Raw genomic sequence first — 115,343 nt, forward strand, 5'->3', positions numbered from 1 at the left:
ATCTCGGCCCCGTCCACCAATGCCGCCATCACCGACGGCAACGCCCAGATCACCGGGTCCTTCACGCAGGAGTCGTCCAAGACCCTCGCGGACCAGCTCAAGTACGGCGCACTGCCGATCGGCTTCCAGGTGCAGAGCTCGGACAGCATCTCGGCGACCCTGGGCACCGCCCAGCTCGCGAGCGGCCTGCTGGCGGGTGTGATCGGACTGATCCTCGTCGTCGTCTACTCCCTCGCCCAGTACCGGGTGCTCGGAGCGGTCACGATCGCCTCGCTGATCGTGGCGGCCGTCGTCACCTACCTCGTCGTGACGCTCCTGTCGCGGCGGGAGGGCCTGCGGCTGTCGCTCGCGGGCGTCGCGGGCCTCATCGTCGCGATCGGCATCACCGCGGACTCGTTCATCGTCTACTTCGAGCGGATCCGCGACGAGCTGCGCGACGGCCGGGGGCTGGAGTCCGCTGTCGAGGCCGGCTGGCGACGGGCCCTGCGCACGATCTTCGCCTCCGACATGGTGAACCTGCTCGCCGCCGTGGTGCTCTTCATCCTCGCCGTCGGCAGCGTCCGCGGCTTCGCCTTCACGCTGGGCATCACGACTCTCATCGACCTCGTGGTCGTGATCCTCTTCACGCATCCGATGCTGCAGCTGCTCGCGACGACGAAGTTCTTCTCGGACGGGCACCGGCTGTCCGGCCTCGATCCGCGGGCTCTCGGTGCGGTCTACCGCGGCCGAGCGGCGTTCCGTCCGCAGGACGCCGTGGTCGCGGGCAAGGGCTCCTCCGCCGCCCGCGAAGCGGCGAAGCGCCAGACCATCGCCGAGCGCAAGGCCGCCGAGGCGGCCCGCACCGCCGGTTCCTCCGACTCGACCAAGGACGCGTGATGGCCAGCTTCTCGCAGTTCGGCAACGACCTCTACACCGGCAAGCGCTCGATCGACTTCGTCGGCCGGCGGGCGCACCTGGTACCTGATCTCGCTCGTCCTGATCCTGATCACCGTCCTCGGGACCGTCGCCCGCGGCGGGTTCAACTTCAGCATCGAGTTCACCGGCGGCTCCGAGTTCACGGTGTCCTCGCCGTCGAGCCTCGACCAGGCGACCGCCACCGACGCGGTCACCGCGGTCTCGCCCGAGACCGTGCCGCGCGTCTCGGTCGTGGGCGACGACTCGATCCGCGTCCAGACCGACCAGCTCTCGACCGACGAGTCGACCGCCGTGCGCAACTCGCTCGCCGAGGCGTACGACGTCGGCAACGACCAGGTCACGTCCTCCTTCATCGGAGCGTCGTGGGGCAACGACATCACGCAGCAGGCCCTCCGGGGCCTCATCATCTTCGTGGTGCTGGCGTCCCTGGCGATGTGGGCGTACTTCCGCACCTGGAAGATGTCGCTGGCGGCCATCGTCGCGCTCGTGCACGACCTCGTCATCGTCGCCGGCGTCTACGGCATCACCGGCACGGAGGTGTCGCCGGCCGCGGTCATCGGCCTCCTGACGATCCTCGGCTACTCCCTCTACGACACCGTCGTGGTCTTCGACAAGATCCGCGAGAACACGGTGGAGGCGCTCGGCAGCACGACGAGGACGTTCTCCGAGACGGTCAACCTGGCCGAGAACCAGACGCTCGTGCGCTCGATCAACACCTCGATCGTCGCGGCGCTGCCCGTCGGTGCGATCCTCGTGATCGGTGCGTTCGTGCTCGGGGCCGGCACGCTCCGCGACATCTCCCTCGCGCTGCTGATCGGCATCATCGTCGGCACCTACTCGACGATCTTCGTGGCGGCGCCGCTCTACGCGCAGCTGCGCAGACCGCGAGGTCGACGTGTCCCGGCACGACAAGCGCGTCGAGGCCGCCCGTCTCAAGGCCGGCACGCCGGTCGTAGAGGGCGCCTGATGGCCGAGTACTCGCAGGTCTCGGCGGCGGACGCGATCGGTCTCGTGTCCCGCGACGAGGTGTGGCTCCTGGACGTGCGGGAGCCGCACGAGTGGGCTCTCGGGCACGCCTCCGCCGCCCACCACATCCCGATGAACTCGATCGGTGCACGGCAGGACGAGCTGCCCGCAGAGGCGCCCATCCTGGTCGTCTGCCACTCCGGGGTCCGGTCGGCGATGGTCGTGCAGGCGCTCGAGGGTGCGGGGTACGAGGCGGCGAACGTGGAGGCCGGGATGACCGCGTGGGCGGCCGCCGGCGGCGATGTGGTCGACGACGAGGGCCGTCCCGGTCGGATCGACTGAGGACCGCCGGGTCCGCCCTGGGCGGATGGGTCATCGGAGCGCTCCGCAGGCGCGATAATGGGGCGATGGAGATGCCCGCGTGACGGAAACCACGACCACGTCGTCCACCGCTGCCCTGCGCAGACTGGTCCCTCGGATCTTCTCGCGCGCGCAGCCGAGCGGTGCGGTCGACACCCTCGTGCGCACGGTGCGGATGCACCACCCCAAGAGCGACATCGCCCTCATCGAGCGCGCCTACTCCGTCGCGGAGCGGCCCCACGCGGGGCAGAAGCGCCGCAGTGGAGAGCCCTACATCACGCACCCGCTCGCGGTCGCGCAGATCCTGGCCGACCTGGGCATCGGCTCGAAGACCATCGCCGCGGCCCTCCTGCACGACACCGTCGAGGACACCGACTACAAGCTCGACGAGCTCCGCGCCGACTTCGGCGACGAGGTCGCGATGCTGGTCGACGGCGTCACCAAGCTCGATAAGGTCAAGTACGGCGACAGCGCCCAGGCCGAGACCGTCCGCAAGATGATCGTGGCGATGTCGAAGGACATCCGCGTCCTCATCATCAAGCTCGCCGACCGGCTGCACAACGCACGCACCTGGGGGTTCGTGCCGGCCGAGTCCGCCGCGCGCAAGGCTACCGAGACCCTCGAGATCTACGCGCCCCTCGCGCACCGCCTGGGAATCCAGGCCATCAAGTGGGAGCTCGAGGACCTGTCGTTCGCGGTGCTGTACCCCAAGATCTACAACGAGATCGAGAGCCTCGTGAAGCGGCGGACGCCTCAGCGCGAGGAGTTCGTCCAGAGCGTGATCGACCTCATCGGCGAGGATCTGCGCGCCGGCAAGATCAGGGGCCGGGTCGTCGGCCGTCCGAAGCAGTACTACTCGATCTACCAGAAGATGGTGGTGCGAGGTCGCGAGTTCGACGAGATCTACGACCTCGTGGGCATCCGCGTGCTCGTGAACTCGGTGCGCGACTGCTACGCGGTGCTGGGCTCGATCCACGCGCGGTGGACCCCGATGCCGGGCCGCTTCAAGGACTACATCGCGACTCCCAAGTTCAACCTGTACCAGTCGCTGCACACGACGGTGGTCGGCCCCAAGGGCCGCGCGGTCGAGATCCAGATACGCACCAACGAGATGCACCAGCACGCCGAGTTCGGCATCGCGGCGCACTGGAAGTACAAGGAGCAGATGGCGACGGGCAAGGTGCCCACGTCCGGTTCGAACGACACCGACCTCGCCTGGCTCGCGCACCTCTCGGACTGGCAGTCCGAGACGACGGACCCGAACGAGTTCCTCGACTCCCTCCGCTTCGAGATCGGCGCCAAGGAGGTCTACGTCTTCACTCCGAAGGGCCGGGTCATCGGCCTGCCCACCGGAGCGACCCCCGTCGACTTCGCCTATGCGGTGCACACCGAGGTCGGCCACCGCACCATGGGCGCGAAGGTCAACGGCCGCCTCGTGCCGCTCGAGTCCTCGCTGACGACCGGCGACGTCGTCGAGGTCTTCACCTCGAAGAACCCCGACAGCGGGCCCAGCCAGGACTGGCTGAACTTCGTGCAGAGCCCTCGGGCCCGCAACAAGATCCGCCAGTGGTTCACCAAGGAGCGGCGCGACGAGGCCATCGAGCAGGGCAAGGACTCGATCGCCCGGGCGATGCGCAAGCAGAACCTGCCGCTGCAGAAGCTGATGAGCCAGGACACCTTCACCGAGGTGGCGAGCCAGCTGCGCTACAACGACGTCGAGGCGCTCTACGCGGCCGTCGGCGAGGGGCACGTCTCGACCCAGTCGGTGCTCGAGAAGGTCGTCGCCTCGATCCAGGGCGATCCGGAGTCGGACGAGAACGAGGTCACCCTCCTCGCTCCCCGCGTCCGCGCAGCCGCAGCAGCGAGTCCGGCGTGCTCGTCAAGGGCGCCCCCGACATCCTGGTCAAGCTCGCCAAGTGCTGCACCCCGGTGCCGGGCGATCAGATCGTGGGATTCGTCACGCGCGGGGCGGGCGTCTCGGTGCACCAGGCCAACTGCCACAACGTGCAGGAGCTCCTCAAGGAGCCCGAGCGCATCGTCGACGTCGAGTGGGCGCCGTCGTCCAAGAGCATCTTCCTGGTGCAGATCCAGGTCGAGGCCCTCGATCGCTCCGGACTTCTCAGCGATGTGACCCGCGTGCTCTCCGAGCACCACGTGAACATCCTGTCGGCGACCGTCTCGACCTCGAGCGACCGGCTGGCGATCAGCCGCTTCGTCTTCGAGATGGGCGACACGACGCACCTCGACCGGGTGCTGAACGCCGTGCGCCGCATCGACGCCGTCTACGACGTCTACCGGGTCAGCGCGGGCTGACCCCGGATCCGGCGGCCGCGCGTCGAGCGCGGCCGCCAGCCGGCTCTCGGCGATGCGGCGGCCCGCCACGGCCGTGCCCGCCGCGGTGAGGTGCGCCAGCACCGCGTCGAGGGACGTCCCGGTGACGGCCGCGAGCGAGCGGAGCAGGTCGTCGTCGCATGCCGTCGCGATCCTCGCCAGATCGACGAGGGTGCGCACGGGAGTGGTGACCGCGCACCCGCCGAGGGTGACGACCTCGGAGTCGGAGAGGCGCACCTCGTGGTAGCGCAGCCGCGCCATCCGCGGCGGATGCAGCCGGTGGCGGCGGTCGATCGATGCGCTGTGCACGGACGGTGCGTCCGACATCGCCCCGTGGACCCAGGCGGCGCTGAGTCGATCGGCGACGGTGCCGCGGGGGAGCACGGCCAGCAGCGCCGCTCCGCGCTCGGCGGCACCCGTCGGCAGGTCGGAGACGACGAAGCCCTCGTCGAGGGCTCGCAGCTCCCCGTCGAGTCGGGCCGCGCAGAGCTCGGCGAGGGGGAGGGTGCCCGGGAAGCAGAACGGAGGGAGTCGCGTCATCCCACGAGAGTGGACGACGCGACTCCCCTCCGGAGGCGCTTCTGCGGATCTGTGGACGGATCCGGACGGTGGAGGAGGACCTCCACCCGGATCAGCCCCTCGGGGATCAGCCCAGCGCGTCCAGCCACACCTTGCGGGCGTCGAGGGCCTCCTGCGCCTGGGCGATGGCGGCGCGGTCGCCGCGGGCCTTCGCCTCGTCGAGCTCGTCCTGCAGCTTCTGGATCGCCGAGGTCAGCTGGGAGGCGAGCCCCTCCGAGCGGGCCTTGCGCTCCGGGTTGCTGCGGTTCCAATGCTCCTCGTCGAGCTTGCGCACGTGCGCCTCGACCTTGCGGAGCCGGTCCTCGATCGTGCGGACCTGCTCGCGCGGCACGCGTCCGACCTCGTCCCAGCGCTCCTGGACGGAGAGCAGGGCGCGCTTCGCCTTCTCGCGATCCTGCTCCTGCAGGAGCGGCTCCGCCTCCTCGAGCAGCGCGAGCTTGCGGTCGAGGTTCTCGGTGTACTCGACGCTCTCCTGGGCGACGATCTCGGCCTTCGCGCCGTAGATCGCATCGCCGGCGGCCTTGAACCGCGCCCAGAGCGCGTCGTCGAACCGCTTGCCCGCTCGACCGGCGACCCGCCAGCTCTCCGAGGAGGGTGCGGTACTCGGGGATCGCCTCGGCGCCGCGCGGCACGAGGGCCTCCGCCTGGTCGATCAGCGCCTGCTTCGCGGCCTTGGCCTCGCGGTGCGCGGAGTCGAGGTCGGCGAAGAACGCCTTGCGGTTCTGCTCGATGGTCGTGCGGGCACCGCGGAAGCGGCGCCAGAGCTCGTTGGCCTCGTTCTTGGGCAGGCGGGGCCCCTGCTGCTGGTGGCTCTGCCATCGGGCGAACAGCTCGTCGATCGCCGCGCTCGCCTGCTTCCACTGCGTCTTGGCGGGATCGACGGCGGCCAGGGCCTCCGCCTCCGCGACGATCGCCTCGCGGTACGCGAGAGCCTCGGCCAGCACGGCCTTGGACTCGGCGGCCTGCTGCTCGGAGAGGTCCTCGACCGAGCCGCTCAGCGCGCTGACGCGCGTCTGCAGCGCCTCGAGATCACCGACGGCGTGCGCCTCGGCGATCGCCGCGGTCAGCGACTGGACCGTCCGGGCGACGTCGGCGGCGGGAGCACCCCGCTTCGCCCGCTGCTCGAGCAGGGAGACCTGCCCGGCCAGCTCGGTGTACTTGCGCTCGTAGTAGGCGAGCGCCTCCTCTGGGGTGGCATCGGGGTACTGGCCGACCTCGCGCTCCCCGTCTCCGACTCGGACGTAGACCGTCCCGTCGTCGTCGACTCGTCCCCACGGCTGCTGGTCACTCATCGCTCGGAGCCTCACCTTGCTGTTCGATGTCGTGCTGTTCGATGTCCGTCGCGTCGGTGGCCGATCGGGCTCGACGGCCGGTAGGCCGGGTACCGCGCTCGGCCGCGAACGGGCAGTGACGTTCAGCCTATTGCACAGGGGCGCCCCCGGCTCCTGCACCCCGGTCGGGCGAGGGGCGCGCCGCGCCTACTGCACCGAGACGGAGGTGATCGCCACGGGCTCCGCGGGCGCGCCGTCAGCGGAGCCGTCGGCGGTGCCCTTCGAGACGACGTCGGCGACCAGGGCGTCCAGGCCCGAGGTGACCTGCCCGATGACGGTGTAGCCGCCGGCGGCGTCGGCGGGGAGCGTCGTGTCCTCGTAGACGACGAAGAACTGGCTGCCCTGGCTGTAGCCGTTGCCCGACTGGCGGGCCATCGCGATGGTGCCGGCCGGGTAGAGGCCGTCCTCGGGGGCGTTCTCGACGGGGCCGTAGCTGTAGCCAGGTCCTCCGGTGCCGTCGCCGTCGGGGTCGCCGCACTGCAGGACGAACAGGCCCTCGGTGGTGAGCCGGTGGCAGGAGACGCCGTCGTAGAACCCCGACTGAGCGAGCGAGAGGAAGGAGGAGACGGCCTGGGAGCCGCGGCGCCCGCCAGCGTGATGCCGAGCGCGTCGGCGTTGATCGTCATCTCGCCGGTCCAGTCGCGGCCCTCGGCGATGTCGCTCGAGGGGACGTCGCCCGTGTTCTGCCCGGTCGCGGTGGGAGCGGGAGTCGCGCTCGCGGTGGACGACGGCTCGGCGACGGGCGTGCCCGGCCCGCCCGAGAAGTAGAGGATCTGGGCGACGGCGGCGAGGGCGAGGACGACGACGCCGGCGACGGCCGCGATCACGTTGTCGCGCCGGCGGCGGGCGGATCGGGTGCGGTGCAGGGCCTGCCGGGCCTGGTAGGCCCTCAGCCGGGTGCGCGCCTCGCGGTCGTTCGACTTCCTGAACCACGTGTTCCTCCGACGTCTCCCATCGCGCCCCGGTCGGCGCGGCGGTCCGCGCGGGGCGCAGACCGCGATGAGCCTACGAGAATCGGCGCGGCGACTCCACACGCCGCTCCGCCGCCCGACGCGGGTGTCGGGGGCCCTCGTTACGCTTGCGGGCATGACCATGCAGCAGGCCGGACTCCGCTCCGGCGCGACTCCGCTCGCCGTGCGGATGCGCCCGCGCAGCCTCGACGAGGTCGCCGGCCAGCGCCACCTGCTCACGCGGGGCTCGCCGCTGGTCGCCCTCGCGGCCGACACCACGGGCGAGCGCGGTGCCGTGTCGGTGATCCTGTGGGGTCCGCCCGGCACCGGGAAGACGACGCTCGCGCAGGCGGTCGCCCACTCCAGCGGCCGCCGGTTCGTCGAGCTCTCGGCGGTCACCGCCGGAGTGAAGGACGTGCGCCAGGTGATGGAGGAGGCGCTCTCGACCCGCGATCTCTACGGCACCTCGACGGTCCTCTTCCTCGACGAGATCCACCGCTTCACCAAGGCGCAGCAGGACGCCCTGCTGCCCGGCGTCGAGAACGGCTGGGTCATCCTCATCGCCGCGACCACCGAGAACCCGTCCTTCTCGGTGATCGCGCCCTGCTGTCGCGCTCGCTGCTGCTCACCCTCGAGCCGCTGAGCGACGACGACCTCGGCGTGCTCGTCGACCGCGCCCTCGTCGACGAGCGGGGCCTGCGAGCGACGGTCGCGCTCGATCCCGAGGCGCGGGCGAGCATCATCCGCCTCGCCTCCGGAGACGCCCGACGGGCGCTCACGGCGCTCGAGGCGGCGGCCACCTCGGCCAGGTCGGACGCGCGCGAGGCCGACCGCGCCGCCCGGACGGCCGAGCCGGAGGACGAGGACGACGAGGACGACGACGCGCCCGTCGAGGGCGACTCGCCGCCCGAGGAGCCCGAGCTCCCGCTCATCACCACCGAGATCGTCGCCCGGGCCGTCGATCGCGCCCTGCTGCGCTACGACCGCAACGGCGACGAGCACTACGACGTCATCAGCGCCTTCATCAAGTCGATCCGCGGCTCCGACGTCGATGCGGCGCTGCACTACCTGGCCCGGATGATCGAGGCGGGGGAGGACCCGCGCTTCATCGCCAGGCGGATCATCGTCTCGGCGTCGGAGGACATCGGCATGGCCGATCCGCAGGCGCTCGTCATCGCGGTCGCCGCCGCCGATGCGGTGCAGCTCATCGGGATGCCCGAGGGTCGCATCCCGCTCGCGCAGGCGGTCGTGCACCTCGCGACCGCGCCGAAGTCCAACGCCTCCTACACGGCGCTCGACGCAGCGATCGCCGATGTCCGCGCGGGGAAGGCCGGCCGGGTGCCTCCGCATCTGCGCGACGCGCACTACCCCGGCGCGAAGCGGCTCGGGCACGGCAAGGGGTACCGCTATCCGCACGACGCCGACCTCGGCGTGCTGCAGCAGCAGTACCTCCCCGACGCGCTCGAGGGCGCCCGCTACTACGACCCGACGGAGCACGGCAACGAGCGCGACGTGTCGGCCCGACTCGCGAAGCTCATGCGGATCATCCGCGGCGGGTGAGATCGGCGCACGGCGGCCGTCCGTGATAGTCTTCTGCGGTTGCCCACCGCTCTGTAGCCGAGCGGAGCAGCGCATCCCTCTGAATCGCGCAGCTCGTCACCGCGGTCACCCTTCCGGACGCACCCGCGACCGGACACGACCACGGCGCCCGCTCTCCTCCCGGAGAGCGCAGGCGAGAGCTGCGATCGAACCTCTCAGACCTTGGAAGGACCACAGTGTCGACGACCTCCCGTTCCCGTTCGAAGACGCGCCTCTCGCGCGCCCTCGGCATCCCGCTGACCCCGAAGGCGGCCCGCTACCTCGAGAAGCGTCCCTACGCTCCCGGTGAGCACGGCCGCTCGAAGCGCAAGGCCGACTCCGACTACGCGGTCCGCCTGCGTGAGAAGCAGCGTCTGCGCGCCCAGTACGGCATCCGCGAGAAGCAGCTCCGCATCGCGTTCGCCGAGGCGCGCCGCACCCAGGGCCTGACCGGTGAGAACCTGGTCGAGCTCCTCGAGATGCGCCTCGACGCCCTCGTCCTGCGCTCGGGCTTCGCCCGCACCACCGCGCAGGCCCGCCAGTTCGTCACGCACCGCCACATCATGGTGGACGGCAAGACGGTCGACCGCCCCTCCTTCCGTGTGAAGCCGGGCCAGGTCATCCACGTCAAGACCCGCTCCGAGGGCACCGAGCCGTTCCAGGTCGCCGCCGCCGGTGGCCACGTCGACGTCCTCCCCAAGACCCCGGGCTACCTCGAGGTCGAGATCGACAAGCTCCAGGCGACGCTGCTGCCGCCCGAAGCGCGCCGAGGTCCCCGTGACCTGCGAGGTCCAGCTGGTCGTCGAGTACTACGCCGCCCGCTGATCCACTCCTGACCCGGTCGTCCGACCGTCGTCCCGGAAGGCCCTGCTCACCGCAGGGGCCTTCCGTCGTCCCGGGGCACGGCACGCGCACCGCCCCTGCCGCAGCGCTCCGCGGAGCGTCGCTAGGCTGGAGTGCCGCATCGGGCGGCGCCGAACGGAGGTCACCGTGACCGGTGGAGACATCGCAGGACTCATCGCCGCAGGAGTGTTCGCGATCCTGGTCGCGATCGCGGCGATCCCGCTGTGGAAGCTGGGTCGCGTGTTCGACAGCACCAGCGAGGCGATCAAGCAGGCCAGCGACGGCCTCACCCCGATCCTGGACGAGTCCGCCTCCACCCTCCGCGAGGCCAACCAGCAGCTCGCGCGGGTCGACACGATCACGAAGGACGTGGCCGAGGTCACCGGCAACGTGAACGCGCTCGTCGCCCTCACTGCGGCCACGATCGGCGGTCCGCTGATCAAGCTCGCGGGCTTCACCGCGGGCGTCCGCGCCGTCCTGGTGGCCGGTCGCACGGCGGACGCGGTCGGCGAGGCGGCGGGGAAGACGGCGGCGAAGCGCTCCAAGCGCACCCGCAGGCCCTCCTCCCGGTAGCCGCAGACTCGCGCCCTACAATCGACTGGGCGGTCGCGCTCCGACGCGTCGCCCGTCGCCCCCGCCGTGGAAGGAACCTCCGTGAAGAACTTCGTCCTGGTCGTCGTCGGGATCGGTCTCGGCTTCGCGCTCGCGCACCAGGTCGCCCGCACCGCCGCCGGCGCCCGCCTCTTCGAGGATCTCAACCGCACGGCGAAGGAGCTCGGCGACGCCGTCTCCGAGGGCTACCACCAGCGCGAGGCCGAGCTGAAGGCCGCCATCGGCGAGGGCTGACCCGCCCTCCCCGCCACGGCCGCCCGGCCCCCATCCGACTCCCGCGTCGACACCGACCGAACACGTAACGGACCCCATGCAGACCGCTGAAATCCGCACCCGCTGGCTCGACTTCTTCGGAGGCCGCGGCCACACCGTGGTGCCGTCCGCCTCGCTCGTCAGCGAGGACCCGAGCCTCCTCTTCACCGTCGCCGGCATGGTGCCCTTCGTGCCGTACCTGACCGGAGTCGTCCCCGCGCCGTACCCCCGCGCGACCAGCGTGCAGAAGTGCATCCGGACCAACGACATCGAGGAGGTCGGCAAGACCCCCGCCACGGCACGTTCTTCCAGATGAACGGCAACTTCTCCTTCGGCGACTACTTCAAGGAGGGGGCGATCGGCTACGCCTGGGAGCTGCTCACCGGCACGGAGGCCGACGGCGGGCTCGGGTTCGACGAGAAGGACCTCTGGGTCACCGTCTACAAGGACGACGACGAGGCCATCTCGCTCTGGAAGAAGATCGCGGGCCTGCCCGACGAGCGGATCCAGCGCCTGGACAAGGACACCAACTACTGGTCGACCGGTCAGCCCGGACCGGCCGGCCCCTGCTCCGAGATCTTCTTCGACCGCGGCCCGGCCTACGGCATCGACGGCGGCCCCGCCACCGACGACGACCGCTACGTCGAGATCTGGAACCTCGTCTTCATGCAGTACCTGCGCGGGGAGGGGACGAGCAAGGTCGACTTCGACATCCTCGGCGAGCTCCCGCGCAAGAACATCGACACCGGCATGGGGCTGGAGCGCGTCGCGTTCCTCAAGCAGGGCGTCGAGAACATGTACGAGATCGACCAGGTGCGCCCGGTGCTCGACCGCGCGTCCGAGCTGTCGGGCCGCCGCTACGGCGCCGATCACGAGGACGACGTGCGCATGCGCGTCATCGCCGACCACGTGCGCTCCTCGCTCATGCTGCTGTCGGACGGGGTCACCCCGTCGAACGAGGGTCGCGGCTACATCCTGCGCCGGCTGATGCGCCGGACGGTGCGCGCCATGCGCCTGCTCGGCGTGGACACCGCCGTCTTCCCCGAGCTCTTCGCCGCCTCGCGCGACGCCATGGCCGCCGCCTACCCCGAGGTGCAGACGGAGTACGAGCGGCTGTCGACCAGCGCGTTCGGCGAGGAGGAGGCGTTCCTGCGCACCCTGGCCGCCGGGACCGAGATCCTCGACCTCGCGGTGCTCAAGACCAAGAAGGCCGACGCCGAGACCCTCCCCGGCGACACGGCGTTCCTCCTGCACGACACGTTCGGCTTCCCGATCGACCTCACGCTCGAGATCGCCGAGGAGTCCGGGCTCAGCGTCGACCGCGAGGCCTTCGACTCGCTGATGTCGGCTCAGCGCGCCCGCGCCAAGGCCGATGCGAAGTCGAAGAAGTCGGCCCTCGCCGACCTCTCGGTCTACGCCGCGTTCCGCGCGCACGGCGAGACGCTCTTCACCGGCTACGACGTGCTCGACACCGAGTCGCGCGTCGTCGGCCTGGTCGTGGGCGGGCGCTCGGTGACCAAGGCCTCGGCCGGCGACATCGCCGAGGTGATCCTCGAGGCCACGTCGCTCTACGCGGAGTCGGGCGGCCAGGAGGCCGACGCAGGCCGCATCGTCGGCAACGGCTTCGACCTCGAGGTCCTCGACGTGCAGAAGCCCGTCAAGGGGCTCATCAGCCACACCGTCCAGGTCGCGAGCGGCGAGGTGGGCGTCGGCGACGCGGCGACGTCGGTCGTCGACCGCGACTGGAGGCGCGGGGCGACCCAGGCGCACTCCGGCACGCACCTGATCCACGCGGCTCTCCGCCAGGTGCTGGGCCCGCAGGCGCACCAGTCCGGCCTCGTACAACAAGGCCGGCTACCTCCGCCTCGACTTCTCCTGGAACCAGGCGCTGTCGCTCGACACCCGCAGCGAGATCGAGGACATCGCGAACACCGCGATCCGCGACAACCTCGAGGTCGTCACGCGCGAGCTGCCCCTCGACGAGGCGAAGGCGCTCGGCGCCATGGCGCTGTTCGGCGAGAAGTACGGCGACGTCGTCCGCGTCGTCGACATCGGCGGCCCCTGGTCGCGCGAGCTCTGCGCCGGCACCCACGTCGGGAGCTCGTCCGAGATCGGGCTCATCAGCCTGGTCAGCGAGTCGTCGGTCGGATCGACGAACCGCCGGGTGGAGTCGCTCGTCGGCCGTGAGGCGTTCCAGGACCTGGCCGCCGAGCGCGCCCTCGTCAGCACGATCTCGTCCTCGCTCAAGACGCCCCGCGAGCAGCTCCCCGAGCGCATCGCGGACCTCGTCGCGAGTCTGAAGGCGGCCGAGAAGAGGATCGTCGCGTTCGAGGCCCGCGCCCTCGCCGACCGCGTCCCCGCGATCGTCGCGAACCAGCGGCGGGTGAACGGGCTGACCGTCGTCGCCGAGAACGTCGGCACGGCCGGATCGGCGGACGAGCTGCGCTCGCTGGTCACCTCGGTGCGAGCGACTCGGCTCCGAGGCCGCCCTGGTGGCCCTGGCCGCGGACGTGTCCGGGCAAGCCTGCCGTGATCGTCGCGACCAACCAGGCCGCTCGCGACGCCGGCGCGAAGGCCGGACCCTCGCCAAGCTCGCCGCGGGAGTCCTCGGCGGCGGCGGAGGCGGCAAGCCGGATCTCGCCCAGGGTGGCGGTTCCGACGTGTCGGCGATCGGCGCCGCGCTCGAGGCCGTCGTCGCGGAAGCGGCACGCTGAGCATGGACCAGTTCGGCGTCCGGCTCGGCATCGATGTGGGACGCTCCCGCATCGGTGTCGCCCGCTGCGACGCCGACGGTCTGCTCGCGGTGCCGGTCGAGACCGTCGTCCGCGAGAAGGACGCCGGGAGCGGCGCCGACATCGCCCGCATCGCCGCGATCGCGCAGGAGCACCTCGCGGTCGCGATCGTGGTCGGGCTGCCGCTTTCGCTCTCGGGCGCCGAGACCGCGTCCACCGACGACGCGCGGGAGTTCGCCGGCCGACTGGCGCGAGCTATCCCCGCGGCGCACGTCAGACTCGTCGACGAGCGCCTGTCGACGGTGACCGCGCAGAGCGCCCTCCACCGCTCCGGACGCGACACGCGCGGTTCCCGCGCAGTGATCGACCAGGTCGCCGCCGTGGTGATCCTGCAGCACGCCATCGATTCCGAGCGCTCCTCCGGCACCCCCGCCGGGATCCCGCTCGAACCGAACGAAGGACGACCCACCCGTGACCGACGTCCCCCGAGCCGCCGCGCCGCCCGCGCCACAGAGGCCGATCAGCAGAATCAGCTCCCGACGCCTCCGCAGGAGCCCCCGCCTCGAGTGGACGGCCCGACGGAGCAGTCCGGCCACGATCCACTCGACCGGCTCTTCTCCGGGCCGGATGTGCCTGCTCCGCGCGATCGCGGCGAGGCCGTCGCCGCGGCGCATCCGGAGGCGAAGGCGTCGACCCGCCGTCGTCGCCGGCAGGCGGCCGGAGCACCGCGGAAGCGGCGCAACCACCGCGGCCTGATCGGCGGGCTGCTCGCCTTCGGCGTCTTCGCCGCCCTGGTCGCGGTCGCCGTGACCGTCTTCCTCGAGCCCGTCCGGGCGCTGTTCGCCGAGCCGGAGGCCACCGACTTCGCCGGCACGGGCACGAGCGAGGTCGTCTTCACGATCCACCAGGGCGACGGCGGCAGCGACATCGCCGAGAACCTCGTCTCGGACGGCGTGATCAAGTCGTACGCGCCGTTCTACGAGCTCCTCGTCTCGACGACGCCGGAGCCGGTGTTCCAGCCGGGCGCCTACTCGATGAAGGCCGAGATGAGCGCCAAGTCCGCTCTCGCCGCGCTGCTCGACTCCGAGTCCACGCGGCTCGCCAACACGTTCGTGATCCCCGAGGGCACCGCCCTCGCCTCGGCGCTGCCCCTCATCGCCGACGGCACGGGCGTGCCTGTCGAGGAGCTCCAGGCGGCGGCGGCCGACTGGGGCTCGTTCGGACTCCCGCCGAGGCGACGAGTCTCGAGGGCTTCCTCTTCCCGGCCACCTACGACGTCGACCCGGGCACTCCTGCCCACGACATCCTGCAGACCCTCGTGAACCGCATGTACCAGGCTTTCGACGAGGCGCAGGTGCCGGTCGAGGACCGCTACCGCGTGATCGTCTTCGCCTCGCTCGTGCAGCGGGAGGCGCGCATCGCCGACGACTTCCCGAAGGTGGCGCGGGTGTTCCAGAACCGGCTCGACCAGGGCTGGCGCCTGCAGTCGGACGCGACCGTCGCCTACGGAACCGGAGCGACCGACCGGGTGACCACGACGGACGCCGAGCGCGGCGACGTGAACAACGTCTACAACACCTACCAGCGCGACGGCCTCCCGCCCGCCCCCATCTCGAACCCGGGCGACATCGCGATCGAGTCGGTGCTGCGGCCGGCCGAGGGCACGTGGATGTACTTCGTCACCGTCAACCTCGAGACCGGCGAGACCGTGTACTCGACGACCGACGCCGAGCACAACGCCGCGGTGGCGCAGTGGCAGGCCTGGATGCGGGACCACCCGGAGTACCAGTGACCGCGTCCGGGCGCCGCCTCGCGGTCCTCGGCTCGCCGATCGCGCACTCGAAGTCGCCGGCCCTGCACGCCGCCGCCTACGGCGTGCTCGGTCTCGACTGGAGCTACACGGCCCTCGAGACGACGGAGGAGACCCTCGCGGCCGTCCTCGAGGACCCGGTCGCACGCTGGCACGGCCTCTCGCTCACCATGCCGCTCAAGCACGCCGTCCGGCCGCTGCTCGACGAGGAGGACCTCGTCGCCCGCGCCACCGGGGCCGTCAACACGGTGCTGCTGGAGCGGGACGGCTCCTCGGTCCGCCGCCGCGGCTTCAACACCGACGTGGCGGGGATCGTCCGAGCGCTGGGCGACGCGGGCGTCACCCGCGTCGACCGCGTCGAGGTGCTCGGCGGGGGGCGACGGCCGCGTCGGCGATCGCGGCCGCGGCCGAGCTCGGCGCGTCCCGCGTCACCGCGACCGTCCGCGCTCCGGCTCGGGCGGGCCGCTGCGCGCGGTCGCCGAGACACTGGGCACCGTGCTCGAGATCCGGTCGTTCGACGAGTGGTCGGCGGGGGAGCCGCATCCGCTCGTGATCTCGACGCTGCCCGGGGCGGCTGCCGAGGAGCTCGCGGTGCCCGACGACGTCATCGCCGCCTCGACCCTCTTCGACGTGGCGTACGCCCCGTGGCCGAGCCCCCTCGCGATACGCTGGCGCGCCCGGCGGTCGCCCGTGGTCTCGGGGTTCGGGATGCTGCTGCACCAGGCGCTCGTCCAGGTGCGGATCTTCGCCGGCGGGGATCCGACGCGCACGCTGCCCCGGAGGACGACGTGCTCGCCGCGATGCGCGCGGCTGTACCCGACGGCTCTGACCCCGCACCGCCGGGGCGGGGCCGCCCGGCGGTGCGGCCCCGCCCCGTGTGCGAGAATCTGTGGATGCTCCGTTGGCTCACGGCCGGGGAATCCCACGGCCCCGAACTCATCGCCGTCCTCGAAGGACTCCCCGCGGGGGTCCCCGTCTCCCTCGAGGACATCCGCACCGATCTCGCCCGGCGCAAGCTCGGCTACCGGCCGCGGCGCACGGATGAACTTCGAACAGGACGAGCTCACCGTCTCGTCCGGGATCCGCCACGGCGCCAGCATGGGCAGCCCGATCGCGCTGCGCATCGGCAACACCGAGTGGCCCCGCTGGGTCGACGTGATGTCGGCCGAGCCGCGCGACCCCGAGACCCTGCCGAAGGGCCGCGGCGCCGCACTCACCGGCCCCGGCCCGGGCACGCGGACCTCGTCGGCATGCAGAAGTACGGCTTCGCCGAGTCGCGCAACGTCCTCGAGCGGGCCTCCGCGCGCGAGACGGCGGCACGGGTGGGCCTGGGCGCCATCGCCCGGCGGTTCCTCGGCGAACTCGGCATCGAGCTCGTCAGCCACACCCTCGCCATCGGCCCGGTGCGCGTGCCGGAGGGATCCCCACTGCCCACGGCGGCCGACGTGGACTCGCTCGACGCCGATCCGCTGCGGTGCCACGACGCCGCGACCAGCGCGCTGATGGTGGCCGAGGTCGACCGGGCTCACGACGACGGCGACACGCTCGGCGGTGTCGTCGAGGTGCTCGCCTACGGTCTCCCGCCGGGACTGGGCTCCTACGTCCACTGGGACCGGCGGCTCGACTCCCAGCTAGCCGCGGCCCTCATGGGCATCCAGGCCATCAAGGGCGTCGAGGTCGGCGACGGCTTCCTCACCACGACCCGCCGCGGGTCCGAGGCGCACGACGAGCTGTTCCAGGACGCCGCGGGCATCTCGCGCTCCAGCGACCGCGCCGGGGGTACCGAGGGCGGCATGAGCACCGGCACCGTCCTGCGCGTGCGCGCGGGGATGAAGCCGATCGCGACCGTTCCCCACGCCCTGCGCACGGTGGACGTGGCGACGGGCGAGGCGGCCGGAGCCCACCACCAGCGCTCCGACGTCTGCGCCGTCCCCGCGTCGGGAGTCGTCGCGGAGGCGATGGTGGCCCTCGTCCTCGCGAACGCCGTGCTCGAGAAGTTCGGCGGCGACAGCGTCACCGAGACGCGCCGGAACCTGCGCGGCTACCTCGAGGCGATCCCGGCCGAGCTGCGGACGGCGAGCGCGAGCAACCCCGCCCTGGGCGTGTCGTGATCCGCGGATGCGCCCTCGGGCGAGAGCGCTGATGGCCGGGCACGATACCGGCGCGGCCCGCGCCCGCGTCGTCTTCATCGGCCCCATGGGGGCGGGGAAGACGACCATCGGGAAGCGGGTCGCGAAGTCCCTCGCGGCGGCCTTCGTCGACTCCGATGCCGAGTTCGTCGCGGGCCACGGCCCGATCGCCGCGTACTTCGACGCGCACGGAGAGGCCCTTCCGCCGCGAGGAGCGCCTCGTCGTCGAGAGCGCCGTCCGCCGCGACGTCGTGCTGGCCCTCGGCGGGGGAGCGGTGCTCGATCCGGACACGCAGGCCGATCTCGCCGAGGTCCCCGTGGTCCTGCTCACCACGACGGCCGAGGCCGTCGGGACCGTCTCGGCTCCGGGAGCCGACCCCTCGTCCGCGGCGGCGTCGCCGACTGGACCCGTCTGCACGAGCAGCGGCGCCCGCTCTACGAGGCGCTCGCGGACGTCACCTTCGACACCTCCCGCCGGCCCATCACCGCGATCGCTGCGGAGATCGCCGACTGGGTGCGCGCCCGACCGGCCCGAGACCCCCGAACCCACGACGCGATCGCCGCCGGCGGCGCGCGCAGCAGACCCGGCGGCCGACTCCGGCCGCCCGAGCGGAAGACTTCCATGAACGACGGCTCCACCGCCATCACCGTGCCCGGCGCCGCCGGCTACGACATCACCGTCGGCCGCGGGCTGCTCGACGGGCTCGCCGACGCCATCGGCCCGCGCGCTGCGAAGGTGCTCATCGTGCACCCGCCCACGCTCGCGGTCCTCGCCGCGGAGATCCGCGAGAGCCTGCTCGAGAGCTACGAGGTGCTGCTGGCCGAGGTCCCCGACGCCGAGGCGGCCAAGCGCGTCGAGGTCGCGGCGTTCTGCTGGCAGGTCATGGGCCAGTCCGACTTCACCCGCACCGACGTCGTCGTCGGCTTCGGCGAGGAGCGATCACCGACCTGGCCGGGTTCGTGGCCGCCACCTGGCTCCGGGGCGTCGGCCTCGTCCAGGTGCCCACGACCGTCCTCGGGATGGTCGACGCCGCCGTGGGCGGAAAGACGGGGATCAACACGGCCGAGGGGAAGAACCTCGTCGGCGCGTTCCACGCCCCGCGAGCGGTCGTCGCCGACCTCGACGTGCTCTCGAGCCTGCCGCGCAACGAGATCCTCGCCGGCTTCGGCGAGATCGTGAAGTACGGCTTCATCGCGGAACCGCAGATCCTGGACATCATCGAGTCGGACGTCGATCTGGCGACCGACCCCGGCTCGGAGGAGTTCCGCCGACTCGTCGAGCTTCTCGATCGGCATCAAGGCCCGGGTCGTCGGCGAGGACTTCACGGAGCAGGGGCTGCGCGAGATCCTGAACTACGGGCACACCCTCGGGCACGCGATCGAGCACGCCGAGCGCTACCAGTGGCGTCACGGCGCCGCCGTCTCGGTCGGGATGGTGTTCGCCGCGGAGCTGTCGCGCCTCACCGGCTCGCTCAGCGACTCGGCGGTCGACCGCCACCGCAGCGTCCTCGAGTCGCTGACCCTGCCGACGAGCTACCCGCTCGGGCGGTGGGAGACGCTCCTCGCCGCGATGCAGCGCGACAAGAAGTCCCGAGCGGGGATCCTCCGGTTCGTGGTGCTGGACGACATCGCGCGGCCCAGCATCCTCCAGGGGCCCGAGACCTCCCTGCTGTTCGCGGCGTACCGGGAGATCGGCTCCTAGGGCGGGCAGGCCTCAGGTGCGGCCCTCGAGCGCCGCCCGTCTCGCCGCGGCGTGCTCCTGCTCGGTGATCGTGTCCGCGGCCAGCAGCCCGTCGATCTCGGCGAGCCGCTCGCCGAGGGGGCGCTCGGCGCCGAACTCGCCGGTGGCGAGCTTCGAGGCGACGTCCGTCTGCAGGGTGAGCGGATCCACGCCGAGCTTCCTCGCCCGGCGCAGGTTCACCACGATCAGGACCGCGATGAGGACGACGACGGCGGCGATCACGATCGGCACCACGGCGAACGCGGCGTCCAGCGGGCCGGTGTCGATCAGGGTCGGGACGTCCTGCATGGCGGGTCTCCTCTCGCGACGTCCTCCCATCCTCTCCCGAGCGCACCTTCTGCGGGAGGAGCGGTGAGGACTCCCTCGGCCCCGCCGCGCCCATCGACTACACTCGACGGGTCAGCCGTACCGGCCGATATCGCCGCGCCCGGAGTCGGGTCCACCGGCAGCAGACTTCCACCGAAACGGATCCCCCTTCGCATGGCCTCTACCACCGACATCAAGAACGGCACCGTCCTCAACATCGACGGTCAGCTCTGGAACGTCATCGACTTCCAGCACGTCAAGCCGGGCAAGGGCGGCGCGTTCGTCCGCACCAAGATGAAGAACGTCCTGACCGGCAAGGTCGTCGACAAGACGTTCAACGCCGGGGCCAAGATCGACACCGCCAACGTCGACCGTCGCGACTTCCAGTACCTCTACCGCGACGGCCAGGACTTCGTGTTCATGGACACCTCGGACTACGACCAGATCACGGTCCCCGAGGCCGTCGTCGCCGACGCCGCGAACTTCATGCTCGAGAACCAGAACGTCACTCTCGCGCTGCACGACGGCGACCCGCTCTACATCGACCTCCCCGCGTCCGTGGTGCTCGAGATCACCTACACCGAGCCGGGCCTCCAGGGCGACCGCTCGACCGGCGGCACCAAGCCCGCCACCGTCGAGACCGGCTACCAGATCCAGGTCCCGCTCTTCCTCGAGCAGGGCACGAAGGTCAAGGTCGACACCCGCACGGGCGACTACCTCGGCCGCGTCCAGCTGAGCCGGGGCGTCCGTGAGTGCACGCACGAAGGCGCGCAAGCGCGCCCTCGACATCATCTACAACGCCGATGTCCGGCAGATCCCGTTCGCGGAGTCGCTGCGGGCCGAAGCGGAGCGGGCGGTCCACGAGCCCGCGCGCGAGGCCTCCTGGCTCTACGCCCGTGAGATCGTCGACGGCGTCATCGACCACTCCGCCGAGATCGACGGGCTGATCGAGCGGCTCTCGAAGGGCTGGACGCTCGCGCGGATGCCCTCGTCGACCGCGCGATCCTGCGCATCGGCGTCTGGGAGATCCTGCACAACGACGAGGTCCCCGACGGCGTCGCGATCTCGGAGGCCGTCGAGGCCGCGACCGTCCTCTCGACGGACGACTCGGCGGGCTTCATCAACGGGCTGCTCGCCTCCGTCGCGGAGTCGCGCACGGCGGTCTGACCCCGGGCGCTCGACCCGATCGGGGGCGGGTGCCTCCGGCTCGCCGGATCCGACTCGCACGATCGGGCGGGTCCGCGGGCCGGGCGTGCTCCTGCGGGGCGGGAGTGGGCCGGCGCACCCGAGGGACGCGGCCCGCGCCCCTATACTCATCGAGACATTTCCTTTAAGGCCGTCCGGAGGGACGGGGAAGGAGGTCGGTGTGACGGCACGAATCGTGCTGAACGGCGCTGACATCACGCGCGCTCTGACGCGCATCGCCCACGAGATCCTCGAGTCCAACCGGGGAGCGGAGTCGCTGGTGATCCTCGGGATCCCGACCCGCGGCGTGGTCCTCGCCCAGCGGATCGCCGAGACCATCGCCCGGATCGAGCCGGAGGCGGCTCCCGTCTTCGCCGGCTCCCTCGACGTGACGATGTACCGCGACGACCTCTCCCGGAACCCGGTGCGCACCCCGGCGAGGACCGCCGTGCCGGCGAGCATCGACGGACGCACCGTCGTGCTGGTGGACGACGTCCTCTTCTCGGGTCGCACCATCCGCGCCGCGCTCGACGCCCTGAGCGACATCGGCCGGCCCCGGGCGGTCCGCCTCGCCGCGCTGGTCGACCGCGGCCACCGCGAGCCTCCATCCGGGCCGACTTCGTGGGCAAGAACCTGCCGAGCAGTCTCAGCGAGCGGATCAACGTCCGCCTCCTCGAGGTCGACGGCGAGGACCTGGTCGCGATCGAGTCGACGCGCCCGGCGGACGAGGCCGCCGACGGAGGGCACCGCATGAAGCACCTGCTCTCGACCCGCGACCTCGACCGCTCCTCCGCGATCGGCCTCCTCGACATCGCCGAGGACATGGCCGACGTGCAGAGCCGCGAGGTGAAGAAGCTGCCGACGCTGCGCGGGAAGACGGTCGTCAACCTCTTCTTCGAGGACTCGACCCGCACCCGCATCTCGTTCGAGGCGGCGGCCAAGCGGCTCTCGGCCGACGTGATCAACTTCAGCGCCAAGGGATCCAGCGTGTCGAAGGGCGAGAGCCTGAAGGACACGGCGCAGACACCTCGCCGCGATGGGCGCCGACGGCGTCGTGGTGCGTCACGGCGCGTCCGGAGCCCTGGCCGTGCTCGCGGCGAGCGGATGGATCGACGCGTCGATCCTGAACGCCGGCGACGGCACGCACGAGCACCCGACCCAGGCGCTGCTCGACGCCTTCACGATCCGCCGCCGGCTGCACGGCCCCACCGCCTCCGGGGCAAGGGGCTCGACGGGGTGGCCGTCACGATCGTCGGCGACATCCTGCACTCGCCGGGTCGCCCGCTCGAACGTCTGGCTGCTCACCGCGCTCGGCGCCGAGGTCACCCTGGTCGCGCCGCCCACGCTCGTCCCCGTCGACACGGTCGACTGGCCGGCGACCATCCTCGATTCGACCTCGACGAGGCGATCGACTCCGGGCTCCCCGACGTCGTGATGCTGCTGCGCATCCAGCTCGAGCGCATGTCGAGCGGCTTCTTCCCCAACGGCCGCGAGTACGCGCGCATCTGGGGTCTCGACGACGAGCGCCTGGCCCGCTTGGGCCCCGATACCATCGTCATGCACCCCGGACCCATGAACAGGGGCGTCGAGATCTCCTCGGCCGCCGCCGATTCGAGCCGCTCCACGGTGCTCGAACAGGTCACCAACGGGGTCTCGGTCCGGATGGCCGCGCTCTACCTGCTGCTGTCCGGCGAACGGGAGGTCCCACTGGATGAGCACCGAGAGCCCCCGGCGGATCCCGATCTCGGGAGCGACGCTCGCCGACGACAGCACCGCCGACGTCCTCGTCGACGGCGGAGTCGTCGTCGAGATCGGCACCGACCTCGACTCGCGCGGCGCCCGCGTGATCGACGCCGACGGCCTGCTGGCGCTGCCCGGCCTGGTCGATCTGCACACCCACCTCCGCGAGCCCGGCTTCGAGCAGAGCGAGACGGTACTCACCGGATCGCGCGCGGCCGCTGCAGGAGGCTTCACCGCCGTCTTCGCGATGGCCAACACGTCGCCGGTGCAGGACACCGCGGGCGTCGTCGAGCAGGTGCAGAGCCTGGGCGAGGACGCCGGCTACGCGACCGTGCGGCCGATCGGCGCCGTGACCGTCGGCCTGGCGGGGGAGTCCCTCGCCGAGCTCGGCGCGATGGCGCGCAGCCGCGCGGCGGTCCGGGTCTTCTCGGACGACGGGAAGTGCGTCTCGGACGCTCTGCTGATGCGCCGCGCGCTCGAGTACGTGAAGGCGTTCGACGGCGTCGTCGCTCAGCACGCCCAGGAGCCGCGGCTCACGGTCGGCGCGCAGATGAACGAGGGAGCCGTCTCGAGCGCCCTCGGCCTCGCCGGCTGGCCCGCGGTCGCCGAGGAGGCGATCATCGCGCGCGACGTCCTCCTGGCCGAGCACGTGGGCTCGCGGCTGCACGTCTGCCACGTCTCGACCGCCGGTTCGGTCGACGTGATCCGCTGGGCCAAGGCCCGCGGCATCGACGTCACCGCCGAGGTCACGCCCCACCACCTCCTGCTCACCGAGCAGCTGATCGCGGCGGACGGCGAGGGCGGCGGCGGCTACGACGCCCGGTTCAAGGTGAACCCGCCGCTGCGCCGCGACGAGGACGTGCTCGCCCTGCGCGAGGCCCTCGCCGACGGCACCATCGACATCGTCGCGACCGATCACGCCCCGCACCCGGTCGAGTCGAAGGACTGCGAGTGGGACGCCGCCGCGTTCGGCATGGTCGGCCTCGAGAGCGCCCTGTCGGTCGTGCACGCCGCCGTCGTCGACGACGGTCGGATGACCTGGGCGGACGTCGCCCGGGTGCTGTCGCAGGCGCCCGCCCGCATCGGCCGGCTCGACGGCTACGACCGCGGCATCGCGGTCGGCGCACCGGCGAACATCGCGCTCTACGACCCGGAGGTGCGCCGCAGCTTCTCGACGTCCGACCTCCGGGGGCGCAGCGCCAACTCCCCGTACCTCGGTCGGGAGCTTCCCGGTCGCGTCGTCGCGACGCTCCACGACGGCTACCCCACGGTCCTCGACGGCGAGCTCGTCGATGCCGCGGTGGTCGCAGGAGCCGCGAGGTCCGCCCGTGGATAGGACCGCGATCACGATCGTGATCGCCGCGGTCGTCGTCCTGGTCTTCGCCGGGATGATCCTCTCCTGGCGGGCGCGCCGCCGCCGCTCCGCCGACCTCGTCCCCGAGGCCGTCCCCGCCGAGTCCCTCGGCGCGGAACTCGAGTCGGTCGAGCTGCCCTACGTCGCGACGACCCGCTTCGAGCAGCCGCTCGAGCGCGTCGTGCTGCCGGGCCTGGGCTTCCGCGGGAAGGCGACGCTGCGGCTGCACGAGCGCGGAGTCGTCCTCGCGCCGGTCGGCGAGCGACCGACCGTCATCCCCGCAGCCCTGCTGCGCGGTGCGGGCGAGGGCAGCTACGCCATCGACCGCGCCGTCGAGGAGGGCGGCTTGCTCGTGCTCTCGTGGTCGCCGCGCGGTGCCGAGACGGTCGACTCCTATCTCCGCGTCGCCGAGCCGGCCCTGCGCCGGCACCTCGTCGCGGAGCTCCGCCGGCTCGCCGGCCCCGAATCCTCCCCCTCCACCCCGGGAGCCGCCGACGGCGGCTCCTCCCCGAACCAGAAGGGCTCCTAGTCCGTGCCAACGTCACGCCTCAGCACCGAACCCACCGCCGTCCTCGTCCTCGAGGACGGGCGACGATTCACGGGTCAGGCCTACGGCGCGCGCGGGCGCACCCTCGGCGAGATCGTCTTCGCGACCGGCATGACCGGCTACCAGGAGACGCTGACCGACCCGTCCTACGCCGGCCAGATCGTGGTGCAGACCGCACCGCACATCGGCAACACGGGCACGAACGACGAGGACAAGGAGTCGCGCCGCATCTGGGTCGCCGGCTACGTCGTCCGCGACCCCTCCCGCGTCGTGTCGAACTTCCGCGCTCAGCGCTCGCTCGACGACGACCTCGAGGCCGACGGCATCGTCGGCATCTCGGGGATCGACACCCGGGCGATCACGCGCCACATCCGCTCCGCCGGCTCGATGCGGGCCGGCGTCTTCTCGGGCGAGGACCTCGCCCTGGGAGGAGGAGCAGCTCGCGCTGGTCCTCGGCGGCGCGCAGATGGAGGGGATGAACCTCTCCTCCGCCGTCTCGACGACCGAGCAGTACACGGTGCCCGCCCAGGGCGAGCGCGTGGGCTCCGTCGCCGTCATCGACCTCGGCGTGAAGACCTCGACCGTGCACTACCTGTCCGAGCGCGGCTTCGACGTGCACGTGCTGCCCGAGTCGGTCACCGCCGACGAGGTCCTGGCGCTGGACCCGTCCGCCCTGTTCTTCTCGAACGGACCGGGAGACCCGGAGGCCTCCGACCGCCACGTCGACCTGCTGCGCACGACGCTGCGCGCCGATCTGCCCTTCTTCGGCATCTGCTTCGGCAACCAGCTCCTGGGCCGCGCGCTCGGCTTCGGCACCTACAAGCTGCCCTTCGGCCACCGCGGCATCAACCAGCCGGTGCTCGACAAGCTCACCGGCCGCGTCGAGATCACCGCGCAGAACCACGGATTCGCGGTGGACGCGCCCATCGACGGCGAGCTCGACTCGCCCGAGGGCTTCGGCCGCGTCGAGGTCAGCCACTACAGCCTCAACGACTCGGTCGTGGAAGGCCTGCGCTGCCTCGACATCCCCGCCTTCTCGGTGCAGTACCACCCCGAGGCGGCCGCCGGACCGCACGACTCGAACTACCTGTTCGACCGCTTCCGCGCCATGGTCGTGCAGCGCACGGCCGAGCAGGGCGACGCCGAGCCCGCGAACGACATCCTTTCGACCAGCACCACCGGAGAGCAGAAGTAATGCCGCGCAGGGAAGACATCAACAGCGTCCTCGTCATCGGCTCCGGCCCGATCGTCATCGGCCAGGCGGTCGAGTTCGACTACTCGGGCACCCAGGCCTGCCGTGTGCTGCGCGCCGAGGGGGTGCGCGTGATCCTCGTCAACTCCAACCCGGCGACGATCATGACCGACCCCGACTTCGCCGACGCCACCTACGTCGAGCCGATCACCCCGCAGGCGATCGAGGCGATCATCGCCAAGGAGAAGCCGGACGCGATCCTGCCCACCCTGGGCGGCCAGACCGCTCTGAACGCGGCCATCCAGCTGCACGACCTCGGGATCCTCGAGAAGTACGACGTCGAGCTCATCGGCGCGAGCTTCGAGGCGATCAACCGCGGCGAGGACCGCCAGATCTTCAAGCAGCTCGTGCTGGACGCGGGCGCCGACGTCGCGAAGTCCTACATCGCGCACACCGTCGAGGAGGCGATCGAGTACGCCGAGGACCTCGGCTACCCGCTCGTCATCCGCCCGTCCTTCACCATGGGCGGCCTCGGCTCCGGCTTCGCGTACACCCGCGAGGAGCTCGTGCGCATGGTCGGCGACGGACTGCACCAGAGCCCCACCACCGAGGTGCTCCTCGAGGAGTCGATCCTCGGCTGGAAGGAGTACGAGCTCGAGCTCATGCGCGATACGGCCGACAACACGGTCGTCGTCTGCTCGATCGAGAACGTGGACCCGGTGGGCGTGCACACGGGCGACTCCATCACGGTGGCCCCCGCGCTGACCCTCACCGACCGCGAATACCAGAAGCTGCGCGACATCGGCATCCGGATCATCCGCGACGTGGGTGTGGACACCGGAGGCTGCAACATCCAGTTCGCGGTCGACCCCGCCGACGGCCGCATCATCGTCATCGAGATGAACCCGCGCGTCTCGCGCTCGTCGGCCCTCGCCTCGAAGGCGACCGGCTTCCCGATCGCCAAGATCGCTGCGAAGCTCGCCATCGGCTACCGTCTCGACGAGATCCCCAACGACATCACGAAGGTCACCCCGGCGAGCTTCGAGCCGACGCTCGACTACGTCGTGGTCAAGGTCCCGCGCTTCGCGTTCGAGAAGTTCCCGGCCGCCGACAAGACGCTGACCACCACCATGAAGTCGGTGGGCGAGGCGATGGCGATCGGCCGCAACTACGCCCAGGCCCTGCAGAAGGCGCTCCGCTCGCTCGAGAAGCGCGGCTCCTCCTTCCACTGGGGCGAGCAGAAGCACTCGGTCGACGAGCTCCTCGAGATCGCGAAGACGCCGACCGACGGCCGCATCGTCACCGTCCAGCAGGCGCTGCGCCTCGGCGCGAGCGTCGAGCAGGCCTTCGAGTCGACGAAGATCGACCCCTGGTTCCTCGACCAGATCGTCCTCATCAACGAGATCGCCGACCTCGTGCGCGAGCACCCGGCGTTGGACGCGGGTCTGCTGCGCCTCGCGAAGGACCACGGATTCTCGGACATCCAGATCGCGGAGCTCCGCGGCCTGGAGGAGGCGGAGGTCCGTGCGACGCGCTACGAGCTGGCCGTCCGCCCCGTCTTCAAGACGGTCGACACTTGCGCGGGGAGTTCCCGGCGCTCACGCCGTACCACTACTCCTCGTACGACGAGGAGACCGAGGTCGTGGCAGCCGACCGCCGCAAGGTCGTCATCCTCGGCTCCGGCCCGAACCGCATCGGCCAGGGCGTCGAGTTCGACTACTCCTGCGTGCACGCCTCGTTCGCCCTCTCGGCGGCCGGCTACGAGACGATCATGATCAACTGCAACCCCGAGACGGTCTCGACCGACTACGACACGTCGGACCGGCTCTACTTCGAGCCGCTGACCCTCGAGGACGTCCTCGAGGTCATCCACGCGGAGTCGCAGTCCGGCGAGCTCGTCGGCGTCGTCGTGCAGCTCGGCGGGCAGACCGCTCTGGGCCTGGCGAAGGGGCTGGAGGAGGCGGGCGTCCCGATCCTCGGCACGACCCCCGCCGCGATCGACCTGGCGGAGGAGCGCGAGCGTTCTCCCGCATCCTCGACGAGGCGGGCCTGCTCGCTCCTCGCAACGGCACCGCGATCGACCTCGAGGGCGCCCTCGGCGTCGCGACCGGGATCGGCTTCCCGGTGCTGGTCCGGCCGTCCTTCGTGCTCGGCGGTCGCGGCATGGAGATCGTCTACGGCGCCGCGCAGCTCGAGGACTACTTCGAGCGGATGGCCGACCAGGGCATCATCGACGCGACGCACCCGCTGCTGGTGGACCGGTTCCTCGACGACGCGATCGAGATCGACGTCGACGCGCTGTACGACGGCGAGCAGCTCTACATCGGCGGAGTCATGGAGCACATCGAGGAGGCCGGGATCCACTCCGGCGACTCGGCGTGCACCCTCCCGCCCGTGACCCTCGGCCGTCGGCAGATCGACGAGGTGCGCGACGCGACCCTCGCCATCGCCCGGGGCGTCGGGGTCCGCGGGCTCCTCAACGTGCAGTTCGCGATCGGGCAGGGCGTGCTCTACGTCCTCGAGGCCAACCCCGCGCCTCCCGGACCGTGCCCTTCGTCTCGAAGGCGCTCGGCATCCCGCTCGCGAAGGCGGCGTCGCGGCTGATGGTGGGCGAGACGATCGCCGAGCTCAAGGCCGAGGGCCTGCTGCCCGAGCGCGACGGCTCCGACGTGCCGATGGACTCGCCGATCGCGGTCAAGGAGGCGGTGCTGCCCTTCAAGCGCTTCCGCACCAAGGAGGGCCAGATCGTCGACTCCCTCCTCGGCCCCGAGATGCGCTCGACCGGAGAGGTCATGGGCATCGACCGCGACTTCCCGAGGGCCTTCAAGAAGAGCCAGGACGCGGCCTACGGCGGGATGCCCTCGAGCGGGACCGTCTTCATCTCGGTCGCCGACCGAGACAAGCGCGCCATCGTGCTCCCGGCGCTGCGCCTGCGCCAGCTCGGTTTCGAGATCCTCGCGACCGAGGGGACCGCCGAGGTGCTGAACCGCAACGGCATCCGGACGCGGGTCGTGCGCAAGTACAGCGAGGAGGCCGTCGGCGACTCGCCGTCGATCGTCGAGCTGGTCAGCCGCGATGAGGTCGACGTCGTGATCAACACGCCCAGCGGAGGAGCCTCCCGCGCCGACGGCTACGAGATCCGCGCCGCAGCGGTTGCCGCCGACAAGCCGCTGTTCACCACCATCGCGCAGCTCGCGGCCGCCGTCGCCTCGCTCGACGTGGCGGGCGAGCCCTTCGAGGTCACGAGCCTGCAGGACTACGCGCTGCGTCGGGCGGAGCGCCTGGCGTGACCGAGTCCTTCGGAGCGCGTCTCGAGCGCGCCTTCGACGCGCACGGGCAGCTCTGCGTCGGGATCGACCCCCACGTGTTCCTCCTGGACGCGTGGGGGCTCGACGACGACGCGGCCGGCCTGGAGTCGTTCGGCCGCCGGGTCGTCGAGGCCGCGGCCGGACGCGTGGGCGTGGTCAAGCCGCAGGTCGCGTTCTTCGAGCGCCACGGCTCGGCGGGCTACCTCGCGCTCGAGCGCGTCCTCGCCGACGCGCGCGCAGCCGGGCTCCTGGTGATCGCCGACGTCAAGCGCGGCGACATCGGCACGAGCGTCACCGCCTACGCCGAGGCGTGGCTGCGCCCGGGCTCGCCCCTCGAGGCCGACGCGATGACCGCCTCCGCCTATCAGGGGCTCGGCTCCCTCGACGGCATGCTCGAGCTCGCGGAGGAGGCGGGGAAGGGCGTCTTCGTCCTCGCCGCCACCTCCAATCCGGAGGCGGGCGCCGTTCAGCGGGCCCTCGTGCAGGACGGCGAGCACGCCGGGTCGCCGCTGGCCAGCGCCGTGCTGGCGGACGTGGCATCCTGGAACGCGGGACACGCGCGCTCGCCGATCGGCTCGGTCGGCGTCGTGCTCGGAGCCACGGTCGCGCTCGGCGACTACGGTATCCGGACCGACGACGCGCTCACCCCCGGGCTCCCCGTGCTGGCACCGGGCTTCGGTCACCAGGGCGCGTCTCTCGCGGACGCGCCAAGGCTGTTCGGGGCCCTCGCGGCCACGACGCTCGTGAGCGAGTCGCGCAGTGTCCTCGGCGCCGGTCCCGAGGGGATCGCCGCCGAGATCGACCGCCGCGCCCGAGACATCCAGGAGACCCTTGTCCGCTGAAGCCGTGAGCCCCGCCGAGACCGGACCGGTCACGACCGGCAGCCGCCGTCCGTCGCCCCCCGAGGTCGACCGTCTCGCCGCGTCCGCCGCCGCGATCGCCGCCCGGCGCGCCCGTGCGGTCGTGAAGAAGCACGTCGCCTCGGGCGAGCGCCCGGCCACCGCCGTGCTCGCCGCGGCGCAGACCGACCCCACCGGAGTGGAGGGACGGATGCGCGTGAGCGAGTTGCTGCGCGCGGTCCCGGCTCTCGGGGTCGTGAAGACGCCGCGGGTGATGGAGCAGCTGCAGATCGCTCCGTCCAAGCGCCTCGGCGGTCTCGGCCGCCGCCAGGTGGAGGGACTGAACTCCTTCCTCGAGCAGCGGGAGGCGCGCCAGCGCCGCGGTGAGCGGACGCGCCTCGTCGTCCTCGCCGGGCCCACCGCCGTCGGCAAGGGCACCGTCTCCACCTACATCCGCGAGAACTACCCCGAGGTGCTGCTCTCGGTGTCGGCGACGACCCGGGCCCCGCGTCCCGGCGAGGTCGACGGCGTCAGCTACTACTTCGTCGACGACGCCGAGTTCGACCGCATGGTCGAGGCGGGGGAGTTCCTCGAGTACGCCACCGTGCACAACGCCTACCGCTACGGCACTCCGCGCGGCCCGATCGACGCCGCGCTCGCCCAGGGCCGGCAGGTCATGCTCGAGATCGACATCCAAGGGGCCCGGCAGGTCCGCGAGCGGATGCCGGACGCGCGACTGGTCTTCCTCCTGCCGCCCAGCTGGGACGAGCTCGTGCGCCGCCTGGTCGGCCGGGGGACCGAGAGCCCCGAGGAGCAGCAGCGCCGGCTGGCCACCGCACGGGTCGAGCTGGCCGCGCAGGACGAGTTCGATTTCGCGGTCGTGAACAGCACAGTGCCCGAAGCGGCCCGCGAGGTCGTAGAATTGATGTCGCCTCGTTCCGACGGCGCGCCCGCCGACCCGGGCCGCTGACGTCCGGGCCACCGACCACCTCCGGGCCGACGCCCCGACCGCCGACAGGGCCCAGCCCCGAGGCGCCGCCGCGTCGCGCGCCTCCGGAGCCGCAGATCGGCGCTCACGCGCCCCGCAGTGCTGACAAGCCAACAAGCTGACAAGCCAACAAGGAGACACCATGGCCAACAACCTCGGCATCATCGACCCGCCCATCGACGAGCTCCTCTCGAAGGTCGACTCGAAGTACGCGCTGGTGATCTTCGCCTCCAAGCGCGCGCGCCAGATCAACGACTACTACGCCGACCTCCACGAGGGCAGCCTGTTCGACAACGTCGGCCCGCTGGTCGACTCGACCATCGACGACAAGCCGCTCTCGGTCGCTCTCCACGAGATCAACGAGGACAAGCTCGTCGCCCAGCCCCTCGCCGAGTAGCACGGTCCTCCCCGGGTGCGCTCCTCGCGGAAGACCGCTCGGCGACTGAACGTCGTCGTCGGGATCACCGGCGGCATCGCCGCCTACAAGGCGGTCGGTGTGGTGCGAGCCCTGGTCCTCGAGGGCCACGACGTCCACGTCGTGGCCACCGAGGCCGCCCTCCGGTTCGTCGGCAAGCCGACGCTCGAGGCGATCTCGAGGAACGCCGTGCACACGGAGCTCTACGAGGGCGTCGCCGAGGTGCGGCACGTGGCGATCGGCCAGGCGGCCGACCTGATCGTGATCGCTCCCGCCACGGCGCACACCCTCGCGAAGCTCGCGACCGGCCTCGCCGACGACCTGCTCGGCAACACGGTGCTCGCGAGCACTGCGCCGCTCGTCGTCGCTCCCGCGATGCACACCGAGATGTGGGCGAACCCCGCCACCGTCGCGAACGTCGAGACGCTCCGCTCGCGCGGCGTGCACCTCGTCGGACCGGCCGTCGGGCAGCTGACGGGTACCGACTCCGGTGCCGGACGCATGGAGGAACCGGCGACGATCGTCGCCGAGGCCCTCGCCGTCCACCGCCGCGCGAGCGGTGCGAAGCGCGACCTGGAGGGCCTGCGGGTCCTCGTCACCGCGGGCGGCACCCGCGAGCCGCTCGACCCGGTCCGCTTCGTCGGGAACCGCTCGAGCGGCCGGCAGGGCGTCGCCCTCGCCCTCGCGGCGGCGGCCAGAGGAGCCAGCGTGACCCTCCTGGCGGCGAACCTCGACATCGAGACGCCGCGCGGAGTGACGGTCGTCCCCGTCGGCACCGCCCTCGAACTCCGCGAGGCGGCGCTCTCCGCCTCGGCCGACGCGGACATCGTCGTCATGGCCGCGGCTGTGGCCGACTACCGCCCCGCCGACGTCTCGGAGTCGAAGATCAAGAAGGAGCAGCAGGGCGACCGCCTGGTCCTCGAGCTCGTGAAGAACCCCGACATCCTCGCCGAGATCGCGGCCGCCCGGGCGGGGAACCAGCTCGTCGTCGGGTTCGCCGCCGAGACCGAGCCCGACCGCGAGGCGATGCTCGCCCTGGGCCGCGCGAAGATCGCGCGCAAGGGCTGCGACCTGCTCGTCCTCAACAGGGTCGGCTGGACCGAGGGTTTCCAGAGCGACAGCAACTCCGTCGTGGTCCTCGATCGGGCCGGGGATATAGTGATCGAGGCTTCCGGCACCAAGGCGTCGGTGGCCGACCGCGTCCTCGACGTGGTCGCGCGCTAGCCGACGGCGGCTGCTCTCAGGCGGGTCCCGCGCGTGCGCGGACCAGATCCGAGCGCGGCCCCTCCGCCGGTCGGGCGCGGAACACCCCGAGCCCGACGATCCGTGTCCGCACGACGCCGCGCCCCGCTGCCGTCGTCGGTGGTCCTCGCTCCTCGTGGGCCGACCGCGCTCGACGCCCCGGCCGAACAGTCCCCGGAACGAAATGAGACCCTCCGCATGACCTCCTCCGGACCCCTCCGTCTGTTCACGTCCGAGTCCGTGACCGAGGGGCACCCCGACAAGATCTGCGACCAGATCTCGGACCGCATCCTCGACGCCCTGCTCCGCGAGGACCCGAAGAGCCGCGTCGCCGTCGAGACCCTCGTCACCACCGGCCTCGTGCACGTCGCCGGCGAGGTCTCGACCTCCGGCTACGTCGAGATCCCCAAGATCGTCCGCGACACGATCGTCGAGATCGGCTACGACTCCTCCGAGAAGGGCTTCGACGGCCGCTCCTGCGGCGTCTCGGTCTCGATCGGCCAGCAGTCGCCCGAGATCGCCGCCGGCGTCGACACCGCCCTCGAGGTCCGCACCGACTCGTCCGACGACGACGCCTTCGACCGCCAGGGAGCGGGCGACCAGGGGCTCATGTTCGGCTTCGCCACCGATGAGACCCCCGAGTACATGCCGCTGCCGAGCTGGCTCTCGCACCGTCTCGCCGAGCGCCTCGCCGCCGTCCGCAAGTCGGGCGAGCTCGAGTACCTCCGTCCCGACGGCAAGACCCAGGTCACCATCGGCTACGACGGCACGACGCCCCGCTCCATCGACACGGTGGTCCTCTCGACGCAGCACGCCGAGCACGTGAGCACCGAGACGATCCACGCCGACATCGAGGCGCACGTGATCCGACCCGTCCTCGAGACCGTCGACCTCGACTCCTCCGCGGTGCGGCTGCTGATCAACCCCACCGGGCGCTTCGAGATCGGCGGCCCGCAGGGCGACGCCGGGCTCACCGGCCGCAAGATCATCGTCGACACGTACGGCGGCGCCTCGCGGCACGGCGGCGGCGCCTTCTCGGGCAAGGACCCGTCGAAGGTCGACCGCTCGGCCGCCTACGCGATGCGCTGGGTCGCCAAGAACGCCGTCGCGGCCGGGCTCGCCCGCCGCCTCGAGGTGCAGGTCGCCTACGCGATCGGCAAGGCCGCTCCCGTCGGCCTCTACGTCGAGTCCTTCGGCACCGGCACCGTTCCCGACGAGCAGATCACCGAGGCGATCCGGTCCGTCTTCGACCTGCGCCCCGCTGCGATCATCCACGCGCTCGACCTGCTGCGCCCCATCTACTCGCAGACCTCGGTCTACGGGCACTTCGGCCGCGAGCTCCCCGACTTCACCTGGGAGCGCCTGGACCGCGTCGACGACCTCCGCTCCGCCGCGGGCCTCTCGTAGCGGGCCCGGCGCAGGCGGTGGAGAGCCCCTCCGGCGCGTCGGCCGTCGTCGCGCGCGTCCTCCTGGACTCGCCGCTGCCCCAGCTCGACCGGCTCCTGGACTACACGGTCCCGCCGCCGCTGCAGGCGCAGGTGCGCCCGGGTGTCCGCGTGCGCGTCCCGTTGCGCACCGGCGGCCGCATCGCCGACGCCTTCGTGGTCGAGGTCGGCGAGGGATCCGAGCACGCGGGCGCGCTCAGCGAGCTCGAGGAGCTCGTCTCGCCGGTGGTGGTCCTCACCCCCGAGGTGTGGGCGCTGGCCCGCCGCGTCGCCGATCGTGCGGCCGGGGGAGCGAGCGACGTCCTGCGCCTCGCGGTGCCGCGCCGGCACGTGCGGGTCGAGAAGGCGCACCTCGCGGCGGAGCGGGCGGTCGTCCCGGTCCCGGTGGCGTCCGCACCGGTCGCCGGCTACGCCGACGGCGCCTTCGACGCGCTGCCCCTCGGCGGGCGGCTCGCCGTCGGAGCCGTGCCCGCCCCCGTCCAGCTCTCCACCGGGACCTGGATCGGCGGCTGGGCGCTGACCCTCGCCGAGCTCGCGCGCAACGCGGTCGTCGCGGGCGGCGACGCGATCCTCGCCGTGCCGGACTACCGGGACCAGGAGCAGCTCGAGCTCGCCCTGGCCGACCTGCTGCCGGCGGAGCTGGTGGTGCGCCTCGACGCGCGGCAGAAGGGCGCCGAGCGGTACGCCGCGTTCCTGCGCTGCCTCGGTCCCGGACCGCGCGTGATCGTGGGCAACCGCTCGGTCCTGTACGCACCCTCGACGTCGCCCGGGCTGATCGCCCTCTGGGACGACGGGGATCCGCTCTTCGCCGAGCCCCTCGCCCCCTACGCCCATGCCCGCGACGTCGCCCTCGTCCGCCAGGAGCAGAGCGGAGCCGGCCTCGTCCTGCTCGGCCACACCCGCACCGTGGAGGTCGAGCGCCTCGTCGAGATCGGCTTCGCCGCCGAGGTCGAGCCGCGTCCCGCGCGCCGCCCCCACGTCGTTCCCACCGCGCAGCAGTCCGCAGTCGACGAGCACGACGCCGCCGCCCGCATCCCGTCCTCCGCCTGGCGGCAGGCGCGCATCGGCCTCGACTCCGGTCCCGTGCTGGTGCAGGTCGCGCGCCCCGGGTACGCGCCCGTCGTCGCCTGCGCCCGCTGCCGCACGGTCGCGCGCTGCAACCGCTGCCAGGGACCGCTGGCCGTGCACTCGGCGGGTGCGCGGCCCAGCTGCGGCTGGTGCGGGCTGATCGCGGCGGAGTGGAGCTGCTCCGTCTGCGAGGCCACCTCGCTCCGTCTCGTGACCCTCGGCGCCGGCCGCACCGCGGAGGAGCTCGGGCGCGCCTTCCCGGGTGCCAAGGTCGTCGTCGCCGACGGTCAGCGGCCGGTGCTCACCCTGACCGACGAGCCGGCGCTCGTCGTCGCGACCCGGGGCGCCGAACCGCGGGCCGACGGCGGCTACCACGCCGTCCTCCTCCTCGACGGCGAGCGGATGCTGGCGCGCGAGAGCCTGCGGGTGGCCGACGACGCCCTGCGCACGTGGTCGAACGCGGCCGCGCTGGCCAGGCCGGGGCCCCGGTGCTGCTCGTCGGTGTCGGCGGGCGGATCGCCACCGCCCTGGCCACCTGGCGGCAGGCCGAGTACCTCCGCGCCGAGCTGCTCGAGCGCCGGGCCCTGCGCTTCCCGCCCGCGGTGCGCCTGGCCACCGTGAGCGGCGACGCGCACGCGGTCGAGGAGGCGCTCGAGGCGCTGGACGAGAGCGACCGGCACGAGGTCCTCGGACCGGTCGGGCTCGAGGACGGCTCCGTCCGGGCCATCGTGCGCTTCGACTACGCTCGCGGTGCGGAGGTGGCCGCCCGGCTCCGGTCCGCCGTCGTCCGCAACGCCACCCGCCGCCGTCGGCCGCCGACCACTCCGGGCCGCTTCCGACCGGCCCCGAAGCTGCGGGTCCGCCTCGACGATCCCGACATCCTCTAGATCCGCCCGCACCACCGCCACTCAGGAGCCCACCCCGTGCGCCTCGTCTTCGCCGGCACGCCGGCCCCGCCGTCCCGACCCTGCGGGCGCTCGCCGCCTCCGACCACGAGGTGGTCGCCGTCGTCACCCGCGAGGACGCCCCCGTGGGCCGCAAGCGCGTGCTCACGTCCTCTCCCGTCGCCGTCGTTGCGGAGGAGCTCGGACTGCCCGTCCTCAAGGCGAACCGCCTCGACGAGGTCGTCACCGACCGGATCGAGGCCCTCTCGCCCGATCTCGGCGTCATCGTCGCGTACGGCGGACTCGTGCGCGCGCGACTGCTCGCGGTGCCGGCGCACGGCTGGATCAACCTGCACTTCTCCCTCCTCCCGCGCTGGCGGGGAGCGGCTCCCGTGCAGCGCGCCCTGATGGCGGGGGAGGAGACGATCGGCGCGAGCGTGTTCCAGCTGGTGGCCGAGCTCGACGCCGGGGACGTGTTCGCCGAGCTGGCCGAGGAGGTGCGCGGCCGGACGGCGGGGGAGCTGCTGGAGGTCCTCGCGGCGTCGGGTGCCGCTCTCACGACCGAGGTCGTCGACGCGATCGCCGCGGGGACCGCCGTGTCCGTGCCGCAGTCCGGCGAGGTGACGCTCGCCCCCAAGCTCGACGTGTCCGACGGGCGCCTGGACTGGAGCGCGTCGAGCGGACGCGTCCTCGCACTGATCCGCGGGACGACGCCGGAGCCGGGCGCCTCCACCGCCCTCGGCGACGCCCGGCTGAAGGTGCTGGCGGCTCGCGCGGTCGAGGAGGCGCCGGCGCTCGAGCCGGGCGCGGTCCTCGTGGAGCAGGGCCGCGCGCTCGTGGGCACCGGCGACGGAGCCGTCGAGCTCGTCACCGTGCAGCCGGCGGGCAAGAAGCCGATGGCCGCCGCCGACTGGGCCAGGGGCCTGCGCGAGAGCACGGTGCTGCGATGAGCGCCCGTCGCGAGGTCGCCCCCGCCCGCCGGGTCGCGTACGACGTCCTGCGCGCCGTCAGCGGGTCGGACGCCTACGCCAACCTCGTCCTCCCCGGCCGGATCCGCGCCGCAAGACTCCCGCCGGCCGACGCCGGACTCGCGACCGAGCTCTGCTACGGGACGCTGCGCATGTCCGGCTACTACGACCGCGTGATCGTGCTCGCGGCCGGGCGGGCGATCGAGTCGATCGACGAGCCCGTCCTCGACGCCCTCCGCCTCGGCGTGCACCAGCTCCTCGGCACCCGCGTCGCTCCGCACGCGGCGGTGAACGAGAGCGTCGCCCTCGTAGCCGCCGATGCGTCCCGGGGGGCGGTCTCCTTCGCCAACGCCGTGCTCCGGAGCGTCTCGCGGGGCTCGGCCGAGGAGTGGCGCGAGCGCGTCTCAGCCGCGGCGGTCTCGGCCGATGACCGCATCGCGGCCCTCAGCTCCCACCCGCTCTGGATCGTCAAGGCGCTGCGCCGCGCTCTGGCGGCGGAGGGCCGCGCCGACGAGCTGGACGCTCTTCTCGCGGCCGACAACGCGGCTCCGCGGGTGAACCTCGTCGCGCTCCCCGGTCTCGCCGACGCCGCGGACGTGCCCGATGCCGCCGCCGACCGCTGGTCCCCGGTCGGCCTCGTGAGCACGGGAGGCGACCCCGAGGCCGTCGACGCCGTGCGCGAGGGGCGCGTGCGGGTGCAGGACGAGGGCTCGCAGCTCGCGGCGCTGGCGCTGTCGCGAGCACTCCCGGTCCGCGAGGGGGAGCGCTGGCTCGACCTCTGCGCCGGCCCCGGCGGCAAGGCGGCCCTCCTCGCGGCCGAGGCGCGCCTGGGCGGCGCGTCGCTCCTCGCGAACGAGGTCGTGCCCGGCCGCGCGGGTCTCGTCCGCCAGGCCCTCGCCGCAGTGGACCCGGACGTCCAGGTGCGCACGGGCGACGGCCGTGATCTCGGCGTCGAGCAGCCCGGTGCCTTCGATCGGATCCTCCTCGACGCCCCCTGCACCGGGCTGGGAGCCCTGCGCCGACGACCGGAGGCGCGCTGGCGCAAGACAGCGGCCGACGTGGAGCCGCTCGCGTCCCTTCAGGGCGAGCTGCTCGACTCGGCGCTCCAGGCGCTCGCCCCGGGCGGCGTTCTCGCCTACGTCACGTGCTCGCCGCACCTCGGCGAGACGCGACGGGTCCTCGCTCTGGCCCAGGAGCGCTACGGGGACGGCCTCGAGCTGATGGACACCCCGGAGGTCCTCCGGCGCGTGACGCTCGACGAGCTCGATCTGCCGGAGGGGGCGCGCCACGTGCAGCTCTGGCCGCACCGCCACGGCACCGACGCCATGTTCATCCAGCTGCTGCGGCGCGCGGATCCGGCCGGGGCGATCTCCTAGGCTGGTCGGCATGCCCGCACGGATCAACCCCAGCATCCTCTCCGCCGACTTCGTCAACTTCGAGGCCGAGCTGCAGCGGATCGCGTCGGCCGATCTCGTGCACGTCGACGTGATGGACAACCACTTCGTCCCGAACCTCACGTTCGGGCTGCCCATGGTGCAGCGCCTCCAGGAGGTCACGCCGCGCCCGCTCGACGTGCACCTGATGATCGAGGACCCGGACCGCTGGGCGCCCGGGTACGCCGAGACGGGCGCCTACTCCGTCACCTTCCACGCCGAGGCGGTGCGCGACGCCGTGGCCCTGGCGCGCCGGCTCCGCGACATCGGCTCGCGCGCGGGGATCGCCCTCAAGCCCGGGACGGCCGTCGAGGAGTACCTCGAGCTGCTGCCCGAGTTCGACCAGGTGCTCGTGATGACGGTCGAGCCCGGCTTCGGCGGCCAGTCCTTCATGGAGGAGACGATGCCCAAGCTGCACGCGCTCCGCCACGCCGTCCGCGACTCCGGGCTCGACGTCTGGCTCCAGGTCGACGGAGGGATCGCCCCCGGCACCATCGAGATCGCCGCCGAGGCGGGCGCCGACACGTTCGTCGCCGGTTCGGCCGTCTTCGGCGCCGACGACCCCGAGAAGGCGATCGCCGCCCTCCGCGACACCGCGTCCTCGATCCTGCACCGCCACTGATCCTGCCCCGGGCGCCGCGCGTATAGACTTCCCCGGTGAAAACTTTCGACGACCTCTTCGCTGAGCTGGGCGAGAAGGCCGCCGCGCGCCCCGAGGGGTCGGGCACGGTCCGCGAGCTCGACGCCGGTGTGCACTTCATCGGCAAGAAGATCGTCGAGGAGGCCGCCGAGGTCTGGATGGCCGCCGAGTACGAGGGCGACGAGCGCACCGCCGAGGAGATCTCGCAGCTGCTGTACCACCTCCAGGTGCTGATGCTGGCGAAGGGCCTGACGACGGCCGACGTCTACCGACATCTGTGAGCCTCCCTCCGATCGCCGGAGTGCGCCGACGCTCCGTCGCCGCGCGCTCCCACGCACATCGAGGCGCGTCCGCGACCGCCGTGTCGACGACGAGACCGCCGCTCACCGAATCACCCTCGAGCTCCAGAGGACGTCCTGCCGTGACCACCACCCCGCCCGCGCTCCTGCGCGTCGCCGTTCCCAACAAGGGTTCGCTCTCCGAGACCGCCGGCCAGATGCTGGCCGAGGCCGGCTACACCGGCCGCCGCGACCCCAAGGAGCTGCACGTCGTCGACGAGCGCAACGGCGTCGAGTTCTTCTACCTCCGGCCGCGCGACATCGCGACCTACGTCGGCTCGGGCGCCCTCGACGTCGGAGTGACGGGCCGCGACCTGCTCATCGACTCGGGCTCCGAGGCCCGTGAGATCGCGAGCCTGGGCTTCGCGAACTCGACCTTCCGCTTCGCCGGCCCCGCGGGCCGCTACACGGACCTCTCCGAGATCGACGGCCTGCGCGTCGCCACGAGCTACCCCGGCCTCGTCGGGTCCTTCCTCCGCGAGCACGGAGTCGAGGTGTCGCTCATCCGCCTGGACGGAGCGGTCGAGTCCGCGATCCAGCTCGGAGTGGCCGACGTGATCGCCGACGTCGTCGAGACCGGCACCACGCTCCGCAAGGCCGGACTCGAGATCTTCGGCCCGGTCATCCTCGACTCCACCGCCGTGCTCGTCTCGGCCGCGGGGGAGCCCGAGGGCATCCCCGTCCTGCTGCGCCGCCTCCAGGGCGTGCTGGTCGCCCGCGAGTACGTGCTGCTCGACTACGACTGCCCGTCGCCCTCCTCGAGGCCGCGACGGACATCGCACCGGGCTTCGAGTCGCCGACCGTCTCGCCGCTGCACGACGCCGACTGGGTCGCCGTCCGCGTGATGGTACCGCGCGCCGACATGAACCAGGTGATGGACCGCCTGTACGACCTGGGCGCCCGCGCCATCCTGGTCACGTCGATCCACGCCGCGCGCCTCTGGGACGGCAGCGATGAGCCTCGCCGTCCGCGTCATCCCGTGCCTCGACGTCGCCGCCGGGCGCGTCGTCAAGGGCGTCAACTTCCAGAACCTCCGCGATGCCGGCGACCCGGTCGAGCTCGCCCGGCTCTACTTCGAGCAGGGCGCCGACGAGCTGACCTTCCTCGATGTGACCGCGACGGTCGACGACCGCTCCACCACCTACGACGTGGTCCGCGCGACGGCCGAGCAGGTCTTCATCCCGCTGACGGTCGGCGGCGGCGTGCGCGGCGTCGACGACGTGTCGCGCCTGCTCGCGCACGGCGCCGACAAGGTGGGCGTCAACTCCGCCGCCCTCGCCCGCCCGGCGCTCGTCGGCGAGATCGCCGACGTCTTCGGGGCGCAGGTGCTCGTCCTCTCGCTCGACGTCAAGCGGAGCGACGCCACGCCGTCCGGGTTCGTCGTCACGACCCACGGCGGTCGCCGCGAGACCACCGTCGACGCCCTCGCGTGGGCGGCCGAAGCCGTCGAGCGCGGGGCCGGCGAGCTGCTCGTCAACTCGATCGACGCCGACGGCACCAAGCAGGGCTTCGACCTGGAGCTGGTCGCCGCGATGCGCGAGGTCAGCTCGGTGCCGGTCATCGCCTCCGGAGGCGCCGGCGCCGTCGAGCACTTCGCGCCCGCGATCGAGGCGGGCGCCGACGCCGTGCTGGCGGCCTCGGTCTTCCACAACCGCGAGATGACCATCGGCGACGTGAAGCGCGCCCTCGACGGCGCAGGCCTGGAGATCCGACGATGACCGATCCCGAGCTCGACGCCGTCCTCGACCGCGCGACCTTCGACGCCGCCGGGCTGCTGCCCGCGATCATCCAGCAGCACGACACCCGCGAGGTGCTGATGATGGGGCTGGATGGACCGCGAGGCCTTGCGCCGCACGCTCACCGAGGGCCGAGTCACCTTCTGGTCGCGCTCACGACAGGAGTACTGGCGCAAGGGCGACACGTCCGGCCACGCCCAGTACGTGCGCGGAGCGGCCCTCGACTGCGACGCCGACGCGCTCCTCGTGCAGGTCGAGCAGATCGGTGCCGCCTGCCACACGGGGGAGCACTCCTGCTTCGACGTGGACCCGCTCGACGCCGTCACCTCCGAGGAGCCGTGAGCGCTCGGCGGCTCAAGTACGGGGCGATCCTCGGGATCGTCCTGCTGGCCGCGCTCGAGCTGACCTCCTCGACGCAGACGTGGTTCGTGCTGACGCTCGCCGGTGCGACCGACGGTCTGGACGTCGCGGGCACGGTGGCGGCTCCCGCGCTCTCGGCGCTCGCGCTGGCCGGTCTCGCGCTCGCTGCGGCCCTGGCCATCGCCGGCCCTGCGTTCCGCATCGTGCTCGGCCTCCTGCAGGTCGTGCTCGGCGCCTTCGTGGTCCTGGCGGCGTCGACGGCCCTCAGCGACCCGGTGCGCGCCGGTTCCTCCGTCGTCACGGAGGCGACGGCCATCGCCGGCGAGCAGTCGGTGGCCGCCCTCGTGGGATCGTCGACCGCGACCGCGTGGCCCGTCGTCGCTCTCGTCGCGGGCGCCCTGACGGCCCTGCTGGGCGTCGGAGTGCTCGCGACCGTCCGCCGCTGGCCGGACGCGCGGAAGAAGAAGCGCGTCTCCCGCTTCGAGCCCGCCGACGGCTACGGGCACGGCGCCTCGACCGTCGAGACGGACGACGGCACGATCGATCCCGTCGTCTCCTGGGACGAGCTCTCCCGGGGCGACGACCCCACGTCGGGACGCTGACGACCCGCCCCGAGCGCGGGGAGCCCTCGGGCGCGAACCGCTAGACTCGTGGGGTCCCGATGCACGTCCAGGAGGAGAACCATGAGCACCGAGCACGACGAAGACAGCCACGGCCACTCGCCGGCCGCGTGGACGGCCGTCGTCATCATGCTGGTCGGGTTCACGATCGGCACGATCGCCTTCTGGTTCGACGTCCCGCTCGTCGTCTGGCTCTCCGCCGGTCTCGTGATCGTCGGCCTCCTCGTCGGCATGGGCATGGCCAAGGCCGGCTACGGAGTGAACGGCTCCAAGGCCAACCCGAAGGCGCGCGCCTAGGTGCTCACCGATCTGACCGCCGGCGCTCTGGCCGACGCGGCGACGCGCCGCGAGACCGTCCCGCTCGCCGAGGTCGAGCGGCGGGCCGCTCTGCGCGCTCCCGCGATCGACGCCCTGGCCGCGCTGGCTCCGGGCGAGCGCGTCCGGATCATCGCCGAGGTGAAGCGGTCGAGCCCGTCCCGCGGCGCCCTCGCCGAGATCCCCGACCCCGCAGCCCTGGCGTCGCAGTACGAGCAGGGCGGAGCGAGTGCGATCAGCGTCCTCACCGAGGAGCGCCGCTTCAAGGGGTCGCTCGCCGATCTCGAGTCGGTCCGCGCGCAGGTGTCGATCCCCGTCCTGCGCAAGGACTTCATCGCCGAGCCCTACCAGGTGCTCGAGGCCCGTGCGGCGGGAGCCGATCTCGTGCTCCTCATCGTCGCGGCGCTCGAGCAGAGCGTCCTGAGCGAGCTCCACGCCCTGATCCTCGACCTCGGCATGACCCCGCTGGTCGAGACCCACTCGGCCGACGAGCTGGGAGCGCGCCTCGGACCCTCGGCGCCCGTCTCATCGGCGTGAACGCCCGCGACCTGTCCACCTTCGAGCTCGACCGCGACCTCTTCGGCCGCCTCTCCGAGCGCTTCCCCGCCGACGCGGTGAAGGTCGCCGAATCGGCGGTCCTCTCCGCCGACGACGTGGCCCACTACAGGCGCTCCGGCGCCGACGTCGTCCTCGTCGGGGAAGCCCTCGTCACCGGCGGCGACCCCGTTTCCACCCTCGCCAGCTTCCTGGCGCACTGACACCGACTGGCGGTACTGCCATGGCCCTCCGAGACGAACTCGGCCCCTACTTCGGCGACTTCGGCGGTCGCTACGTCCCCGAATCCCTCGTGGAGGCGCTCGATGAGCTGAGCGCCGAGTACGAGCGCACGAAGATCGACCCCGAGTTCCATGCGGAGCTCATGGAGCTGCACCGCAGCTACACGGGCCGGCCCTCGATCATCACCGAGGTGCCTCGCTTCGCGGCGCACGCCGGCGGTGCGCGCATCATCCTCAAGCGCGAGGACCTCAACCACACCGGCTCGCACAAGATCAACAACGTGCTCGGCCAGGCGCCCTGACCAAGCGCATCGGCAAGACCCGCGTGATCGCCGAGACCGGAGCGGGCCAGCACGGCGTCGCGACGGCCACGGCCGCGGCCCTCTTCGGCCTCGAGTGCGTCGTCTACATGGGCGAGGTCGACACCGAGCGCCAGGCGCTCAACGTCGCCCGCATGCGACTGCTCGGCGCCGAGGTCGTCTCGGTGACGACCGGATCGCGCACCCTCAAGGACGCGATCAACGACGCCATGCGCGACTGGGTGACGAACGTCGAATCGACCAACTACATCTTCGGCACGGTCGCGGGTCCGCACCCGTTCCCCGCCCTCGTGCGCGACTTCCAGAAGATCATCGGCGAGGAGGCGCGCGAGCAGGTCCTCGAGCTCACCGGATCGCTCCCCACGGCCGTCACGGCCTGCGTGGGCGGCGGCTCGAACGCCATGGGCATCTTCCACGCGTTCCTCGACGACCCCGAGGTCCGACTCCGTCGGCTTCGAGGCCGGCGGCGACGGCATCGACACCCCGCGCCACGCGGCGACGATCAGCAAGGGCTGTCCCGGCGTCCTGCACGGCGCGCGCAGCTTCCTCCTGCAGGACGAGGACGGGCAGACCGTCGAGTCGCACTCCATCTCGGCAGGCCTGGACTACCCCGGTGTCGGACCCGAGCACGCCTGGCTCGCGAGCATCGGCCGCGCCGACTACCGCGCCGTGACCGACGGCGAGGCCATGGACGCGCTCAAGCTCCTCAGCCGCACCGAGGGCATCATCCCCGCGATCGAGTCCGCGCACGCCCTCGCCGGCACGCTGGTGCTCGGGCGAGAGCTGGGGCCGGAGGCGACGATCCTCGTCAACCTGTCGGGACGCGGCGACAAGGACATGACGACGGCCGCGCACTACTTCGGCCTGATGGACCAGCGAGCGGTGCAGTCGTGAGCGGAGTGGGGCCCAGCGTCGCCGAGACCGTCCGCCGGCGCAACACCGAGGCCGCAGGGGCCCTCATCGGGTACCTCCCCGTGGGCTTCCCCGACCTCGCGACGAGCATCGACGCCGCGGTCGCCATGGCCGAGAACGGCGTCGACGCGATCGAGCTCGGACTGCCCTACTCCGACCCCGTCATGGACGGTCCGGTGATCCAGCAGGCGACGCAGACCGCGATCGCCGGCGGCTTCAAGCTGCGTCACGGCTTCGAGGCCGTGCGCGAGATCCGCTCCCGCGTCGACGTGCCCGTGCTGGTCATGACCTACTACAACCCCGTGCTGCAGTACGGGGTGGAGCGCTTCGCGACCGACCTCGCCGAGGCGGGCGGGTCGGGTCTCATCACCCCCGACCTCATCCCCGACGAGGGCGCGGAGTGGATCGCCGTCTCCGAGCGCCTGGGCCTGGACCGGGTGTTCCTGGCCGCACCGTCCTCGACCGACGAGCGCCTGCGCCAGGCCGTCTCCTCGAGCCGGGGCTTCGTCTACGCGGTGTCCACCATGGGCATCACGGGAGCGCGCACCGACGTCGACACCGGCCGCTCGGACGCTCGTCGACCGCCTCCGCTCCGCCGGGTCCGGAGAGCGCCTGCGTCGGCCTGGGCATCTCGACGGGGAGCAGGTCGCCGAGATCCTCGCCTACGCCGACGGCGCCATCGTCGGCTCCGCCCTGGTGCGCGCTCTCGCGTCCGGAGGAGTCGACGCCGTGGCAGAGACGGCACGCGGTCTGGCCGACGGCACGCGCCTGCGCGCCTGACGGCTCCCACTACAATCGCAGTGCCCGTCGGGGCGCGACGTCGTCGTGCCCGGGGAACCCCTCCGTTCGAAAGGTCGACGTACCGGTGTCCGTACCGCTGAGCATCCCGAGCCCGCCCGAGGCGTGGAGTCAGTACGACTTCACGCTCTTCGACCGGACCTTCTCGATCCACACCTACGCGCTGTGCATCCTCGCCGGCATCGTCGTCGCGACGATCATGACGAACGCACGACTGAAGTGCCGCGGCGCCGAGCCGTGGGTCGTGCTCGACATCATCATCTGGGCGGTCCCGCTGGGCATCGTGGGGGCGCGGATCTACCACGTGCTCACCCACCCGGGCGACTACTTCTACGACGGCGCGGATCTGCGCACGCTCTACATCTGGGAGGGCGGCAACGCCATCTTCGGCGGGCTGATCGGCGGTGCCGTCGGCGCCTGGATCGGCTGCCGGTGGACCGGGGTGCGTTTCTGGACCTTCGCGGACGCCCTCGCGCCCGGCATGCTCGCCGCCCAGGCCCTCGGCCGCCTCGGCAACTGGTTCAACGTGGAGCTCTACGGACTGCCCACGACGCTGCCCTGGGGCCCGAGGGTCCCGACCTCGAACCCCGCGTACCCGGTCGGGCTGCCCGAGGGCACGCTGTTCCACCCGACCTTCCTCTACGAGATCCTCTGGAACGTCGTCGGCATCGCGGTGATCCTGCTGCTCGAGCGCCGCCTGAAGCTGCAGTGGGGCACCGTCTTCGCCGCCTACCTCATCTGGTACGGCGTCGGCCGCGTCTGGTTCGAGTCGATCCGCGTCGACCCGAGCGAGGTCTTCTGGGGCATCCGGACGAACGTCTGGGCCGCGCTGCTCGCCGTCGTGATCGGCCTTGTCCTCGTGATCGTGCAGAAGCGCGAGCACACCGGCGCGGAACCGTCCGCCTACCGCCCCGGCAAGGAGTGGAGAGCCGGCCGAGGCTGCGGTAGAATTCGAGGACGTCGAGTCCGACTCGCACGCACCCACCACTGCCGCTTCCGGCGCCGACGCCGAGAAGCCGACGGTCTCCCGCACCTGACGGAGGCCGCGGGACTCCCGCGGCCGATGATCCGGTGCCCGACAACCGCACGATCGCACTCCACGGCTCAGCCACAAGCGCTGCCGCGTGTCGTCCGTGCGGTCACGCCGACGGCGCGTGACCCCCACGACACGGCCCTCCCGATCGGGGAGCCGACCCTCCATCACCACCTCGGGGCCAGCGACGTCCCCATCCGCCACAACTCTCGTGAGGACGGTTCCTGACATGGCACCCGCCCAGCCCTCGCCCCGCGTCCCCGTCGTGCCGTTCCTCGGCACTCCGCCCGGCCCAGGGCATGTACGACCCTGCGGCCGAGAAGGACGCCTGCGGTCTCGCGATGGTCGCCACCATGCGCGGCACCGCCGGGCACGACATCATCGACGCGGCCCTCGACGCCCTGCGCAACCTCGAGCACCGCGGCGCGGTCGGCTCCGATGCGGGCACCGGGGACGGCGCCGGCATCATCACGCAGATCCCGGACGACTTCCTCCGTGCGGTCGCGGCCTTCGAGCTGCCGCCGCTCGGCCAGTACGCCGTCGGCAACGCGTTCCTCCCGGTCGACGTGTTCGAGCGCGAGCGCGTCAAGTCGACGATCGCCGACATCGCCCGCGAGGAGAGCCTCACCGTCGTGGGGTGGCGGTCCGTCCCGGTGCAGCCGGACGAGATCGGCACCTTCGCCCGCGCGGCGATGCCCGCGATCGAGCAGCTCTACGTGCGCAGCGACCTCACCGACGAGACCGGGACCCCGCTCTCCTCGGTGCGCCTGGATCGGCTGACCTTCCGCCTGCGCAAGCGCGTCGAGCGCGAGCTCGAGGTGTACTTCATGTCGCTCTCGAGCCGCACGCTCGTCTACAAGGGCATGGTGACGACGCTCCAGCTCGAGCCGTTCTACCCGGACCTCCAGGACGAGCGCTTCACCTCGAAGCTCGCGCTCGTGCACTCGCGCTACCTCGACCAACACCTTCCCGTCGTGGCCGCTCGCGCAGCCGTTCCGGATGATCGCGCACAACGGCGAGATCAACACGGTGCAGGGCAACCGCAACTGGATGCGCGCACGCCAGTCCCAGCTGAAGAGCAAGGAGCTCGGCGACCTCTCGCCGCTGTTCCCGATCGTCTCCTCCCGGGCGCAGCGACTCCGCCTCGTTCGACGAGACCGTGGAGCTGCTGAACCTCGCCGGCCGCTCGCTGCCGCACGCGATCATGATGATGGTGCCGGAGGCGTGGGAGAACCAGGCCGCCGCGATCGACCAGAAGCGCCGCGCGTTCTACGAGTACCACTCGATGCTCATGGAGCCGTGGGACGGCCCCGCCGCCATCGTCTTCACCGACGGCGAGCTCGTCGGCGCCACCCTCGACCGCAACGGACTCCGTCCGGGACGCTACGTCGTGACCGACGACGGCCTCGTCGTGCTCGCGAGCGAGATCGGCGTGCTCGACATCGACCCCGCGAAGGTGGTCCGCAAGGGCCGCCTCCAGCCCGGACGCATGTTCCTGGTCGACACCGAGCAGGGCCGCATCGTCGAGGACGAGGAGATCAAGGGGCAGCTCGCCGAGTCCGGTCCCTTCGAGGAGTGGCTCGACAAGGGCCGGATCAACCTCAAGGACCTGCCCGAGCGCGAGCTACATCGTGCACACGCCGGCGTCCGTCAACCGCCGTCAGCGCACGTTCGGCTACACCGAGGAGAGGTCCGCCTCCTCCTGCTGCCGATGGCGAAGGCCGGCGCCGAGCCGCTCGGAGCGATGGGCTCCGACACGCCTGTCGCCGTACTGTCCAAGCGCCCCCGTCTGCTGTTCGACTACTTCACCCAGGCGTTCGCGCAGGTCACCAACCCGCCACTCGACTCCATCCGCGAGGAGGTCGTCACGTCGCTGCGCCTCGGGCTCGGCCCGGAGCGCAACCTGCTGTCGGCCGGGGCCGAGCACGCCCGTCAGGTCGTCCTCGACTTCCCGGTGATCGACAACGACGAGCTGGCCAAGATCCAGCACATCGCTCCGCGTCCGCTCAGCCACATCACCACGACGATCCGCGGCCTCTACCGCGTCGACGCCGGTCCCCGCGCCATGCAGGACCGCATCGACGAGATGTGCAGCGAGGCCGACGAGGCGATCGCGGCCGGTGCGCAGTTCCTCGTGCTGTCGGACCGCGACTCCACGAAGGACCTCGCTCCGATCCCGTCCCTGCTGATGCTCGCGGCCGTGCACCACCACCTGATCCGCACCGAGAACCGGATGCGCGTCGGGCTGGTCGTCGAGGCCGGCGACGTCCGCGAGGTGCACCACGTCGCGACCCTGATCGGCTACGGTGCGTCCGCCGTCAACCCGTACCTCGCCATGGAGACCTGCGAGCAGCTCAGCAGCGGCATGCTCTCGGACATCTCGCCCGAGAAGGCCGTCAAGAACGTGATCAAGGCGCTCGGCAAGGGCGTGCTGAAGATCATGTCCAAGATGGGCATCTCGACGGTGTCGAGCTACGCCGGAGCGCAGACCTTCGAGGCCGTCGGCCTCAGCCAGGCCTTCGTCGACCAGTACTTCACCGGAACCGTCTCGAAGCTCGGCGGCATCGGGATCGACGTCGTCGCCGAGGAGAACGCCGCGCGCCACCGCGCCGCGTACCCCGAGGACGGCGCGGTCGTCGCCCACGAGCGCCTCGCGGTCGGCGGCGAGTACCAGCGGCGCCGCGACGGCGCCCCGCACCTCTTCAACCCCGACACCGTCTTCCGACTGCAGCACTCCACGCGCAACCGCCGCTACGACGTGTTCCGCGAGTACACGAAGATGGTCGACGACCAGGCGAGCTCGCTCATGACCCTGCGCGGCATGTTCACCCTCGACACCGAGGGGCGGACGCCCGTGCCGATCGACGAGGTCGAGCCGGTCGAGTCGATCGTCGGCGCCTCGACCGGTGCGATGAGCTACGGCTCCATCTCGCCGGAAGCGCACGAGACGCTCGCCATCGCGATGAACCGCCTCGGCGCCAAGTCGAACACCGGCGAGGGCGGCGAGGACACGGAGCGACTGCTCGACCCCGAGCGCCGTTCCGCGATCAAGCAGGTCGCCTCGGGCCGCTTCGGCGTCACGAGCATGTACCTCACCCACGCCGACGACATCCAGATCAAGCTCGCCCAGGGCGCGAAGCCCGGCGAGGGCGGTCAGCTGCCGCCGACCAAGGTGTACTCCGTGGATCGCGCGCACCCGTCACGCGACCGCCGGCGTCGGCCTCATCTCGCCGCCGCCGCACCACGACATCTACTCGATCGAGGACCTCAAGCAGCTGATCTTCGACCTCAAGCGCGCCAACCCCTCCGCCCGCATCCACGCCAAGCTGGTCAGCCAGTCCGGCATCGGCGCGGTCGCGGCAGGAACGGCGAAGGCCCTGGCCGACGTCATCCTCGTCTCGGGCCACGACGGCGGCACGGGCGCGAGCCCGGTCAACTCGCTCAAGCACGCGGGCGCGCCGTGGGAGCTCGGTCTCGCCGAGACGCAGCAGACGCTCATGCTCAACGGCATGCGCGACCGCGTCGTGGTGCAGGTCGACGGTCAGATGAAGACCGGCCGCGACGTCGTGATCGGCGCGCTGCTCGGAGCCGAGGAGTTCGGCTTCGCGACCTGCTCCGCTGATCGTCGAGGGCTGCATCATGATGCGCGTCTGCCACCTCGACACCTGCCCCGTCGGCGTCGCCACGCAGAACCCGGAGCTGCGCAAGCGCTTCTCGGGCAAGCCGGAGTTCGTCGTCAACTTCTTCGAGTTCATCGCCCAGGAGGTGCGCGAGTACCTCTCGCAGCTCGGCTACCGCAGCATCGACGAGATCGTCGGCCTACCGCGAGCTGCTCGACGTCAACCAGGCGATCGAGCACTGGAAGGCGAGCGGCCTGGACCTCACGCCGATCCTCGTCGGCCCCGTCTTCACGGCCGAGGAGCCGCGCCGCCACGGCCGCGCCCAGGAGCACGAGCCCGAGAAGCACTTCGACAACGAGCTCATCCGCCTCGCGGCGAACGTGCTCGATCACCGAGGCACCGTCAGGATCGAGCGCGAGATCAAGAACACCGAGCGCGCGGTCGGCACCATGCTCGGTCACGAGGTCACGGTGCGCTACGGCGAGAACGGCCTGCCGGCCGACTCCATCGTCGTAGTCGCTGCGCGGCTCCGCCGGGCAGTCTCTCGGCGCCTTCCTCCCCGCGGGCATCACCCTGCGGCTCGAGGGCGACCTCGAACGACTACGTCGGCAAGGGCCTCTCGGGCGGCCAGATCGTGGTGCGGCCCGACCGCCGCAGCACCTTCGACGCCTCGACCAACGTGATCGCGGGCAACGTCATCGGCTACGGGGCGACCCAGGGCACGATGTTCATCCGCGGCATGGTCGGCGAGCGGTTCCTCGTCCGCAACTCCGGCGCGACGGCGGTCGTCGAGGGCGTGGGCGACCACGCGCTCGAGTACATGACCGGCGGCCTGCGCCGTGATCCTCGGCGACACGGGTCGGAACCTCGGCGCGGGCATGTCCGGTGGCACGGCCTACGTGCACGGGCTCCAGCGCGAGCTCGTCAACCGCGACGCCCTCGCCCTGGGAGCTCACGCTCTCGGCGCTCGACAGCGCCGATGTCGAGATGCTCCGCGACCTTCTCGAGCGCCACGTCGCCGAGACCGAGTCCACCCTGGCCCAGGGCATGCTCGACGATTTCGACGGAACCGTCTCGCGTTTCGTCAAGGTACTGCCCCGCGACTTCGCCGCGGTGCTCGCGACGCGGTGCATCCGCTGTCGAAGAGGGGCTCGACCCCGACGGCGACGTCGTCTGGGGACGGATTCTGGAGGTGACCGGTGGCTGATCCCAAGGGGTTCCTGAAGGTGGCAGGACCGGGAGCTGCCCAAGCGGCGCCCGGTGTCCGTGCGGCTGATGGACTGGAAAGAGGTGTACGAGCAGGGCGATTCCGCCGTGCTGCGACGCCAGGCCGGACGCTGCATGGACTGCGGCATCCCGTTCTGCCACAAGGCTGCCCGCTCGGGAACCTGATCCCGGAGTGGAACGACCTGATGTGGCGCGGCGAGGGCCGCCAGGCCATCGAGCGACTGCACGCGACCAACAACTTCCCGGAGTTCACCGGCCGGCTCTGCCCGGCTCCGTGCGAGTCGTCGTGCGTGCTCGGCATCAACCAGCCCGCGGTCACGATCAAGCAGATCGAGGTCTCGATCATCGACCAGGCCTTCGGCAACGACCGGGTGCAGCCGCACCTGCCCGAGCGCCTCACCGGCAAGACGGTGGCGGTCGTCGGCTCTGGGCCCGCCGGCCTCGCGGCCGCGCAGCAGCTCACCCGCGCCGGGCACACCGTCGCCGGTGTACGAGCGCGACGACCGCATCGGCGGACTCCTGCGCTACGGCATCCCGGACTTCAAGATGGAGAAGAAGCACCTCGAGCTGCGGCTGAACCAGATGAAGGCCGAGGGCACCCGCTTCCGCGCGGGCGTCGACATCGGTCAGGACATCACCTGGGACGATCTCCGCGCGCGCTACGACGCCGCCGTGGTCGCGACCGGTGCCCTCGTGCCGCGCGACCTGCCGATCCCGGGCCGCGACCTCTCGGGCGTGCACTTCGCCATGGAGTACCTCGTGCAGTCCAACCGCGTGCTCGCGGGCGACACCGTCTTCGAGCAGATCAGCGCGGAGGGCAAGCACGTCGTGGTCCTCGGCGGCGGCGACACCGGAGCCGACCGCATCGGCACCGCGCACCGCCAGAAGGCCGCGTCCGTCACCAACCTGGCGATCGGCAAGCAGCCGCCGTCGGAGCGACCGGACAGCCAGCCCTGGCCGATGGACCCGACCGTGTTCGAGGTCTCGAGCGCCCACGAGGAGGGCGGCGAGCGGATGTTCCTCGCCTCCACCGTGGAGTTCCTCTCGAACGAGGTCGGCGAGGTGCGCGCGGTGCGCGTCGCCGAGACCGAGCACCTCGACGGGCGCCGCGTCCCCAAGAGCGGCACCGAGCGCGAGATCCCGGCCGACCTGGTCCTGCTGGCCCTGGGCTTCACCGGCCTCGAGTCGGACCGCCTGGCAGGTCAGCTCGCCGTGCCGTTCACGGACCGCGGCAACGTCGACCGCGGCGCCAACTTCGAGACGACCGCCCCCGGCGTGTTCGTCGCCGGAGACGCGGGCCGCGGCCAGTCCCTCATCGTGTGGGCGATCGCCGAGGGCCGCTCCGTCGCGGCCGAGGTCGACCGCTACCTCGAGGGCACCACGCAGCTCCCCGCGCCCGTCGGCCCGAACGACCGCGGCTTCACCCTCTAGTCGCGCCGAGGCGATAGTCTCGCGCTGGCAATCCCTGCTCACCCTCCCCGCTAACGACGCGCCTCCGGGCGCAGAACAACGGAGCACCCCCTCAATGAGACGACGAAATCGTCGCCACCCTCGGCCCGGCAACGTCGTCGTACGAGACCATTCGTGCGATCATCGACGCCGGCGTGGACGTGGCCCGCATGAACCTCAGCCACGGCAGCTACGACGTCCACGAGGGCATCTACCGCATCGTCCGAAAGGCGGCCGACGACGCCGGACGCGCGGTCGCGATCCTGGTCGACCTCCAGGGCCCGAAGATCCGCCTCGGCAAGTTCGAGGGCGGCCCGTACGCCCTCGCCGAGGGTGACGTCTTCACCATCACGACCGAGGACGTCGTGGGCACCAAGGGAGCTCTGGGCACCACTGTTCAAGGGCCTGCCCGATGACGTGAACCCGGGCGACATGCTCCTCATCGACGACGGCAAGGTCCGCGGTCCGCGTCACGGCGCGAGGGCCCCCGCGTCGTCACCGAGGTCGTCGTCCCCGGCAACGTCTCGAACAACAAGGGCATCAACCTGCCCGGCGTCGCGGTGAACGTCCCCGGCGCTGTCGCAGAAGGACGAGGACGACCTCCGCTGGGCGATCCGCCTGGGACGACATCATCGCGCTGTCCTTCGTCCGCAACGCCAGCGACATCACCCGCGTGCACGAGATCATGGCGGAGGAGGGCCGCAAGGCTCCCGTCATCGCCAAGATCGAGAAGCCGCAGGCGGTCGACAACCTGCAGGAGATCATCGACGTCTTCGACGGCATCATGGTCGCCCGCGGCGACCTGGGCGTCGAGCTGCCCCTGAGGCGGTCCCGATCGTGCAGAAGCACGCCGTCGAGCTCGCGCGCCCGCTGGGCCAAGCCGGTCATCGTCGCGACCCAGATGCTCGGTCGATGATCGAGAGCCCGCGCCCCACCCGCGCCGAGGCCTCGGACGTCGCGAACGCGATCCTCGACGGTGCCGACGCGGTCATGCTCTCGGGCGAGACCAGCGTCGGAGCCTGGCCGGTCGTCACCGTCCAGACCATGGCGCGCATCGTCGAGTCGACCGAGGAGCACGGCCTGGAGCGGATCCCCGCTCGGCAGCAAGCCGCGCACCCAGGGCGGATCCGTCACGCTGGCCGCCGCCGAGGTCGCCGAGTTCGTCGAGGCGAAGTTCCTCTGCGTGTTCACCGAGTCGGGCGACTCCGTGCGCCGCATGACCTGCCTGCGCCACGGCATCCCCATCATCGGCTTCACGCCGGAGCCGGCGGTCCGACGCCGCATGGCGCTGAACTGGGGCGTCCAGTCCTTCGTGACCCCGCGCGTGAACCACACCGACGCGATGCTTCGCGCAGGTCGACGCCGTGCTCCTGAACAAGGGCCTCGCCAAGCCGGGCGAGACGGTCGTCGTCGTCTCCGGATCGCCCCCGGGCGTGCCGGCGCCACGAACGACATGCGCGTGCACGTCGTCGGCTCCTCCAGCTCGGTGGAGCCCGTGGAGAACTGGGACCACTGAGCCTGAAGGGCCCGGTCGCTTCGCGACCGGGCCCTTCGGCGTTCTCCTCGTTCCTCGTCGATCGTCGCGCGGTCGGCTACCGCGCATGGGCGCCGGGGGAGGAGCGGGTCGCGTTCCGGTACGACGATCCGCTCGCACGCGGATCGCCGGTGACCCGTGCCACCTTTTCGACGTTCTCCTCGTTCCTCGTCGGACGTCGCGCGGTCGGCTTCCGCAGAGGGTTGCGCGGAGAGGAGCGGGTCGCGTTCCGGGTGCGACGATCCGCTCGCACGCGGATCGCCGGTGACCCTCGGAGGGCCAGGCTGGTCGTCCGCTCCCCTGCGGGAGCAGGAACTCCGACGGCGACCTCTCTGGTCGAAGGCGCAGGGTCTGGACCACGAGTTCGCCCCGCCTCTCGCTGGTCGAGGAGGCGCGCAGCGCCGTATCGAGGCCCGCGTCCGCGGTGTCGGGATTGCCGCTGGCGCGGGCGGGCTGGTGATCGCTCCGCCCGAGGGAGGCGGGAGGGCTCGGGTCGGCGTTGCTCGCCTCTGCTCCGTCGCGTTCGGAACCGAGGGCGGGAACGGCTCCCGAGGCCGCAAGCGGACCCCGCGGGCTCTCGACCTCGGTTGCGGACGACTCCGTGGGTGCCGAACGGTCGCAGAGCGGCGGCAGCCGCGGCCCTCCGGCGCGTCAGGCGGGCGTCCGGGGCGTGGCCGCGTGTCCGGAGCGCTGTCGCCACCGCGCTACCGTGGGCGCATGCGGACTCGGCGTGCTCGACATCGGCTCCAACACCGTCCACCTGCTCCTCGTCGACGCTCATCCCGGAGCCCGCCCCGTCCCGTACCGCTCGCACAAGCGCAGCCTCGCGCTAGTCGCGTACCTCGACGCCGCAGGAGACATCACCGAGGAGGGTCAGCGCGAGCTGATCTCGTTCGTCGCGGAGGCGCGCGACGTCGCTCGCGAGCACCGCGCCGAGGACGTCCTCGCGTTCGCGACCTCGGCGATCCGCGAGGCGGGCAACGGCGCGGAGGTCCTCGCCCGCGTCCGCGACGAGACCGGCGTGCACCTCAGGAGCTCGGCGGAGAGGCGGAGGCGTCGGCCACCTTCCTGGCCGTGCGTCGCTGGTTCGGCTGGGGCGCCGGGCTCGATCCTCGATCTCGACATCGGCGGCGGCTCGTTCGAGCTGTCGATGGGCGTGGACGAGGTGCCGGAGCTGGCCGTCTCGGTGCCGCTGGGCGCGGGACGCGTGACGCGCGACCTGCTGCAGGGCGACCCTGCCGTCGGCCGTGAGCGTCAAGGCCGCACGACGGCACGCCCGTGATCTGTGCGACCCCGCCCGCGCGTTCCTCGCGCTGGGCCGTCCCGATCTGGTGGCCGGCACGTCGAAGACGTTCCGCCCGCTCGCGCGCATCACCGGCGCCGCTCCGAGCGCCGCGGGCTCCTGGTGCGCCGCGAGCTGCACCTCGTCGACCTGCGGCTCTGAGCTCGCGACTGGCGGCGATCAGCGCGGCCGACCGCTCCGCGCTGCCCGGCGTCTCCTCCTCCGCGCGCCGCAGCTGCTCGCCGGCGCCCTGGTGGCCGAGGCCGCCATGGACGCGCTCGGCGTCGAGAAGCTCGGTGATCTGCCCGTGGGCCACCCGCGAGGGGCTGATCATCCGCCGTTTCGAGCTCCTCGACGCGCAGCTGCAGCGCGAGGACCTTCAGCTGAGCGCGATGCTGTAGGAGAAGGCCCGCTGCTCGCCCGGTGCCAGCACGAACTGCCCGGGCTTGTCGACGATGTCGCCGTCCCAGCCCGGCCGGGGTGGGGATGCTGCGCCAGGGCTCGATGCAGACGAACGGGCGCCGACCGGCTTCCAGACGCCGACGACGTCGAAGTCACCCGCGTCGACGGTGATCGAGCGGGCTCCGTCGGCCCGAGGGTCACCACGCGGCGCTTCGGCGTGTCGAAGATCATCGCATCCTCCTCGAACCAGGCGTCGTCGACGACGAGAGGCGCCGTCCTCGAGCGGCGAGGGGAAGCGCGGGTCCGCGAGCAGGTTCCCCGGGCGCGCGGCGGAAGCCCTCGGGCTCCTCCTCGGCGAAGCGGATGCGGTGCTCGCCGCTCCCGCCCGGGAGCGGCAGCGCGAACGCCGGGTGGTTGCCCACCGACGCGCCCAGCGGCCCGGTTCCGCGGTTCTCGACGGTCTGCGTGATGCGCAGCGTCGATCCGGTGACGGCGTAGGCGACGAGCGAGTCCAGTCGAACGGGAGACCTCGCGGGTCGCGGCGTCACTGCGCAGTCGGAACACGGCCTCGTCGCCCGAGCCGCCCGCGAGCTCGAACACCCGATCGCGGGCGAAGCCGTGCTGACCCATCGGGTAGGAGACGCCGTCGTGGTGGAGGGTGTCGTCGGGCAGGCGGCCGATGATCGGGAACAGGACGGCGCGTGCCGCCGCCACCCGGGCCCGCCTGCCAGAGGTACTCGAGCCCGGCGGCGTCGCGCAGCGAGGTGAGCTCGGCTCCGGCCGTGGTGACGGAGACGCGGAGCTCGTCACTCCCGATCTCGAGGCGGACGGGGCTGGGGAGTCGTGGTCATGCGACGATTCTCCTCGCCGCCGCCGTCCTGCGGGGGACCGGCGCAGCGTGTCGGAGGGCCGGGGCATGGGGCCGTGCCCCGAACCGCTCCCGTCCGCCTGGCGCGCCCGTCTCGGCGAGCTCAGCGGCTCGGAGCAGCGGCCGAGGCCGTCGCCGGGCCGCTCACTCCGATCGGGCTGCAGTTCGAGCTGCGTCGTCTCGTGCGTCGCGCCGACGATCCGTGGCGCGCGCCGACGAGCGAGCGGGTCGGACCGAAGGACTACGACACCGCCGCCCGCGACGACCACCGGCTCGCCACGCGTCCCGTCGTCCCGGGGCGCGGCGGAGCCTAGAACCGCTCGACGCTCACCTGGAAGTCGCTGAACTTCCGGACGCACCGCCTCTCGCTCGATCCGGCCCACCAGCGCTGGTTCGCGGAGTTCGCCGCTCTGCACCGTGCGACGCGGACCGTGCACCTCGGGCAGGACCCCGACTGGATCCACCTCGACGACTACGAGAGCCCGCTGCTCTGGCGCCTGCTCGAGCAGGCTCCCTCCCTCGGGATACCCCTCCTCGCGCCGGATCGCCGAGCCGTGCGCCTCGGCCCGCGGCGCACGTCGCGCTCCTCGCGACCGACCGGTCCGGCGCTCGAGCTGCGACCGGTCCTCCGCCTCGGCGAGGAGGACCGGCCGCTCGACGAGGCGCGCCCGCTCGCCCGCCACGGCGTCTACGTCGTCGAGGGCGGGATCCGTCCGCACTGCTCCTCGCGCCGGCCGCGGCAGCACTGGAGGACGAGGAGCTGCGGCTGCTCCGGCACCCGGAGGAGACGAGCGTGCCGGAGGACGTCGCCGAGTTCCTCCGCGACCACCTCCCCGCCCTGCGCGGCAGGGTCGCCGTCCGACCGAGCGGGCCGGGCGTCGAGATCGACGAGCCGGAGCCGCCGAGGCTGGTCTGCGCGGTATCGTTCGAGCCCCGCGCGCGCGGTGCGGGTGGGCTGGCGCTGGCGGCGCAGCGCGGACGCTCGAGCGAGATCGACGAAGCGGGCACGGGGTTCCTCGAGGCCGCGATCCTGCGGCGCGCGACCGCCGTGCTCGCCGACGCCGGATCCCCGCTCGTCCCCGACCTCGCCGCCGGGGTGCTCCTGCAGCGGAGCGGGACGCCGCGGTGTTCGTCGTCGAGCACCTCCCGCGTCTCGAGGAGGTCGGCGGGGTCCGGGTGGAGCGCGAGGGCGTCCCGCCCGACTACCGGCTCCTGAACGGCGACCTCACCCTCACGGTGACCGCCGTCGACACCGCGGACGCCGACTGGTTCGACCTCGCCGTCGTCGTCAGGATCGGCGACGTCAGCGTGCCGTTCCTCCCGCTGTTCCGCGCCTCTCGGCCGGAGGCGACCGCGTGCGGCTCAGTCGACCACTCCTACCTCTCGCTCGCCCATCCGGGTCTCGACCGCCTGCGCGAGCTGCTGAACCGCGCCGACCAGCTCGACGAGTGGGAGACGGGGCCGCGGCTCGGTCGGCACCAGACGGCGCTGTGGGAGGAGCTGGAGGAGCTCGCCGACGAGAGCGTCGCCTCGGTGCGCGTGGCGGCGGGTCCTGCAGCAGGCGCTGGCCGCCGGGGTGCCGGCAGACGTCGCCGCTCCCGAGAGCCTGCGCGCCGAGCTCCGTCCCTACCAGCAGGAGGGGTACTCGTGGCTCGTCCACCGCCGACGGCACGGCCTCGGCGGGATCCTCGCGGACGACATGGGCCTCGGCAAGACGCTGCAGGCCCTCGCGATGATGCTGGAAGCCGTCGAGCAGGCGCGCTCGGCGGGGAGCGGTGCGCGCCGTTCCTGGTGGTCGCCCTGACCTCGGTAGTGCCCGGCTGGGCCTCCGAGGCGGCGCGCTTCGCCCGGGGCTGCGCGTGCACACGGTCCCGAGCACGCGGACCGGAGTCTCGGGCGTCCCCGACGACGCCGATCTCGTGCTGACCAGCTACGCCGTCCTGCGCCTGGCAGCTCAGGAGTGGGCGGCGCGGACGTGGTCCGCCCTGGTCCTCGACGAGGCCCAGTTCGTCAAGAACCCCGCGTCGCAGACCCACCGGGCGGCTCGCTCGCTCGGCGCGCCCATCGTCCTCGCGCTGACCGGCACTCCGCTCGAGAACTCGCTCGACGAGCTCTGGTCGATCCTCGCTCTGGACAGCGCCAGGCCTCCTGCCCCCGCTACGCCGGTTCCAGGAGGAGTACACCCGGCCGATCCAGCACGCGGACGCGCTCTCGGCATCGCGTCGCCCGACCTGTCCGAGGGCAGGACCGTCTCGCAGGAGGAGGGGCTCGCCGCCGGCTCGAGCGCCTGCGCCGACGCGTGCGCCCGTTCCTCCTGCGCCGGACGAAGGAGGCGGTCGCACCCGAGCTGCCCGAGAAGCAGGAGCAGACGATCGAGGTGACCCTCGCGCCGGCCCACCGCGTGCTGTACGACGGCTACCTCCAGCGCGAGCGGCGCAAGCTGCTGGGCCTGGTCGAGGACCTCGACCGGCAGCGGTTCACCGTCTTCCGCTCGCTCACCCTGCTGCGGATGCTGGCGCTGGACGCCTCCCTGGTCGACTCCTCCTACCGGCACGTCCCCTCGCCAAGCTCGACGCACTGCTGGAGCAGCTCGACGACGTGCTGGCCGAGGGTCGGCGCGCGCTCGTGTTCAGCACCTTCACGTCGTACCTTGAGCGGGCGGCGGAGCGGCTGCGGGCGCGCGGGGTGCCGTTCGTGCAGCTCGACGGGTCGACGCGCGACCGGGCGGGAGTCGTCGAGTCGTTCCGCTCGGGCGACGCGCCGGTGTTCCTGGATCAGTCTCAAGGCGGGAGGCACCGGCCTCACCCTCACGGAGGCGGACCACGTCTTCATCCTGGACCCCTGGTGGAACCCGGCGGCCGAGGCCCAGGCCGCCGATCGGGCGCACCGCATCGGGCAGCAGCGCCGGGTCAACGTCTACCGGCTGGTCGCCCTCGACACGATCGAGGAGAAGATCGTGCGGCTGAAGGAGCGCAAGGCCCGTCTCGGCGCGGCCGTCCTGGACGACGGCGAGCTGTTCGCGCAGGCGCTGACGGCCGAGGATCTGCGCGAGCTGCTGGCCGAGTAGCGAGGCGCGTTCGGCCGGAAGGGTGACAGACAGCCGCGGCACAGGGGGCGAGCGCACACTGGCCGGATGAGCTCCCGCCGACCCCGTCCCCGCCCCGACTGGGTCGTCGCACTCGAGCAGGGCGAAGGTCCCGGGCTCTTCGGTCCCGGGGAGTGCGGTGTGGGCGGTCAACGGCGCGATGCCGACGATGATCGCCGGCGTCAGGGCGCTGCTGATGCAGACGCTGCACGCGGGCGCCATGGCGGGGGTCCACGACCACTCGACGTACCGCGAGGACCCGATGGGGCGGCTGGACAACACCGTCCGCTGGGTGCTCACGACGAGTTTCGGTGACCGCGCCGCCGCCACCGGGGCCGCTCGCTGGGTGACCGGCGTGCACGAGCGGATCACGGGCACCTACGAGGACGCGGCCGGCGCGGAGCGCCCCTACTCGGCCCAGGACCCGCGCCTGCTGCTCTGGGTGCACGACGCCTTCACCGACGCCTTCCTCAGCACCCACGAGATCTGGGGACGTCCGATCCTCGGCGGCCCCGACGCCTACGTGCGCGAGTGGGCCGAGTCCGGCCGTCTGCTCGGCGTGCCGAACCCGCCCGAGAGCGTCGCCGAGCTCCGGCAGCAGCTCACGGGCTTCGCGGCCGAGCTGAAGCCGGACGAGCGGGTCCGCGAGGCCGTCGGGTTCCTCCGGGACATCCGCCTCCCGGGCGAGGCCGGCGTCGTCTACCCGCTGCTCTTCGCCGGTGCCGTCGCCTCCCTCCGCCCGGAGGTCCGTCGGCTGCTCGGGCTCCGCCGCCCCTGGTGGCCGGCGATCACGGCCAACCGGCTCCTGATGCGGGGACTGGAGCTCCACCTCGGTCGCCTCTCGCCCAGTGAGCGCGCGGCGAGGACGCGCCTCGGTCGACCGAGGAGGCGCACCGCGGCTGACGGCAGGACCCTGCTCCCGACTCCCGAACACCTGTCCGGGAAGTGGTAGACTGATGTCGATGACTTCCGCCGCGTCGCCTCCTGCACGGAGCGGGTCCCTCCTCGATGCCCACCTCGGCCGATCCTCGGGCGCGACGCACCCGCCGCCGCGTCTTCGACGCCGTCGAGCGCCTCGTGATGCACGACGCAGAGGAGCGCACCGAGGGCATCGCCGTCAGCGACATCGTCCGCGAGGCCGGGATCAGCCGCAGCTCTTTCTACGCGCACTTCGAGGACGCGGCCGCCGTCGCCTCCGCACTGCTGCGCGAGGACCTCGTCGTCGCCGAGGTCGCCGAGGGCGACGCCGAGGACCGCACCGGAGCGACGGCTCTGCGCCGCGGCTACGCGCGCCTCGTCGAGCGGCTCGTCGACCGCCACGCCTTCCACGCACGGCTGCGCGCCCGCGCCCTCGGCACGCGTCGCGCTCCGACGACGCCGTGCTCGACACCGTCCTGGCCCTGCACCGCGAGGTGCTCGGCCGCGTGGACGTCCCCGCGAGCGTCGACCCGGAGCTCACCGCGACCTTCGCGGCCGGCGGCGTGCTCGCCGCCGTCGGAGCGTGGCTCGCCGGCTCCTCGACGGCACCGACGAGGAGCTCGTCGAGCAACTCGTCGCCCTCCTTCCCCCGTGGCTGGCCGATGCGCCGCTCGGATCCCCTGTTCCTCCCACTGAAGGCCCCACGATGAAAGGCACGACATGATGACATTCGAGGTCGGCGAGACCCTGGTCTGCCCGCACCCACGGAGCGGTGACGATCACCGGGCTCGAGAAGCGCTCGGTCAAGGGCGTCGAGAAGACGTTCATGACGATGAACGTGCACACCAGCGAGCTCACGATCACCCTGCCCGTCGAGAACGCCGAGCTCGTCGGCGTCCGCGAGATCATCGACGACGCCGGTGTCCAGGCCGTCTACGACGTCCTGCGCAGCGACGTCGCGGAGGAGGCCAGCAACTGGTCCCGCCGCTTCAAGGCCAACCAGGAGAAGATGGCCAGCGGAGCGTCTACCGCGTCAGCGAGGTCGTCCGCGACCTGTGGCGCCGCGAGCAGGCCGGCGGAGTCTCGGCCGGCGAGAAGCGCATGCTGCTGAAGGCCCGTCAGATCCTGGTGTCCGAGCTGTCGCTCGCGCTCAAGGGCACCGACGAGGAGGCCTCGGCCAAGCTCCGACGAGGTCCTCGCCTCGGCGATCTGAGCCGTCGCCGCGGCGTGACCGGTCATTCCGTCCGGCACGCCGCGGCCACCCGCCGGGCGACCTCGTCCTGGTCGGCGCTCCCGTCGACCCGCACGAGCAGTCCCGCGTCGGCGTAGACCTCTTCGAGCGGTGCCGTCTCCTGCTCGTAGACCGCAGATCCGCAGTGACGGATCACCTCGGCGTCGTCGTCGGCCCTCTTCTGCTGGGCGGCGCGCGAGAGCAGCCGGCCCACCACCGGTGCCGGTGGCGGCGGTCAGCAGCACCACCCGCGCCAGTTCCGCACCGCGCTCCTCGAGCATCCGGTCCAGCTCGCCGACCTGGGCGAGGGTGCGGGGATAGCCGTCGAGGATGAAGCCGTCGTGCGCGTCGGCCTCGTCCAGCCGTTCGGCGACCAGAGCGTTCGTGATCTCGTCCGGCACGTACTGCCCGGCTTCGACGATGGTCCGCAGACGCCTGCCGAGGTCGGTCCCATCGGCGACGTGCGCGCGGAACAGCTCTCCCGTCGAGGATCGCCGGCACGCCCAGCGAGCCGGCCAGGATCGCCGCCTGAGTGCCCTTGCCCACGCCGGGCGGCCCCATCATGATGACGCGCATCGCTCGTCCTCCCTCGCTGTCGTCAGGCGATCGTAGCCGGGCGCGCGGACCGGGCTGTGCGATTCGAGCGCGCGTGCCACCCGTTCTAGGCTGGTGACGACGCACGGAGGAGGCGCATGACGGACGGCGACGCAGGCGATCAGGGCCGCCGCCCGGCTCGCCGAGGTGCTGGTCTCGGCGGTCGCCGAGCTCGAGGCGCGCGGAGCCGAGGACCAGGCTCTGGCCGAGCTGCGGCGCCCGAGGGCGATCCTCGGCTTTCCGCCGCGCACCGGTGATGGCCCCGGTGACGCGCGCCTGGCGGGTCGGCGTCCTGCTGCTCGATCGCTCCGGCGCACTCTTCGCCACCGGCTCGGTGACGCGTGCGGTCGCACCGCTGCACGCCAACAACCAATCGGAGTCGCAGGAGGCGCGCCGCGAGATCCGTCGCGCCGCCTTCGACGGCCCGTTCCGCGAGGGGGAGATCGTCAACTACGGCTGGCGGAGGCTGGCGCTGGACGCGGACGGGCTGCTCGCGGACCCGGAGCCGCTGGCGGTGCGCGGCCACGACGTCATGGTGCGCTGGGCACCGGGACTCGGCGAGCAGGGGCTGATGCCGATCGAGCGCTACCTCTCGAGCGCATCGACCTGCAGTCCGGCGCCTGAGGGGTCACTCCCCTCGGCCACCGGGTGGAACCACGGCGGGCAGACCGCGACCCGGGGCGAGGGGCGGAGCTGCCCTCGAAGAGCGCCTTGACCTTGTTGCGCGTCGTCACCGACGGGACTCCGACGACCGCGATCTCCTGCGAGCGGGAACCGCTCGGGCACGAGCGCCTCGGCGCTGCGGAGAGCGGGCTCGTCGACGAGCAGGCGCGCGAAGGTGCGCACCAGGGCGTCGCCCTCGGTGAAGCGGGTGAGGACGTGCGAGGCATCGCCGTCGCTGAGCACCGAGCCGAGGCCAGCGACCCGACGAGGACGACGTACTGCGACGCGGTCGTGTCGTGCGCGCGGGGCGACCAGTGCGGAGCGACGCGCTCCCCGCGCAGATCGGCCCAGAGCGCGGCGTCGGGGGAGAGGAAGAAGGGGACGAACCCGGCGACGCTCGCTCCGTCGCGCACCTGCACGGCGCGGCGGTGCTCGCGCGTGGTCTCGGCGCTGACGTCCATCGCGGGGCGCTCGGGCAGCTGCTCGTCGGCGATGATGGCGCCCGCGGCCACGATCGCGGCCAGGTTGTCGATGTGCGTGACGTGGTAGATGCGCTGCGCGGCGATGTCGACCTTGGGCAGCGGCTTCGCGTGGGCCGTGCCCCGCGCCGCCGCTCGCGCGGTGGCCGCACGGGAGGTCCCGGGAACGCGCGCAGGGTGCGCGTGCGCCCGGCCGCGGGCTCGGGGGCCTTGGCGGGGGAGCAGACGTCGCAGAGCGCGATGTCGAGGCCGTGGATGCATTCGGTGGGCACGCTGGACTCTTCTGCGCACGGTCTCGGGGGTCCGGCGCAAGGACGACGTTACGCGACCGCGGGCCCCGCGTGCCGCCCCGGCGGTGATCCGCGGTCGCCGGACGCGGACCCGCCGGGCGTTCGCCGGGTACTCTCGCGACCCGGCGGACGGCGCGTAGCGTGGAGGATGAAGCGCGTACCGCCCGCTGAGGGCCGGGAATCCGTCTGGGACTACCCGAGGCCCCCGCGGGTCCGAGCCCACCTCCGAGCACGTGATCGTCCGCCTCGGCGGCGTGGTCGTCGCCGCGAGCCGCGAGGCGCTCCGCGTCCTCGAGACCAGCCATCCGCCCGTCTACTACCTCCCGCGAGAGGCGTTCGTCGACGGGGCGCTCGAGCCCGCGCCGGGCCGCAGCGTCTGCGAGTTCCGAGGGCGCTGCGTCCTACTTGAGCGTGCGAGGGGGCTCGGCGGTGGCCGAGAGCGCCGGCTGGACCTACCCGGAGCCGAGGGCGGGCTTCGAGGAGCTGCGCGGCACGCGCTGCGTAGGTCGGATGGACTCCTGCACGGTCGACGGCGAGACCGTCCAGCCGCAGCCGGGCGACTTCTACGGCGGCTGGATCACCTCCGCGTCGTCGGTCCCTTCAAGGGGGCCCCGGGCACGATGTTCTGGTGATCCGCCCCGTGCGTCGTCAGCGGCGGCTGCACCACGTCCACCGCCGCCGCGGCGAGCGCGACCAGCGAGCCCGCGCCGAGCCAGGTGCCGACGGTCGCGGCGTCGAGCACTCCGCCGCCCGCACCGGGGGACGTCAGGTAGCCCAGTGCGGTGACTCCGCCGACGGCGCCGACCGCGACGAGCAGCGCTCTGGCGGACCGCCGCCGCCACCAGGCGTCGCGTCCTGTCATCGGCGAGGACGCGGATGTTGACCGTGAGCTCCCCGTCCTCGACGGCGGCGCCGATCCGCTCGGAGTCGGCGCGGGAGGCGCCGCAGGCCCAGCAGTAGCCCCAGCGCCTCGCTCGCGAGCGTGTCGCGCAGGGCGGTCGGAGCCAGGCGGTCGCGGATCTGCTCGGCGGCGAGCGCCTTCGCCTCGTCGAGCAGGTCGATCTGCGGGACGGTCGATCGGAGGGTGCCCTCGAGGACCGCTGCTCCGCGTCCCGCAGCGACGACCTCCGCGGGAACCGCCAGCCCGTACGCGGTGACGACCTTCACGAGGGCGTCCACGGTCGCGACGTCGACGCGCGCTCCTGGCCCGAGCTCGAGGGTCAGGAAGGCGCTCAGCTCCCGCCGGAACGCGTCCTCGTCCGCGCCCTCCTCGAGCGAGGCCACACCGAGCAGCGCATCCGCGAACGCGCGGTTGTCGGACTGCAGGTAGGCGATCAGCAGATCCTGGGCGCGCTCGCGCAGCTTCGCGGTCCAGCCGCCCGACGGATCCGAAGTCGACGAGGGCGGCGCTGGCCGTCCGGCAGCAGCAGGATGTTCCCGGGGTGCAGATCGGAGTGGTAGACGCCGTCGAGCACGACCTGCCGCACGAAGGCGCGAAGGATCGACCGCAGGGCGGGTTCGAGGACCAGGGCGACTCCGCCCCTGGCGGTCACCGACGTGAGCGTCTCGCCCTCGATGAAGTCCATCACCAGCACGCGGTGGCCGGAGAGCTCCTCGACGAGCTCGGGCAGGACCAGCTCGTCGGAGCGCGGCGACCGCGCCTGCACCGCGCGCAGGGCCTGCAGGTTCAGCGCCTCCAGGCGGAAGTCGAGCTGGCGGATCAGGTCGGCGCCGTACTGCTCGGCGATCGCGCGCATCCCGAGCTGCCGAGCCTGCGGTGACGCGCGCTCGATCACCCGCACGGCGCGCAGCGCGACGTCGACGTCGCGGCGCACCTCCGGGGCGATCCCGGCGGAGCACCTTCACGCGACGAGCCGTCCGCCGTGCAGGCGGGCGCGATGGACCTGGCCGATCGAGGCCGCCGCCACCGGCACCTCCTCGAACGAGGAGAAGACGCGCTCGAGCGGACCGGAGAACGCCGCTCCGAGCTCCGCCCGCACCGCGGGCCACGGGCCGGCCCACATCGCGCTGCAGAGCGGAGAGGGCGCTCACCCACTCGGGCAGCAGATCCGATCGGGTGGAGAGCAGCTGGCCGAGCTTGACAGAAGGCACCGCCCGCCTCCTCGAGAGCACTGCGGAGACCCTCCGCCTGCTCGCGGCGGCAGCGCCGAGCGGGACGGCTCCGTGCCGAAGTCCAGATCCGTCCAGGGGAGCAGGCCGCTGCGCCGCGCGAGCCGCACCAGGTCGACGAAGCGCCGGCCTCGACCGACGGCCGGTCTCCCGGGCCTCTGCCCCGCTCCGAGGCCAGCCCGAGAGTGGGGACCGTGATCCCGCGTGCGCCTCGCCATGCGTGTCCGCCCTCCGGCGCCGACGGCACCGCCGACAGCCTGGCGCAGAGCGGTGGGCCGGTGCTGTGAGCGTCATGCCGGGTAACCTCCGCCACCCGCGGAGCGCCCCCGGTGTCATCGTGGGGCACCCCGAGGGACGGGGCGGGAGGCGGAACGGGATGAGCGAGCGGACGGACGCCTGGGGGTTCTCGACCCGCCAGCTGCACGCGGGCACGGCCGAGGACGCGCTCCACGCCCGGCGCACCCCGATCTATCTCACCGCGGGCTTCAGCTTCGACTCGTGCTCGACGACGCGCGCGACCGCTTCGCCGGCGCCGACGGCTACACCTACACCCGGGTCGGCAACCCGACGACGGATGCGGTCGAGCGCCGTCTCGCCGCGCTCGAGGGCGGATCCGGGGCGCTCCTCGTCGGCAGCGGCCAGGCGGCGCTCTCCGTCGCCCTGCTCGCTCGTCTCGGCCGGCGAGCACGTCGTCGCCGCGGCGAGCCTCTACGAGGGCACCCGGAACCTGCTCCTCGAGAACCTGGCACGCCTGGGCATCACCACGACCTTCGTCGAGGACGCCGACGACCCGCTGGCCTGGGAGGACGCGATCACCCCGCGGACCCGGGCGGTGCTCGTCGAGTCGATCCCGAATCCGCGGAACGACGTGGTGGACCTGCGGCTCGTCGCCGACGTCGCGCGCCTCCACCGCGTGCCCCCCGTCGTCGACAACACCTTCGCCACCCCGTACCTGCTCCGTCCGATCGAGCACGGGGCGGACGTCGTGGTGCACTCCGCCAGCAAGTTCCCGGCGGGCCACGGCGCGGTCATCTCAGGTGCCGTCGTCGATGCGGGCCGCTTCGACTGGCGCGCCGAGGCCGCCCGGTTCCCGCACCTCGCCGTCGCCGAACCGGCCCCGAGCGGGCGTCCCTCGACGTACCCGCGACGTCGTCGCCGGACGGATGGGTCCGACCGTCCTCCGCTCACCGCGTTCCTCCTCGAGCAGGGGCTCGAGACGCTGTCGCTGCGCGTACGGCGCCAGCTCGCGCAGCGCGCTGCGGATCGCCCAGTGGCTCGAGGCGCGGCCCGAGGTCGAGAGCGTGGACTACAGCGGCTCCGGCCTCCAGCCCGCGGTCGCACCGATCCGCGGCGGCGTCTGCCGCGTGGTCAGGGCTCGGTCATTCTCCTTCACCCCGGCGCGGGGGCGGAGGCGCGCACGGCGGTTCACGGACGCCCTGGCCTGTTCACGCGGATGACGCACCTCGGCGACGTGCGCCTCGCTCGTCCTGCACCCCGCCAGCACGACCCACACCCGCGCACAGTCCAGGAGCGAGGCGGCCGGCTTCGGCACCGGGCCTGCTGCGGCTCTCCACCGGCATCGAGGACGTCGAGGACCCGATCGACGACCTGGAGGCAGGTCTCCTCGCCTCGGCCGTTCCGCTCGTGCCGGCGGGCGGCGTCGTGAGCCGCCTGCAGCACTTCGCGTGGGTTCCTTCCTCGCGGCTTCGGACCGCAGGCGTGGGGCGGCCGGACTGGGACTGGGACCGCCGCTGGACGGAGCCCGAGCTCTACCGGCAGAGCGCGCGAGCTCGAGCAGGCCGGCTTCGACCTCGTGATCATCGAGGACGCGCTGTCGCTGGGCAGTGCCGACACCCTCGACCTGCGGGTGCGCCGCGCCTACGGCGGACCCGGCACGACCCGCTCCTGCTCGCGCCGTACCTGTTCGAGGCGACGCGGCACCTGGGCGTCGCGCCGACCGTGAACCCGATGGCGTGGAGCCCATACCAGGCGGCCCGCCAGTCTCTCGACGCTGCAGCACTCAGCGGGGGCCGACTCGGCATCAACGTCGTGACCGATGTGGGCAGCAGCCGCCACTTCGGACTCGACCCGCTGCCGCACGACCGCGCCTACGACCGGGCGCACGAGTGGCTCGACTCGATCCGCGAGCTGTGGCGCAGCTGGGACGACGGCGCGCTCCTCCAGGACGCCGCGACCGGGCTCTTCGCCGACGGCACGCGCCTGCGCCTGGTCCGCCACCGCGGGGAGCACTACTCCTTCGACGGCCCGCTGAACGCGCTGCCGTTCGAGACGGGCGAGCCCGTCGTCGTCTTCCCGGAGGATCGCCCGCGGCATCGACTTCGCCGGCGCGCAGTCCGACGTCCAACTGGCGCTGGCCTCGCTCGACGTCGCCACCGTGCGCGCCTACCGGGAGCGGGCGCGAACCGCAGCGGCGTCGCACGGACGTGACCCCGACGATCTGACCGTCCTCTTCGTCGCGAAGCCGATCGTCGTCTCGAGCCGGGAGGAGGCGGAGCGGCTTCGTCGTCGCGTCCGCCCAGCCGGACGAGACCGCTCTGCTCGCCCTCGCCTCCGCCTACTCGAGCGACCTCGAGACCGACCTCACCGCGCTCGACCTCGATCGGCCGATCGATCCGGCCGTCTTCGGCGGGCACGTCCTCTCGGGGAGCATCTCGGCCTCTACGGCTCGGCCGGCCCCGACGCGCCGCTGCGCGAGCTGCTGACCGCGAAGGCCAGGCTGGGGCTCGTCGCCGACCGGCGGGGTCTCGTCGGCACCGCGGAGGAGATCGCCGACTTCATCGAGGAGCTGGGCGAGGACGCCGACAACGACGGAATCGCGTTCTCGGGGGACTTCCACGCGGTGACGCTGCACCGGATGCTCGACGAGCTGTCCCGATCCTGCGGCGCCGCGGGATCCTGCGGCGCGGGCACCCGCGGCGGGCTGCGGAGGAGCCTGACCCGCGTCTAATCGGCTGCGGAGCCGAGCAGACACCTGCGTGGCCTCGGACGCCTCGACGTCGAGGGCCCACGCGGGTCGGACGAAGGTCCTCCGAGTGACGCGGAACCGCGTCTCCTCGACACCTGCTCCGTCGGCGCCGACCGTGCGGCTGCTGCCGTTGCGCTCGTAGCCGAGCGCCGTCGACACGCGGATCGAGGCGGTGTTCCACGCCAGTGCACTGCTCTCGGCGACCTCCGCCCCGAGGTGGTCGAACGCCAGCATCAACACGGCCGCCCGCATCTCCCGGCCGAGACCCCGGCCGTGAGCCGACAGGGTGAGCCACGAGCCGGAGGCGACGGAGCGCGTGGCCGCGAACCGGTCGGCCAGGAGGTCCTGGCGCCGATCACGACCCCGTCCTCGATGACGGCGAACGCGACCCTCCAGGTGTCCGGCGGGTTCTCGCGCGGAGCGACCAGTGGTAGCGGGCGAGGTTCGCGGGCAGCCCATCGGCGGGCGCCTCGGCCTACGGAGCCGGGAACGGCGAGCGCCCCGGCTCGTGGATCCCGGCGAGCGCCGCGGCCGCGAGACCGGGGGAGATCCTCGCCCCGCACCGGACGCAACTCCAGCCTGGGAGTGCGCAGCACCAGATCGAACAGGGGCCAGAGAGGAGCCGCGGCGGTCAGCCCGGACGACGCCAGCGGACCCCGATGAGGCCCGCGATCGGGCGGTACCGGCGGTGGGACTCGAACCCACAAGCCCTCTCGGACAGAGCATTTTGAGTGCCCCGCGTCTGCCATTCCGCCACACCGGCTCATCACGAGCCCGTCGAGAATACCGTAGGCTCATCGGCGTGACAGACCAGGAAACCGCGCCGACCGCACCCTGTCGGGTCGTCGTCGCCGAAGACGAATCGCTCGTCCGCCTCGACATCGCGGAGATCCTCCGCGACGACCAGGCCTGGAGGTCGTGGGTGAGGCGGGCAGACGGCGAGAACCGCCGTGGCCCTCGCCACCGAACTCCGGCCCGACCTGGTGATCATGGACGTGAAGATGCCCCAGCTGGACGGCATCTCGGCCGCCGAGCGCCTCTCGAAGGCGCACATCGCGCCGGTCGTCACTCCTCACGGCGTTCAGCCAGAAGAGCCTGCTCAGCAAGAGCGAGGCGCTGGCCTACGTGGTCAAGCCGTTCACCCCGAACGACCTGCTGCCCGCGATCGAGATCGCCCCCTCGCGCTACGCCCAGATCCTGACCCTCGAGGCCGAGGTTGACATGGTCGAGCGCTTCGAGACCCGCAAGCTGGCCGACCGGGTCAAGGGCCTGCTCAACGAGAAGATGGGCCTCACCGAGCCCGAGGCGTTCCGCTGGATCCAGAAGGCGTCGATGGACCGCCGTCTCACCATGCACGACGTCGCCCAGGCGATCGCCCAGGAATGCCTGTCCGAAGGCGCAGCCGCCGGGGCGGCAGCCCTGATCTACGGCCAGAGGGCAAGTGCGTCGGGAGCCGCCCGCCTGTCGTTCCGGCGGTACTCGAGGCGGACGTGGTCCTGCTCGGGCGCGGAGGAGCCCTGCCAGAACTCGATCCGCTCCGGCACGACGCGGTAGACGGCCCACTCGCGGTCGATCGTCGCGGGGAGCAGCCGACGGCGACGCTGGTCAGCGCGACGAGGTCGAAGCCGGCGGCGGTCGCCATCGGCTCGCTCTGCCGTCCGACGAGCAGCGCGGTGCCGGCCCGGGCCTCTCGATCGGCGGCGGAAGTCCTCGGCCGATTCGGCCGCGGAGCCGCGCACGATCCGTCCCTCGACGCGGACCTGACGCCCCTGCACGGGCCAGAAGAAGGTCAGCGCGGCGTGCGGTTCTCCTCCATCTCCCGCCCCTTGGGGCTCGTGGCATGGGTGGAGAAGGCCCAGCCCCTGCTCGTCGACGTTCAGGACGAGCACCCGGGCGCCGATCCGGGCCGTCGGCGCCGGCCGTCGAGAGGGTGGCGCCGGGGGAGCAGCTGGCCGGCGGTCGCGGCCTCCTGCAGCCACTGGCCGAACAGGTCGAGCGGCTCGTCCGGTGCGGCGTCGGCGTCGAAGGACGGCAGCTCGGAGGGCATGGACGGGAGGCTCGAGGAGGTCGCGGAAGTCACGCAGCGAGCCTAGGTTCGGGACTGCGACACGACCGGGGCTTGCGGCACGGAGCCGCGGCCGGTCGGGTCAGCGCAGGATGCTGGTGATCCGCACCGTCGAGGCGGTGCGCCCGGCCTCGCCGCGGACGACGATCTCGTGGGTCGCCAGCGTTCCCCCGAGGTGGATCGCGTCGCAGGTGGCGATGACGAAGCCGGAGCGACCGAGCGGCTGTGGCTCGCGTTCAGCTCGATCCCCATCGCGATCCGGCCCTCGCCCGCGTGGATGTTCGCGGCGATCGAGCCCATCGACTCGGCCAGCACGATGTGCGCCCCGCCGTGCAGGATCCCGACGGGCTGGCGATTGCCCTCCACCGGCATGGAGGCGACGGAGTGCTGCGGCGAGAGCTCGTGCCAGACGATGCCCATCCGCTCGGCGAGCTTCCATCCCGCGGCCGATCCCGGCCACGAGGTCGATCGCGGGGGCCGGACCCAGGAGGTGTTGAGGGGGGCTGAGTCGGTCAGCCGGATCTCCTCGTCGTCGTCCTGAGGAGGCCTCGACCAGCGGCTCGGAACCGTCCGGATCCGGTGTCGGAGGCGCTGTGTAGTCTTGCCGTGTGCTCGATCCGGAACAGCCTACCCTCTTGCTCGTCGACGGCCATTCCCTGGCGTTCCGGGCGTTCTACGCGCTCCCGGTCGACAGTTTCCAGACCCGCGACGGCGCGCACACGAACGCCATCCACGGCTTCCTGTCGATGCTGATCCTGCTGCTGAACGAGAAGCTGACCCACCTCGGCGTCGCGTTCGACATCTCGCGCTACTCGTTCCGCACCCGCGAGTACCCCGAGTACAGCGGAACCCGCGGAGAGACCCCGCCCGAGTTCAAGGGGCAGGTCCCGCTCCCCGAGCAGGCGCTGTACGCGATGAACATCCGCACCGTCTCGAAGGAGGACTTCGAGGCCGACGACATCCTCGCCACTCGCGAAGCGGCGCGGAGGCCGCTACCGGGTGCTCGTCGTCTCGGGTGATCGCGACACGATCCAGCTCGTCACGCCCGACGTCACCCTCCTCTACCTGTCGACGCAGGGCGTCTCGCAGCTCACCCGCTACGACCGCGACAAGGTGTTCGAGAAGTACGGCGTCGAGCCCCACCAGTACCCCGAGATCGCGGCCCTGGTCGGCGAGACGAGCGACAACCTGCCCGGGGTCGACAGTCGGGCCGAAGATCGCGGCGAAGTGGGTCAACCAGTACGGCACGGTCGCCGACATCATCGCCCACGCCGACGAGATCAAGGGCGTCGTCGGAGAGAAAGCTGCGGCAAGCAGAAGGAGAACGCCCTCCGCAACCGCAGGCTGAACCGCCTCGTCACCGACGTCGAGCTGCCGCTGGGCCTGACCGACCTCGCCCGGCAGCCGATCGACCCCGACGCGGTGCGCGAGATCCTCTCGCGCCTGGAGTTCAAGACCCTCCAGGAGCGCGTCCACGATTTCGCCGCCGACGAGGGCGTCGAGGGAGCGGCCGCCGCGCTCGCCGGCGACACCGTCGGCATGACCGCGGCGCCCGCGGTGCGGACGATGGTCGACGAGGAGCTCGCGCACTGGCTCGACACGAAGTCCTCTCGCCAAGTACGACCCCGTCGCCGTCCAGGCGCAGGTCGGCCTCGACGGCTCCGAGGGCATCGGCCTGTCGAGAAGGAAGTCGGCGTTCGTCCCCTGGGCGGCCGACCGCCCCGACTACACGGGCCTCGAGCAGTGGCTGGCGAGCGACGGCCCAAGTACTTCGCCGACGCGAAGCCGCAGGTGAAGGCGCTGCGCACCGCCGGCCTCCCGGTCGGCAGGCCTGGCGTTCGGCTGTCCCGCACCGCGGCGGAACTCCTGCAGCCCACGGGCCACGCGGCGACGCTGCCCGCGCAGGTCTCGCAGTACCTCGACGAGACGATGGCGCAGGGCGACCCGAACCAGCTCGTGCCGACCGTCGAGCCGGGCGAGTCTCCGCGACCGAGGCGTGGTACGCGTTCCGCCTCGTCGGCGCCCTCACCGAGATGCTCGGCGAGGGCATGCTGTCGGTCCTCGCCGACATCGAGCTGCCGATCGTGCAGGTCCTCGCGACCGTCGAGCTGACCGGCGTGGCGATCGATCCCGAGGTGCTCAGCGCGGCCCGCGGCGAGCTGGACCGACGACGCCCGCCGACCTCGCGAGCCGCGCGTTCGCCGAGATCGGCCACGAGATGAACCTCGGCTCGCCGAAGCAGCTCCAGCAGGTCCTCTTCGAGGAGCTTCCGCGATGCCGAAGACCCGGGCGACGAAGACGGGCCACACGACCGAGCGTCCCGCGCCTTCGCCGACCTGCAGGAGTCGCACCCGCACGCCGTTCCTCGGCCTCCTGCTCGAGCACCGGGACGCGACCAAAGCTCAAGCAGATCATCGAGACCCTCGAGAAGTCGGTGACGCCCGACCGGCGGATCCACACCAGCGCTACGACCAGACAGGGACGGCCACCGGCCGCATCTCCTCGAACGATCCCAACCTGCAGAACATCCCGGTGCGCAGCGAGGTCGGGCGCCGGATCCGCACCGCGTTCGTGCACAGCGACGACGCGAGCACCCTGCTCACCGCGGACTACTCGCAGATCGAGATGCGGATCATGGCGCACCTCTCGGGCGACGCCGGGCTCATCGAGGCGTTCCACAGCGGCGAGGACCTGCACCGCTTCGTCGGGGTCGCGGATCTTCGGCGTCGAGCCCGGCGACGTCACCTCTGAGCAGGTGCTGCAACAAGGTCAAGGCGATGTCCTACGGTCTGGCCTACGGACTCAGCGCCTCCCGGCCTGTCGAAGCAGCTCCGGATCTTCGAGCAAGCCGAGGCCAAGCAGCTGATGACCGACTACTTCGTCCGCTTCGGCGCGGTGCGCGACTACCTGCGCAGCGTCGTCGAGCAGGCGCGCGAGACGGGCCACACCGAGACGACCTCGGCCGCCGCCGGCCGTTCCCCGGACCTGCAGAGCGCCAACCGCGTGCTGCGCGACAACGCCGAGCGCGCGGCCCTGGAACCTCGCCGATCCGAGGGCTCCGCCGCCGACATCATGGAAGACTCGCGATGATCGGCGTGCAGTCCGATCTCGACGAGCAGGGCCTGGGCTCGCGGATGCTCCTCCAGGTGCACGACGAGCCGATCTCTTCGATGTCGCCCCCGGCGAGGAGGAGGCCCTCAGAGGCGGTCGTGAGGAACCGGATGGCGCACGCCGCGGATCCGCTCGGTCCCGCTCGAGGTCCAGGTCGGGCACGGGGCGAACTGGGACGCCGCCGCGCACCGACGGCTCGCGACGGGCGCCCACGCGTCCTGGCCAGGCTCGGAGCATGACTGCGAATCCCTCGTGAGCCTCCGCCGTCGACCAGGTCGCCGAGCGCTGGGTCGACACCCTCGTCGAGCTCGACCCCGCGGTGGGGACCTGGCTCGGACGTGGCCGGGGGAGGCCTCGCCGATCCGTCGCCGGACGGGACTCGGAGCGCTCCCGTGCCGCGACGGCGGCCGCGCTGGCGGAGCTGGAGGCCGCAGCCCCCGTCGACGCCGTCGACCGCGTCACCGTCGCCGATCTCGGTGCGGAGCTCCGGCTGGCGCTCGAGGCGCACGAGGCGGGCCGGCCGCTGCGCGATCTCAACGTCATCATGCCTCACCGGCGCAGGAGCTGCGCGATGTCTCTCGATCTCATGCCCACCGCCGAGAGCGAGCGACTGGGAGGACGTCGCCGAGCGCCTCCACGCCCTGCCCTCCGCGCTCACCGGGTACGCGCCGAGACCCTGCGCGAAGGCATCCGCAGCAGGGAGTGGTCCCCGCATCGTCGCCAGGTCGGCCTCGTCGCCGAGCAGGCCGCGAAGGTCGCGGCGCCCCGCGGCTTCTTCGCCGAGCTTCGCCGCCGACGCGGCGCCGGCCGAGGGATCCCTGCCCGCCTCGCTCGCCGGTCGGCCTGAGGAGGGCGCGCGAGGCAAGCGCCGCCGCGCCGGCATGGCGAGCTTTCCGAGCGATTCCTCCTCCGCAGCGAGCTCGATCCCGCCGCGAGCGAGCAGGACGCCGTCGGCCGCGAGCACTACGCACTCCAGTCCCGCCGCTTCCTCGGAGCGGTCGTCGACCTCGACGACCGACCGAGTGGGGATCGAGGAGCTCGCCCGCATGACGGCCGAGCAGGCGGCGATCGCCCGGGAGATCCCGCCCGGCGCACTCGGTCGCCGAGGCCATCGCCCACCTCGACGCCGACCCGCTCCCGGCACGCTGCACGGCGTCGACGCCCTGCAGCGCTGGATGCAGGAGACGAGCGACTGCGCCGGGTCGGCGAGCTCGCGGAGACGGCGTTCGACATCCCCGAGGAGCTTCTGCGGCCCGAGTGCCTCATCGCGCCGACGCATCGAGGGCGGGATCTACCACACCGGCCCGAGCGACGACTTCGCGCGTCCGGGACGGATGGGGTGGTCGGTGCCCGAGGGCGTCACCGAGTTCGCCACCCGGCGGGAGCTGACGACCGTCTACCACGAGGGCGTCCCCGGTCACCACCTGCAGGTGGGTCAGGCCGTGCACAACCGGGCGAGCCTGAACACCCGGCGGCGGCAGCTCGCCGGCAAGCTCGCTGGGTCACGCCGAGGGCTGGGCGCTCTACGCCGAGCGGCTCATGGAGCGGCTTCGGCTACCTCGACGGACCCGGCCGACCGCCTCGGCATGCTCGACGGCCAGCGGACGCGCCGCGCGCGGGTCCTGGACATCGGCGCGCACCCGGGGCAAAGCGGATGCCGGGACGGACGAGATCTGGACCGCGGAGTCGGCCCTCGCCTTCATGAGGCGGAACGTGAATACATGGACGACGCGTTCATCCAAGGCTTCCGGGAGGTGAACCGCTACCTGGGCTGGCCGGGACAGGCGCCGTCCTACAAGGTCGGCCAGCGTGATCTGGGAGCAGCTGCGCGACGACGCCGCGGCCCGCGAGGGGGACGCGTTCTCGCTCGCGGCGTTCCACCGCCGCGCCCTCGATCTTCGGCGGGGTCGGCCTACGACACTCCTGCGCGCGAGTCTCGGCGTCCTGATCCTGTCCGGGAGTGCCGCTCCCGGATCGCTCCGAGCGGAACCGCGGGCGATTGCCACTGCGCTCCCGGGTTCGGATAGGGCTTGACCGTCACGCTCGTGGCGCCGGCCGTGCCACGGCGGGGCGAAGAGGCTCCGGGTCACGGCCCGGTCGCAGCCGGAGCCGCCGCCGGACGACGGCACATCCCCTCATGGCCACCGCGGTGGTCACCACTCGGTCGCGTCGAGAGCCGCGCCGGTGCCCGCCGCCTCGAGTACTCCATCCATCCTGGAGCATCCCTTTAATGACAACCGCAACGACCGGGAAAAGGCAGCCAAGCAGGCCGCGACCAACGACATCGGGTTCGGCGGAAGACTTTCTTGCCGCGGTCGAAAAGACCCCCTGAAGTTCTTCAACGACGGAGACCTCATCGAAGGCACCGTCGTGAAGATCGACCGCGACGAGGTCCTCCTCGACGTCGGCTACAAGACCGAGGGCGTCATCCCCCTCGCGCGAACTCTCCATCAAGCACGACGTCGACCCCTCCGAGGTCGTCAACGTGGGCGACAGCGTCGAAGCCCTCGTCCTGGGTGAAGGAGGACAGGCGAGGGTCGCCTGGACCCTCTCGGTTAAGGTGCGCAGTACGAGCGCGCATGGGGCGACGTCGAGAAGATCAAGGAGTCCGACGGTGTCGTCACCGGTTCGGTCATCGAGGTCGTCAAGGGCGGGCTCATCGTCGACATCGGCCTCCGCGGCTTCCTTCCGGCCTCGCTCATCGAGCTGCGCCGCGTCCGCGACCTCCACGCCGTACCTCGGCCAGGAGATCGAGGCGAAGATCCTCGAGCCCGAGCTGGCAGAACCGCAACAATGCGGCCTGCCGCGCCGTGCGCTCCTCGAGCAGACGCAGATGCGAGAGGCACGCACCACGTTCCTGAACAACCTGCACAAGGGTCAGGGTCCGCAAGGGCGTCGTGTCCTCGATCGCCTGCAACTTCGGTGCGTTCGGCCGACCTCGGCGGCGTCGACGGTCTCGTCCACGTCTCCGAGCTCTCCTGGAAGCACATCGAGCACGCCTCCGAGGTCGCCGAGGTGGGCCAGGAGGTCACCGTCGAGATCCTCGAGGTCGACCTCGACCGCGAGCGCGTGTCGCTCTCGCCCAAGGCGACCTCAGGAGGACCCGTGGCAGGTCTTCGCCCGCACCCACGCGATCGGCCAGGTCGCCCCGGGCAAGGTCACGAAGCTGGTCCCGTTCGGCGTGTTCGCCCGCGTCGCGGACGGCATCGAGGGCCTCGTCCACATCTCCGAGCTGTCGGGCAAGCACGCCCGAGCTCGCCGAGCAGGTCGTGTCGGTCGGCGAAGAGGTGTTCGTCAAGGTCATCGACATCGACCTCGACCGCCGTCGCATCTCGCCTCTCGCTCAAGCAGGCGAACGAGAACGTCGACCCCGAGGGCACCGAGTTCGACCCGGCGCTCTACGGCATGGCCACCGAGTACGACGACCAGGGGAACTACAAGTACCCCGAGGGCTTCGACCCGGAGACCAACGAGCGGCGCGAGGGCTTCGAGTCGCAGCGCGAGGCCCGTGGAGCCCGAGTACGCAGCGGCGCAGGCCCGCTGGGAGGCTCCACAAGGCTCAGGTCGCCAAGTCGCAGGAGGAGGCGGCCACCGTCTCCGAGGGCGTCTCGGTCGGCGGCGGCTTCACCAACGAGTCGACCACCGGCGGCACCCTCGCCGATGACGAGCCGCTCGCCGCACTGCGCGAGAAGCCGTCCTCGAACAACTGATCGAGTGCAATTTCCACGAACGGGCCGGTCCCCTCGGGGGCCGGCCGTTCCGGCGTTCCCGGGGCGCTGCTGGGTAGCGGCCGCGTGCATCTCGTAGCGCCCTGACCGGAGGCATCGCCTCGGGGAAGTCGACCGTCGCCCGCCGCCTCGCCGAGCACGGAGCCGTGGTGGTCGACGCCGATCGTCTCGCCCGCGAGGTCGTCGAACCGGGGAGTCCCGCCCGAGGCCATCGCCGAGCGGTTCGGGGCACCGATGATCCGTGAGGACGGCACGCTCGACCGCGCGGCCTTCGGAGCGGTGATCTTCTCGACGCTGCTGCGCGCCGATCTGAACGCGATCACCCATCCCGCGGTGATCGGAGCGGTCGCAGCGGCTCTTCGCCGAGGCGGGTGCGGCGGACCCGGCGGCGGTCGTCGTCTACGACGTCCCCCTGCTCGCCGAGGGCAGGGGCTCGGCCGAGTTCGACGAGGTCGTCGTCGTGCACGCGCCGCAGCAGACGCGCATCGAGAGGCTGATCGCCCTCAGAGGCCTCAGCAGCGACGGAGGCGCGCCCCGCGTCACCGCTCAGGCGAGCGACGAGGAGCGGCTCTGCGCTGGCTCGACCAGCGTCCTCGGACGCCGGAGCGGATCGCTGGAGCAGACGCTCGCCCGCGCCGACGAGCTGTGGGCGGAGCCGGAGCCGGACGCAGTGAGCGTGTCGGCGGGGGAGGCGTTCGCCCGGGACGCACGCCGCGTCGGTGTCGGTGGTCGCGGCTACGCTTCGACTCATGGAGCCAACCCGTGCCGTGCACCCGTTCGAGGTCGTCAGCGAATACAAGCCGAGCGGTGACCAGCCCCGCGCCATCGCCGATCTGAGCGCGCGCATCACCGCCGGCGAGACCGACGTGGTCCTCCCCGGCGCCACCGGCACCGGCAAGTCCGCGACCACCGCCTGGCTCGTCGAGGCCGTGCAGCGGCCCACGCTCGTCCTGGCGCACAACAAGACCCTCGCCGCGCAGCTCGCGAACGAGTTCCGCGAGCTCTTCCCGAACAACGCCGTCGAGTACTTCGTGTCGTACTACGACTACTACCAGCCTGAGGCGTACGTCCCGCAGACCGACACCTTCATCGAGAAGGACAGCTCGGTCAACGCCGAGGTCGAGCGCCTGCGCCATTCGACGACGAACTCCTGCTCAGCCGCCGCGACGTCATCGTCGTCTCCACGGTCTCGTGCATCTACGGCCTCGGTCAGCCCGAGCAGTACCTCGAGGCGATGGTGGCCCTGCAGGTCGGGCAGCGGGTCGACCGCGATCGACTCATCCGCAAGTTCGTGTCGATGCAGTACGCGCGCAACGACGTCGACTTCGCCCGGGGCACCTTCCGCGTCCGCGGCGACACGATCGAGATCATCCCCATGTACGAGGAGCTCGCGATCCGCATCGAGATGTTCGGCGACGAGATCGAGGCGCTCTACACGCTGCACCCGCTGACCGGCGACATCGTGCGCAAGCTCGACTCCGTCTCGGTGTTCCCCGGCTCGCACTACGTCGCCGGTCAGGATGTCACTGCACCGGCGATCGACACCATCCAGCAGGAGCTCGAGGTGCGCCTGTCCGACCTCGAGAAGCGGAACAAGCTCCTCGAGGCGCAGCGCCTGCGGATGCGCACCACCTTCGACCTCGAGATGATGCAGCAGATCGGCTTCGCTCCGGCATCGAGAACTACTCCCGCCACATCGACGGCCGCCAGTCGGGCGAGGCCCCCCACTGCCTGCTCGACTACTTCCCGGACGACTTCCTCGTCGTCATCGACGAGTCGCACGTCACCGTGCCGCAGATCGGTGCGATGTACGAGGGCGACGCGTCCCGCAAGCGCACGCTCGTCGAGCACGGCTTCCGTCTTCCCTCCGCGATGGACAACCGCCCGCTGAAGTGGGAGGAGTTCAAGGACCGCGAGTCAGACCGTCTACCTCTCCGCGACCCCGGGCCGCTACGAGATGGGCATCGCCGACGGCATCGTCGAGCAGATCATCCGCCCCACCGGCCTCATCGATCCCGAGATCGTCGTCAAGCCGACCAAGGGCCAGATCGACGATCTCCTCGAGGAGATCAAGCGCCGCACCGAGCGCGACGAGCGGATCCTGGTCACGACCCTGACCAAGCGGATGGCCGAGGAGCTCACCGACTTCCTCACGGAGGCGGGCGTCCGCGTGCGCTACCTCACTCCGACGTCGACACGCTCCGCCGAGTCGAGCTGCTGTCCGAGCTCCGCGCCGGCGTCTACGACGTCCTCGTCGGCATCAACCTGCTGCGCGAGGGACTCGACCTCCCCGAGGTCTCGCTGGTCGCGATCCTCGACGCCGACAAGGAGGGCTTCCTCCGCTCGTCCACCTCGCTCATCCAGACCATCGGCCGCGCCGCCCGCAACGTCTCCGGCGAGGTGCAACACAGCACGCCGACAAGGTGACTGACTCGATGCGGCTCGCGGATCGACGAGACCGACTCGACGGCGCGAGAAGCAGGTGGCGTACAACCTCGAGCACGGGATCGACCCGACCCCGCTGCGCAAGAAGATCGCCGACATCACCGAGGTCCTCGCCCGCGAGGGCGCCGACAGCGACACGGCGAAGCTGCTCGGCGGGCCGCGACGCGAAGAAGAAGAGCCGCACCCCCAACCTGCGCCGCCAGGGTCTCGCCGCCAACGGCGGCAACGACCTCGGAGGCGATCATCGGCGACCTCAACGGTCAGATGCTGCAGGCGGCGGGCGAGCTGGAAGTTCGAGCTCGCGGCGCGCCTGCGCGACGAGGTGCCGGAGCTCAAGCGCGAGCTGCGGCAGATGGAGAAGGCCGGTCACCTGCGACCTGATCCGCAAGCTCGGAGGGGGCGGACCAGCGCCCAGCGAACGCCAGCCGGCGATGTCGGTGGGCTCGGCATACACTTTCGAGGTGTCGATCTCGAACGCTGGCGAAGACCCTGCCCCGCTCCCTCCGAGCACTCCCACCACCCCCATCGGTTCGTCTCCCAGCTGAGACGACCTCCGTCTCGAAGCTGGTGGTCAGCGGCGCCCGGGTGCACAACCTGCAGGACGTCGACCTCGAGATCCCGCGCGATTCGATGGTGGTCTTCACGGGCCTGTCCGGGTCCGGCAAGTCCTCGCTCGCGCCCGACACGATCTTCGCGGAGGGGCAGCGCCGCTACGTCGAGTCGCTCTCCGCGTACGCGCCAGTTCCTGGGCCAGGTCGACCGACCGGAGGTCGACTTCATCGAGGGCCTCAGCCCGGGCGGTGCCGATTCGACCAGAAGTCGACGAACCGCAACCCGCGCTCGACGGTCGGCACGATCACCGAGATCTTCGACTACATGCGCTTGCTCTGGGCAGCGCATCGGAGTTCCGGCGACTCGCCCCGTCTGCGGCGAGAAGATCTCGGCGCAGACCGTCCAGCAGATCGCCGATCAGCTCATGGAGCTCGACGAGGGCACGCGGTACCAGATCCTGAGTCCCGTCGTCTCGCAGAAGAAGGGCGAGTTCGTCGACCTCTTCAAGGAGCTCACCGCGGGCGGCTACTGGCGCGCCATGGTCGACGGCAAGCTGATCCAGCTCAAAGTGATCCGGCCGGACGCTCAAGAAGCAGTTCAAGCACGACATCTCGGTCGCGGGTCGACCGCCTTCGTCGCCGGCCCCGACATCCTCGGGCGCCTCCACCGACTCCGTCCTCGAGACCGCGCTGCGCCTCACCGACGGCATCGTGCAGATCAACTTCGTCGACGGCGAGGGCGACGGGCGCGTGGACCACCCACCTCCGAGAAGCTGTCCCGCCCCAACAACCACCCGATTCCCTCTCACCGAGATCGAGCCGGCGCACCTTCTCGTTCAACGCGCCCTTCGGCGCCCGCCCCGAGTGCTCCGGCCTCGGCACCCGCATGTCCGTCGACGACGAGCTCCTGCTCGGCGACCCCGACCTCAGCATCGCCGAGGGCGTCATCATCCCCGCGACCACGCAGGGCAAGGGCCTCTTCCAGTACTACGAGAAGCTGCTCGACGGCCTTCGCGCGATCCCGGGCTCTCGCCGTCCACCCTGCGGAAGCGACTGGAGCTCCGAGGTGCAGCAGGCCGTCCTGCACGGCGACAACTTCGAGGTCAAGGTCAAGTGGAAGAACCTGCTACGGCCGTGAGATGAGCTACGCGTCGGGCCTCGAGGGCGTGGTGCCCTACATCGAGCGGCAGTACGCGGAGGCCGAGACCGACGTCCAGCCGCTCGCGCTGGGCCGAGTTCCTCCGCGAGGTCGCGTGCCCGGTCTGCAAGGGCACGCGCCTGCAGCCCGAGGTCCTCGCGGCCCTCGTGCACGGAGCGAGGCATCGCCGATGTCGCCGACCTGAGCCTCGGCGACGCCCAGGAGTTCATGGGCCGGCTCGAGCTGACCGACCGCGAGGCGCACATCGCCGCACAGGTGCCTCCGCGAGATCAAGCGCGCCTCGACTTCCCGATCGAGGTCGGTCTCAACTACCTCAACTCCTCGCGGGCCGCGGGATCGCTCTCGGGCGGTGAGGCGCAGCGCATCCGCCTGGCCACGCAGATCGGGTCCGGCCTGACCGGCGTGCTCTACGTGCTCGACGAGCCGAGCATCGGCCTGCACCAGCGCGACAACCACCGCCGCCCATCGACACCCTCACCAAGCTGCGCGACCTGGGCAACACGCTCATCGCCGTCGAGCACGACGAGGACACCATCCGCACCGCCGATTGGATCAAGCTCGACATCGACCGGGCGCGGGCGTCAACGGCGGCAAGGTCGTGCACCTGGGCTCCTACGCCGGAGCTGCTCCAGAACACGCATCCCTCACGGGCGACTACGTCTCCGGACGCAAGTCGATCGAGGTGCCGGAGAAGCGCCGGAAGATCGACCGCAAGCGCGTCATCAAGGTGGTCGGGGCGTCGGCGAACAATCTGCAGAAGGTCGACGTCGAGTTCCCCCTCGGCGCGTTCGTCGCGGTCACGGGAGTCTCGGGCTCCGGCAAGAGCACGCTCGTGAACGACATCCTCTACCGGGTGCTCGCCAACCAGCTCAACGGCGCCCGCAAGGTTCCGGGCAAGCACACCCGCGTCACCGGTCTCGAGAACCTCGACAAGGTGGTGCACGTCGACCAGAACCCGATCGGCCGCACCCCGCGCTCCAACCCGGCGACCTACACGGGCGCCTTCGACCGCATCCGCAACCTCTTCGCCGAGACGACCGAGGCGAAGGCCCGCGGATACCTGCCGGGCCGGTTCAGCTTCAACGTTCAAGGGCTGGCCGCTGCGAGGCGTGCTCGGGAGACGGCACGATCAAGATCGAGATGAACTTCCTGCCCGACGTCTACGTCTCCTGCGAGGTGTGCGGGGGAGCGCGGTACAACCGCGACACCCTCACGGTGCACTACAAGGGCAAGAGCATCGCCGAGGTCCTCGACATGCCGATCGCCGAGGCGGCCGAGTTCTTCGAGCCGATCACGGCGATCCACCGCTTCCTGAAGACCCTCGTCGACGTCGGCCTCGGCTACGTCCGGCTCGGGCAGAGCGCCACCACGCTCTCGGGCGGGGAGAGCGCAGCGCGTCAAGCTCGCCACCGAGCTGCAGCGCCGCTCCAACGGGCGGAGCGTCTACGTGCTCGACGAGCCGACCACCGGTCTGCACTTCGAGGACGTCCGCAAGCTCCTGCTCGTGCTCAACGGCCTGGTCGACAAGGGCAACACGGTGCATCACCATCGAGCACAACCTCGACGTCATCAAGTCGGCCGACTGGCTGATCGACATGGGACCCGAGGGCGGTGCCGGCGGCGGCCAGGTCGTCGCGATCGGCACCCCCGAGAAGGTCGCGAAGGTGCCCGAGAGCCACACCGGCTCGTTCCTCGCCGAGATCCTCGAGCAGACCGGCGCGGACGGACAGACCGAGGCATGACGCAGACCGTCGACTACCGGCCCAAGGCCGGCGAGATCCCGACCCTCCCGGGCGTCTACCGCTTCAAGGACGCCCGGGGCCGGGTCCTCTACGTGGGCAAGGCCAAGAACCTCCGAGCCCGGCTGAGCAACTACTTCGCCCCCCTGCCGAGCCTGCACGAGCGCACCCGGCGGATGGTGCTCTCGGCGTCCGGGGTCGAGTGGACCGTCGTCGGCACCGACGTCGAGGCCCTGCAGCTCGAGTTCACCTGGATCAACGAGTTCGACCCGCCCTTCAACGTCAAGTTCCGGGACGACAAGTCGTACCCGTACATGGCGGTGACCCTGGGCGACGAGGCGCCGCGGGTGATGGTGACCCGCAACTCCAAGATCCGCGGGGCGCGCTACTTCGGCCCGTACCCCAAGATCTGGGCGATCCACGAGACCATCGATCTGATGATCAAGGCCTTCCCGATCAGGACCTGCAACGACTCGAACTACAGCGCGCGATGCAGAGCGGCAAGCCCTGCTTCGCCTCGCAGATCGGGCGCTGCGGCGGACCCTGCTCGCACCGGGTCACGTTCGCCGAGCACCGCGCGATGGTCGACCGCTTCGTGGCGTTCATGGGCAGCCACGACCGCCGGATGATCGGCGAGCTCGAGAAGGAGATGCGCGAGGCGGCCGCCGACTTCCAGTACGAGCGTGCGGCGAAGCCCGCGACCAGGCGTCTGCACTGGACGCCGTGCTCGCGAAGAGCGCGGTCGTCCTCAAGGACAACGTCGACGTCGACCTCTACGCGATCGTCCACGACGAGCTCGCCGCCTCGGTGCAGCAGTTCCGAGTCCGCGGAGGCCGCATCCGCGGCGAGCGCGGCTGGGTCGTCGACAAGGAGCTCGACATGACGACCGCGGAGCTCGTCGACACGGCGCTCCAGGCGGCGTACGAGACGGGCGACATCCCACCGCGGGAGGTCGTCGTGCCCGAGCTGCCCGAGGACTCGGAGGCGCTCGAGGAGTGGCTGAGCGGGCTGCGCGGCGCGAACGTGCGCCTGCGCGCAGCCCAGCGCCGGAGACAAGGCCGCGTTGCTCGAGACCGCCACCCAGAACGCCGGCCACTCGCTCATGCTCTACAAGACCCGCCGCTCCGCCGACTTCACCGCGCGCACGCAGGCCCTGGAGGACATCCGCGACGCGCTCGGCATGGAGGAGGCGCCGCTGCGGATGGAGTGCTACGACGTCTCCCACCTCAGCGGCACGAACATCGTCGCGTCGATGGTCGTCTTCGAGGACGGCCTGGCGCGCAAGGACCAGTACCGCCGTTTCTCCATCGCCGACTCCACCGACGACACCGAGTCGCTGCACCAGGTGCTGACCCGCCGGCTCGCCTATCTGAAGGAGCCGGTGGAGGCCGCGGCGATCGATCCTGAGACGGGGGAGGCCAAGCGCCGCAAGTTCTCCTACCCGCCGAACCTCCTGATCGTCGACGGCGGCCAGCCGCAGGTCGCCGCGGCGCAGCGGGCGCTCGACGAATCCGGAGTCACCGGCATCACGCTCTGCGGCATCGCGAAGCGGCTCGAGGAGATCTGGCTGCCCGACTCGGACTTCCCGGTGATCCTGCCGCGCAACAGCGATGCGCTGTTCCTCTTCCAGAGGATCCGCGACGAGGCGCACAGGTTCGCCATCACGCACCAGCGGCAGCGCCGCAAGCGCGACATCTCCTCCCAGCTGAGCGAGGTCCCCGGCCTCGGCGGCACCCGCGTCCGCGACCTGCTGAAGCACTTCGGCTCGGTCGCGCGGCTGCGTGAGGCGAGCGACGCCGAGATCGCCGAGGTGAAGGGCATCGGCCCGACTCTGGCGGCGGCGATCCACACTCACCTGCACCCCTGACGGGCGGCCTCGCAGGAGGCACGCCCTAGGCTGGAGACCAGGGCGCGCCCCGATCGAGGGCCCGAGATTCCACACACGAGCACGGAGACCGCATGAGCACGGAGAGCGAGCAGCAGGACGTGCTGATCGTCACGGGGATGTCCGGCGCAGGCCGGTCGACCGCCGCGAACGCCCTGGAGGACCTGGGCTGGTACGTCGTCGACAATCTCCCGCCGCAGATGCTGCGGCCGCTCGTCGATCTGGCGCAGCGCGCGGGGGACACCCTGCCCAAGATCGCCGCCGTCGTGGACGTCCGCGGTCGCGACTTCTTCGCCGACCTCGGCGAGATCGTCCGCGAGCTGCGCGCGGGGGTCGACCTCCGGGTCGTCTTCCTCGAGGCCACCGACGCAGCCCTCGTGCGCCGGTTCGAGCAGGTGCGGCGCCCCCACCCCCTCCAGGGTCGCGGGACCCTCCTCGACGGCATCACGGCCGAGCGGACCCGCCTCGCTCAGCTGCGTGAATCGGCCGACATCGTCATCGACACCTCGGACCTCAACATCCACCAGCTGGCGACCTCGATCACCGAGCGCTTCGCGGAGGCGGGTCGCGCGGGCTGGAGGTCACCGTCAGCGAGCTTCGGCTTCAAGTACGGCCTGCCGACCGATGCCGACATGGTCGCCGACGCGCGCTTCCTCCCCAATCCCTACTGGATCCCCGAGCTCCGCCCGCACACCGGCCTCGACGAAGAGGTGAGAGAATACGTGCTGGCCCAGCAGGGTGCGGAGGAGTTCATCGACTCCTACTCGCGAGCACTCGCCCGGTGCTCGACGGCTACCAGCGCGAGAACAAGCGCCACGCGACCATCGCCGTCGGATGCACGGGAGGGAAGCACCGCTCGGTCGCCGTCGCCGGCCGCATCGCGGCCCGGCTGGCCGAGCTCCCGGGAGTCGCCGTCAACGTGGCGCACCGCGACCTCGGCCGAGAATGATCCCCGCGCGCTCCGCCGCGCACCCGACGTAAGGAAGACTCCGTGGCCCTCACCGCAGACGTCAAGGGCGAACTGGTCGCGATCGTCTCGCGCAAGAACACCGTCCGCGCCGCTGAACTGGCGACCGCCCTCCGCTTCTCCGGCGGACTGCACATCATCTCGAACCGGCTCGCCGTGGAGGTCGAGCTCGACTCGGCTCCGCTCGCGACCCGGGTCCGCCGCGACCTCGCCGAGCTCTACGGCGTCCGCAGCGAGGGGAGCATCGTCTCGGCGGGCGGCTCCCGCCGCACGACCAGCTGGCTCGTCCGCGTGGTCGAGGGCGGCGACACCCTCGCGCGCCAGACCGGCCTCCTCGACCAGCGCGGCCGTCCCGTCCGCGGCCTGCCCAACCGCCTGACCACCGGCTCCTCGAGGAGCTGGCGGCCGTCTGGCGCGGGGCCTTCCTGGCGCAGGGTTCGCTGACCGACCCCGGCCGCTCGGCGGCGCTCGAGATCATCTGCCCCGGGAACGAGGCGGCGATGGCGATCGTCGGAGCGGCGGGCCGCCTCGGGGTGCAGGCCAAGCCGTCGCGCGAGGTGCGCGGCGTCCACAGGGTCGTCGTCCGCGACGGCGAGAGCATCAGCGCCATGCTCACGCTCATGGGCGCGACGGCGACCGTCGCGAGCTGGGAGGAGCTGCGCCAGCGCCGCGAGGTCCGGGCGACGGCGAACCGCCTCGTCAACTTCGACGACGCGAACCTCCGCCGCTCCGCTCAGGCCGCCGTCGCCGCCTGCGCCCGGGTCGAGCGCGCGATGGAGATCCTCGGCGACGACATCCCCGAGCACCTGCGCTGCGCGGGTCGGCTGCGCCTGTCGCACCGCGACGCGAGCCTGGACGAGCTGGGACACCACGCCGACCCGCCGATGACGAAGGACGCCGTGGCGGGACGCATCCGCCGTCTGCTCGCGATGGCCGACAAGCGCGCCTCCGAGCTCGACATCCCGGGCACCGACGCCAACGCTCCCGCCGGGCTCCAGGACCTCTGACCCGCGGATCCGCGGTCCTCCCGGTCGTGCGAACGCTGAGTGTCTGCTGGTTGAACGGCGGAGGGACTCCGAGTGCGAAGGGCCTCCTCACTGGGCTGGGGACGTCGCTCAGGTCGCCTCCGGCGCCCGTTCCTCCCCTTCGCGGGGAGGCGGATCGAGGCCGGTCGACCCTCGAGATCGACGATCACGAACAGGAGATTGCGAATGGCTGACTACACGCTCGCCGAACTGCCCTACGACTACTCGGCCCTCGAGCCGAACATCAGTGGGCGGATCATGGAGCTCCCACCACGACAAGCACCACGCCACCTACGTGACGGGCGCCAACACCGCCCTCGCCGCGCTCCAGGACGCTCGCGACAGCGACAACCTCGCGAACGTGAACAAGCTGCAGAAGGACCTCGCGTTCAACCTCGCCGGTCACGTGAACCACACGGTCTTCTGGAACAACCTCTCGCCCGACGGAGGCGACAAGCCCGTCGGCGAGCTCGCCGCGGCGATCGACGACTCCTTCGGCTCGTTCGACAAGTTCCGCGCCCACTTCACCGCGTCCGCCCTCGGCATCCAGGGCTCCGGCTGGTCGATCCTCGCCTGGGACAGCCTCGGCGAGAAGCTCATCATCGAGCAGCTCTACGACCACCAGGGCAACCTGGCCGCCGCGACCGTGCCGGTGCTCCTGCTCGACATGTGGGAGCACGCCTTCTACCTCGACTACGTCAATGTGAAGGCCGACTACGTGAAGGCGTTCTGGAACATCGTGAACTGGGCGGACGTCTCCGCGCGCTTCGAGAAGGCCCGCGAGAAGACTTCGGGCCTGCTGCTACTGTCGCAGCGATGTCGGCGTCCCGGGCCCGGCCCGGGACGCCCTCACTGCGTCACCACCCTCCACTGCACCGTCCGGGTGCCCTTCCTCACCAGGAGAAATTCTGTGTCCGTAAAGATCGGCATCAACGGCTTCGGCCGTATCGGCCGTAACTTCTTCCGTGCGGCCCTCGCCAAGGGCAGCGACCTCGAGATCGTCGCGGTCAACGACCTCACCGACAACAAGGCGCTCGCGCACCTCCTGAAGTACGACTCCATCACCGGCCGTCTGGACGCCACGGTGGAGCTCGACGGCGACAAGATCGTCGTCAACGGCAAGCCCATCATCGTGCTCGAGGAGCGCGACCCCGCCAACCTCCCCTGGGGCGAGCTGGGAGTCGACGTCGTCATCGAGTCGACCGGCCGCTTCACCAAGTCGGAGGACGCGCGCAAGCACATCACCGCCGGCGCCAAGAAGGTCATCGTCTCCGCTCCCGCCACCGGCAGCGACGTCGCGACCCTGGTCCTGGGCGTGAACGAGGGCACCTACGACCCCGCCACCCACGACATCATCTCGAACGCGTCGTGCACCACGAACTGCCTCGCGCCGCTCGCCAAGGTGCTGCTCGACAACTTCGGCATCGAGCGCGGTCTCGCGGCGACGGTCCACGCGTACACCGCCGACCAGAACCTGCAGGACGGCCCGCACAGCGACCTCCGCCGTGCGCGCGCCGCCGCGGTCAACATCATCCCGACGTCGACCGGCGCCGCCAAGGCCCTCGGCCTCGTCATCCCCGAGCTCGTCGGCAAGCTCGACGGCTACGCCCTGCGCGTCCCGGTCCCGACCGGCTCGATCACCGACCTCACCGTCGAGCTCTCGAAGCCCGCCACGGTCGAGGAGATCAACGCGGCCTACAAGGCCGCCGCCGAGGGCGACCTCAAGGGCATCCTCAAGTACACCGAGGACCCGATCGTCTCGAGCGACATCGTGACCGACCCGCACTCCTCGATCTTCGACGCGGGCCTGACGAAGGTCATCGGCAGCCAGGTCAAGGTCGCCTCCTGGTACGACAACGAGTGGGGCTACTCCAACCGCCTCGTCGACGTCACCGAGTTCGTCGCCGGCAAGCTCTAAGGCCCCGAACCAGTGACGTTCCGCACCTGGACTCGCTGGGCTCCTCCGCGGCAAGCGCGTCGTCGTCCGCTGCGATCTGAACGTCCCCCTGAAGGACGGAACGATCACGGACGACGGCCGCGTGCGCGCGTCGGTGCCCACCCTCCAGCGGCTCGTCTCCGAGGGTGCCCGAGTCGTGGTCGTGAGCCACCTCGGGCGCCCCGACGGAGCCGAACCCGAAGTACAGCCTGGCCCGGTCGCGAAGCGGCTCGGCGAGCTGCTCGACGCCCCGGTCTCGTTTGCCGAGGACACCGTCGGCGAGTCCGCGTCCGCGGCCGTCGAGGGTCTCGCCGCGGGCGAGGTCGTCGTGCTCGAGAACCTCCGCTTCAACGCGGGGGAGACGAGCAAGGACGAGGCCGAGCGCCGCGCCTTCGCCGAGGAGCTGGCCGCCTTCGGCGACGCCTTCGTCTCGGACGGATTCGGCGTCGTCCACCGCAAGCAGGCCAGCGTGTACGAACTCGCTCAGCTGCTCCCGAGCGCTGCAGGCACGCTCATCGCAGCCGAGCTCGAGGTGCTCGACCGGCTCACCGAGAAGCCCGAGCGCCCCTACACGGTCGTGCTCGGCGGCTCGAAGGTGTCGGACAAGCTCGGCGTCATCGATCACCTGCTCCCACGGGTCGACTCGATCCTCATCGGCGGCGGCATGCTGTTCACCTTCCTCAAGGCCCAGGGCCACGAGGTCGGATCCAGCCTGCTCGAAGCCGACCAGATCGACACCGTGCTCGGCTACCTCTCGAAGGCCCAGGAGCTGGGCGTCGAGATCGTGCTGCCGACCGACGTCGTCGCGGCGTCGAAGTTCGGTGCCGACGCGGAGTACGAGACCGCTGCAGCGGACGCGATCGAGGGCACCCCGTGGGGTTCCTCCGGTCTCGGCCTCGACATCGGCCCGGACACCGCGAAGCGGTTCGCCGAGATCGTGGCGGCGTCCAAGACGGTGCTTCTGGAACGGCCCCATGGGCGTCTTCGAGATCGAGCCGTTCGCGGCCGGCACGAAGGCCGTCGCCCAGGCCCTCACCGAGGTCGACGGACTCAGCGTCGTCGGCGGCGGTGACTCGGCCGCCGCAGCGCGGCGCCCTCGGCTTCGAGGACGGGCAGTTCGGTCACATCTCGACGGGAGGCGGAGCCAGCCTCGAATTCCTCGAGGGCAAGCGCCTCCCCGGACTGGAGGTCCTCGATGGCAGTAGACACCCGCACCCCGCTCATCGCCGGCAACTGGAAGATGAACCTGGACCACCTCCAGGCCATCGCGTTCGTCCAGAAGCTCGCGTGGAGCCTCAAGGACGCGGATCACGACTTCGACGGCGTCGAGGTCGCGGTGTTCCCGCCCTTCACCGACCTGCGTCCGGTGCAGATCCTCGTCGACCTCGACAAGCTGCCGCTCAAGTACGGCGCGCAGGATCTGTCGAAGTTCGACAGCGGGGCCTACACCGGCGAGATCTCGGGGCAGTTCCTGAAGCAGCTCGACTGCGACTACGTGATCGTCGGCCACTCGGAGCGCCGCACGCTCCACGGCGAGACGGACGCGGACATCGCCGCGAAGACGGCGGCGGCCGTCAAGCACGGCGTCCCGCCGATCGTCTGCGTCGGAGAGACCGCCGAGGACCTCGGAGAAGCACGGGCCGTCCGCGGTCCCGGTCGCGCAGCTGAAGGAGGCCCTCACCGGTCTCCCGGCCGACGCCGACCTGGTCGTGGCGTACGAGCCCGTCTGGGCCATCGGCTCCGGCCAGGCCGCGACGCCCGAGCAGGCTCAGCAGGTCTGCAAGGCGCTGCGCGGCGTCGTCTCCGAGATCCTCGGAGCCGACACCAGCGGCGAAGACCCGGATCCTCTACGGCGGCTCGGTGAAGTCGGGCAACATCGCCGGCTTCATGCGCGAGCCCGACGTCGACGGCGCCCTCGTCGGAGGCGCGAGCCTCCAGGTCGACGAGTTCGCCGCGATCGCAAGGTTCCGGAACCACGTCGGAGTCTGAGCTTCTGCGACGAAGGGAGCGGGCCCGATGGGCCCGCCCCTTCTCGTCGTCCACGCCGCTCCTTGCGCAGCGTGGCGCGGTCGGCTGTGCTTGTTTCCACGCCGCTCCCTGCGCGGCGTGGCGCAGTCGGCTGTTCGAGGTGGGTGCGTTCTGCAGAGCGTCCTGCGTCCGGCCGACGACGATTCGCTGGCACGCGAATCGCCGGTTGGCCTCGCTACGCGAGAGCCGTTGTTCGATCGGCCCTCCGGAAGGGGCCCCTCCTCTCGACCTTCGTCTCCAGATCCTTCGCCGCAACTGCTGATGGGGGGACTCGCGGTACGCGGGCGGAGGGGGTGGTCTCGTCGCGGTGACCGGCTCGGGTCCGGCGGGCGCCCGAAGGGCGCGGGAAGGCACCGCGATGAGGCCATCCCCTCCGACCCGATTCAGTAGTCATCCCTCCGCGCACTCCAGCAGTCGCGCCTCCCAGCCGTATACAGCGGAGGGAACACGGGTGGACGCATTCCGCGGAGATTCGCAGGCGCCGTTATACTCGACGGGCGCGCAATGCGCCGGAACTTCGAAAGGTACCGCGTGGACATCCTCCAGGTCGTGCTCCAGGTCGTCCTGGGCATACGAGCCTCCTGCTCACCATGCTGATCCTGCTCCACAAGGGGCGCGGCGGCGGACTGTCCGACATGTTCGGCGGTGGAGTCACCTCCAACCTCGGCGCCTCGGGCGTCGCAGAGCGCAACCTGAACCGCATCACCGTGATCCTCGGCCTCGTCTGGCTGGCGTGCATCGTGGTGCTCGGTCTCATCACCAAGTTCGACACCGGAGCATAGGGTACACGGAATGGCATCAGGCGGCAGTGCAATCCGCGGTTCGCGCGTCGGCGCGGGACCCATGGGCGAGCAGGACCGGGGCTTCCACGCGGAGCGCGTGGCGGTGTCCTACTGGGACGCCCTCGGCAACGAGACGGTGCGCCACTTCTCGGCGGCCCTCCCCGAGGACGAGATCCCCGAGGTCATCGACTCCCCGCAGTCGGGTCTTCCCGCGGGTCGCGATCGAGACAACCCCGCAGGTCGCGAAGACCGAGCCCTACAAGACGCACCTCGCGTACGTGAAGGAGCGCCGCACCGAGGCGGGCGCGCCCAGCTCCTCGAGGAGGCGCTGCAGCAGCTGCGTGGCCCGTCGCGGCACCGCGACCCCTCCTGATCCTGCTCCGTCAGGAACGATGAAAGGCCCGATCCGCAGAGGATCGGGCTTTCGTCGTCGTGGACCCGGGTGCACCGGGCCGGAGCTCAGTAGCTGGGAGCGATCAGCGACTCCGGGACCTCGGCCGCGGCCTCCTGGTCGACGAAGAACACCGTGCGCTTGCGGCCGAACGCTCCGGCGACCGGCACCTCGTTCGTGTTCGCGCCCGCGAGCGCGAGTCCGAGAGCAGACGCCTTGTCCGCGCCCGCGAGCACCATCCAGATCCGGTCCGACTGGTTGATCAGCGGGAGGGTCAGGGTGAGGCGCTCCGGGGCGGCTTGGGGGAGTTGCGCACCGGGAGCACGCCGGCCTCGGTGGAGCGGATCGCCGAGCGCTCGGGGAAGAGCGACGCGATGTGACCGTCGGGACCCAACTCGAGGAACGTGATGTCGAAGCGCGGGTAGTCGCGACCCTCCGTCGCGTGCGCACGGAGCTCGGCGTCGTACAGGGTCGCAGCCGCGTCGAGGTCGATCCCGTCGTCCGACGCGGGGAACGAGTGCACGTTCCCTCGCGGGGACGTCGAGGCGGGTGAACAGGTCGCCCGCCTGCACGTCGTTCCGGTCCTCGTGACCGCGCGGGACCCAGCGCTCGTCCCCCCACCAGAAGTGCACCCGCGACCAGTCCACGTTCCCCGAGGCCGACGAGGAGCCGATCTCGGCGAGCGTCGCCGCCCCCATCGTGCCGCCGGTCAGGATCACGTTCGCCGTCCCGAGATCATCGAGGATGTCGATCGTCTTCGTGATGAAGCGGGCGGCGACCGACCCGGCGAGGGTCTGCTTGTCGCGGTGGACGAGCACTCGACGTTCGGTGGTCATGAGGGTCTCCTTCGGTTGCGTCTGCCGATCGGCGGGTGGTCGGCTCCGTGTCAGGAAGCGCTGCGGGCACCGGTCTGCTCGGAGAGCATCGTCGACGCCGCGCGAGATGACTTCACCGTACAGGTCATCCGGGTCGAGCCTGCGCAGCTCCTCGGCCAGGCAGTCGCGGAGGCTGCGGCGGGGAGCGAGATGTCGTGGACGGGCTGCTCCGGCTGGGTCAGCGTCGCCACGTTGGGGATCGAGCGCTCGAGCTCGATGGTCCCCGATGCGCGGATCAGCTTGACTCCGTGGATGCCGCTCGTCCCGGTCGCGCTGATGGTCAGCTCGTGGTCGACCGGGATGTCGAGCTCGAGCTGCAGCCAGGCGGCGAGCAGGATCGTGGACGGCGAGTCGGGAGCACCCGAGACCTCGACGGCCGTGATCGGCTCGTACGGCGGCTGGTCGAGGACCGCGGCGAGCTGAGCGCGCCAGAGGGTCAGCCGCGTCCAGGCGAAGTCGGTGTCCCCGGGGGCGTAGGTGGAGGCGAGGTGGTGCAGCGCCTCCGCCGGGTTCGACTGCGCCGAGGCGTCGGTGATGCGCCGCTGGGCGATGCGGCCGATGGGCGACTTCGACGCGCTCTCGGGCGCGCTGTTCGGCCACCAGGCGACCACGGGCGCGTCCGGGAGCAGGAGACCCGTCACGAGGCTCTCCTCGTCGTTCGCGGCGTCCCCGAACGGACGGAGCACGACGACCTCGCTCGCGCCGGCGTCGCCGCCGACCCCGATCTGCGCATCGACCCGAGGTGCGGCGTTGACGGGGACGGTCGTCAGGCCGTCGTCTTTCGAGACGACGATGACGCGCATGGGGTGCTCGCGCGACGCGTCGTTCGCCGCGTCGATCGCCTCCTCCTCGTGCCCGCGGGAGGTCGCGATGATGAGGGTGAGCACGCGGCCGAGGGCGACGGCGCCGCCCTCCTCGCGGATCTTGACGAGGGTCTTGGAGACCTCGCTGGTCGTGGTGTCGGGCAGATCGACGATCATGGACGCCTCCAGGTACGGCCGTCGCGAGCGAGGAGCTCGTCGGCGGATTCGGGGCCCCAGGTTCCGGGGCGGTACTGCTCGGGCTGGCCCTGGGTCTCCCAGAACTCCTCGATCGGGTCGAGGATCTTCCACGAGAGCTCGACCTCCTCGTGGCGGGGGAAGAGCGGCGGCTCGCCCAGGAGGACGTCGAGGATCAGACGCTCGTAGGCCTCCGGGCTCGCCTCGGTGAAGGCGTGGCCGTAGCCGAAGTCCATCGTGACGTCGCGCACCTGCATCCCGGCGCCGGGCACCTTGGAGCCGAAGCGCATCGTGACGCCCTCGTCGGGCTGAACGCGGATGACGAGCGCGTTCTGACCGAGCGAGGTGGTCTGGCTCTCGGCGAACAGCTGCTGGGGCGCGCGCTTGAAGACGACCGCGATCTCCGTGACTCGGCGGCCGAGGCGCTTGCCGGCGCGGAGGTAGAACGGGACGCCGGCCCAGCGGCGGGTGCCGATGTCCAGGCGCATCGCGGCGAAGGTCTCGGTCGTCGAGGTCGGGCTCATGCCGTCCTCCTCGAGGAAGCCGAGCACCTTCTCACCGCCCCGCCAGCCGCCGGCGTACTGGCCGCGAGCGGTGGCGGTGGACAGGTCCTTCGGCAGACGGACCGCCGCGAGGACCTTCTCCTTCTCTGCGCGCAGATCGGCGGCGTCGAACGAGATCGGCTCCTCCATCGCCGTGAGGGCGAGGAGCTGGAGGAGGTGGTTCTGGATCACGTCGCGCGCGGCGCCGATGCCGTCGTAGTAGCCGGCACGGCCGCCCACTCCGATGTCCTCGGCCATGGTGATCTGCACGTGGTCGACGTAGTTCGAGTTCCAGAGGGGCTCGTACATCATGTTGGCGAAGCGGAGAGCCAGGATGTTCTGGACGGTCTCCTTGCCGAGGTAGTGGTCGATGCGGAAGACCGAGTCGGGCGGGAAGACCGACTCGACGACGGCGTTCAGCTCACGGGCGGTGGTGAGGTCGCTGCCGAAGGGCTTCTCGATGACGACGCGGCGCCACTGGCCCTCCTTCTGCTCCGCCAGGCCCGAGCTCGCGCAGCTGCTCGGTGACCTGCGGGAAGGACTTCGGCGGGATCGAGAGGTAGAACGCGAAGTTGCCCATCGTGCCGCGTTCGCGGTCGAGCTCGTCGACAACGGTCTTGAGGCGGGTGAACGCCTCGGGGTCGTCGAACTCGCCCTGCACGAAGCGGATGCCCTGAGCCAGCTGGGCCCAGACGTCCTCGTGGAACTCGGTGCGCGCGTACTTCTTGACGGAGTCGTGCACGACCTGCTCGAAGTCCTGGTCGTCCCAGTCGCGACGGGCGAAGCCGACGAGCGCGAATCCGGGGGCAGGAGGCCGCGGTTGGCGAGGTCGTAGACCGCCGGCATCAGCTTCTTGCGCGAGAGATCGCCGGTGACGCCGAAGATCACGAGGCCGCTGGGGCCCGCGATCCGGTTCAACCGCCGGTCGAAGCTCAACCGCAGGGGGTTGAACTCGGGGGTGATGTCCACAGACATGTGCAGTGTCCTTCTGTGTGCCGGATGCTCCGGCGCACTGCTCTCGGTGACGAGGTGGGTGGGGTGAGATCGGCGCGCCGCCCCGCCCCCTGCGGGGACGGAGCGGCGCGCGCGTGGATCAGGTGTTGAGCGCCTCGAAGAGCGCCACGAGGTCGGCGTCCGGATCCGTCAGCGTGAGCGTCAGCACCGGACGGCCGTGCTCGGCGAGCACGCTCGCGTCGCCTGCCGCCTGAGCGAGGATCAGCTGGCCGAACGTGAACGGGCTGTCCGGGATCGCGAGATCCGTGCTCGCGCGCTCGGTGATCTGCAGGAAGACGCCGGTCGGGGCGCCGCCCTTGTGGTACTGACCGGTCGAGTGCAGGAACCGGGGTCCCCAGCCGAAGGTGACGGGACGCTGCGCCTGCGCGGCGAGGAGGTCGCGGACGCCCTCCAGCTGCGGGAGGGCGAGGCGGTCGACGTAGGCCTGGATCGCGACGTAGCCGCCCTCGCCCAGCTGGGCGAGGAGACGGTCGACGGCCTCGGCGACGGTGGAGACGCCCTCGGTGACGACGGGGCTGCCCGTGACCTCGATGCCGGAGTCGGTGAACGCCGGGGCCTCGGGCTCGGGGCGCTTCTCGAGCAGTGCCCGGGTCGCGATCTTCGCCGACTCGACGTCGGGCTGGTCGAACGGGTTGATGCCGAGCAGGCGCCCCGCCACGGCGACCGCGTACTCCCACGTCAGCATCTGCGCGCCGAGCGAGCCGGAGAGCAGGATCTCGCCCTCGTGGCGGTCGCGCGGGAACAGGTGCAGCGCGGAGGCGTCGTCGACCAGCCGGACGACCTGCACGTCGGCGAGGTCCTCCGAGAGCTCGGGGGCGAGGGTCCCGAGGACGACGGGGAGGATGCCCGTGCCGTCCTTGCCGGTCGATCCTCGGCGATGAGCTGCTCCGCCCAGTCGGCGAAGCCCACGATGTGGGTCCCGTCGGCGACGATCGCGAGCTTGTCGCGACGCGGGCTGGTCGCCGCGATCGCCGCGCCGAGCACGAGTCCGGGGTTCTCCGGGGAGTCGACCGCGAGGCCGAGCGACGCCTCCGCCGCCTCGTCGAGGAGGGCCTCGATGTCGGCGCCGGCGAGGCCGGACGGGACGAGTCCGAACGCGGAGAGCGCTGAGAAGCGCCCGCCGATGTTCGGGTCGGCGTTGAAGACCCGGTAGCCCGCCTCGCGGGACGACCGGTCCAGCGGCGAACCGGGGTCGGTCACGATCACGATGCGCTCGAGCGGGTCGATGCCCGCCTCGGTGAACGCCTTCTCGTAGGCCTTCTTCTGGCTCGCGGTCTCGACGGTCGAGCCGGACTTCGACGAGATCACGACGGCGGTCGAGGCGAGGCGGTCGTTCAGCGCCGCGAGCACCTGACCGGGGGCGGTCGAGTCGAGGACGGTCAGCTCGACGCCGGCCGTCCGCGTGATCACCTCGGGGGCGAGGGACGAGCCGCCCATGCCGCCCAGGACGATGTGGTCGATGCCCTTCGCCGATGAGCTCCTCGCGCAGCGCGAGGATCTCGGGAACCAGCGGACGGGACACGGTGGTCGACTCGGTCCAGCCGAGGCGCTTGGCCGACTCCTCCTCCGCGGCTGCTCCCCAGAACGTGGGGACCTGTGCGGTGATGCCCGAGGACGACCTCGTCGGCGACGAGGTCGGGCACGACGCGGTCGACGGCCTTCTCGGCGTCTCCGCTGACGTGGATCTGGATCGACATGATCAGGCCTGCGCCTTCGCGCCCTCGAGGGCGGTGGTGACGGTGTCGAGCAGCTCGTTCCAGGACACGATGAACTTCTCGACGCCCTCCTTCTCGAGCAGCTCCGTGACCTCGGCGTAGGAGACGCCCTGGGCGGCGACGGCGTCGAGGACGGCGTTCGCGTCGGCGTAGGAGCCGGTGACGGTGTCTCCGGTGATCACGCCGTGGTCGAAGGTCGCCTCGAGGGTCTTCTCGGGCATCGTGTTGACGACCCCGGCCGCGACAGAGCTCGGTCACGTAGAGGGTGTCGGGGAGCTCGGTCGGCTTCACGCCGGTCGAGGCCCACAGCGGCCGCTGGCGGTTCGCGCCGGACTCCTGGAGCAGGAGCGCGCGCTCCGTGGCGAAGGCCTCGACGAAGACCTCGTAGGCGAGCTGGGCGTTCGCGACGCCCGACTTGCTCTTGAGGGCCTTCGCCTCGTCGGTGCCGACCGCGTCGAGGCGCTTGTCGATCTCGGTGTCGACGCGCGACACGAAGAACGAGGCGACGGAGTGGATCGTCGACAGGTCGATGCCGGCGTCCTTGGCCTTCTCGGAGGCCGGCGAGGTACGCGTTGATGACCGCGCGGTAGCGGGCGAGGGAGAAGATCAGGGTGACGTTCACGGAGATGCCGGAGCCGATGACCTCGGTGATCGCCTCGAGGCCCTCGACCGTCGCGGGGATCTTGATCATCGCGTTCGGGCGGTCGACCTTGGCCCAGAGGGCCTTGGCCTGCTCGATGGTGCCCTGGGCGTCGTGGGCGAGGCCCGGCTCGACCTCGATCGAGACGCGGCCGTCGTAGCCGTTGGACGCGTCGTAGATCGGGCGGAAGACGTCGGACGCGGCGGCCACGTCGTCGGTGGTGATCTCGAAGACGGCGTCGGTCACGGAGGTGCCGGAGGCGGCCAGCTCGCGCACCTGCGCGTCGTAGGACTCGCCGTTCGCGAGGGCGGCGGCGAAGATCGTGGGGTTCGTCGTCACTCCGACGACGTTCTTCTCGTCGATGAGCTTCTGGAGCCCGCCGGAGAGATCCGGGTGCGGGAGAGGTCGTCGAGCCAGATGCTGACGCCGGCGGCGGAGAGGTCTGCGGTGGGGGTGTTCTCGGTCATGTCTCTTCTTCTCTTCTTCGTTCGGAGGTGATGCGGGGGAGGAGCCGGAGCCCCCGACGGCGAAGGCCGCGTCCGTGGGGACGCGGCCTTCGCTCAGGAGGCTGCGAGCGACTCCTTGGCGGCGGCGAGGGCCGCCTCCGTGGTGATCCCGAACTCGCGGAACAGGGTCTTGTAGTCGGCCGAGGCGCCGAAGTGCTCGATCGAGACCGAGCGGCCGGCGTCGCCGACGTACTTCTGCCAGCCCAGGCTCAGGCCGGCCTCGATGGAGACGCGGGCCTTCACCGATGCGGGGAGGACCTTCTCGCGGTACTCGGCGTCCTGCTCCTCGAACCACTCGAGCGACGGAGCCGAGACGACGCGGGCGTTGACGCCGTCGGCCTTCAGCTTCTCGCGCGTCTCGACGGCGATCTGGAGCTCGGAGCCGGTCGCGATGAGGATGACGTCCGGCGTGCCGCCGGGCGCCTCGGCGAGCACGTAGGCACCCTTGGCGACGTTCGAGGCGTGGGCGAAGGTCTCGCCCTCGGCCTCGCCCTCGCCGCGCTCGAACACCGGGATGTTCTGACGGGTCAGAGCGAGGCCCGCGGGGCCCTCGCGGCGCTCGAGGATCGTCTTCCAGGCGTAGGCCACCTCGTTGGCGTCACCGGGGCGGACGATGTCCAGTCCCGGGATCGCGCGGAGCGAGGCCAGCTGCTCGACCGGCTGGTGCGTCGGGCCGTCCTCGCCCAGAGCCACGGAGTCGTGGGTCCAGACGTAGATCGCCGGCGCCTTCATGAGCGCGGCGAGACGGACCGCCGGACGCATGTAGTCGGAGAAGATCAGGAAGGTGCCGCCGAAGGGGCGCGTGTTGCCGTGCAGCACGATGCCGTTGAGGATCGAGCCCATGGCGTGCTCGCGGATGCCGAAGTGCAGCACGCGGCCGCCCTTCTTGCCGGTCCACTCGTGCGTCGAGAACTCGGACGGCACGAAGGAGCCCGCTCCCTCGATGGTGGTGTTGTTCGATTCCGCGAGGTCGGCGGACCCGCCCCACAGCTCGGGGACGACGCCGGCGAGGGCGTTGATGACCTTGCCCGACGCGGCGCGGGTCGAGACCTCCTTGCCGGGCTCGAACACGGGCAGCGCGTCCTCGACGCCCTCGGGGAGGTCGCCGCTGAGCACGCGGTCGAGCAGGACCTTCTTCTCGGGGTTGGCCGTGGCCCACGCGTCGAACTGCTCGGTCCACTCGGCGTGCTGCGCCTGACCCCGCTCGACGGCCTTTCGGGTGTGCTCGATGACCTCGTCGGCCACGTCGAAGGTCTTCTCGGGGTCGAAGCCGAGCACCTCCTTGAGGCCGCGGAGCTCGTCGGCGCCGAGGGCGGAGCCGTGGATCTTGCCGGTGTTCTGCTTCTTCGGCGAGGGCCAGCCGATGATCGTGCGCAGGATGATGAGCGACGGCTTGTCGGTCTCGCCCTTCGCGGCCTCGATCGCGGCGTGGAGCTCGGCGACGTCCTCGTGGTACTCGCCGGTCTTCTTCCAGTCGACGACCTGGACGTGCCAGTCGTACGCCTCGTAGCGCGCCTTGACGTCCTCGGTGAAGGCGATGTTGGTGTCGTCCTCGATCGAGATCTGGTTGGAGTCGTAGATCACGACGAGGTTGCCGAGCTGCTGGTGGCCGGCCAGCGAGGAGGCCTCGCTGGTGACGCCCTCCTGCAGGTCGCCGTCGCCGGCGATGACGTAGACGAAGTGGTCGAACGGCGAGGTGCCCGCGGCGGCCTCGGGGTCGAACAGATCGCGCTCGAAGCGCGAGGCGTAGGCGAAGCCGACGGCCGAGGCGAGGCCCTGGCCCAGCGGCCCGGTGGTGATCTCGACGCCGTCGGTGTGGCCGTACTCGGGGTGGCCGGGGTCTTCGATCCCCAGGTGCGCAGCGCCTTGAGGTCGTCGAGCTCGAGACCGTAGCCGCCCAGGTAGAACTGGACGTACTGGGTCAGCGACGAGTGTCCGACCGACAGGATGAAGCGGTCGCGGCCGATCCAGGTGCTGTCGGACGGGTCGCGGCGCATGACCTTCTGGAAGAGGAGGTACGCGGCCGGGCGAGGCTCATGGCGGTTCCGGGATGGCCGTTGCCGACCTTCTCCACGGCATCCGCGGCGAGGACCCTCGCCGTGTCGACTGCCTTCTCGTCGATGGATTCCCATTGCAGTTCTGACACTTGGTACTGACCCTTCTCGGAGACGTGGGGCAGACGCAGACCGTCCGTCCTCTCGCATGGTGGAGCACGCCGCGCGACGACTTCGGCACGATGCCCCGGCGACGACCCTCTGGGCCTCGACACGACCGATCGGTCGGGCGGGCTCGGGTGCGTACCGGGCGCTCTGGCGAGCAGTCCCGAGTATACGGAGGGGGTGTCCTCACGACCGGGGGTTGCGGGGTCGCATATGTAGGGAGTCGTTTGGGCAAGCGTGCATGCGCGGGGAGCGCTGTGACGGACTCGACGAACGGGGCCCGTGCCCAGGCCGGGCGCATTACACTCGTTCGGGATTGTCGAACGTTAGAGGAGCAATGGACGTAGCCGTAGAGACCACCGCGATCGAGCGGGGCGAGCCGTCCAGAGCGGCCCTCGCGCGCAAGGTGAGGGCCTTCGTGGCGCTGACGAAGCCTCGCGTGATCGAGCTCCTCCTCGTGGTGACGGCGCCGACGATGATCCTCGCCCAGGGCGGGATCCCGGATCTCTGGCTCGTGCTCAACGTCCTGATCGGCGGCGCCCTGAGCGCCGGCTCGGCGGGTGCGTTCAACTGCTACTTCGATCGGCGACATCGACCGCATCATGAACCGGACGAAGAACCGTCCGCTCGTGACGGGGGAGATCTCGGACCGCGCGGCGCTCGTCTTCGCGACCACGATCGGCGTGCTCTCGATCGTCTGGCTCGGTCTGACCGCCAACTGGCTCGCGGCGGGACTCTCCCTCGCGGCGATCCTCATCTACGTCGTCTTCTACACGCTGTTCCTCAAGCGCCGCACGCCGCAGAACATCGTCTGGGGCGGGATCGCGGGCTGCATGCCCGTGCTCATCGGGTGGGCCGCCGTCACGAACTCGCTCGACTGGGCGCCGGTGATCCTCTTCACGGTCATCTTCCTGTGGACCCCGCCGCACTACTGGCCCCTGTCGATGAAGTACCGCGACGACTACCAGGCGGCCGGAGTGCCGATGCTGGCCGTGGTGCGCGGCCGCACCATCGTCGGACTGCAGGTGATCCTGTACGCCTGGGCGACCGTGGCGTGCTCCCTGCTGCTGATCCCCGTGGCCGGCATGGGCCTCGTCTACACGGTCGTCGCCCTCGCGAGCGGTGTCTGGTTCATCGCCGAGACGCACCGCCTGTACAGCCTCGCGATCCGTCACGAGCACGTCTCTCCGATGCGGGTCTTCCACGGCTCGATCGGGTACCTCACGCTGCTGTTCCTCGCCGTCGGCGTCGATCCCCTGCTGCCGTTCTGATGGTGACGCCCTTCTCGTTCCTCGCCGAGCGGGTCACGCTGTCGCCCCGCGCGCTGCGCTGGGGGACCACCGCCGCACTCGTGGCGAGCATCCTGATCATCTTCTTCGGGGGAGTGGTGCGCCTCACGGGCTCCGGACTCGGCTGCCCGACCTGGCCCGCCTGCGACGCGGGTTCGCTCACGTCGACGCCCGAGCTCGGGATCCACGGCTTCATCGAGTTCACCAACAGGGCGTTCACGGGAGTACTGATCGTGGCGGTCGGCTGGGCCATCACGGCCGCGCGCCTGCAGAAGCCCCGGGACCGCACGATGACGCGACTGGCCTGGTCGCAGTTCTGGCTGGTGGTCGCCAACGCTCTCGCGGGGGGCGCCACGGTGCACTCGGGGCTCAACCCCTACATCGTCGCCGGGCACTTCGCGCTCGCGATCGCCCTGCTCACGACGACCTCGCTCACCTGGCACCGGGCGCACCGCTCGCAGTCCACCGCCTTCGAGCCCGATGCCCTCACCCGGTCGGTGAGCATCGCGCTGGTCGCGGTCACCCTCCTCGTGATCCTGGTGGGCACACTCGTCACCGGGACAGGCCCGCACGCCGGCGACTCCGCCGAGGTGCCGCGCATGCGGTTCCACTGGGAGAGCGTGACGCTCGTGCACGGTGTCCTCGGAACCGCCTCGCTCGTCCTCGGCATCGCGCTGCTGGCGCTCCTGCGCCGTTCGCCGGGCTCGGAGCTCGCGCGCCGTCGGGTGACGACCTACATCGTGGTCGTGGTGCTGCAGGCCCTCGTCGGGGTCGCGCAGTCGCTCCTCGCGCTCCCCGAGGCCCTCGTCGCCGTCCACCTGCTCGGGTCGGCCCTGGTCTGGGTCGGCACGGTCCGGGTGCTCCTGGACGTGAACCCCCGTCTCTTCACCGTGCGCGCCCAGCGCCGCCGTGCCGCGGAGGAGCTCCAGCCCGTCGGCTGAGAAGCCGGCCGGCGCGGTCATCGTCCGGGCCGATCGCCGCGCACGTGCCGCCGGAGCCGGAGCAGTGCGATCGGCAGTGCCGTCGGCGCGAGCTCGAGCGCGAGCACGGCCCCGAGTCGGGCGAGGACGTCGGCCTGCGCGGGTGGGAGTCCTCTCCGGGCGACGGCCAGGAGCAGGCGGGCGGGGAGCGGGAGCGGATCGACGTTCGACATGCCGCGACCTCATCACGGACCACCGACACCCGTATGGTCATCACCGTCTGGTGGCGCGGGACGTCGTACCCGGCCGACACCCAGGTGCACGGGTTCCCATCCCGGCGCTCCTCTGTAGAATGAGTAGTTGGTTCAGGCACGACGTGAGACCCCCGCATCCGCGCGGACACGGCGCCGAGCGGGACCACCGGCCCGATGACGCGCCGCAGCACTTCCTTAGGACATCTCAGGCACGCACATCAACCGCCCCCGCGCATCACCACGATCGCGACCAGCCGGAATGTGCTCCGGGTCGCCCCACGGGGAATGACTCCGGAACCCGACCGGTTAGCAGTGGGTAGGAAACGAGGTACACATGTCAGACATCCTGATCGACCGCCCCGAGCTCGAGAGCCTCGGCGTCTACGAGTTCGGCTGGGCCGACTCCGACTCCGCGGGCGCGTCCGCGCGCCGCGGGATCTCGCCCGAGGTCGTCTCCGACATCTCCGCGCTCAAGAACGAGCCCGCTTGGATGCGCGATCGCCGCATGAAGGCGCTGAAGCTCTTCGAGCGCAAGCCCATGCCGACGTGGGGTGCCGACCTGTCGGACATCGACTTCGACAACATCAAGTACTTCGTCCGCTCCACGGAGAAGCAGGCGCAGACCTGGGACGACCTCCCCGACGACATCAAGAACACGTACGAGAAGCTCGGCATCCCGGAGGCGGAGCGCCAGCGCCTCGTCGGCGGCGTCGCGGCCCAGTACGAGTCCGAGGTCGTCTACCACCAGATCCGCGAGGACCTGGAGGAGCAGGGTGTCATCTTCATGGACACCGATACCGCCCTGCGCGAGCACCCCGAGATCTTCGAGGAGTACTTCGGCACGGTCATCCCCGCGGGAGACAACAAGTTCGCGGCGCTGAACACCGCGGTCTGGTCCGGCGGCTCGTTCGTCTACGTCCCCAAGGGCGTCCACGTCGACATCCCGCTGCAGGCGTACTTCCGGATCAACACCGAGAACATGGGCCAGTTCGAGCGGACGCTGATCATCGCGGACGAGGACAGCTACGTCCACTACATCGAGGGCTGCACGGCTCCGATCTACAAGTCGGACTCGCTGCACTCGGCCGTCGTCGAGATCATCGTCAAGAAGAACGCCCGAGTGCGGTACACGACCATCCAGAACTGGTCGAACAACGTCTACAACCTCGTCACCAAGCGCGCGATCGCGCACGAGGGGGCGACCATGGAGTGGATCGACGGCAACATCGGCTCGAAGGTCACCATGAAGTACCCGTCGATCTTCCTGGTCGGCGAGCACGCCAAGGGCGAGACCCTCTCCGTCGCGTTCGCGGGCCCCGGCCAGCACCAGGACGCCGGCGCGAAGATGGTCCACATGGCGCCGTACACGCAGTCGTCCATCGTCTCGAAGTCCATCGCCCGCGGCGGCGCGACGCGCGGGCTACCGGGGCGAGGTGCGAGTGGACGCCAACGCGCACCACTCCGCCAACACCGTGCGCTGCGATGCCCTGCTGGTCGACACCATCTCGCGGTCGGACACGTACCCGGCGATCGACATCCGCGTGGACGACGTCCAGCTCGGCCACGAGGCCACTGTGTCGAAGGTCAGCGAGGAGCAGCTCTTCTACCTGATGTCGCGCGGCCTGCCCGAGGACGAGGCCATGGCCATGATCGTCCGCGGGTTCATCGAGCCGATCGCGCGCGAGCTGCCCATGGAGTACGCCCTCGAGCTGAACAAGCTCATCGAGATGGGGATGGAGGGCAGCGTCGGTTGACGTCCGCCTCCCCCTCGAAGGGGCGCCCGAACGGGGCGCCCCGCACCCATCGAAAGGAACCACCGCCTGATGACGGTCCCCACGAGCGCCGCGACCCCCGAGATCGACGGCGCGGCCGCTGCCGAGCGCCTGGGCATCAGCGCCCACTCCGACGGGGCCTTCACGCCCGTGCAGACGCGGTCGGAGCGCTTCGCATCGGCCGACGTCGACGCCTTCGAGGCCGTCACCGGACGCGAGATCGCCTGGAAGCTCACGCCCGTCGCTCGGCTCGCCGACCTCATCGACGGAGCCCTCGACGGCTCCCCGACCGCGTTCGAGCACACCGCGGTGGACGGCGTGGATGTCTCGTGGGTCGGCCGCGACGACCAGCGGATCGGCACCGCCGGCCTCCCCGAGGACCGCGCCGCGGCCAACGCGTGGTCGAGCTTCGAGCAGGCCCTCGTCGTGCGCGTCACGGGCGAGGACGAGAAGGTCGCGACCCTGGTCCGCTCGGGTCTCGGCTCCGCCCCCGCGCTGCGCACACGATCATCGAGGCGGCACCGTACGCCCGTGCGGTCGTCGTCCTGCAGAACGAGGGCGCCGCGACGCTCGCCGAGAACGTCGAGATCCTGGTCGGCGAGGGTGCCCAGCTCACCGTCGTCACGGTCCAGGAGTGGGACGACGAGGCGCGCCACCTGGCGAACCACTTCATCCGCGTCGGTCGCGACGCGAAGGTCAAGCACATCGTCGTCACCCTCGGCGGCTCGATCGTCCGGGTCAACCCGTCCGCGCACCTCGTCGAGCGCGGTGCCGACGGCGAGCTCTTCGGGCTCTACTTCGCCGACGGCGGCCAGCACCTCGAGCAGCAGGTGTACGTCGACCACGACGCCCCCGACACCCGCAGCCGCGTGACCTACAAGGGCGCGCTGCAGGGCCAGGGCGCCCGCACGGTCTGGATCGGCGACGTCCTGATCCGCAACAGCGCGACCGGCACCGACAGCTACGAGCAGAACCGCAACCTGGTCCTCTCCGACGGCACCCGTGCCGACTCCATCCCGAACCTCGAGATCGAGACCGGCGACATCGCCGGAGCGGGCCACGCCTCGGCGACCGGGCGCTTCGACGACGAGCAGCTCTTCTACCTGCAGTCCCGCGGCATCCGCGAGGACGAGGCGCGGCGCCTCGTCGTCCGCGGCTTCCTGAGCGAGATCGTCCAGCAGATCAAGGTCGCCGAGCTCGAGGACCGCCTCCAGCTCGCGATCGAGGCCGAGCTCGCCGGCAGCGCCGGCCAGACGGGCTCCGCGCACCAGGCGGCGGTGACCGCATGAGCAACGCCGCGATGATCTGCTCCGTCTCGGAGCTGATCCCGAACCAGGCCATGCGCGTCGAGGTCGACGGGGTCGCGATCGCCGTCGTCCAGGACTCGGCCGGCGAGATCCACGCCATCGGCGACACCTGCACGCACGGCGAGATCTCGCTGTCCGAGGGTTTCGTCGAGGGCGACAGCCTCGAGTGCTGGGCGCACGGGTCCCAGTTCTCGCTCCGCACCGGGACGCCTCTGAACCTGCCGGCCTACGAGCCGGTCCCCGTCTTCGTCGTCGAGATCATCGACGGCGACGTCTACATCGACCCGACCGTCACGAAGGAAGTCTGAATGTCCGTTCTCCAGATCAGCGATCTCCACGTCAGTGTCGAGACCGAGCAGGGGACCAAGCAGATCCTCCGCGGTGTCGACCTCACCATCAACCAGGGTGAGATCCACGCGATCATGGGCCCGAACGGGTCCGGCAAGTCCACCCTCGCGTACACGATCGCAGGGCACCCCAAGTACCACGTCGACGGCGGCTCCATAACGCTCGACGGCGTCGAGGTCCTCGACATGTCCGTCGACGAGCGCGCCCGCGCCGGCCTCTTCCTCGCGATGCAGTACCCGGTCGAGATCCCGGGAGTGACCAACACGAACTTCCTCCGCACCGCCAAGACCGCGATCGCGGGCGAGGCGCCGGCGATCCGCACCTGGACCAAGGACGTCAAGGCGGCCATGGGCAACCTGCGGATGGACCCGTCCTTCGCGGCGCGCAACGTCAACGAGGGCTTCTCGGGCGGCGAGAAGAAGCGCAACGAGATCCTCCAGCTCGAGCTGCTCGCCCCGCAGTTCGCGGTCCTCGACGAGACCGACTCCGGTCTCGACGTCGACGCGCTCAAGATCGTCTCGGAGGGTGTGAACCGCGCTCACGCGAACACAGGCCTCGGCGTGCTCCTGATCACGCACTACACGCGGATCCTCCGCTACATCCAGCCCGATTTCGTACACGTCTTCGTCGCCGGCCGCGTCGCCGAGCAGGGTGGCAAGGAGCTCGCCACGCGACTCGAGGACGAGGGATACGACCGCTTCCTCACGACGGCGACGGCCTGACCATGGCCGTCACGACGCTCGAGCCGAAGCTCTTCGACCAGGTCGAGGAGGCCCTCAAGGACGTCATGGATCCCGAGCTCGGGATCAACGTCGTCGACCTGGGCCTGATCTACGACCTCGGCTGGGACGACGAGAACGACGCCCTGGTCATCCACATGACGCTCACGTCGGCGGGCTGCCCGCTGACCGATGTGCTCGAGGAGCAGACCGCTGAGTCGCTCGACGGCATCGTCGAGGCGTTCCGGATCAACTGGGTCTGGATGCCGCCGTGGGGTCCCGAGCGGATCACGGACGACGGCCGCGACATGATGCGCGCGCTCGGCTTCTCGATCTGAGGCGGGTACGGCGAAGGGCCGGGAGGATGATCCTCCCGGCCCTTCGCCGTACCCGCGAGCGCTCAGTTCGAGCGGCGGCGCAGCAGCGCCCAGGTGGTCGGCAGCAGGGCCGCGGCGACGAGGATCTTGAGGGCGTCGCCCACCAGGAACGGCACGAGCCCGGCGTTCAGCACCGAGCCGAGATCGGCCGGGTAGCCGAGCGAGCCCAGCGCGGTCGCCAGCCAGGGGAGACCGACGAGGTAGATGGTCGCCGTTCCGGCGAGGAAGGTGACGAGCGTGCCGACCACGCGGCGGTCCCACTGCCGCTGCGCGAGCCACCCGGTCACGATCGCGGCGAGGACGAAACCGACGATGTACCCGCCCGTCGGGCCGGCGAGGACGGCCCAGCCGCTCGAGCCCTCCGTGAAGACCGGGACTCCGAGAGCGCCGACGAGGGCGTAGACGCCCATCGAGAGGGCGCCGCGGACGGCGCCGAGCGTGGTGCCCACGAGCAGCACGGCGAACGTCTGCCCCGTGATCGGCACGGGCCACATCGGGATGTAGAGCTGCGCCATCCCGGCGGTGAGCGCCGCCGCGGCGACGACGAGGACGAGATCGGTGACGATCGAGCGCGCGAACAGGCGGTCGGCGAGGACCGGTCGCGACGGAGCGAGCGAATAGCTGGACATGGGTGTCTCCAAAGGCCGTGTCGCGCAGGAGCGGGGAACGAGAGCGGCCGAGGACGGGGCCGCCGTCCGCGCTGAGCGGACGTGAACCCGCTCCGCGGCTCAGGAAATATACTAGGGGGCTGCCGCATCGCGGCCCTTTGCCCCAGACCTCCCGAAGCGACCGCCAATTCTTGGCGAGAACGGACAGCACTGTGCTGAGCGTGCACGATCTCGAACTCCGAGTCGGCGCCCGACTCCTGATGGAGAACGTCTCCTTCCGGGTGGGCGACGGCGACAAGGTGGGCCTCGTCGGCCGCAACGGAGCGGGGAAGACGACGCTGACGAAGGTCCTCGCGGGCGATCTGATCGCCGCGAAGGGCACGGTCGACCGCGGCGGCGAGATCGGGTACCTCCCGCAGGACCCGCGCTCCGGTGACCCGGAGGAGCTGGCCCGCACGCGCATCCTCGACGCCCGCGGCCTCGGGTCGCTGGTGGTCGGCATGACGGAGGCGACCGAGGCGATGTCGAGCAGCGACCCGGCCGTGAGCGCGGCGGGCATGAAGAAGTACGGCAACCTCACCGACCGCTTCCTCGCCCTGGGCGGGTACGCGGCCGAGGCGGAGGCCGCCTCCATCGCGAGCAACCTCAACCTGCCCGACCGGATCCTCGACCAGCCGTTGAAGACGCTGTCGGGCGGACAGCGCCGGCGCATCGAGCTCGCGCGAATCCTCTTCTCGGACGCCAGCACCCTGATCCTCGACGAGCCGACCAACCACCTCGATGCGGACTCCGTCGTCTGGCTGCGCGAGTTCCTCAAGAACTACCGCGGCGGATTCATCGTCATCAGCCACGACATCGAGCTCGTCGGCGAGACGGTCAACCGCGTGTTCTACCTCGACGCCAACCGCCAGGTCATCGACGTCTACAACATGAACTGGAAGAACTACCAGCGCCAGCGCGCCGCCGACGAGGAGCGCCGCAAGAAGGAGCGCGCCAACGTCGAGAAGAAGGCCGGTGCACTGCAGCTCCAGGCGGCCCGCTTCGGGGCGAAGGCGTCGAAGGCCGCCGCTGCGCACCAGATGGTGGCGCGCGCCGAGAAGATGATGAGCGGACTCGAGGAGGTGCGCGCCGTCGATCGTGTCGCGAAGCTGCGCTTCCCGACTCCGATGCCCTGCGGCCGCACCCCGCTGCAGGCGGAGAACCTCTCGAAGAGCTACGGCTCGCTCGAGATCTTCACCGCTGTCGATCTGGCGATCGACCGCGGCTCGAAGGTCGTGATCCTGGGTCTGAACGGCGCGGGCAAGACCACCCTGCTCCGGATCCTCGGAGGCGTGGACGCCCCTGACACCGGAGTCATCGAGGCGGGCCACGGGCTGCGCATCGGGTACTACGCGCAGGAGCACGAGACCATCGACGTGAAGCGCTCGGTGCTCGAGAACATGGTGTCGAGCAGCCCGAACCTCACCGAGACCGAGGCGCGCCGCGTGCTGGGCTCGTTCCTGTTCACGGGCGACGACTCGCACAAGCCGGCGGGCGTGCTCTCGGGCGGGGAGAAGACCAGGCTCGCGCTCGCGATGATCGTCGTCTCGGGCGCCAACGTGCTGCTGCTGGACGAGCCGACCAACAACCTCGACCCTGCGAGCCGCGACGAGATCCTCGACGCACTGGCGCACTACGAGGGAGCGGTCGTCCTGGTCAGCCACGACGAGGGCGCCGTCGAGGCGCTGAACCCCGAGCGGGTGCTCATCATGCCCGAGGGCACCGAGGACCACTGGACCTCGGACTACCTCGACCTGATCATGCTGGCCTGAGAACGGCCCGCGCCCGCCGGTCCCGCCGAGGGGGCGGGGTCAGCGGCGCGCGTCGAGGAGCTCGTCCTCGATCTCGGCGTCGCTGCGGCCGCGCTTCAGGCGCCGCTGCTCCCGCCGCTGCTCCGCGGCGACGACCTCGGGATCGTCGGCGTTGCGCAGTCGGTACTCGTGCCGCACCGCCCAGCCGAGACCGCCGAAGCCCATGAGGGCGAACAGCACCCACTGGATGGCGTAGCTGATGTGCAGTCCCTCGTCGGCGACCGGCTTCAGCTCGGCGAGCGGCGGAGTGTCGATCGGCTGCGGAACCTCCGCGACGAGCAGGCCGAACGCACTCGTGCGGACGGGCTCGTCCAGCTGGGCGCCGAGGTCCTCGAGCTGGATGGTCGCGATCTGCCCCGCGGGAGCCGAGCGGCCCTCGATGCGGCCCTCGCTCGGCTTGAGCCGCGCAGTGACCGTCACTTCGCCCTCCGGCGGAGCGGGCACCGCATCCGGAGAGTCCTGCTCCTGGCCGACCGGGACCCAGCCCCGATCGACGACGAAGACGCTGCCGTCGACCAGCCGCAGCGGCGTGAGCACCTCGAAGCCGGGGTTGCCGTTGTACGGGCGGTTGCGGACGAGGGTCTCGTCCTGCGTCTCGTACACCCCCGTCACCTCGACGGGCCGGTATTCGAGGGCGTCGTCCCACGGATCGTCGCGGCCGATCAGGCCGTCCAGCGGAACCGGATCGGCCGTCCAGTTCTCGGTGACCAGGCGGTTCGTCGTCGCGGCCTCGTCCAGTCGGGCGACCTGCCAGCGCGAGAGCAGCACGCAGGCGACGGCGAACCCCACGGCGAGAGCGAGGTAGCCGAACCAGCGGCGGGAGAGGACGAACCTCCAGGAGGGCCTCGGCGCGGAAGCGGTCAACGCGTCGTCCCCCGGTCGGTCGTGTAGAGCGGTCTCACCTCGAGCGGGAACTCCCGTGCGGCGAGGAACTCGCGGAGGAACTCGAGGTGCTCACCGCAGGCGAGCCAGGTCTTGCGCCGGTCCTCCGCGTGGATCCGCGGATTCCGCCACTCTACGGCCCAGGTCGCCGTCGTGGTGCAGCCTGCTCGCGAGCAGGTGTGCCGATCGGGCGTCGTGCCGAGCGGGATCACGGCCTGTCCGCCGGCGGCTCGCCGCCCTCGGCGCTCGGGCTGCTCTCGGGCACGGGCGCGGGAGGCGGCACGGGGCGGGAGAGCACGATCGCCCCGGGCCGCTGGACGTTCCCGCTCTCGCCGATCCCGCCCACGTTGGCGAGCACCACGGCGAAGTAGGGGAGGACGATGGCGCCGATCGCGAAGAAGGCGAGCCACCAGCCCTGGGCGAAGATGAGGCAGATCACGCAGACCATGCGGATGCCCATCGCGATGGAGTACTTGATCGCGCGCGCGCGGCGCTCCGCGGTCGGCGACGGCGGGAGGGAGGTGAGCGATTCGCGAGGTTTCACAGCTGTACAAGCCTACGTCGCGCGCGCGGGGCCGAGCGGTGAGGGCGGGATCTCCGGATGTGTTGCGCAGGTCGCCCCTAGGATGTACGGGTCGTCCGGCGTCACCTGCGCGTCGGCAGGAGGGACATCATGACCACGCCCCGCACCGTCCTCGTCACCGGAGGCAACCGAGGGATCGGCTACGCGATCGCCGAGGAGTTCGTCGCCGCGGGGCACCGGGTCGCGGTTACCGCCCGCTCCGGCTCGGGACCGGCCGGCTCGCTCACCGTCGTGGCCGACGTCACCGACTCCGCCTCCGTCGACGCTGCGTTCACCCAGGTGGAGGCGGAGCTGGGCCCGGTCGAGGTCGTCGTCGCGAATGCGGGCATCACCCGCGACACGCTCCTGCTGCGCATGAGCGAGGAGGACTTCACCTCGGTCCTCGACACGAATCTCACCGGCGCGTTCCGGGTCGTCAAGCGCGCGTCGAAGGGCATGCTCAAGCAGAGGTTCGGCCGTGTCGTGCTGATCTCGAGCGTCGTGGGCCTCTACGGCTCGCCCGGGCAGATCAACTACTCGTCGTCGAAGGCGGCCCTCGTAGGATTCGCGCGGTCGCTCACCCGCGAGCTGGGTGCCTGGAACATCACGGCGAACGTCGTCGCGCCCGGGTTCATCGAGACCGATATGACGGCGGAGCTGCCGGCCGAGCAGCAGGCCGAGTACCGGAAGAACATCCCGCTCGGCCGCTACGGGACCGCGGCCGAGGTGGCGAAGGTCACCCGCTGGCTCGCAGGGGACGAGGCGGCGTACATCTCCGGAGCCGTCATCCCCGTCGACGGCGGTCTCGGGATGGGTCACTGACACATCAGTTCAGGGCTTATATCCGTCCGATATCAGCCCTAAGCTGATGCGATGAGCGCAGCCGAGGTCATCGCGGTCCTGGTCGACCTGATCGATTCACGCCGCATCGAGGACCGCGAGGCCGTCCAGCGGGACGTCGAGCGGGGATTCGCCGAAGTGGATCGGGCCGTCCCCTCGCTCGAGCCGCTGCACCCGACGGTGGGCGACGAGTTCCAGGCCGTCTACCCGACCCTCCCGTCGGCGCTGGCGGCGACCCTCCTGGCGCGGCTCTCGCTGCCGGCGGGAGTCGACTGCCGGATCGGTCTGGGCCGAGGCGAGGTCCGCGTCATCGGGACCGGGGTCGCGGGAGGGCTGCAGGACGGTTCGGGCTGGTGGCGGGCGAGAGAGGCGATCGACCGTGCGCACCGGCTCGAGGACGGCGCCGTCCCCACCGCCCGCGGATGGTTCGTCGGCTCCGATTCACCGGGCCCGGAGGAGGCCGCCGTCAACGCGTACCTGCTCGCGCGCGACGCGCTCGTCGCCCCCTGAGCCCGCGGGACCGTCGGCTCGTCCTCGGGACCGCGCGTGCGGTCCCGCAAAGGGTCCTTGCGGAGCAGGAGTCGATCTCGCAGTCCGCGGTGTCGCAGGCCCTGCGCCGGGCCGGTGCGCAGGCTCTGCTCACCGGGTCGAGGCTGCTGGAGGACGCGTGCTGACCGCCCTGCTGCTCGTCCTGGTCGGCGGGTCGGATGTGCTGCGCACCCACCTCGGCCGCACGGCGGCGACGGTCGCGATCGTCGTCCTCGGCACGGCAGCGGCGGTCGCCGCGGTGGCGGGCCTGGGCGCTCCGGTCCTCGGAGCGGTGATCGTCGTGGTCCTCGCCGCCCTCTGGCTCCTCGTCTCCACCACTGAGGCCGGGCGCCGCCCGCCGGGAGGGGTGCGAGCCGTCGTCGGCCTGGCGGTCGCAGTCCTCACGCTCACCGTCGTCGACCGCGCCGCGCCCGGCCTCGAGGGTCCCCTCGTCGACGCCTGGACCGCTCTCGATCCTCCCGCTCCCGGGCGGTCGCTCGAGCAGGTCCTCCTCGCCGTCGGCGCCGCACTGCTCCTGCTCGAGACCGGGAACGTGATCGTACGGGCCGCCCTCCACCGCGAGACCGTGCCGGGCACCGAGCGCGCGACCGTCCGCCGCGGCTTCTCGCTCCGGGCCCGCTTCGCGCGTCCAGCGGAGCAGGAGGTGCCGCAACCCGATCTCCGCGGCGGCCGCGCGATCGGTCCTCTCGAGCGGATCCTGGTCGCCGGACTCACGCTGTCCGGTGCGATCGGGCTCGCCGGTGCCGTCTTCGCAGCGAAGGGGATCGTCCGCTTCCCGGAGATCTCCCGGGACGGCGATCGCGGCTCGAAGGCCGAGTACTTCCTGGTCGGCTCGCTCGTCAGCTGGACGCTCGCCCTCGCGTGCGCCGCGCTCGTCGCGCTCGCGGGAGCGTGACGCCCGCCCTCAGCCCCGCAGGCCCAGGACCGGCAGCAGCTGGCTGAGGTCGATGCCGTCCACCACCAGGTCGGCGCGCTCGCGCACCAGCGGCTTGGCGTTGAAAGCGACGGCGAGAGCGGCGGTCGCCATCATCTCGAGGTCGTTCGCTCCGTCGCCGATCGCGATGGTCCGCCCGACGGGGACGCCGGCGTCCGCCGCCCACTCGAGGAGAGCCGCGGCTTTCGCGTGGGCGTCGACGACCGGCCCGTCGACCGTTCCGGTCAGCACGCCGTCGCGCTGGGCGAGGCGGTTCGCCCGGGCGTAGTCGAGCCCGAGCTCCTCGGCGACGGGATCGAGCACCTCGTGGAACCCGCCGGAGACGACGCCGATCCGGCCGCCCGCCGCGTGCACTCCCGCGATCAGCTCCTGCACCCCGGGCGTGACCCGCAGGCCGGCCCGCACGCTCGCGCAGACGCTCTCGGGGACGCCCGCCAGCGTCGCGACGCGCTCGCGCAGGCTCTCGCCGAAGTCGATCTCGCCGCGCATGGCGCGCTCGGTGACCTCGGCGACCTGCTCCTCGGATCCCGCGTGAGCGGCGAGCAGCTCGATCACCTCGTCCTGCAGCAGAGTGGAATCGGCGTCCAAGACGACGAGGAAGCGGGCAGGCGTCGCGGGACGCTCACTCATGAGGGGCCAATCGGTCGGCCGCGCGCCGGTCTCGCCGGTCGCGCGGAGGCGCAGTGCTCTCGGCCCGCTGGGGTGCTACGGGCGGACGACGACGCCCTTGCCGACGACGGTGATCCCCGAGTCGGTGACGGTGAACCCGCGCTCGCGGTCGTGGTCGTGGTCGACGCCGACACGCGCGCCGGGCTCGACGACGACGTCCTTGTCGAGGATAGCGCGCACCACCAGCGCGTCCGGGCCGATGCGGACCTTGTCGAAGACCACGGAGTCGCTCACCGTCGCGTTCGACTCGATCACGGTCCACGGGCCCACGACGCTGCGCTCGATGTGCGCTCCGGAGATCACGGTGCCGAGCGAGACGACGGAGTCGACGGTCGATCCCATGTTGCCCTTGCCGTCGCGGACGATCTTCGCCGGCGGCGAGTTCAGCTGCGACGAGAAGATGGGCCACTGCTGGTTGTAGAGGTTGAAGACGGGCAGGGCCGAGATGAGGTCCTGGTGCGCTTCGAAGAAGGAGTCGATGGTCCCCACGTCGCGCCAGTAGTAGCGGTCGCGATCGGTGGACCCGGGGACCTCGTTGAGCTTGAGGTCGTAG

Annotated in this window: 74 protein-coding genes, 1 tRNA gene and 51 pseudogenes (2 of these 126 only partly in view); 100 read left to right on the forward strand and 26 right to left on the reverse strand. The window is 71.4% G+C overall.

The window, feature by feature from the left end; genetic code table 11:
• The 3 genes and pseudogenes from secD to AC0CII_RS04120 all read left to right on the forward strand — a co-directional run.
• Nucleotides 1–876, forward strand: the 3' portion of a protein-coding gene (gene secD, locus AC0CII_RS04110; RefSeq protein ID WP_465228730.1) for a protein translocase subunit SecD. Its footprint begins 846 nt before the window's first position; the window shows 876 of its 1,722 coding nt (coding positions 847–1,722); its start codon lies beyond the left edge, outside the window; the stop codon is at nt 874–876.
• Between the two features lie 108 nt (nt 877–984).
• A complete protein-coding gene (secF, locus tag AC0CII_RS04115) occupies nt 985–2,223 on the forward strand; it encodes a protein translocase subunit SecF (RefSeq protein WP_465229041.1) in 1,239 nt (412 codons plus the stop codon).
• A 79-nt stretch (nt 2,224–2,302) separates the two neighbouring features.
• Nucleotides 2,303–4,554, forward strand: a pseudogene (locus tag AC0CII_RS04120) (RelA/SpoT family protein).
• A 664-nt stretch (nt 4,555–5,218) separates the two neighbouring features.
• Here the strand turns inward: AC0CII_RS04120 and AC0CII_RS04125 are convergent.
• Together AC0CII_RS04125 and AC0CII_RS04130 are read right to left on the reverse strand one after the other, a co-directional pair.
• Nucleotides 5,219–6,443, reverse strand: a pseudogene (locus tag AC0CII_RS04125) (DUF349 domain-containing protein).
• Nucleotides 6,444–6,629: 186 nt separating this feature from the next.
• Nucleotides 6,630–7,415 (reverse strand): peptidylprolyl isomerase, encoded by a 786-nt coding sequence (locus AC0CII_RS04130; protein WP_465228731.1) that lies wholly within the window; start codon nt 7,413–7,415, stop codon nt 6,630–6,632.
• 153 nt (nt 7,416–7,568) lie between these two features.
• Between AC0CII_RS04130 and AC0CII_RS04135 the strand changes: the two are divergent.
• The 12 genes and pseudogenes from AC0CII_RS04135 to aroB all read left to right on the forward strand — a co-directional run bounded on the left by AC0CII_RS04135 (nt 7,569) and on the right by aroB (nt 19,090).
• A pseudogene (locus AC0CII_RS04135) lies at nt 7,569–8,992 on the forward strand (replication-associated recombination protein A).
• A 215-nt stretch (nt 8,993–9,207) separates the two neighbouring features.
• Nucleotides 9,208–9,835 (forward strand): annotated as a pseudogene (gene rpsD, locus AC0CII_RS04140) (30S ribosomal protein S4).
• Nucleotides 9,836–10,000: 165 nt separating this feature from the next.
• Complete coding sequence (locus AC0CII_RS04145) at nt 10,001–10,426, forward strand: DUF948 domain-containing protein (RefSeq protein WP_465225923.1); 426 nt, start codon at nt 10,001–10,003, stop codon at nt 10,424–10,426.
• Nucleotides 10,427–10,507: 81 nt separating this feature from the next.
• Complete coding sequence (locus AC0CII_RS04150; protein ID WP_251942638.1) at nt 10,508–10,699, forward strand: hypothetical protein; 192 nt, start codon at nt 10,508–10,510, stop codon at nt 10,697–10,699.
• A 76-nt stretch (nt 10,700–10,775) separates the two neighbouring features.
• Nucleotides 10,776–13,431 (forward strand): annotated as a pseudogene (alaS, locus tag AC0CII_RS04155) (alanine--tRNA ligase).
• Between the two features lie 2 nt (nt 13,432–13,433).
• Nucleotides 13,434–13,907 (forward strand): annotated as a pseudogene (gene ruvX, locus AC0CII_RS04160) (Holliday junction resolvase RuvX); the annotation flags it as partial.
• Between the two features lie 495 nt (nt 13,908–14,402).
• Nucleotides 14,403–14,771, forward strand: coding sequence for a hypothetical protein (locus AC0CII_RS04165; protein WP_465229042.1), 369 nt, complete (start codon nt 14,403–14,405; stop codon nt 14,769–14,771).
• Nucleotides 14,657–15,241, forward strand: a complete 585-nt coding sequence (gene mltG, locus AC0CII_RS04170) for an endolytic transglycosylase MltG (RefSeq protein WP_465229043.1) — start codon at nt 14,657–14,659, stop codon at nt 15,239–15,241. The genes AC0CII_RS04165 and mltG overlap by 115 nt, the downstream gene beginning before the upstream one ends.
• A pseudogene (locus AC0CII_RS04175) lies at nt 15,238–15,498 on the forward strand (shikimate dehydrogenase); the annotation flags it as partial. The gene mltG and the pseudogene AC0CII_RS04175, both read left to right, overlap by 4 nt.
• A 654-nt stretch (nt 15,499–16,152) precedes the next feature.
• Nucleotides 16,153–17,370, forward strand: a pseudogene (gene aroC, locus AC0CII_RS04180) (chorismate synthase).
• An 85-nt stretch (nt 17,371–17,455) separates the two neighbouring features.
• Nucleotides 17,456–18,014, forward strand: a pseudogene (locus AC0CII_RS04185) (shikimate kinase).
• Nucleotides 18,011–19,090 (forward strand): annotated as a pseudogene (aroB, locus tag AC0CII_RS04190) (3-dehydroquinate synthase). The pseudogenes AC0CII_RS04185 and aroB overlap by 4 nt, the downstream one beginning before the upstream one ends.
• Nucleotides 19,091–19,102: 12 nt before the next feature.
• Here the strand turns inward: aroB and AC0CII_RS04195 are convergent.
• Nucleotides 19,103–19,417 carry a hypothetical protein gene (locus tag AC0CII_RS04195; RefSeq protein WP_465228732.1) on the reverse strand — a complete coding sequence of 105 codons (315 nt, stop codon included), beginning with the start codon at nt 19,415–19,417 and terminating at the stop codon, nt 19,103–19,105.
• A 192-nt stretch (nt 19,418–19,609) separates the two neighbouring features.
• Here AC0CII_RS04195 and efp point away from each other — a divergent pair.
• The 36 genes and pseudogenes from efp to AC0CII_RS04375 form a co-directional block, all read left to right on the forward strand.
• Nucleotides 19,610–20,164 (forward strand): annotated as a pseudogene (gene efp, locus AC0CII_RS04200) (elongation factor P); the annotation flags it as partial.
• Between the two features lie 19 nt (nt 20,165–20,183).
• A pseudogene (gene nusB, locus AC0CII_RS04205) lies at nt 20,184–20,602 on the forward strand (transcription antitermination factor NusB).
• Nucleotides 20,603–20,801: 199 nt separating this feature from the next.
• A pseudogene (gene pyrR / locus AC0CII_RS04210) lies at nt 20,802–21,328 on the forward strand (bifunctional pyr operon transcriptional regulator/uracil phosphoribosyltransferase PyrR); the annotation flags it as partial.
• Nucleotides 21,329–21,370: 42 nt separating this feature from the next.
• A pseudogene (locus AC0CII_RS04215) lies at nt 21,371–22,321 on the forward strand (aspartate carbamoyltransferase catalytic subunit); the annotation flags it as partial.
• A gap of 10 nt (nt 22,322–22,331) precedes the next feature.
• A complete protein-coding gene (locus AC0CII_RS04220) occupies nt 22,332–23,696 on the forward strand; it encodes a dihydroorotase (RefSeq protein ID WP_465229044.1) in 1,365 nt (454 codons plus the stop codon).
• The gene (locus AC0CII_RS04225; RefSeq protein WP_465225913.1) at nt 23,689–24,243 is read left to right on the forward strand and encodes a PH-like domain-containing protein; all 555 of its coding nucleotides are present in this window, start codon (nt 23,689–23,691) and stop codon (nt 24,241–24,243) included. Before AC0CII_RS04220 ends, AC0CII_RS04225 begins: the two co-directional genes overlap by 8 nt.
• A 3-nt stretch (nt 24,244–24,246) precedes the next feature.
• Nucleotides 24,247–25,456: pseudogene (gene carA / locus AC0CII_RS04230) on the forward strand (glutamine-hydrolyzing carbamoyl-phosphate synthase small subunit).
• Nucleotides 25,456–28,743 (forward strand): annotated as a pseudogene (carB, locus tag AC0CII_RS04235) (carbamoyl-phosphate synthase large subunit). The pseudogenes carA and carB overlap by 1 nt, the downstream one beginning before the upstream one ends.
• Entirely contained in the window at nt 28,740–29,603 is an 864-nt protein-coding gene (pyrF, locus tag AC0CII_RS04240; RefSeq protein ID WP_465225911.1) for an orotidine-5'-phosphate decarboxylase, read from the forward strand. The pseudogene carB and the gene pyrF overlap by 4 nt, the downstream one beginning before the upstream one ends.
• A gap of 4 nt (nt 29,604–29,607) precedes the next feature.
• Nucleotides 29,608–30,570, forward strand: coding sequence for a guanylate kinase (gmk, locus tag AC0CII_RS04245; RefSeq protein ID WP_465228047.1), 963 nt, complete (start codon nt 29,608–29,610; stop codon nt 30,568–30,570).
• 160 nt (nt 30,571–30,730) lie between these two features.
• Nucleotides 30,731–30,985 carry a DNA-directed RNA polymerase subunit omega gene (gene rpoZ / locus AC0CII_RS04250; protein ID WP_055791825.1) on the forward strand — a complete coding sequence of 85 codons (255 nt, stop codon included), beginning with the start codon at nt 30,731–30,733 and terminating at the stop codon, nt 30,983–30,985.
• Nucleotides 30,986–31,030: 45 nt separating this feature from the next.
• Nucleotides 31,031–32,227 carry a bifunctional phosphopantothenoylcysteine decarboxylase/phosphopantothenate--cysteine ligase CoaBC gene (coaBC, locus tag AC0CII_RS04255; RefSeq protein ID WP_465228046.1) on the forward strand — a complete coding sequence of 399 codons (1,197 nt, stop codon included), beginning with the start codon at nt 31,031–31,033 and terminating at the stop codon, nt 32,225–32,227.
• Nucleotides 32,228–32,443: 216 nt separating this feature from the next.
• Nucleotides 32,444–33,652: a methionine adenosyltransferase gene (metK, locus tag AC0CII_RS04260; RefSeq protein ID WP_207402657.1), complete on the forward strand. Its 1,209-nt coding sequence runs from the start codon at nt 32,444–32,446 to the stop codon at nt 33,650–33,652.
• Between the two features lie 17 nt (nt 33,653–33,669).
• Nucleotides 33,670–35,379, forward strand: coding sequence for a primosomal protein N' family DNA-binding protein (locus AC0CII_RS04265; RefSeq protein ID WP_465228733.1), 1,710 nt, complete (start codon nt 33,670–33,672; stop codon nt 35,377–35,379).
• On the forward strand, nt 35,376–35,645 hold the full coding sequence (locus tag AC0CII_RS04270; RefSeq protein ID WP_465228734.1) for a hypothetical protein: 270 nt from the start codon (nt 35,376–35,378) through the stop codon (nt 35,643–35,645). The genes AC0CII_RS04265 and AC0CII_RS04270 overlap by 4 nt, the downstream gene beginning before the upstream one ends.
• Nucleotides 35,646–35,681: 36 nt before the next feature.
• Nucleotides 35,682–36,592: pseudogene (fmt, locus tag AC0CII_RS04275) on the forward strand (methionyl-tRNA formyltransferase).
• Nucleotides 36,589–37,986 carry an RsmB/NOP family class I SAM-dependent RNA methyltransferase gene (locus AC0CII_RS04280; RefSeq protein ID WP_465225908.1) on the forward strand — a complete coding sequence of 466 codons (1,398 nt, stop codon included), beginning with the start codon at nt 36,589–36,591 and terminating at the stop codon, nt 37,984–37,986. The pseudogene fmt and the gene AC0CII_RS04280 overlap by 4 nt, the downstream one beginning before the upstream one ends.
• A gap of 10 nt (nt 37,987–37,996) precedes the next feature.
• Nucleotides 37,997–38,665 carry a ribulose-phosphate 3-epimerase gene (gene rpe / locus AC0CII_RS04285; RefSeq protein ID WP_465225907.1) on the forward strand — a complete coding sequence of 223 codons (669 nt, stop codon included), beginning with the start codon at nt 37,997–37,999 and terminating at the stop codon, nt 38,663–38,665.
• Nucleotides 38,666–38,700: 35 nt separating this feature from the next.
• On the forward strand, nt 38,701–38,964 hold the full coding sequence (locus AC0CII_RS04290) for a phosphoribosyl-ATP diphosphatase (protein WP_055791842.1): 264 nt from the start codon (nt 38,701–38,703) through the stop codon (nt 38,962–38,964).
• 215 nt (nt 38,965–39,179) lie between these two features.
• Nucleotides 39,180–39,961: pseudogene (gene hisG, locus AC0CII_RS04295) on the forward strand (ATP phosphoribosyltransferase); the annotation flags it as partial.
• A gap of 13 nt (nt 39,962–39,974) precedes the next feature.
• Nucleotides 39,975–40,739: an imidazole glycerol phosphate synthase subunit HisF gene (hisF, locus tag AC0CII_RS04300; RefSeq protein WP_465225906.1), complete on the forward strand. Its 765-nt coding sequence runs from the start codon at nt 39,975–39,977 to the stop codon at nt 40,737–40,739.
• Nucleotides 40,736–41,099 (forward strand): annotated as a pseudogene (gene hisI / locus AC0CII_RS04305) (phosphoribosyl-AMP cyclohydrolase). Before hisF ends, hisI begins: the two are co-directional and overlap by 4 nt.
• On the forward strand, nt 41,096–41,719 hold the full coding sequence (locus tag AC0CII_RS04310) for a Trp biosynthesis-associated membrane protein (RefSeq protein WP_465225905.1): 624 nt from the start codon (nt 41,096–41,098) through the stop codon (nt 41,717–41,719). Before hisI ends, AC0CII_RS04310 begins: the two are co-directional and overlap by 4 nt.
• Nucleotides 41,720–41,800: 81 nt before the next feature.
• Nucleotides 41,801–42,034 (forward strand): DUF6704 family protein, encoded by a 234-nt coding sequence (locus AC0CII_RS04315; RefSeq protein WP_056867205.1) that lies wholly within the window; start codon nt 41,801–41,803, stop codon nt 42,032–42,034.
• A pseudogene (gene trpC / locus AC0CII_RS04320) lies at nt 42,035–42,810 on the forward strand (indole-3-glycerol phosphate synthase TrpC). It begins immediately after the preceding gene.
• Nucleotides 42,811–42,830: 20 nt separating this feature from the next.
• Nucleotides 42,831–44,042, forward strand: a pseudogene (trpB, locus tag AC0CII_RS04325) (tryptophan synthase subunit beta).
• Nucleotides 44,039–44,840, forward strand: a pseudogene (gene trpA / locus AC0CII_RS04330) (tryptophan synthase subunit alpha). Before trpB ends, trpA begins: the two co-directional pseudogenes overlap by 4 nt.
• Nucleotides 44,841–44,925: 85 nt before the next feature.
• On the forward strand, nt 44,926–46,119 hold the full coding sequence (gene lgt, locus AC0CII_RS04335; protein ID WP_465228735.1) for a prolipoprotein diacylglyceryl transferase: 1,194 nt from the start codon (nt 44,926–44,928) through the stop codon (nt 46,117–46,119).
• A 71-nt stretch (nt 46,120–46,190) separates the two neighbouring features.
• Nucleotides 46,191–50,718 (forward strand): annotated as a pseudogene (gltB, locus tag AC0CII_RS04340) (glutamate synthase large subunit).
• Nucleotides 50,711–52,169: pseudogene (locus tag AC0CII_RS04345) on the forward strand (glutamate synthase subunit beta). Before gltB ends, AC0CII_RS04345 begins: the two co-directional pseudogenes overlap by 8 nt.
• 161 nt (nt 52,170–52,330) lie before the next feature.
• Entirely contained in the window at nt 52,331–52,603 is a 273-nt protein-coding gene (locus tag AC0CII_RS04350) for a pyruvate kinase (protein WP_465229045.1), read from the forward strand.
• A gap of 16 nt (nt 52,604–52,619) precedes the next feature.
• Nucleotides 52,620–52,751 carry a hypothetical protein gene (locus AC0CII_RS04355; protein ID WP_465228736.1) on the forward strand — a complete coding sequence of 44 codons (132 nt, stop codon included), beginning with the start codon at nt 52,620–52,622 and terminating at the stop codon, nt 52,749–52,751.
• 121 nt (nt 52,752–52,872) lie between these two features.
• Nucleotides 52,873–53,165 (forward strand): annotated as a pseudogene (locus tag AC0CII_RS04360) (pyruvate kinase); the annotation flags it as partial.
• Nucleotides 53,166–53,370: 205 nt separating this feature from the next.
• The gene (locus AC0CII_RS04365; RefSeq protein WP_465228737.1) at nt 53,371–53,703 is read left to right on the forward strand and encodes a pyruvate kinase alpha/beta domain-containing protein; all 333 of its coding nucleotides are present in this window, start codon (nt 53,371–53,373) and stop codon (nt 53,701–53,703) included.
• A gap of 727 nt (nt 53,704–54,430) precedes the next feature.
• On the forward strand, nt 54,431–55,003 hold the full coding sequence (locus AC0CII_RS04370; protein ID WP_465228738.1) for a Ppx/GppA phosphatase family protein: 573 nt from the start codon (nt 54,431–54,433) through the stop codon (nt 55,001–55,003).
• Nucleotides 55,000–55,404 carry a hypothetical protein gene (locus tag AC0CII_RS04375; RefSeq protein ID WP_465228739.1) on the forward strand — a complete coding sequence of 135 codons (405 nt, stop codon included), beginning with the start codon at nt 55,000–55,002 and terminating at the stop codon, nt 55,402–55,404. The genes AC0CII_RS04370 and AC0CII_RS04375 overlap by 4 nt, the downstream gene beginning before the upstream one ends.
• Nucleotides 55,405–55,632: 228 nt before the next feature.
• On the opposite strand, the gene AC0CII_RS04380 is transcribed toward AC0CII_RS04375, so the two are convergent.
• Nucleotides 55,633–55,953, reverse strand: a complete 321-nt coding sequence (locus tag AC0CII_RS04380) for a hypothetical protein (RefSeq protein ID WP_465228740.1) — start codon at nt 55,951–55,953, stop codon at nt 55,633–55,635.
• Between the two features lie 376 nt (nt 55,954–56,329).
• On the opposite strand from AC0CII_RS04380, the gene AC0CII_RS04385 reads away from it, so the two are divergent.
• The 8 genes and pseudogenes from AC0CII_RS04385 (at nt 56,330) to AC0CII_RS04420 (ending at nt 61,489) form a co-directional block, all read left to right on the forward strand.
• Entirely contained in the window at nt 56,330–56,587 is a 258-nt protein-coding gene (locus tag AC0CII_RS04385; RefSeq protein WP_465228741.1) for a hypothetical protein, read from the forward strand.
• A 479-nt stretch (nt 56,588–57,066) separates the two neighbouring features.
• On the forward strand, nt 57,067–57,489 hold the full coding sequence (locus AC0CII_RS04390; protein ID WP_465228742.1) for a hypothetical protein: 423 nt from the start codon (nt 57,067–57,069) through the stop codon (nt 57,487–57,489).
• The gene (locus tag AC0CII_RS04395) at nt 57,399–58,199 is read left to right on the forward strand and encodes a hypothetical protein (RefSeq protein WP_465228743.1); all 801 of its coding nucleotides are present in this window, start codon (nt 57,399–57,401) and stop codon (nt 58,197–58,199) included. Before AC0CII_RS04390 ends, AC0CII_RS04395 begins: the two co-directional genes overlap by 91 nt.
• Nucleotides 58,193–58,654 carry an SNF2-related protein gene (locus tag AC0CII_RS04400; RefSeq protein ID WP_465228744.1) on the forward strand — a complete coding sequence of 154 codons (462 nt, stop codon included), beginning with the start codon at nt 58,193–58,195 and terminating at the stop codon, nt 58,652–58,654. Before AC0CII_RS04395 ends, AC0CII_RS04400 begins: the two co-directional genes overlap by 7 nt.
• Nucleotides 58,573–59,340: a helicase-related protein gene (locus AC0CII_RS04405; protein WP_465228745.1), complete on the forward strand. Its 768-nt coding sequence runs from the start codon at nt 58,573–58,575 to the stop codon at nt 59,338–59,340. Before AC0CII_RS04400 ends, AC0CII_RS04405 begins: the two co-directional genes overlap by 82 nt.
• Before the next feature lie 178 nt (nt 59,341–59,518).
• Nucleotides 59,519–60,310, forward strand: coding sequence for an oxygenase MpaB family protein (locus tag AC0CII_RS04410; protein WP_465228746.1), 792 nt, complete (start codon nt 59,519–59,521; stop codon nt 60,308–60,310).
• A 56-nt stretch (nt 60,311–60,366) separates the two neighbouring features.
• Nucleotides 60,367–60,972 (forward strand): TetR/AcrR family transcriptional regulator, encoded by a 606-nt coding sequence (locus tag AC0CII_RS04415; protein ID WP_465228747.1) that lies wholly within the window; start codon nt 60,367–60,369, stop codon nt 60,970–60,972.
• Nucleotides 60,973–60,999: 27 nt separating this feature from the next.
• Nucleotides 61,000–61,489: pseudogene (locus tag AC0CII_RS04420) on the forward strand (CarD family transcriptional regulator).
• 22 nt (nt 61,490–61,511) lie between these two features.
• On the opposite strand, the pseudogene AC0CII_RS04425 reads toward AC0CII_RS04420, so the two are convergent.
• Nucleotides 61,512–62,083, reverse strand: a pseudogene (locus tag AC0CII_RS04425) (adenylate kinase).
• Between the two features lie 116 nt (nt 62,084–62,199).
• Here AC0CII_RS04425 and AC0CII_RS04430 point away from each other — a divergent pair.
• Complete coding sequence (locus AC0CII_RS04430) at nt 62,200–62,358, forward strand: hypothetical protein (protein ID WP_465228748.1); 159 nt, start codon at nt 62,200–62,202, stop codon at nt 62,356–62,358.
• 273 nt (nt 62,359–62,631) lie between these two features.
• Here the strand turns inward: AC0CII_RS04430 and AC0CII_RS04435 are convergent, their stop codons facing one another.
• Nucleotides 62,632–63,555 (reverse strand): DarT ssDNA thymidine ADP-ribosyltransferase family protein, encoded by a 924-nt coding sequence (locus AC0CII_RS04435; protein WP_465228749.1) that lies wholly within the window; start codon nt 63,553–63,555, stop codon nt 62,632–62,634.
• Nucleotides 63,556–63,681: 126 nt separating this feature from the next.
• Here AC0CII_RS04435 and AC0CII_RS04440 point away from each other — a divergent pair.
• Both AC0CII_RS04440 and AC0CII_RS04445 read left to right on the forward strand, forming a co-directional pair.
• Nucleotides 63,682–64,165: pseudogene (locus tag AC0CII_RS04440) on the forward strand (DUF427 domain-containing protein).
• The gene (locus tag AC0CII_RS04445; RefSeq protein ID WP_465228750.1) at nt 64,162–64,416 is read left to right on the forward strand and encodes a hypothetical protein; all 255 of its coding nucleotides are present in this window, start codon (nt 64,162–64,164) and stop codon (nt 64,414–64,416) included. Before AC0CII_RS04440 ends, AC0CII_RS04445 begins: the two are co-directional and overlap by 4 nt.
• Here the strand turns inward: AC0CII_RS04445 and AC0CII_RS04450 are convergent.
• Together AC0CII_RS04450 and AC0CII_RS04455 are read right to left on the reverse strand one after the other, a co-directional pair.
• Complete coding sequence (locus AC0CII_RS04450; protein WP_465228751.1) at nt 64,392–64,817, reverse strand: hypothetical protein; 426 nt, start codon at nt 64,815–64,817, stop codon at nt 64,392–64,394. The two genes, AC0CII_RS04445 and AC0CII_RS04450, sit on opposite strands and share 25 nt — an antisense overlap.
• Nucleotides 64,818–64,867: 50 nt before the next feature.
• A pseudogene (locus tag AC0CII_RS04455) lies at nt 64,868–65,557 on the reverse strand (AarF/ABC1/UbiB kinase family protein).
• Nucleotides 65,558–66,039: 482 nt separating this feature from the next.
• On the opposite strand from AC0CII_RS04455, the gene AC0CII_RS04460 reads away from it, so the two are divergent.
• The 3 genes from AC0CII_RS04460 to AC0CII_RS04470 are packed head-to-tail and all read left to right on the forward strand — an operon-like array spanning nt 66,040 to nt 68,631.
• Nucleotides 66,040–67,329 (forward strand): PLP-dependent transferase, encoded by a 1,290-nt coding sequence (locus AC0CII_RS04460; RefSeq protein ID WP_465228752.1) that lies wholly within the window; start codon nt 66,040–66,042, stop codon nt 67,327–67,329.
• Complete coding sequence (locus tag AC0CII_RS04465; protein WP_465228753.1) at nt 67,326–68,111, forward strand: LLM class flavin-dependent oxidoreductase; 786 nt, start codon at nt 67,326–67,328, stop codon at nt 68,109–68,111. The genes AC0CII_RS04460 and AC0CII_RS04465 overlap by 4 nt, the downstream gene beginning before the upstream one ends.
• Nucleotides 68,059–68,631 (forward strand): hypothetical protein, encoded by a 573-nt coding sequence (locus AC0CII_RS04470; protein WP_465228754.1) that lies wholly within the window; start codon nt 68,059–68,061, stop codon nt 68,629–68,631. Before AC0CII_RS04465 ends, AC0CII_RS04470 begins: the two co-directional genes overlap by 53 nt.
• A 216-nt stretch (nt 68,632–68,847) precedes the next feature.
• Here the strand turns inward: AC0CII_RS04470 and AC0CII_RS04475 are convergent.
• Nucleotides 68,848–69,375 (reverse strand): annotated as a pseudogene (locus AC0CII_RS04475) (hypothetical protein); the annotation flags it as partial.
• Nucleotides 69,330–69,412 (reverse strand) — tRNA-Leu (locus AC0CII_RS04480). The gene AC0CII_RS04480 and the pseudogene AC0CII_RS04475, both read right to left, overlap by 46 nt.
• 39 nt (nt 69,413–69,451) lie before the next feature.
• On the opposite strand from AC0CII_RS04480, the pseudogene AC0CII_RS04485 reads away from it, so the two are divergent.
• Nucleotides 69,452–70,032: pseudogene (locus AC0CII_RS04485) on the forward strand (ANTAR domain-containing response regulator); the annotation flags it as partial.
• 41 nt (nt 70,033–70,073) lie between these two features.
• Here the strand turns inward: AC0CII_RS04485 and AC0CII_RS04490 are convergent.
• Genes AC0CII_RS04490 through AC0CII_RS04500 form a run of 3 tightly spaced genes read right to left on the reverse strand, consistent with a single transcriptional unit; the run spans nt 70,074 to nt 71,134 of the window.
• Nucleotides 70,074–70,538 (reverse strand): pyridoxine 5'-phosphate oxidase C-terminal domain-containing protein, encoded by a 465-nt coding sequence (locus AC0CII_RS04490; protein ID WP_465228755.1) that lies wholly within the window; start codon nt 70,536–70,538, stop codon nt 70,074–70,076.
• Nucleotides 70,526–70,729 carry a hypothetical protein gene (locus AC0CII_RS04495; protein ID WP_465228756.1) on the reverse strand — a complete coding sequence of 68 codons (204 nt, stop codon included), beginning with the start codon at nt 70,727–70,729 and terminating at the stop codon, nt 70,526–70,528. The genes AC0CII_RS04490 and AC0CII_RS04495 overlap by 13 nt, the downstream gene beginning before the upstream one ends.
• Nucleotides 70,730–70,738: 9 nt before the next feature.
• On the reverse strand, nt 70,739–71,134 hold the full coding sequence (locus tag AC0CII_RS04500) for a PaaI family thioesterase (RefSeq protein ID WP_465228757.1): 396 nt from the start codon (nt 71,132–71,134) through the stop codon (nt 70,739–70,741).
• A gap of 215 nt (nt 71,135–71,349) precedes the next feature.
• On the opposite strand from AC0CII_RS04500, the gene AC0CII_RS04505 reads away from it, so the two are divergent.
• From AC0CII_RS04505 to AC0CII_RS04610, 22 genes and pseudogenes are all read left to right on the forward strand, one after another.
• A complete protein-coding gene (locus tag AC0CII_RS04505) occupies nt 71,350–71,733 on the forward strand; it encodes a 5'-3' exonuclease (protein WP_465228758.1) in 384 nt (127 codons plus the stop codon).
• Entirely contained in the window at nt 71,714–72,826 is a 1,113-nt protein-coding gene (locus AC0CII_RS04510) for a 5'-3' exonuclease (RefSeq protein WP_465228759.1), read from the forward strand. Before AC0CII_RS04505 ends, AC0CII_RS04510 begins: the two co-directional genes overlap by 20 nt.
• The gene (locus AC0CII_RS04515) at nt 72,799–72,936 is read left to right on the forward strand and encodes a hypothetical protein (RefSeq protein WP_465228760.1); all 138 of its coding nucleotides are present in this window, start codon (nt 72,799–72,801) and stop codon (nt 72,934–72,936) included. Before AC0CII_RS04510 ends, AC0CII_RS04515 begins: the two co-directional genes overlap by 28 nt.
• A 52-nt stretch (nt 72,937–72,988) precedes the next feature.
• A complete protein-coding gene (locus AC0CII_RS04520; RefSeq protein WP_465228761.1) occupies nt 72,989–73,465 on the forward strand; it encodes a DNA polymerase in 477 nt (158 codons plus the stop codon).
• Between the two features lie 114 nt (nt 73,466–73,579).
• Complete coding sequence (locus tag AC0CII_RS04525) at nt 73,580–73,804, forward strand: DNA polymerase (protein ID WP_465228762.1); 225 nt, start codon at nt 73,580–73,582, stop codon at nt 73,802–73,804.
• Entirely contained in the window at nt 73,801–74,064 is a 264-nt protein-coding gene (locus tag AC0CII_RS04530; RefSeq protein WP_465228763.1) for a hypothetical protein, read from the forward strand. The genes AC0CII_RS04525 and AC0CII_RS04530 overlap by 4 nt, the downstream gene beginning before the upstream one ends.
• Before the next feature lie 237 nt (nt 74,065–74,301).
• A complete protein-coding gene (locus AC0CII_RS04535) occupies nt 74,302–75,852 on the forward strand; it encodes a DUF885 family protein (RefSeq protein WP_465228764.1) in 1,551 nt (516 codons plus the stop codon).
• Nucleotides 75,853–76,055: 203 nt separating this feature from the next.
• A pseudogene (rpsA, locus tag AC0CII_RS04540) lies at nt 76,056–77,535 on the forward strand (30S ribosomal protein S1).
• A 113-nt stretch (nt 77,536–77,648) separates the two neighbouring features.
• Nucleotides 77,649–77,798 (forward strand): dephospho-CoA kinase, encoded by a 150-nt coding sequence (locus AC0CII_RS04545; protein ID WP_465229046.1) that lies wholly within the window; start codon nt 77,649–77,651, stop codon nt 77,796–77,798.
• Nucleotides 77,788–77,844 (forward strand): annotated as a pseudogene (locus AC0CII_RS04550) (hypothetical protein); the annotation flags it as partial. The gene AC0CII_RS04545 and the pseudogene AC0CII_RS04550, both read left to right, overlap by 11 nt.
• 121 nt (nt 77,845–77,965) lie before the next feature.
• On the forward strand, nt 77,966–78,364 hold the full coding sequence (locus AC0CII_RS04555) for a dephospho-CoA kinase (protein ID WP_465229047.1): 399 nt from the start codon (nt 77,966–77,968) through the stop codon (nt 78,362–78,364).
• Nucleotides 78,303–80,371, forward strand: a pseudogene (uvrB, locus tag AC0CII_RS04560) (excinuclease ABC subunit UvrB); the annotation flags it as partial. The gene AC0CII_RS04555 and the pseudogene uvrB, both read left to right, overlap by 62 nt.
• 116 nt (nt 80,372–80,487) lie before the next feature.
• Nucleotides 80,488–83,450 (forward strand): annotated as a pseudogene (gene uvrA, locus AC0CII_RS04565) (excinuclease ABC subunit UvrA).
• Nucleotides 83,447–85,314 (forward strand): annotated as a pseudogene (uvrC, locus tag AC0CII_RS04570) (excinuclease ABC subunit UvrC). Before uvrA ends, uvrC begins: the two co-directional pseudogenes overlap by 4 nt.
• Before the next feature lie 92 nt (nt 85,315–85,406).
• Nucleotides 85,407–86,281, forward strand: a pseudogene (rapZ, locus tag AC0CII_RS04575) (RNase adapter RapZ).
• A gap of 42 nt (nt 86,282–86,323) precedes the next feature.
• A pseudogene (gene whiA / locus AC0CII_RS04580) lies at nt 86,324–87,306 on the forward strand (DNA-binding protein WhiA).
• 204 nt (nt 87,307–87,510) lie between these two features.
• A pseudogene (locus AC0CII_RS04585) lies at nt 87,511–88,135 on the forward strand (superoxide dismutase); the annotation flags it as partial.
• A gap of 99 nt (nt 88,136–88,234) precedes the next feature.
• On the forward strand, nt 88,235–89,242 hold the full coding sequence (gene gap / locus AC0CII_RS04590) for a type I glyceraldehyde-3-phosphate dehydrogenase (protein ID WP_465229048.1): 1,008 nt from the start codon (nt 88,235–88,237) through the stop codon (nt 89,240–89,242).
• Nucleotides 89,243–89,318: 76 nt separating this feature from the next.
• A pseudogene (locus tag AC0CII_RS04595) lies at nt 89,319–90,454 on the forward strand (phosphoglycerate kinase); the annotation flags it as partial.
• A gap of 1 nt (nt 90,455) precedes the next feature.
• Nucleotides 90,456–91,249: pseudogene (gene tpiA, locus AC0CII_RS04600) on the forward strand (triose-phosphate isomerase).
• Between the two features lie 570 nt (nt 91,250–91,819).
• Nucleotides 91,820–92,070: pseudogene (gene secG, locus AC0CII_RS04605) on the forward strand (preprotein translocase subunit SecG).
• Between the two features lie 10 nt (nt 92,071–92,080).
• Nucleotides 92,081–92,413, forward strand: a pseudogene (locus tag AC0CII_RS04610) (RNA polymerase-binding protein RbpA); the annotation flags it as partial.
• A gap of 116 nt (nt 92,414–92,529) precedes the next feature.
• Here the strand turns inward: AC0CII_RS04610 and AC0CII_RS04615 are convergent.
• From AC0CII_RS04615 to AC0CII_RS04645, 7 genes and pseudogenes are all read right to left on the reverse strand, one after another.
• Nucleotides 92,530–93,297 carry a 6-phosphogluconolactonase gene (locus tag AC0CII_RS04615; RefSeq protein WP_465229049.1) on the reverse strand — a complete coding sequence of 256 codons (768 nt, stop codon included), beginning with the start codon at nt 93,295–93,297 and terminating at the stop codon, nt 92,530–92,532.
• Between the two features lie 95 nt (nt 93,298–93,392).
• A pseudogene (locus AC0CII_RS04620) lies at nt 93,393–94,316 on the reverse strand (glucose-6-phosphate dehydrogenase assembly protein OpcA); the annotation flags it as partial.
• Nucleotides 94,313–95,851, reverse strand: a pseudogene (zwf, locus tag AC0CII_RS04625) (glucose-6-phosphate dehydrogenase). The pseudogenes zwf and AC0CII_RS04620, both read right to left, overlap by 4 nt.
• 118 nt (nt 95,852–95,969) lie before the next feature.
• Nucleotides 95,970–97,587: pseudogene (locus AC0CII_RS04630) on the reverse strand (glucose-6-phosphate isomerase).
• Between the two features lie 2 nt (nt 97,588–97,589).
• Nucleotides 97,590–98,712, reverse strand: a pseudogene (tal, locus tag AC0CII_RS04635) (transaldolase).
• 93 nt (nt 98,713–98,805) lie between these two features.
• The gene (locus AC0CII_RS04640) at nt 98,806–99,867 is read right to left on the reverse strand and encodes a transketolase-like TK C-terminal-containing protein (RefSeq protein ID WP_465229050.1); all 1,062 of its coding nucleotides are present in this window, start codon (nt 99,865–99,867) and stop codon (nt 98,806–98,808) included.
• A 39-nt stretch (nt 99,868–99,906) separates the two neighbouring features.
• Nucleotides 99,907–101,020: pseudogene (locus tag AC0CII_RS04645) on the reverse strand (transketolase family protein); the annotation flags it as partial.
• Between the two features lie 227 nt (nt 101,021–101,247).
• Here AC0CII_RS04645 and AC0CII_RS04650 point away from each other — a divergent pair.
• From AC0CII_RS04650 to AC0CII_RS04685, 8 genes and pseudogenes are all read left to right on the forward strand, one after another.
• Nucleotides 101,248–102,181, forward strand: a pseudogene (locus AC0CII_RS04650) (heme o synthase).
• A complete protein-coding gene (locus tag AC0CII_RS04655) occupies nt 102,181–103,140 on the forward strand; it encodes a COX15/CtaA family protein (protein WP_207402610.1) in 960 nt (319 codons plus the stop codon). Before AC0CII_RS04650 ends, AC0CII_RS04655 begins: the two are co-directional and overlap by 1 nt.
• Before the next feature lie 44 nt (nt 103,141–103,184).
• On the forward strand, nt 103,185–103,475 hold the full coding sequence (locus AC0CII_RS04660) for a hypothetical protein (protein ID WP_465228765.1): 291 nt from the start codon (nt 103,185–103,187) through the stop codon (nt 103,473–103,475).
• Nucleotides 103,476–103,707: 232 nt separating this feature from the next.
• Nucleotides 103,708–105,127 (forward strand): annotated as a pseudogene (gene sufB, locus AC0CII_RS04665) (Fe-S cluster assembly protein SufB).
• Nucleotides 105,128–105,196: 69 nt separating this feature from the next.
• Nucleotides 105,197–106,434, forward strand: a pseudogene (gene sufD, locus AC0CII_RS04670) (Fe-S cluster assembly protein SufD).
• Nucleotides 106,431–106,760 carry a non-heme iron oxygenase ferredoxin subunit gene (locus tag AC0CII_RS04675; protein WP_077222834.1) on the forward strand — a complete coding sequence of 110 codons (330 nt, stop codon included), beginning with the start codon at nt 106,431–106,433 and terminating at the stop codon, nt 106,758–106,760. Before sufD ends, AC0CII_RS04675 begins: the two are co-directional and overlap by 4 nt.
• Complete coding sequence (gene sufC, locus AC0CII_RS04680; RefSeq protein ID WP_207402606.1) at nt 106,761–107,522, forward strand: Fe-S cluster assembly ATPase SufC; 762 nt, start codon at nt 106,761–106,763, stop codon at nt 107,520–107,522.
• 2 nt (nt 107,523–107,524) lie between these two features.
• Nucleotides 107,525–107,857, forward strand: a complete 333-nt coding sequence (locus AC0CII_RS04685; RefSeq protein WP_055792004.1) for a metal-sulfur cluster assembly factor — start codon at nt 107,525–107,527, stop codon at nt 107,855–107,857.
• Between the two features lie 62 nt (nt 107,858–107,919).
• Here AC0CII_RS04685 and AC0CII_RS04690 read toward each other — a convergent pair whose 3' ends face one another.
• Nucleotides 107,920–108,525 carry a biotin transporter BioY gene (locus tag AC0CII_RS04690; RefSeq protein ID WP_465228767.1) on the reverse strand — a complete coding sequence of 202 codons (606 nt, stop codon included), beginning with the start codon at nt 108,523–108,525 and terminating at the stop codon, nt 107,920–107,922.
• A gap of 191 nt (nt 108,526–108,716) precedes the next feature.
• On the opposite strand from AC0CII_RS04690, the gene abc-f reads away from it, so the two are divergent.
• A complete protein-coding gene (gene abc-f / locus AC0CII_RS04695) occupies nt 108,717–110,315 on the forward strand; it encodes a ribosomal protection-like ABC-F family protein (RefSeq protein WP_207402604.1) in 1,599 nt (532 codons plus the stop codon).
• A gap of 39 nt (nt 110,316–110,354) precedes the next feature.
• Here the strand turns inward: abc-f and AC0CII_RS04700 are convergent, their stop codons facing one another.
• From AC0CII_RS04700 to AC0CII_RS04710, 3 genes are read right to left on the reverse strand one after another with little or no spacing between them, the layout of a single operon-like run.
• Nucleotides 110,355–111,218, reverse strand: coding sequence for an SURF1 family cytochrome oxidase biogenesis protein (locus AC0CII_RS04700; protein ID WP_465228768.1), 864 nt, complete (start codon nt 111,216–111,218; stop codon nt 110,355–110,357).
• Entirely contained in the window at nt 111,215–111,448 is a 234-nt protein-coding gene (locus AC0CII_RS04705; protein WP_207402602.1) for a hypothetical protein, read from the reverse strand. The genes AC0CII_RS04700 and AC0CII_RS04705 overlap by 4 nt, the downstream gene beginning before the upstream one ends.
• On the reverse strand, nt 111,445–111,780 hold the full coding sequence (locus tag AC0CII_RS04710; RefSeq protein ID WP_207402601.1) for a DUF3099 domain-containing protein: 336 nt from the start codon (nt 111,778–111,780) through the stop codon (nt 111,445–111,447). The genes AC0CII_RS04705 and AC0CII_RS04710 overlap by 4 nt, the downstream gene beginning before the upstream one ends.
• Before the next feature lie 129 nt (nt 111,781–111,909).
• Here AC0CII_RS04710 and fabG point away from each other — a divergent pair, with 129 nt between their 5' ends.
• From fabG to AC0CII_RS04725, 3 genes are all read left to right on the forward strand, one after another.
• Nucleotides 111,910–112,620 carry a 3-oxoacyl-ACP reductase FabG gene (gene fabG, locus AC0CII_RS04715; protein WP_465228769.1) on the forward strand — a complete coding sequence of 237 codons (711 nt, stop codon included), beginning with the start codon at nt 111,910–111,912 and terminating at the stop codon, nt 112,618–112,620.
• Nucleotides 112,621–112,671: 51 nt separating this feature from the next.
• Nucleotides 112,672–113,148, forward strand: coding sequence for a SatD family protein (locus AC0CII_RS04720; RefSeq protein WP_465228770.1), 477 nt, complete (start codon nt 112,672–112,674; stop codon nt 113,146–113,148).
• Between the two features lie 157 nt (nt 113,149–113,305).
• Nucleotides 113,306–114,082 carry a hypothetical protein gene (locus tag AC0CII_RS04725; protein ID WP_465228771.1) on the forward strand — a complete coding sequence of 259 codons (777 nt, stop codon included), beginning with the start codon at nt 113,306–113,308 and terminating at the stop codon, nt 114,080–114,082.
• Between the two features lie 9 nt (nt 114,083–114,091).
• On the opposite strand, the gene serB is transcribed toward AC0CII_RS04725, so the two are convergent.
• A complete protein-coding gene (gene serB / locus AC0CII_RS04730; RefSeq protein ID WP_207402597.1) occupies nt 114,092–114,751 on the reverse strand; it encodes a phosphoserine phosphatase SerB in 660 nt (219 codons plus the stop codon).
• Between the two features lie 75 nt (nt 114,752–114,826).
• Nucleotides 114,827–115,343, reverse strand: partial view of a glucose-1-phosphate adenylyltransferase gene (locus tag AC0CII_RS04735; RefSeq protein WP_465225875.1) — the final stretch only. 743 nt of this gene lie beyond the right edge of the window; the window shows 517 of its 1,260 coding nt (coding positions 744–1,260); its start codon lies beyond the right edge, outside the window; the stop codon is at nt 114,827–114,829.

It is taken from the genome of Rathayibacter sp. AC182 (assembly GCF_979253875.1).

Excerpts from the sequence above, each read along its gene's own strand:
- AC0CII_RS04220 (WP_465229044.1), top strand. The coding sequence starts at position 22,332 with ATGAGCACCGAGAGCCCCCGGCGGATCCCGATCTCGGGAGCGACGCTC.
- AC0CII_RS04615 (WP_465229049.1), bottom strand. The coding sequence starts at position 93,297 with ATGACCACCGAACGTCGAGTGCTCGTCCACCGCGACAAGCAGACCCTC.
- fabG (WP_465228769.1), top strand. The coding sequence starts at position 111,910 with ATGACCACGCCCCGCACCGTCCTCGTCACCGGAGGCAACCGAGGGATC.
- sufC (WP_207402606.1), top strand. The coding sequence starts at position 106,761 with ATGTCCGTTCTCCAGATCAGCGATCTCCACGTCAGTGTCGAGACCGAG.
- rpoZ (WP_055791825.1), top strand. The coding sequence starts at position 30,731 with ATGGCCAACAACCTCGGCATCATCGACCCGCCCATCGACGAGCTCCTC.
- AC0CII_RS04500 (WP_465228757.1), bottom strand. The coding sequence starts at position 71,134 with ATGGGCATCGTCTGGCACGAGCTCTCGCCGCAGCACTCCGTCGCCTCC.
- AC0CII_RS04315 (WP_056867205.1), top strand. The coding sequence starts at position 41,801 with ATGAGCACCGAGCACGACGAAGACAGCCACGGCCACTCGCCGGCCGCG.
- AC0CII_RS04655 (WP_207402610.1), top strand. The coding sequence starts at position 102,181 with ATGGTGACGCCCTTCTCGTTCCTCGCCGAGCGGGTCACGCTGTCGCCC.
- AC0CII_RS04280 (WP_465225908.1), top strand. The coding sequence starts at position 36,589 with ATGAGCGCCCGTCGCGAGGTCGCCCCCGCCCGCCGGGTCGCGTACGAC.
- AC0CII_RS04410 (WP_465228746.1), top strand. The coding sequence starts at position 59,519 with ATGCCGACGATGATCGCCGGCGTCAGGGCGCTGCTGATGCAGACGCTG.
- AC0CII_RS04675 (WP_077222834.1), top strand. The coding sequence starts at position 106,431 with ATGAGCAACGCCGCGATGATCTGCTCCGTCTCGGAGCTGATCCCGAAC.
- serB (WP_207402597.1), bottom strand. The coding sequence starts at position 114,751 with ATGAGTGAGCGTCCCGCGACGCCTGCCCGCTTCCTCGTCGTCTTGGAC.
- AC0CII_RS04530 (WP_465228763.1), top strand. The coding sequence starts at position 73,801 with ATGATCGGCGTGCAGTCCGATCTCGACGAGCAGGGCCTGGGCTCGCGG.
- AC0CII_RS04525 (WP_465228762.1), top strand. The coding sequence starts at position 73,580 with ATGACCGACTACTTCGTCCGCTTCGGCGCGGTGCGCGACTACCTGCGC.
- metK (WP_207402657.1), top strand. The coding sequence starts at position 32,444 with ATGACCTCCTCCGGACCCCTCCGTCTGTTCACGTCCGAGTCCGTGACC.
- AC0CII_RS04430 (WP_465228748.1), top strand. The coding sequence starts at position 62,200 with ATGACGGACGGCGACGCAGGCGATCAGGGCCGCCGCCCGGCTCGCCGA.
- AC0CII_RS04195 (WP_465228732.1), bottom strand. The coding sequence starts at position 19,417 with ATGCAGGACGTCCCGACCCTGATCGACACCGGCCCGCTGGACGCCGCG.
- AC0CII_RS04720 (WP_465228770.1), top strand. The coding sequence starts at position 112,672 with ATGAGCGCAGCCGAGGTCATCGCGGTCCTGGTCGACCTGATCGATTCA.
- AC0CII_RS04460 (WP_465228752.1), top strand. The coding sequence starts at position 66,040 with ATGAGCGAGCGGACGGACGCCTGGGGGTTCTCGACCCGCCAGCTGCAC.
- rpe (WP_465225907.1), top strand. The coding sequence starts at position 37,997 with ATGCCCGCACGGATCAACCCCAGCATCCTCTCCGCCGACTTCGTCAAC.
- AC0CII_RS04355 (WP_465228736.1), top strand. The coding sequence starts at position 52,620 with ATGCTCCTCATCGACGACGGCAAGGTCCGCGGTCCGCGTCACGGCGCG.
- AC0CII_RS04685 (WP_055792004.1), top strand. The coding sequence starts at position 107,525 with ATGGCCGTCACGACGCTCGAGCCGAAGCTCTTCGACCAGGTCGAGGAG.
- hisF (WP_465225906.1), top strand. The coding sequence starts at position 39,975 with ATGAGCCTCGCCGTCCGCGTCATCCCGTGCCTCGACGTCGCCGCCGGG.
- AC0CII_RS04520 (WP_465228761.1), top strand. The coding sequence starts at position 72,989 with ATGCCGAAGACCCGGGCGACGAAGACGGGCCACACGACCGAGCGTCCC.
- AC0CII_RS04415 (WP_465228747.1), top strand. The coding sequence starts at position 60,367 with ATGCCCACCTCGGCCGATCCTCGGGCGCGACGCACCCGCCGCCGCGTC.
- AC0CII_RS04690 (WP_465228767.1), bottom strand. The coding sequence starts at position 108,525 with ATGTCCAGCTATTCGCTCGCTCCGTCGCGACCGGTCCTCGCCGACCGC.